This is a genomic window from Streptomyces sp. CC228A (assembly GCF_021390935.1).
GTDB lineage: Bacteria > Actinomycetota > Actinomycetes > Streptomycetales > Streptomycetaceae > Streptomyces.
Map to the genome: position 1 here is coordinate 113519 of NZ_JAJPUI010000008.1, position 115343 is coordinate 228861.

Consider the following 115343-nt stretch of genomic DNA (forward strand, 5'->3'; position numbering starts at 1 on the left):
TCGACGCCGCCGGGCAGGACGGTCCGTAGCGGCGGCAGCCCTCGCCGGGGCGGGGCGCCTCGGACTCGGCGCGCTCCCTGCGCTCGGGGCGCACCGGCCGGTACGGGCGGCCCCCGCAGAGCGGGGTTCGGCGCGGTCTCGGGCCGTCGCCCGGGGCGGACGGCACCCGGAGGGAGCCGGGCAGGCCGGCCGCGCCGTGTCCGGCCGCCGCTCGGCGGCCCGGTGTGCCTCGTGCGCGCTCCCTGAGGTGCGCGCGGTCCCGTACGTCCGTAGCGTCGCGCCATGAGCACCATGGAGGAGTTTCCGCAGCGCTTCGAGATCCTGATCGTGCCGCAGCATGTGGAGGGCCGCGCCGCGGCCGACCTCGCCGAGGTGGCCATCCGCTCGGCCGTGGTGGAGGCCACCGGGGAGCTGGGGGTCTCGGGGTATCCGCACTTCGCCGGGGGAGGCATGGTGGCGGAGATCGACCCGGAGACCCGCACGGTCGAGGCGCTGCTGGTCGACGGGTTCGAACTGGACTACGGTTTGTCGGCGCGCGTCAGGGCGGTCGCGGACAGCGGAGAGCGTTGACACCGGCACGGGAGCACCCCGAGACTCGGCCCCGACGCTGGTGAACGCTCGTTCACCGCCCATATGTGTGCAGAGTGTACGTACCGTACGAGGCCGTGGGAGACCCGATGAGCATCCGCGACGTCTACATCGTCGACGCCGTCCGCACACCGATCGGCAAGTTCGGCGGAGCCCTGTCCTCCGTGCGCCCCGACGACCTCGCCGCCCATGTCGTGCGAGCCCTCGTGGACCGCACCCCCGACCTCGACCCCGCGCGCATCGACGATGTCTACCTCGGTGACGCCAACGGCGCCGGTGAGGACAACCGCGACGTGGCGCGGATGGCCGTCCTCCTGGCGGGCCTGCCGGTGACCGTGCCCGGGGTGACCGTCAACCGCCTGTGCGGCTCCGGTCTGGAAGCCGTCGTCCAGGCCGCCCGCGCCGTCGCCGTCGGCGACGCGTCCGTCGCCATCGCGGGAGGCGTCGAGTCCATGTCCCGCGCGCCCTGGGTCGTGGAGAAGCCGGAACGCGCGTTCCCCGCCGGACACGGACAGCTGTGGTCCACCACGCTCGGCTGGCGGATGACGAACCCCCGGATGCCCGCCGACTGGACGGTGTCGCTCGGCGAGGGCGCCGAGCTGATCGCCGACAAGCACGCCCTCACCCGCGAGCAGCAGGACGCCTTCGCGCTCGCCAGCCACCGCAAGGCGGCCGCGGCCTGGGCGGAGGGCCTCTACGCCGCCGAGGTCGTGCCGTACGCGGGCGTGGACCTCACCCGCGACGAGTGCATCCGCGACACCACCTCCATGGAGGCCCTGGCGAAGCTGAAGCCGGCGTTCCGCCGCGAGGGAGGCACGGTCACCGCCGGCAACGCCTCACCCCTCAACGACGGCGCCGCCGCCCTGCTCCTCGTCGACGAGGAAGGCCTGCGGGCCTGCGGCCGCGAGCCCCTCGCCCGCATCCGCGCGTCCGCCGTCACCGGCGTCGAGCCGCAGCTGTACGGCCTCGGCCCGGTGGAGGCGGTGCAGCGGGCCCTGGCCAAGGCGGGGCGCGGCTTCGCCGACCTGACCACCTTCGAGCTGAACGAGGCGTTCGCCGCCCAGGCGCTCGGCTGCCTCGCCGAATGGCCCGACCTGGACCCCTCCGTCGTCAACCCGCGGGGCGGCGCCATCGCCATCGGCCACCCCTGGGCGCCTCCGGAGCCCGCCTCGCCGGCTCCGTCGCCCACCAGCTGGCCGCCGCCGGCTCCGGCACGGGCGTCGCCGCCCTCTGCATCGGCGTCGGCCAGGGCATCGCCCTCGTCCTGGAGCGCTGACCCCGGGGCCCGGCCGCGCGTCGGGCTCGCCCGTGCCTCGCGTCCTGGATCCGGGCGCTCCGGGCGTCTCGGATCCGGGCGTCTCGGATCCGGGCGTTCCTGGCGTCCCGGATCGGCCCGTTCCCCGCGTCGGGAGGTCCCGCCTCTGGGCCCGTGCGTGCCCTGCGTCGGGGCGGTCCCGGCTTCGGGCCCGCCTGTTCCTTGGGGCGGGGCCGTCCCGCCTCCGGGCCCGCGTTCCCGCGGACCAAGGCCCGCCCGTCTCCCCCCGTCGGGCCCGCCCGTCTCCCCCGTCTTCCGCGCCGCAGGCCCACCCGTGCCCGCGTCCCGCGGTGCGTCCGTTCCCCGCCCGGCCCCGGCCTCTCAGGGCCGCGTCCGGGCGCGCCCCGGCGGCGTCAGGCCTGGGCCTCCGCGATGGACTTGCGCACGGCGTCCATGTCCAGGGCCCGGGCCTGGCCGATGATGTCCTCCAGGACGGGCTCGGGCAGCGCCCCAGGCTGGGCGAACACCGCGACCTTGTCCCGAACGATCATCAGCGTGGGGATGGACTGGATCTCGAACGCCGCGGCCAGCTCCGGCTGCGCCTCCGTGTCGACCTTCCCGAAGACCAGGTCGGTGTGGCGGTCCGAGGCCTTCTCGTACACGGGCGCGAACCGGTGGCACGGACCGCACCACGACGCCCAGAAGTCGATGAGGACGAAGCCGTTGTCCGACACGACCTGGTCGAAGTTCTCCTTGGTGAGCTCGATCGTGCTCATGCCGCCTGCCTCTCCGCGCGTCCGATGGTGCCCGGCACAACGGCACCTGCCCCGTCCCTATTCCAGGGCAGCCAGCGCCTGCCCGCCACACGGCCGGATACACCCCATGCGCCCGTCGGAGTGGCTAGTTTGGCCCCATGAGCAATCTCGACCGCCAGGCGGTGCCCTCCCTGTGCGGCGGCCGCGGCTTCGTCGTCGCGGAGCCCGTACGCGAGCTCCTGAGCCCCCGCAGGGTGCCCCTCGGCGAGTCGACCGAGGTCCGCAGGCTGCTGCCGAACCTCGGCCGCCGCATGGTCGGCGCCTGGGTGTTCGTCGACCACTACGGCCCCGACGACATCGCCTCCGAACCCGGCATGCGGGTCCCGCCGCACCCGCACACGGGCCTGCAGACCGTGAGCTGGCTCCACGAGGGCGAGGTCCTCCACCGCGACAGCACGGGCAGCGTGCAGACGATCCGCCCGTACGAGCTCGGCCTCATGACGTCGGGCCGCGCGATCTCCCACTCCGAACAGAGCCCGAACCCCCACCCGCGCTTCCTGCACGGCGCCCAGCTGTGGACCGCCCTCCCCGACACCCACCGCCACGTCGACCCGCACTTCGAGTTCCACGCGCACCTGCCGCAGGCCACCGCGCCCGGACTGACCGCCACGGTCATCCTCGGCACGCTCGACGGCGCCACCTCCCCGGGCACCACCTACACGCCCCTCGTCGGCGCCGACGTCTCCCTCGCCCGCGGCACCGACACCCGCCTCCCCGTGGAGCCCGACTTCGAGTACGCGGCCCTGGCCATGTCCGGCGAGACCCGCGTCGACGGCGTCCCGCTGCTCCCCGGCTCCATGCTGTACCTCGGCTGCGGCCGCACCGAACTGCCCCTGCGCGCCGAGTCCGACGCGTCCTTGATGCTCCTCGGCGGCGAACCCTTCGCGGAGGAGCTCGTCATGTGGTGGAACTTCGTCGGCCGCACGGACGCGGAGATCCGCCAGGCCCGGGAGGACTGGATGACCGGCACCCGCTTCGGCGAGGTCAAGGGCTACGACGGCGACCGCCTCCCGGCCCCCGAGGTGCCGGCGACCCAGCTGAAGGCGCGGGGCAGGGTGCGCTGACCCGCTGACCCGCTGACCCGCTGACCCGCGAGGACGCGGCGGGCGCGCGGCCCGCCGCTGGCGGGCGAGGCCCGCCGACCGACCGGCTTGCTGCGGTCGTCCGGTCCCGGCTGGTCGAGCTGATCACGCTGTCGGTCGGCGGGAACGACCTCGGATTCGGCGCATCATCGGGGGCGGCGCATACGACTGGTCCTTCGCTTCCGGCTGCACGAGCGGGACGCCGACCGCCTGTACAAGGGCCGCTGCCAGTTCACCGACCGCGACGCCGACCGGGCCGCGTTCAGCCTCGTCCCGCGGATCGGGGACATGGCCAAGGCGGTCGCCGCCGCGCGCGGCACCGACTACCTCGACCTGCGCGGCGCGCTCGCCGGGCACGAGGTGTGCGCCGCCGGCACCGCCCAGGTGCCCGCCACCGGGCCCGAATGCGGACACCGCCCCCCGCCAGGGCGAGGCTCCTGCCATGGTGACCGCGCGTCGACGACAGCGTACGGAGGGGCCGCCGCTCGCGGCCCTTCGTGCTAGGCGTCCGCGAGCAGGGGGTCGTAGGGCGTGCTCGTGCGGCGGGCGGACATGAAGGAGAGGAAGTCGCTGACGAAGGCGCTCCGGCCGTAGACCCCGTCGCCGGCGGCCAGGTCGCGGTGGAACGCCGTGCGGAAGAGGGCACGGTACTCCTCCGCGTCGATGGTCCCGCTGCCGTCCTTGTCGGTGGCGTCGAAGAGCACTTCGGCGACGCGGATGAGGGCGGGCCCGGCGAGGGAGGGCACGGCGGCGGCGTACTCCTCGGCGCTGACGCGGCCGTCGCCGTCCGCGTCCAGGGCGGCCTGGAGCTCCCGCCACCAGGCGGCGAAGGCGTCGTAGAGCCGGGTCTCCTCGGGCTCGTCCAGGTCGAGGCGGGTGGACAACTCGCGGGCCATGGCGGCGAGGTCGGGCCAGTCGAGGTGGCCGTCGCCCGTCTGGTCCAGCACCTGCCGGAAGAACTCCTCCGCCGAGCGCCGCCCCTCCGTCCTGCCCGCGGCGGGCACCGGACCCGCCGTGGACGCCGGGTCCGGCTCGGGGCCGCCGTCCAGCGGGGTGAGGAGGCGCAGCAGGGCCGACGCCCGTTTCACGCGGTCCCGCAGGGCGGTGACGGACCGGAAGCGGGGGTCGTCGCTCCCCTCCGGAAGCGAGACGAGGTCGATGACGGTCTCGGCGTCGAGCCAGCCCGCCGGCAGGAACCGGGCCAGCCCGGCGGCGACGTAGGCGCCCTGCATGAGGGTCTCCGCGCCGGGCGTCTCCGGCAGTCCGGCCCGGCGCCGGTATGCCTCCGGGAGGGAGGCGACCGTGATCGCACCCAGGAGCGGACCCGCGACGGCCCGGCCCGCCGCCCACAGCGTCGGCGCGCCGTCGAACAGCGCCGGGGCGGGCAGGTGGTCGAAGAGCCGGAAGAGGATGACGCGGGCCGCCTCCGTGTCCTCCAACTCGTGCTCGACGACCCGGTCGAAGTACGGACAGAAGTCGCGCAGCTCCGCCGGGAGCTCGTCGGCGTCGCCGTCGAGGGACGCGAGGAACGCGCGGTACTCGGCGTACATCCGCTCCATCGTCTGCTGGTCGAGCGGCTGGCCGCTCAGCCTGCACATGGTGACCGCGCTCTCGAAGAGGGTGGCGACCACCCACGCGCGGGTCGCACGGTCCATCGCGTCGTAGGCCCGGCCGCGGGCGTCGGAGCCGCTCATGCGGGCGTGCAGCCGGTTCAGCCGGGCGGCCTCCCGCTCGCGTACGGCGGGGTCGGCGCCGAACATGCGCCGCATGCTGAGGAACGTGTTGCGGAGCCTGCGCCAAGGGTGGGCGACGAAGGTGGAGTTGTCGACCAGGGCGGCACCGACCTGCGGGTGGGCTGCCTCCAGCACGGTCGCGCGCACAATGGCCAGCGCCCAGCGCGGGTCGTCGAAGAAGCCCTGGAACTTCGAGTCCGGCCCGAACAGGGGCGGCTCGTGGGCCGTGGGCGCGGTGTCCGCGCGGGTCGCGCCGTTCGCTGCGGTCGTCATCGCTGGTCTCCGTTCTCCTGGTGCGGCAGGCCGCCGAAGCGGCGGTCGCGCCGCCGGTAGGCGTGCAGGCAGTCGAGGAAGTCGGCGGCCCGGAAGTCGGGCCAGAGCACCTCGGGGAAGACCCACTCGGCGTAGGCCACCTTCCAGAGCATGAAGTTCGAGATCCGCTGCTCCCCGGAGGTGCGGATCACCAGGTCCACATCCGGGGTGTCGGGGAACGGCAGATGCTCCGCGAAGAGCCGCTCCGTCACCTCCTCCGCGGGAGTGCCGCTGCGGATGAGGGAGCGGGCGGCCTCCACGATGTCCCGCCGCCCGCCGTGGTCGAAGGCCACGGTCAGCGTCATCCCCCGGTTGCCGCTGGTCAGCGTCGCCAGGTCGTCGAAGTCCCGGGCCAGTTCTCGCGGGATACGCGGGTCGGCGACGCCGAGGAAGCGGCAGCGGATGCCGCGGGCGAGCAGCAGAGGCGCATGCTTCCTCACCACCTGCCGGACCAGGCGCATCAGGTAGTCCACCTCGGCGCCCGGCCGGTTCCAGTTCTCGGTGGAGAAGGCGTACAGGCTGAGCCACTCCACCCCGGCCGACCGGGCTGCCTCGATGGTGTCGATGGCAGTGGCCTCGGCCGCCTGGTGGCCCGCCGTGCGCGGCAGCGAACGCCGCTGGGCCCACCGGCCGTTGCCGTCCATCACGCACGCCACATGCCGGGGGACCGCACGCACCGCCCGGTCCCCCGGCGGCGCCCCGCCACCGGGCAGGCCCCCGTCAGTCGGCAGGCTCCCGTCAGTCGGCAGGGCACCGGCACCCCGCGGTGCACCCACTCGCAGGGAGGGCACCCGGTCCTGCCGCGCCCTGCCCGTCGCCTCGCAGGTCCGTGCCCGGTCCTCCGCTGCCGTGCCTGCGCCCGGCCCACCACCGTCCGCCGCTCCCGGCGCCGCCCCGCCCTGAGCCGTACGACCGGTCCTGCCGCGCTCGGACACGCTCACCCTGCTCCCCCCGCCGCAAACCCGCCCGCGCCCCCTCCGACGCGCCGCCTGCCGGGATTGTGGCAGCGCGGCGGGGCGCCCGCGGGCCGATACGGGACCCCGTCACCCTTGGCGCGTACGTCCGAGTCGATGTCCGGACACGGCCTGGATGCCACTGCCGCCCCGTGCTCCCCTCCCCACTCGCCCGGTGGGAACCGGCCGACGGCGCCGGGCCGTGCCGCAGCCCTGTGCCCACGTCCCGCGCGTACCGGCAGCCTGTGCAGGCGGCGGGCGGTCCTCCCATGTCCCCGTGCGGTGCTCGGCCACTCCTCCCACCGCTTCTCCCGCCAGTCCTCCAGGTCCTGCGTCCGCGGCGGCCGGTCAGCCGGGCGACGCGCGCGGCGGGTCCGCGCTCACCGGCCGCGACCGCGGAGCGGGCTGCCCCGACGGCGGTCCGGCGCCTTCGTCATCCCCACGGAGATACGGACGCCCCTGTCGGCCGGAACCCGACCCCGGTGGAACCGCACCAGAACACCGGGAAGGCGGCGCTGTCAGCGGCGTGCGGTAGAACCGCTGCCATGGCGACGGTCACTCGGAAGGAGATCGCAGTGGGGGAGTCGGGCGGCGGACCGGTACGACGGGCGGAGGGGGCCCCGTTCGTCAGCCGGTCCGCGGAACTGGCGCTGCTGGACGCGGCCCTGAAGCACATGGGCGCCGGCGGTCCGGCGGTCGTCGAGGTGGCCGGCGAGGCGGGCATCGGCAAGAGCCGGCTGCTGGCGGAGTTCGGCGCGCTCGCCCGGCGCCGCGGCGCGGCCGTCCTGCGCGGCCGGGCCACCGAGTACGAGCGGCACAGCCCCTTCGGGCCGTTCACCGACGCGTTCGCCGATGCCGACTCCCGCATGCTCAAGGTGTTCCCCGCGTTGAGAGAGGTGCCTCCTCCCGTGCGGGGGACCGGTGGACCGGACGGGCCGTGGCGCGGCGACCGCTTCGGGCTGCACCGCGCCACCGCGCACGCGCTGCGCGGCATCCGCGGAGCGCGCCTCGTCGTCGTGCTGGACGATCTGCACTGGGCGGATCCGGCCTCCCTGGAACTCGTCGACCATCTCGTACGGCACCCCGTACCGGCCCCGTTCCTGCTCGTCGTCGCGCACCGCGACCGGCAGGCCCCGGTCGCGCTCAGTGCGGCGCTGAGCCGGCGGGCCGACACCGGTGCCGTGACGCGGGTGGCGCTCGGCCCGCTGAGCGAGCGGGCCTGCGTCGAGGAGCTCGCCCCCGACCTGCCCGTGCCCCGGGCCGCCGAGATGTACGCGGCAAGCGAGGGCAATCCGCTGTACTTCCTGGCGCTGCTTCAGGCCCACCGCCCGCCCCGGCTGCCCGGCACGTCCGGCTTCCCGGCCGGGGGCCGTCCCCCGCCCCGGACAGCGCCCCGGCCCCGCGCCGCGGCGACCCGCCGGTGGACGGCGGTGCCCTGTCCGCGGGCGGTGACGGCCCGCTGACGGATGGTGGCCGCGCCCCGGCGGGCAGTGGTGGTGCACCGACGGGCCTGGAAGTGCTGCTGCTCGACGAGATCGCCTCACTCGACCCGGCCGAGCGCGCCGCCGTGGAAGCCGCCGCCGTGCTCGGCGACCACGCGACCGCCGAGACGATCGGCGCCCTCACCGGCTCACCCGCCGCCGACGTCGTCGACGCCCTGCGCCGGGCGATGCGCCGCGACCTGGTCCGCCCCCTCCGCACCGGCGGCGCCGGACAGCGCCTGACTCTGCGGCACCCGCTGATCCGGGCCCTCGTCCACGAGCACACCGACCCCTGGCGGCGGCAGGAGTACCACCGCAGAGCGGCAGCCGAGCTCGCCCGCGCGGGGGCACCGGCCACCGAGCAGGCCCACCACGTCGAGCGGTCCCTGACCTCCTGGGACCCGGACGCCGCGGCCGTACTGACCCGGGCCGCCGAGCAGACCGCCCTGACCGCCCCCGCAGCCTCCGCCCACTGGCTGCACATCGTGCTCGGCATCCTGCCCGACACGCCGCACCACCACGACCGGCGCCGCGAGCTGACACTGCTGCGCGCCGCGGCGCTCGGCAGCGCGGGGGCGCTGAAGGAGAGCCGGGACCTCTTCCACCAGGTCATCCACCTCTCCGGCCGGGCCGTGGACGACCCGGCCGGAGAGGACCGCCTGCGCACCACCGCGGTCGTGCAGTGCGCCGCCATGGAACGCCAACTCGGCCGCTACGCCGAAGCCGACGCCCTGCTGCGGCGCGAACTGGACCGGCACCCCGGCCCCTCCCCGTCGCAGCGGATCGCCCTCGTCGTCGAATGGTGCTGCCGCGCCCAGTTCGTCGCCCGCTACCCCGACGTGCGCGACGACCTCGCCCGGGCACTGGCGCAGGCCCGCGCCCTCGGGGACCGGCTCGGCGAGATGGGCGCGCTGACGCTGGCCGCGATGAGCGAGGCGTACGAAGGAGGCACGGCCGAGGCGCGCGGACTGGCCCGTGAGGCGGCCGCACTGGCGGACGCCCTCACCGACAGCGACCTCGCCGGGCTGTGCGAGCCCCTGGTCCGACTGGGCTGGGCCGAGGCGATGCTCGACGCCTACCCCGACGCCGAACGCCACACCGACCGCGGCGTGGACATCGCCCGGCGCACCGGCCGCCTCTACATGCTGTCCCAACTGCTGCTCTGCAAGGCGTACGTACACCTCCTCACCTGCCGAGTGGGCTCGGCGCTGGAGCTGGCCGACGAGGCCGCGGCCATCGCCCGCGCGCTGGGAAGCGGCGAACTGCTCGGCCTCACCCTGGCCATCCGGGCCCTCGTCCTCGGCCAGGCCCGCCCGCCCGGTGACCCCGACGTCCTGGCCGCGGCCGAGGAGGCGGCGGCCGCGGTGGAGGGCGCCGCCGACAGCTGGTGGTCCACCCTGGCGCGGGCCCTGCCGGCCTTCGCCGCGCTGGGGGCCGGAGACCCGCACCGCGCACGGGAGGTCCTCTTCGCCGCGGGCGGCGGCACGGACCTTCCCCGGCTGCAGCCCGCGTCGCTGCCCGAGTTCCTGGAACTGCTCACCGCCGCCTCCCTCGCCGCCGGTGCGCAGGCGGAGGCGGAGCAGGCCGCCGAGCGCTCCCTCAAGGAAGCCGAGTGCATCGACCTGCCGACCCGCAGGGCCGCGGCCCTGCGCGCCTCGGGGAGGGTGGCGGCGCACCGCGGAGACGCGGCCGCGGCGGCCCGGGCCTTCACCGACGCGGCCAAGGAGAGCGCACGCCCGGGAGCGGTCCTGCGGGAGGTGCAGGGCCTGCTGCTCGCCGCCCCCTCCGCCAGGGCCGCGGGCGATGCCACCGGGGCGGCCCGGATGTGGCGGCGTGCCCGCCGCCTGGCCGCCGAGGGCGGGGCGGTACTGCTGGTCGCCCTGGCCGACCGGCAGCGCCCGCAGGTGTTCGGCGGGCCGCAGGACCCGGCGGAGGGAGCCGGTCCGGAGTCGGCCCTGGCCCGGCTGACGGGGCGGGAGCGGGAGATAGCGGAGCTGGTCGCCGAGGGCCTCACCAACCAGGCCGTCGCGTCCCGGCTCTGCCTCAGCCCGCGCACGGTCGAGAGCCACGTGGCCTGGGCCTACCGCAAGACGGGCGTCACCTCCCGCGCCGCCCTGGCCACCCTGATGGCCCGCCATGCCGACGCGCGGCGCGGGAGCACCCCCGACGGGCCGCCGCCTCCCTGACACCGCCTCCCTGACACCGCTTCCGTGGCACCCCTTCCGTGACCCGGCCCGCCCAGTGCCGCCTGCCCGCCGCAGCGACGACCGGCAGGGCGGGTGCGCGTCAGCACCGGGCCGGGTCTGTCACGTCCACGCAACCGGGGCCGGAGAGGCGCACGCTCCGGCACGGGAAGGCATGAGCCGCCCGCCGCGGCGCCCGAGCACCACCCGCCGCTCCGACGCCGGTCCGCGGCCGTCAAGGGGGATGTACGGCGGCGGCACGGGAGGCGCAGGAGCGGCGCGGCGGCTCGCAAGGAGCCTCGCACAGGCCGTCGGTCGCAGGCATCCGTGGAATCCCCGAACCCGCTACGCAAGCTGCGGGCGCGGGCGCGGGCGCGCGGCGGCCTGGCCGTCACGGAGCATGCCGCCCCTCCCCGGCGGGTGCTGCCGCCCGGCACAGGGGGTCCGTAGAACTACGCACCCGGCCACGCAATCCCCCTTCCGCCGACCTCGGAACCCGCGGCTGACACCCTGCCTGTCAGCGGCAAGCCCTACAGTCCCCCTCTATGAACAAGGCCATGGGCGAATCCCTCTTTGCCGCCACCGCGCACCGAAGCGGTGACGACGCCACGCGTGCCGCGCTGGTGCGTTCCCGGATCGCCGGCGGCGCGGACCCCTCGGCGCGCGACGACAGCGGCGACACGCCGTTGCACCGGGCGGTCAAGGCGTCGTACGGCGCGGACGATCCGGCGGCACCGCCGGACGTGGTACGGGCGTTGCTGGAGTGCGGCGCACCGATCGACGCGGCCGACGCCCGCGGCGACGCCCCGCTGCACGCGGCGATACGCGCCGGGTGGCCCGGTGCGGTACGGGTCCTGCTGGAGAGCGGCGCCGACGCCGCCGCGGTCGAGGGACTCGGCCGGACCCCGCTCGGCCTCGCGGTGCGGCTGCCCGAGCACAGCGCGGAGCAGCGGCAGCAGCGGCACGCGATCGTGTCCATGCTGCGGGCAGCCGGCGCCCCGGCCCGTGTGCGCTTCCCCATGGTGGAGGGCGGGCCGATGCCCATCGACATGGACGCGGTCCGGCGGGTCGCCGCGGCGATGAGCAGCAGGCTGGCCGAGGTGTGCGGGGCCGCCGGAGTCCCGGACGACGGCGCACGGCTCGCGCGGCTGGTGGAGCCCGACTTCGACAGCTACCAGGACCTGGCGTCCGCGCTGCGTGAACACGGCGACCCCGAGCTGCTGCCCTCGGTGACCCGGCTCTGCGCCGCTGTCCTCGGGGACACCGGCACCGTGCGCACCCTGCCCGGGGGCCGGGGGGTGGACACACCGTTCTTCCACCACGGCGATCTGGTGGTGACCGGCGACCTGGACGTGCTGGCGCCCTTCGTGGTCACCGGGTCGCTGACCGTCGAGGGGGTGCTCGCCGATTTCGGCCCCCACTCGGTCGTGGTGATCGGCGGGGGAGTGGTGGCACGAGGGGTGTTCACCGACGGCGAGATGTGCGTCCACGGCGACATCCGGGCCGAGGTGGTCCACGGCTCCTACAACGACCACACCCTCCAGGCGGCCACCCTCCGTGCCCGCCTGGTCATCGAGGACGAGCACGAGACCATCGCGGCCGTGCGGGCCGACCTCCACTTCGACGCGGACGACTACCAGCAGGGCTACGGCGACGGTGTGCAGGAGCAGTTGCGGGAACTGCTGGTGGACGAGGTCTTCGCGACCGACGAAGACGAAGACGGAGACGAAGCCGCCGACGCAGACGGAGCCGCCGACGCCGACGACCTGCACGACGCCGACGAGGACGGCGACGAGAAGATGTTCGACCACCGCCTCCTCCTCGCCCGGATGCGCGCGGGCCTGCCGGTTTTCCGCACCGACGCCGTGTCCTCCACCTCCTGACCGGACGCACGCCACCGGCCACCGCCGTACTGCTGGGCGCCCTCCTCGTGAAGGGGCGTCACGCCCGGTGTGGAGCGGGCCGTCGCCTGCCCGCCATCACCGCGGCGGCCGCCCCGGCGGTCGGCTTCTGCGACGGCGGGCCGCCGCCGGGCCCGATCCGGTACGGGGGCGAACGCGCCTCCGGACGGGTGGAACGGCCGGCGGGGCCCTGGCCCGCCGTGCTCTGGGCGGGCCGGCGGGAGCCGGGGCGCGGGTCGCTCCGAGGCCCCCGTCCCGCCGTCGGTTTGCCTGCGCTTTACAGTGGCGGCATGCGCATATCCAAGATCACTACAGTCCTCTTGGCCGCGGTGCTGCTCACCGCTGGCTGCGGTTCCGGCGGGGACGGCGCGGACGGGAACGCGAACGACCAGAGCTCCACCGCGGGTGGTTCCCCGCAGGACCGCAAGCCCAAGAGCGAGCCGCTCGCCGTGGAACTGACGCAGGCCCAGGCCGACGTCGTCCGGGACAACGACGACCTCCAGACGCCGCAGCCCGAGCCGGACAGCCGTTCCGCGTTCACGGAGAAGGTGGAGCACAGGCTGCGCAAGGACCTGCTGAGGTCCGCCAAGGTGAACGGCGTCACCACCGCCGACTGCCCGCAGGGGGTGACCCTCAAGGCGTCCGCTGCCAGTGCCTGCACGGCCACCTACGAAGGCGTCGAGATTCCCTTCACGGTGAAGGTCGCCGACGACTACCGTGACGGGGACTTCATGATCCGGTACAGCGCCGAGGCGGGGAAGGACCTCCTCGTCGCCAAGCGCGTGTACCAGGAGTTCTGGGAGCGCCACCAGGACAGCGGGGGATACGACCAGAAGCTGACCTGCGACGAGATCCCGGCCGTCAGGGCTGTCGAGAAGAACGCCGACACCGGTTACCGGTGCCAGGTGTGGCACGAGGCGGGCGACCGCACCACGAACTTCTCGGTGCTCACGGACACCTACGGCTACAAGTTCGCCCCCGAGCGCGCTTGACCGTACCCGTCCCACCGGTCGGGCCGCCGCGCGTACCGTTCTCCGCGCGCGGTCTGCCGTGCCTCCGTGGAGGAGGGCCATCCGGTCGGACCCGGCGGCAGGACACGTGCCGGGCCGGTCGCCACGCCGCTGGCGCGGGCTCACCGGCGGTTGCCTCGGGGCCCCGGACGAGGCGTCGTGCGGCCGCGCCGGACGAGGTGTCATGCGGCCGCGCCCGGCGAGCCGCCACGCGGCTGCGGCTGCGGCTGCGGCTGCGGCTGCGGCTGCGGTGGGCGGTGGCGGCGCGGCGGGCTGTCGACGGCGCGCGGCCCGGCCGCCAGGTGGCGGCCGCGGCCAGGAGTCACCCGGCGGGGCTGCCGGGAAGGGGCTGCTCCGTCCAGATGACCTTGCCGGCCCGGGTGTAGCGGGTGCCCCAGCGCCGGGCCAGCTGAGCGACGATCAGCAGGCCGCGTCCGCCCTCGTCCGTGGTACGGGCGTGCCGCAGCCGCGGCGCCGTGCTGCTGGCGTCGGTCACCTCGCAGATCAGGGCGCGGTCGCGGATGACGCGCAGGCAGATCGGCCCGCTCGCGTGCCGGATGGCGTTGGTGACCAGTTCGCTGACGATCAGCTCCGTGGTGAAGGCCAGTTCGTCCATGCCCCACGCGGCCAACTGCCCGCAGGCCAGGTTGCGGGCCCGGGCGACCGCGGCCGGATCGACGGGCAGCTCCCAGGACGCCACCTGGTCCGAGCCCAGGACGTGCGTCCGGGCCAGCAGCAGGGCCACGTCGTCGGACGGCGGACCGGTCAGCAGGGCGTCCATGACGCGGCCGCCGGTCTCTTCCAGGCCCGCCCCCGGCCGGGCGAGGACCCCGGCCAGGCGCGACAGGCCCACGTCGACGTCCCGGTCGCAGGCCTCGATCAGGCCGTCGGTGTAGAGCGCGATCACGCTGCCCTCGGGCAGTTCCAGCTCCGCGGACTCGAAGGGCAGCGACCCCAGGCCGAGCGGCGGTCCGGAAGGCAGGTCCACGAAGTCGACCGAGCCGTCGGGGGCCGCGACGAGGGGCGGCATGTGGCCCGCCCGGGCCATCGTGCAGTGCCGGCTGACCGGGTCGTAGACCGCGTACAGGCAGGTCGCCCCCAGGAGGGTGCCGCCCGCCTCCTCGTCCGCGGCGTCGACGCCGTCCCGCGTCTCCACGAGCCCGATCACCAGATCGTCCAGCCGGGCCAGCAACTCGTCCGGCGGGAGGTCCAGATGGGCGAGCGTGCGCACCGCGGTACGCAGCCGCCCCATGGTGGCCGCCGCGTTGATGCCGTGGCCGACCACGTCCCCGACGACGAGGGCCACCCGCGTGCCCGACAGCGGGATCACGTCGAACCAGTCGCCGCCCACCCCGCTCGGCGCGTCCGCCGGGTAGTACCACGACGCGACCTCCAGCGCCGACCCGCCCGCCACCTCCTGCGGCAGCAGATAGCGCTGCATGGCGCGGGCCGCGTGGCGCTCCCGGGTGAAGCGGCGCGCGTTGTCGAGGGAGAGCGCGGCCCGCGAGACGAGTTCCTCCGCGAGGCGCACGTCGTCCTCCTCGAACGGGCCGAGACGGCGCGACCGCACGAACACCGCCGCGCCGAGGACCACCCCGCGGGCCTTCACCGGGACCGCCATCACCGAGGCGTCTTCGAACCCGTCCAGAACGGCACTCAGGGCCCGGTCCCCGGCCACCGGGCCGCCGGCCGGGCCCTCCACCAGGGCCCTGCCCTCCAGCAGGCAGCGGGTCACCGGCGACGACGGGCCCCGGGCGACCGCCTCACCCACCGCCGGGTCCGGGGCGGGGCCCTCCTCCCGTACGGACTTCCGCCCCGCCCTGCCCAGCACCGGTGTGCCGCCGAGCGGACCGGGCGGGGGCTCCTCGCCGCTGAGGACGGGCTCCAGGAGGTCGACGGCCGCGTAGTCCGCGAAACGCGGCACGGTGTCGTCGGCGAGCTCCTGCGCGGTCAGCGCCACGTCCAGGGTGCGGCCGATCCGCGAGCCGGCCTCGCTGAGCAGCGCCAGCCGCTCCTGGGCGCGCCGGCGCTCGGTGACGTCGATGAGCATGTACCAGATCCCCACGTACCGGCCGTGCCGGTCCCGCATCCCGAAGAACGACGCCGAGTAGGCCCGCTTCCTGCGCGGATCCTCGTAGTCGGGGCCGAGGAACTCGAAGTCCAGGACGGGGGAGCCCGTCTCCAGGACTCTCCTCATCCGCTCCTCGAACGCCTCGGACTCCTCCTCGGGCAGCACCTCCCGCACCTGCCGGCCCAGCCTCCGCTCCAGCGGCAGCAGGCGCTCCAGCCGGTCGTTCACCCACACGTACCGCAGGTCGGCGTCGAGCACCGCCATGCCCACCGGCGCGTGCGCGAGGAACGGCGCCAGCATCAGCCGGCTCGCCCCGCCCCCCGGCATCCGCCAGAAGGCGCGCTCCGGCGGGCGGCCCGCGAACCGGCCGAAGATGACGGCGGCGACGGTGGCGACGAGCACGCCCGGCACCATCTCGTAGACGTCCGACTCCAGCGGCCCGAGCAGCGGGTTGATCTCCTCCCAGAAGAGCACCGTGGCCGCGCCGGACACGATGCCGGCCATGGCGCCCGCCCACGTCATGCGGGGCCAGTACAGCGACAGCAGCACGACGGGGCCGAAGGCGGCCCCGAAGCCGGCCCAGGCGTAGGCCACGATGCCGAGGAGGCCGTCGCCTCGCAGCGCGATCGCGCAGGCGATCAGCGTCACCGCCACCACCGAACCGCGCCCCGCCCACACCAGGGCCCTGTCCGACGCCTCCCGCCTCAGGAACGCCCGGTAGAAGTCCTCGGTGAGCGCCACGGACGACACGAGCAGCTGGCTGTCCGCCGTCGAGATCACCGCGGCGAGGACGGCGATCAGGAACACGCCGGCCACCCACGGGTCGAGCAGCGTCCGGCTCAGGGCGAGGTACACGGTCTCCGGGTTCTCGAGCGGGGCGCCGAGCCCGGCGATCCCCACGAGCCCGACGAGCGTGGCCCCGGCGAGCACGACCAGCACCCACGCGGTGCCGATGCGCCGGGCCGCGGGGATGGCCCGGGTGCTGCGGATGCCCATGAAGCGGGCCAGGATGTGCGGCTGGCCGAAGTATCCGAGGCCCCAGGCGAGCAAAGAGACGATCGCGACGGCGCCGAGCGGACCCCCCGGCGACCAGCGGCCGTCGGCGAAGACGGCCTGGGAGCCCGGGTCCAGCAGGGCGGGCGACCTGCCGTCCAGCGCGTCGCCCAGCGCGTCGAAGCCGCCGACGGCCCGCACCCCGACCACCGGCAGCACCAGCAGGGCGAGCAGCATCAGCAGGCCCTGCAGCACGTGGGTGTGGCTCACGGCGAGGAAGCCGCCGAGACACGAGTAGATCGCGATGACCAGGGCCGTGAGGACGACCGCGAGGGCGAAATCGACATCGAACACATACTCGAACAGCAGGCCGCCGGCCACCAGGCCCCCGGCGAGGTACACGGTGAAGAACGCGACGGTCACCGCCGCCGAGACCGTCCGCAGCAACCGCGTGCGGTCCTCGAACCGCTCCTCCAGGTACGCCGCGAGGCTCACCGCGTTCCCGGCCCGTTCGGTGTAGGTGCGCAGCCGGGGCGCGACGAACCGCCAGTTGAGGTACGTCCCGACCGCCAGGCCCACGGCGATCCAGCCCGCGCCGACACCGGCCGCGTACACGGCCCCGGGGAGCGCCAGGAACAGCCACCCGGACATGTCGCTGGCACCCGCCGACAGGGCGGCGACCGAGGCGCCGAGCCTGCGCCCGCCGAGGGCGAAGTCGGTGAAGGTCCGGGTCCGGGTGTACGCCCACACGCCCACGCCGATCATGGCGCCCACGTACAGGGCGAACGTGACGACGACCGGCGCGCTCAGATCGAACATGGCCGCCTCGCCGGTACGACGGGCCCCTGGTACCGACCGCGCCTGCTGCACGGCGGCGGGTACGGGCACGTCCGCGGACGCGGGAACGAGCACGGCCGCGGGCGGGCGCACGGGCGGACGGACCCACCCGGGGCGCACGCCCGGCGTGCGGCGGCCGCCGGTACCGGCCGGCGGAGCCCGGCCGCACGCCTGCCCCGGCGGCACCGGGACGGGGTCGGCGGCCCGGCGCGGCCGGCCCCGCTCAGGGGGTCATCGGGGCTCTCCGGCGCGCCCGTCCGCTGCGCCGCCCAGCCGGTCGACGACGAGCATCGCCACATCGTCCGACAGCCGGCCTCCCGTGTGGCGGGTGAGCGCCACGTGCAGCGCCTCCAGGAACTGCGGCGGGGTGCACGCCGTCCGCACCGCCTCCGCGGCTTCGGCCACCGGGAAGAACCGCCGCGCGGCGTCCCGGGCCTCGTTCACCCCGTCCGTGTGCAGCAGCAGCCGGTCACCGGGCGCGAAGGCGTAGCTGTCGGGCTCGACCGGCGGCACGGCGACGAGGTCCTCCAGGCCCAGGGGCGGCAGGGGGCAGGCGGGCTGCAGCACCCGGGCGGCGCCCAGGTGCAGCAGCAGCGGCGGCGGATGACCGCGGTTGACCACGTGTACCACGTGGTCGTCCGGCACCTGGGCCAGCAACGCGGTGACGAAGTTCTCGGCGTCGTCCTCGTTCCCCGGCCCGGAGGAGTCCGCGGCGGCGCCCTCCCGGCGGAGGGCCGCCGCGCAGTGGTGCATGACCTCGACGAGATCGTCCTCGTAGTGCGCGGCCTCCCGGAACGCGCCCAGCACCGCCGCCGCCGCGCGTACCGCGGGCAGCCCCTTGCCGCGGACGTCCCCGACGATCATCCGGATCCCGTAGCGGGTCTGCACCGCCTCGTACAGGTCGCCGCCGATCTGCGCGCCGCTCTCCGCGGCGAGGTACACGCTGGCGGCCTCCAGCGGCCCCAGCCGCCGCGGCACGGGCCGCAGGATCACCTCCTGCGCCGCCACGGCGATCCGGCGGACCTGGTCCAGCTCGCTCTGCCGGCGCGCGCGCACGGCACTGCTCGTGGTCACGCTCGCGACGGACACCACGACCAGCCCCAGGAGGTTGCTGTAGACCTGGGTGTCGCCCCAGGAGCCGTGCAGCGACGCGCTGATCACGGTGACGGAGAGCGCGGCGGCCGCGGCGGACAGGGTGCCCCGCGGCCCCATGGTCAGCGAGGCCAGCGCCGGCATCGCCGTCAGCAGCGGGCCGGTGTACAGGAAGTGCGCCGGTGACAGCTCGATGCCGAGCCCGAGCAGGACGATCGCGAAGGGCACCACCTGCGCGAGTCGGAAGAGCACGGGGCTGTGACCGTCCGCTCCCGCCGGGGCGACGGGGCGGATGAGCGACCGCATGCGTTCAGCCTGCCTCGCCGGCACGGGGGTTTCCACTCGTCACGGGAGAACGGGACCTGTGGCCCGGCCGCTCGTCCCGCCGCGCGCCCGCGCCCCGCGCCTCCCCGCACGGCCCGGGAGGCGCGGGGCGCGGGCAGGCCCCCAGGCGGTCCGCCGCTCCGGGATGCGCTCCGCGGCGGCGGCTGGTTCGCTGGGTGTGCGTCGCCGTGCCGCCCCCGAGGGCACGGCAGGTCCGGGAGGAGTGGCCACAGCATGAGCGTTGCGAGGATCCCCGACGAGTTCCGGGGCCGGCTCCAGCAGATGCGGGAGAAGGCGCAGGAACTGGACCAGGCCGCGGAGCGGGCCGGTGACGCGCAGGAGCGCGACCGGCTGAAGGAGAAGGCCCGGCGGCTGCGTGCGCAGAGCGAGCAGGAGAGCGGCATGGCAGCGGGGGACGTCGAGCCCCTTCCCTGAGCGCCCTCCGCCGCGCCGGTCGGCACCGCCCCACCGCGCCCCCGGCCGGCGCGCCGCCGCCGACGCCTCTGCGCACAGCCGCCGGCCCCTCTGCGCACGGCGGACCGCCTGCGCGCGGCCGCCCGCCTGCGCGCGGCGCGACTGCGCGGAGCCCGCCTGTGCAGGGACCGCACTGTGCAGGGCGCGTTTCCACCGCCGGCGGTGTTCCGTCCGCGTGGGTGCTGCGCCCCTGGGGGGAGTGCCTGCGTGGCTGCGCCCCGCGTCTGCGGGGCGCGTCTGTAGGCCCCGTGCCGTCCCGGTCGCCCCCCGCCCCGCCCGCCCCGCCCGCCCCGGCCTCTCCGGCCGCTCTGGAGCGTGTCTGCGGGCCCGTGCTGCGCCCGCCGCTCCGATGTGCCCCGGTGTGCCTGCGCCCGCCGCTCCGGGGCGTGTCCGGGTGCCCCGGCGTGCCTGCGCGCGGCTGTGCTTGCGCCCCCGCGAAGCGGTCTGCGCGGTGCTGCCTGCGCGGGACCCCTCGCGGCGTGCCCTACCGGGTCAGGTGTGACGGTGCGGTGCCCGGCGGGGTCGGCCCCGCCCGTTCCACGTGTGCCTCCACCCGCCCTGCCCCCGTCACAGCGCGGGCCACGGCAGCGTGAGCGGGGACGCCGACGAGGACAGCGGCTGCTCCGTCCAGATGGTCTTGCCGTCCCGGCCGTACCGGGTGCCCCAGCGTTCGGTGAGCTGGGCGATCAGGAAGAGACCGCGCCCGCCCTCGTCGGTGCTGCGTGCCCGGCGCAGGTGCGGCGCGGTGCTGCTGGTGTCGGACACCTCGCAGATCAGGGTCCGGTCGCGGATGAGGCGCAGGGTGATGGGCCCCCCGCCGTACCGGTAGGCGTTGGTGACCAGTTCGCTCACGATCAGCTCGGTGGTGAAGGCCATGTCGGCGAGGTCCCACCGCGCGAGCTGGGACGCCGTCAGCGAGCGGGCCTCCGCGGGCGCGGTGTCCTCCAGGGGCAGCCGCCAGGTGGCCACCTGCTCCGCGGGCAGTACGCGGGTGCGGGCGAGGAGCAGCGCCGCGTCGTCGGCGACCTCGTCCGTCGCGTGGTCGTGCAGCAGCGTGGCCTCGACCGCGGCGCAGACCTCCTCCAGCGGCCGGGCAGGACCGGCCAGCGCCTCCTTCAGCTCCCCGAGGCTCTCGTCGACGTCGCGGACGCGTGCCTGGATGAGGCCGTCGGTGTACAGCGCCAGGACACTGCCCTCGTCCAGCGTCAGTTCGGCGGACTCGAACGGCAGCCCGCCCAGCCCGAGCGGCGGCCCGGCCGGCAGGTCGAGGAACCGGACCTCCCCGTCCGGCGGCACCACGGCGGGCGGCGGGTGGCCGGCGCGCGCCAGGGCGCAGTGGCGTGAGACCGGGTCGTACACCGCGTAGAGGCAGGTCGCTCCCACCACCTGCGGGGAGGGCCCGCCGGGCGGCTCCGCCCCGCCGGCCGGTTCCTGCTCGGCGGCCAGCCGGTCCACCAGGTCGTCGAGGTGCGAGAGCACCTCGTCAGGTGTCAGGTCCAGATGGGCGAGGGTGTGGACGGCGGTGCGGAGCCGGCCCATCGTCGCCGCCGCGTGGATGCCGTGGCCGACGATGTCGCCGACAACGAGGGCGACCCGCAGCCCGGAGAGCGGGATGACGTCGAACCAGTCGCCGCCGACCCCGGAGGCGGCGTCGGCCGGCAGGTAGCGGTGGGCGACCTCGACCGCCGGGTGCCGGGGCACCTCGTGCGGCAGCAGGCTGTGCTGAAGGGTGAGTGCCGCATCGTGCTGCTGCGTGTAGCGCCGGGCGTTGTCGATGCACACGGCGGCGCGGGAGGCGAACTCCTCGGCCACTCTGAGGTCGTCCTTCTCGAACGGTTCGAGCCGCCGGGAGCGCCACAGGCTGAGCAGCCCCAGGACGAGCCCCCGGGCCACCAGCGGCACCACCATCAGGGAGTGGGCGGCGGGGTCGAGGCCGGGTTCGGACCCCGCCGCGGTGTCCACGGCGCCGAACCCGTCGGCCGCGCCTCCCGTACCGGCGGTGGCGGACGGGCCGCCTGAGGGACCCGTACCCGTGGCGCCCGGTGCGTCGGATGAGCCTCCCGTACCGGGGGCGCCGGGGCGGCCGGGGGAGGGTTCCGTACCGGCGGCGCCGCCCGTGGCGCCGGGATGTCCGGCGGCCTCCCCGGGCCGCCCGCCCGCACCGGAGGCGGCGGCCCCGTGCGCCCGGGTGTCCAGGAAGGGGCGCCGCTCCGCCAGGCACCACGCCTGCGGGCTCCCCGGCGGTACGGGGACCCGGTGGCCCGCCGGGTACAGGCCGCCCGGCCCGCCGGGCGGGTCCGGCGGCGTGCACCGCACCGCCGCCCGGTGGAGGGCGGCGGGCAGCCGCCGCCCCGGCTCCTCGCCCCGCACCACCTGCTCCAGCAGGTCCACCGACGCGCAGTCGGCGAGTCCCGGAGCCGCCACCTCGGCGAGCTCGCGCGCCGTCCTCGCCACGTCCAGCGTGGTCCCGATACGGGCACCCGCCTCGTTGAGGAGGGCGAGCCGGTGGCGGGCCCGGTACCGCTCGGTCACGTCCTCGATGGTCTGCGTGACCCCCAGGACCCGGCCGGAGGGGTCCTCCATACGGAACGCCGAGACCGACACGACCAGTTCACGGGCCGGATCGCGGGCCAGCCGGCAGGGCTGCTCCGTGGAGATGGAGGACCGGCCGGTCTCCAGCACCTCGCGCAGCTGCCGCTCCACCGTGCCGGCGTCCTGCGGTGCCACGAACAGGCCGATGCGCTGCCCGCGGTGCTCGTCCACCGGCAGCCGGCTGAAGTTCGCGACGGCCTTGTTCACCCGGAGGATCGTCAGGTCCGGGGCGTGCACCGAGAGGCCGATGGGGGAGCGGCGGAACAGCCCGTCGAGGACGGACCTGTCGGTCTCCCACTGCACCACCTCCGCGGCGGGCGCGCCCACCAGGAACCACTCGCACGACGGTTCGCCGGCCCGCGTGATGGCCCGCACCCGGCAGCCCAGGTCCATCCGGCTGCCGTCCCGGCAGCGGACCGGCACGATGCCGAACCACCCGGCGCCCCGCACGCACACCGACACCGCTTCCATGACGACGTCGTAGTGGGCCGGGTCGACCAGGAAGCCGATCGAGGACCGTCCGAGCGCCTCCTCCGCGGGGTAGCCGAGGAGCGCGTGCGCCCGCTCGCTCCAGCCGACGACCCGGCCCCGGCCGTCCAGCACCGCCGACGCCGCGTGCCGCACGGCGAAGGGGTCCTCCGGGCTCTCGCTGAACGTCGTCATGGGCCTGTCCATCGCGGTGCTCCTTCCCCCCTCCCCGCGGGGCCTTCGGCGGGGCGCTCCCCGCGGGCGGCGGTCGGCGTCCGGTCGGCGGCGGGCGGGCCGGGCGGCTCCGCCGTCCTCGCGAGGAGCACGGCCACGTCGTCCTGCGCCGCGGCGGGCAGCATGCGGTCCAGGACGCCGTCGCAGATGTCGTCCAGCGGGCGGTCGAGGTCCCGGAGGGCCAGGGCGAGCCGCTGCAGCCCCTCGTCCGGGTCCCGGCCGCGGGCCTCGACGAGCCCGTCGGTGTACAGCACGAGCAGGCAGCCGGGCGGCAGCACGATCCGCTCGCTCCTGAAGTCCCGGAGACCCGCGCCCAGCGGCGTCCCCGGGGAGCCGTCGAGATACCTGACACGCCCCTCGGTGTCGACCACCGCCGGCGGGGGGTGGCCGGCCCTGGCCACCACGCAGCCGCCCGCGGCAGGGTCGTGGACGGCGTAGACGCACGTCGCCATCTCGTCCTCGCCCAGGTCCGCCACGGCGGCGTCCAGGGCGGCCACCAGCTCGGCCGGCGGCAGGTCCTGGCGGGCCAGCGTCCGCACGGCCGTGCGCAGCTGCCCCATGACGGCCGCGGCGTGGATGCCGTGCCCCATGACGTCCCCGATGACCAGCCCGGTCCTGCCGCCGGGGAGCGGGATGACGTCGAACCAGTCCCCGCCCACCTCGTGGTCGCTGGCCGGGAGGTACCGGCCGGCCAGTTCCAGGCCGGTCGCCTCCGGCAGGGCGCCGGTGGTCAGACTGCGCTGCAGGGTGAGGGCGGCCTCCCGCTGCGCCGTGTACAGGCGGGCGTTGTCGATGTTCAGCGCGGCCCGTGCGGCGAGCTCGTCGATGACCACGTGGTCCTGCGTGTCGAACGGCATCCTCCGGCGGGTACGCGTCACCACCACGGCCCCCAGCACCGTGCCGCGCGCGACCAGCGGCACCAGCCGCGCGCAGCCGACCTGCTCGCGCAGGTACGTGCGCAGACGCTCGCTGTCGGGGCCGCTGAACAGCGCCGGTATGTCCGTCAGGTACAGGTTCATGGGCCGGCCCTCCGCGATGACCTGCTCGTACACCGATCCCAGCGGGATCTGGTACGTCAGCCCCACCGCCAGGTCGTCGCCGGGCAGCGCGGGGTACCGGAACTCGGCGGCCACGCGGCGCACCACGCCCCGGGTGGAAGCGGTGGTCTCGTCCGGCTGCAGGACGGCCTCCAGCAGCTGCACGTCGGCCGAGTCGGCCAGCCGGGGGACGAGGACCCCCACCACCTCCTCCGCGGTGCGGCGCAGGTCCAGGGTGGTCCCGATCCGCGTCGCGGCCTCGGCCAGCAGAGCGAAGCGCTGCCGCGCCCGCTCGGCCTCGGCCTGCGCCTCCTGCTTCTCCGTGACGTCGATCAGCGAGGCGATCACGCCGAGCCTCCTCCCCGCGCCGTCGAGGAGCGGGGCGTAGGAGCACGACCAGGTCCGGTCGTGGTCGGGGTCGGCGGGGGTCCGCCCGGTGCGCCGGACGTCGACCATCGGTTCACCCCGGTCGAGTACCCGCTGCATGGCCTTCTCCAGCACGGCCGCGTTGACCCCCGGGACGACCTCGGTCAGGCGCCTGCCGAGGTGCTCGGCCGCGGGGACCCCGTTCATCCGGGCGAGGGCGTCGTTGACGCGGAGGAAGCGCAGGTCGGGGCCCAGCGTGGCGAGTCCGATGGGCGACTGGGTGAACAGCCCCTCCAGGGCCGCCAGCGCGTCCCGCATGGCCCGGACCGCGGAGGTCTCCACGGCGACGGTCAGCACCCCCGTGCCGCCCTGCGGGTCGGCCGCCGGGGAGATCCACATCTCCATCGGCACGGGACGCCCGTCGCGGTGCCGCACGGTCAGCGTCCCGACCACCGACTGACCGGCCAGGGCCCGCCGGGTCAGCCGCTCGGCCAGCGGACGGTCGGCTTCGGCGACCAGGTGGGAGAGCGCATCCCGGCCCAGCAGGGCGTCGGGCGGGTGGCCGAGCACGGCCTGCGCGGCGAGGGACCACTCGACGACCCGGCCGCGGGCGTCGGCTCTCCACAGCGCGACCGGCAGCAGCTCGCGCAGCACGCTCGCGCGCCCCGCCTCCGGTCCGGGCGGCCGGTCCGGTACCTCGCTTGTCGACTCGTGTCCGTCCAACGCGGCGCCCTAACCCCGGGGCATAGCGCCCTGGCAAGGAAGCTCACCGTGGTGAAGCTGCTCACCCACCAGCGTATCCGAGCCCTCGGGGACGGCCATCGGAGCCGCCACCCGGCCCTGCCGGCACGCCCGGTGCCGGCAGGGCGCCCGGCGGAGCCCGGGTCCCGCCGGGCCACGGGCGTGCCGCCGCCTCCTGCCCCGCCCGCGACGGCCCCCCGGGCCACGGGCCCCGCGCGCCCGCCGAGGTCCCCGCCTGGGCCATCCGCCCATGGGCCCGCCACCGCCTTGCCGGGACCGCGCCCAGGGCCGTGCGGCGGTCCGGTGCCGCCCCCGCCCGCCGGAGCAAGGCCCCTGCACCCCTCCCCGCACCCCCGCGCCCCGCGCTCCCGCATCCGTCCGGTTGTCCGCACGCGGCGGTGTGGCTGGCGGGTCATCAACTGTTCACAAGCGCTTACTTCTTGCGTTCCCCCGGCCCCGTACCGTCGCGGCGTTCCGCCTTCCTACCGAGGAGTATCGTGAGCGTCTTCGCTCTGAGCACCCTGACCGCATTCGCCACCGCCTTCGCCCTGACGGCAGGGCCCGCCGTGCCGGTCACTGCCGCGGCCGCCGTGGAGACCCCCGCGGTGTACGACGACGAGGCCGGCGGCAACGCCGACGCCGACGACCCGGCGGTGTGGGTCGACCCGAAGAACCCGGGCCGCAGCATCGTCATCGGCACCCTGAAGGAGGCCGGCCTCGACGTGTACGGGCTCGACGGGCGGCGGCTGCAGCACATAGCCGCCCCGCAGGCCCCGCACGGGGACGCCAAGCCCGGCCGCTTCAACAACGTCGACGTCGTCTACGGCTTCGAGCTCGACGGCGTCAGGACGGACCTGGCGCTCGTCAGCGACCGCGGCCGCGACCGCATCCGCGCCTACGCCATCGACCCGCGGGCCGTGGCCGAGGGCCGCCCGCCGCTCAGGGACGTCACCGCGCCCGGTGCGGCCCCCGTCTTCGCGGCCGACGAGGCCGAGGTCGACGGCCAGCGCACCTCCTACGGCCTGACCGCCTTCAGCGACGACGACGACGCCTACGTGGTGGTCTCGCAGCGCGAGGAGACCCGGCTGCGGCTGCTGGAGCTGAAGGACGAGGACGGACGTGTCGGCTTCGAGGCCGAGGACACCCTCGACCTGCCCGCCTCCTTCACCCTGCCCGACGGCAGCGACTGGGCGCCGTGCGCCGACCCGGGCGAGAACCCGCAGGTCGAGGGCATGGCCGTCGACCTGGAGGAGCGCGTCCTGTACGCGGCGCAGGAGACCGTGGGCCTGTGGCGCATCGAACTCGACGACGAGGAGTTCGAGGACCCCGAGCTCGTCGACCGGGTCCGCGAGTACGGCACGCCGTGGACGTACGACGCCGAGGAGGAGGAGTGCGTCATCGACACGGCCGCCGACCCCGGCTTCGGCGGTGAGCACCTGAGCGCGGACGCCGAGGGCGTCACCGTCTACCACGCCGAGGACGGCACCGGATACGTGCTGGCCTCCAGCCAGGGCGACGACACGTTCGCCGTCTACGAGCGCGACGGCGGCAACGCCTACGTCGGCTCCTTCTCCCTCACCGGCGGCGCGGTCGACGGGGTGGAGCACTCCGACGGCTCCGCGGTCGTCAACGTCCCGCTGGGCCGGGCCTTCCCCAAGGGCCTGCTGATCACCCATGACGGAGAGGCCGCCCCCGCCGACGGCGACCGCGAGGGCACCAACTTCAAGTTCACCCGCTGGGACGCCGTCGCCCACGCCTTCCCCGAGCCGCTGGCCGTCGACACGGAGTCGTTCGATCCCCGCGACGCCGGCTGAGCGCCACGGCGGGGAGTGTCGCGCGGGGCGGCTACCGGCTCTTCTCCCAGTCCGCGCGGAGGAGTTCGTACTCGACCTCGCCGTGCTCGGACCCCTCGACGGGGTCCGGCCACTCCCCGGTGAAGTGGCGGAGGAACGACAGGCCGCACTTCTCCATCACGCGGCGGGACCGCGAGTTCACCGCCATCGTGTTGGCGGTGACGCGGTCCACACCGAGGTCTCCGAAGCCCTTGCCGATCAGGGCGCGTGAGCCCTCCGTGGCGTAGCCCCGGCCCCAGGACGACCTGGTCAGGCGGTAGCCGAGCTCGACGGTGGCGCCGAGGTCGTCCAGGGGCCGGAACTCGAACCAGCCGACGAAGGCCCCGCCGTGCTTCTCCTCGGCGGCCCAGTAGCCGCGGGTGCCCAGTCCGGGGTGGTCGCGCAGGAGCGCGGGCATGGTCCGCTCCCGTACGGCCGCACGGCTGGTCGGCCGGCCGCCGTTGATGAAGCGCATCACCTCGGGGTCGTTGTGGAGCGCGTACACGTGCGCCGCGTCGGCACCGGTGTCGGTGAAGGGGCGCAGGACGAGGCGCCCGGTCTCCAGGAAGGTCCGCATACCGGCCATCCTCGGCAGCGGAGGCGGCCGGCGCCAGCGAATTCGCGCGCACCGCTGGCGGGCGGTGCTGCTCACCCGTACGGCGCAGTCCGGTGCGGCGGCGGGCACGGGGCCGCCTGATGCTGGGGGCATGAGTCCGCGAGAAGCCCGCAGATCCAGAAGCGCCGGCCGGGCCCCGGCGATGACGCCGTCCCGGATCACGGCGGCCGTCCTCGTCGTGCTCGCTGTCGTGCTGATCGTCGAGAACACCCGGGAGGTGGAGATCCGGCTGCTGGTCCCGGTCGTCACCATGCCGCTCTACCTGGCGCTCCTCATCATGTTCGTGATCGGCGGCCTGTGCGGGGCGCTCCTCGCCCGCGGCCGGGGCAGGTGACGGCCCACCCGGACGGCCGCGGAGCGCGTCGCCGCGGACGCCGCGGCCGGGCGGGAACGACGGACGCGCCCGCCCCTGACCGAGGGCGGGCGCGTACGCGGCGTGCGGCGGATCAGACCGCCGGGGCCGGGTAGGTCGGGTACTCCACACCGGACACGTGCTGGACGACCCGGATGACCTGGCACGAGTAGCCGAACTCGTTGTCGTACCAGAGGTAGAGGATCGCGTTGTCGCCGTCGACCTTGGTCGCGCCGGCGTCGACGATCGACGCGTGGCGGGAGCCGATGAAGTCGCTGGAGACGGCGTCGGGGGCGGTGGTGAAGTCGATCTGGCGCTTCAGCGGCGAGGTGAGCGACACGTTGCGGAGGTAGTCGAGGACCTCCTCGCGCGTGGTCTCCCGGCCGAGCCGCAGGCTGAGGATCGCGATCGACACGTCCGGCACGGGGACGCGGATCGAGCTGCCGGTGATCGGCGCCTTCAGGTCGGGCAGCGCCTTGGCGACGGCGGAGGCCGCACCGGTCTCGGTGATGACCATGTTGAGCGGCGCGGAGCGGCCGCGGCGGTCCGCCTTGTGGTAGTTGTCCAGCAGGTTCTGGTCGTTCGTGAACGAGTGGACGGTCTCCACGTGGCCGCGCAGCACGCCGAACTCGTCGTCCATGGCCTTCAGCGGCGGCACGATCGCGTTGGTGGTGCAGGAGGCGCAGGACAGGACCTGCTCGTCCGGCTTGATCGTGTCGTGGTTCACGCCGTGGACGATGTTCGGGACGTCGCCCTTGCCCGGCGCGGTGAGGACGACCTTGTCCACGCCGGGGCGCAGGTGCTTCGACAGGCCCTCGCGGTCGCGCCACTTGCCGGTGTTGTCGATGAGGATGGCGTTCTTGATGCCGTACGCCGTGTAGTCGACCTCCGACGGGTCGTTGGCGTAGATCACCTTGACCGCGTTGCCGTTGGCGACGATGGTGCTGTTCGCCTCGTCGACGGTGATCGTGCCGTTGAACTGGCCGTGGATCGAGTCGCGGCGCAGCAGCGAGGCGCGCTTGACGAGGTCCTCGGCGGGCCGGTTGCCGCCGCGGACGACGATGGCGCGCAGCCGCAGGCCGTTGCCGGAGCCGGCCTTCTCGATCAGCAGCCGGGCGACGAGGCGGCCGATGCGGCCGAAGCCGTAGAGGACGACGTCGCGCGGCTCGCGGCGCTCGATCTTGTCGGCGCCGGTGGCGCCGGCGACGGCCTCGGCGGTGAACTCCTCGACCGACAGGCCCCGGTCGTCGGCCTTGTAGGTCGCGGCGAGCATGCCGATGTCGATCTGCGACGGGCCGAGGTCCAGCGCGGTGAGCGCCTGGAGGAACGGCATCGTCTCGGTGACGGAGAGCTCCTCGCCCGCTATCTGCCGGGCGAACCGGTGCGTCTTGAGGATGCTGACCACCGATTTGTTCACCAGGGAGCGGCTGTGCAGCAGGACGGTCACGTCCCGCTCCCGGTGCAGCTTCCCGATGATCGGAATCATCGACTCCGCGATCTCCTCGCGGTTCTTCCAGATGGTGAACGAGTCGTCGTTGACAGTCACAACCGTATCTTTCGAGCTAGGAGGCGCTCATATGCTAACCCCCCGCCTCCGCGGCCCTCCAAGGGGCCTCCGGGGTGCGCTACAGGACCGGGGCGATCCCTGTCAAAACGGCTGCGGGCCCCCCACGCCGGCGGGCCGGGAACGGCGATCGCGCCCCGGTGCGCGTCGCGCCGCACGCCCCGGTGGACACAGTCCCGGACGGACCCGGGGACCGCGGCAGGCGCGCGGACGCCGGACAAGGGCGGCGGGGCCGCCGTGGAGGCGTACGGGACGGATCCCTGCGGGACGGCGGGGAGCCGCCCGAGGGGGCCGCCGTGCAGGAGGGGCGGTCCGGCGGAACCCCCGTTCCCGCCGGAGCGCGCACCGGGCGGTACGGCGCCCGAGGGCGGCCGCCCTCGCGGCGCGCCCGGAGCCGTGGACCGACCGGCCCCGTCACCGGGCACGCCGGCCCCGTACGCCCTTCCCTGCCCCCGTGGATCCGTGATCGGAGCCTACGGGCCCGGGAGCGGCCCGGGCGGGGCCCGCGCGGAACTGCCGTAAAAGTACGGAGGCCGCGCCGCCCGTTCACGGAAGAGCGGTCGTGGGGGGAGCCGGCACCGCTCCGCCCGCCAGGCCCGGCAGCACGGAGGCGGGCTTCACCTCCGTCTGTGCGACCGCCACCAGCCTGGCGCCCCGGAAGCCGCCGCGGCGCCTCAGGAGCCGGTGCTCGCCGTGGGCGCCGCGGGCAGGGCCTGTGGCGGCTCGGTGTGCGCCAGGCGGTCGCGGACCAGCCGGTGCTGGACGAGGCAGGTCGCCCCGATCACCGCGCCGAACACCGCCCACCCCGCCGGGCCCGCCGCGATGGCGGCCGTGACGGCGAGCGGTCCCGCGCTGCGCTGCACCGAACCGGCGAGCCCGTGCACGCCGACGTACGCACCCTGGGCGCCGGCCGGGGCGAGCGCCACGGACAGCTCCCACGACACCGTGGCGTGCAGGATCTCCCCGACGGTGAAGACCGCGGCGGCCAGCAGCAGCGCGACGGACGCCGCCCACGGCCCGTCGGCGACCGACGCGGCCAGCGCCAGGCCGCCCGCGCCGAAGACGGCCGCGAGCGGCAGCAGCAGCCTCCGGCACGCGGCGCTGCCGGACGCCAGCCGCGACAGCGGCACCTGGAGCGCCACGACCATGCCGCTGTTGAGGACCGTCAGCAGCGGGACGAGCCCCTCCGGGGCGTCCGTGGCGTGCACGGTCCACAGGGACAGGCCGACCTGGAACACCGAGTCGTGCAGGTACAGCACGGTGTCGGTCGCCACGTACGCGAGGTAGCCGCGGTCGCGCCAGGGCGAAGCCGGGCGGTGGGCGGCGGGCCCGGAGCCGGACCCGGCGACGGCGACGCTGGGCGAGGACGGCTCCCCGCACCGGAGGGTGAGGGCGGCGGCCCCCGCGAAGGACAGCGCGTCGCCGACGAGCAGCGCCTCGTAGGCGTACGGCGTGCCCAGCGACAGCACCGCCGCGGCGATGAGGCCGCCGACCGCCCAGCCGGCGTTCGCCGCGGTGCGCACGACCGCCTGGTACCGCACCCGCTGCGGGCCGCCCACCCGGGCGGCGTACAGCTTGGTGAGGACGTTGGCGGAGCGGTCGCCGAAGCTGCCGAGGGCCGCGCACGCGAGCAGGGCCGCGAACCCGGTGGACAGGAACAGGGCGACCGCCGCCCCGGCCCGCAGGAGCTGGAACGCGACGAGCAGCCGCACGAGCGGGATCCGGTCGGCGAGCCGTCCGGCGAGCGGCGCGCCCGCGATGCCGAGGGCCGCCGCGACCGACACGAGCGTGCCGACCTCCACCAGGGAGAGGCCCGCCACATGGATGAAGTACAGGGCGCTGGTGGTGTTCCACAGGCCGTTGCCGGTCTTGTCCACCCACGTCACCGCCAGCATGCGGCGCCCGTCGCGGCCTCCTGGGACGCGGTCCTTCCACGGCGCCCTGCCGCCGGCCGCTCGGTGACGCATCGTCATCGGCTCCCCCTTGCCGAAAATTATGTATCAATACATAATGCTGAATGTGGCATCACAATATGCGATCCGTGGGGCGACCGCCAAGAGCATCGCCGCGTCCGTCGAAGAAGGCCTGGCCCAGGGGGCGTTGGCGCCGGGTGCCGCCCTGCCTCCGGTGCGGCGGCTCGCCGAGGAACTGGGCGTCAGCCCCGGCACGGTGGCCACCGCCTACAAGGAGCTGCGGCAGCGCGGTGTCGTCGTCACCCGCGGCCGGGGCGGCACGGTCGTCGCGGCCGCGCCCCCGGTGGCCTCCGTGGGCCCCGCACCCACCCGGCGCCCGCCCCGCGTCCCCGACGGCCTGCGCGACCTCGCCGCAGGCCACCCCGACCCCGCCTTCCTGCCCGACCTGCTGCCGCCCGCCCCGCTGTCGCCCGGGGCGCGCTCGCACCGCAGCGCGCCGCGGCTGCCGCACCTGGAGGACACCGTCCGCGACTGGCTGGCCGCCGACGACGTGCCCGGCCGGCACGTCACCTTCGCGCACGGCGCCCTCGACCTGGTCGCCCGGCTGCTCACCACCGAACTGCGCCCCGGCGACGCCGTCGCCATGGAGGATCCCGGCTACCACCACCTGCTCGACCTGGTGCAGGCGCTCGGCCTGCGCACCCTCGCGGTCGCCGTCGACGACGAGGGCATCCGGCCCGCCGCCCTGGACGACGCCCTGCGCGCCGGCGCGCGCGCCGTGGTGTGCAGCCCGCGGGCGCAGAACCCGTACGGGGGCCACTTCACGCGGCGGCGGCGCGACGACCTCGCCGCCGTCCTGCGCACGCGCCCCGGTGTGCTCGTGGTGGAGAACGACAGCGCCGCCGAGATCGCCGGAGCCCCCCTGCACTCCCTGGCGGCGGCCGACGCACCGCCCGCCCGCTGGGCCCACGTCCGCACCGTCAGCAAGTACCTCGGCACCGACCTGCGCTGGGCCGCGGCCGCCTGCGACCCGATGACGCTGGCCCGCCACGACGGACTGCTGCTGCTGACGTCCGGCTGGGTCAGCCACCTGCTCCAGGAGACCGTGCACGCCCTGCTCACCGCACCCGCGACCCGTGACCGCGTCCGGCAGGCCCGCGACGCGTACGCGCAGCGCCGCACGGCGCTGCGGGAGGAACTCGCCGCCCGCGGCATCCCCGCGCACGGCCGCAGCGGCATGAACGTGTGGGTCCCGGTCCGCGACGAGTCGGCCGTCGTCAACGGGCTGCGCACCCGGGGCTGGTGGGTCGCCGCGGGCGCGCGGTTCCGCATCGCCGCCCCGCCCGGCGTGCGGATCACCACGGCGGCGCTGCGCGCGGACGAGGCGGCCCGGCTCGCCGAGGACTTCGCGGCCGTACTGGGGAGTCCCAGGCCACCTACGGCGGCTGACCGCCCGCCATGCGGCGGGATCCGGCCCCGAGGGCCGGCATGCCGCACGGGTACGGGGATGTGACGGGCGCCCACGGCGGGGGCGGGCCCGCGGGCCCCCACCGGAAGGCGCGACCGGGGGCCTGCCCCGCGCCCGGGCGGCCTGCCGTGAAGCCGGGCACGGGCGGCCTGCCGTGAAGCCGTGCCCGGGCGGTCCGCCCTGCGCCCGGGCGGCCTGCCGTGAAGCCGTGCCCGGGCGGTCCGCCGTGAAGCCGTGCCCGGGCGGCCTGCCCCGGTGCTGCGCGCGGGCGGTCCGCCGTCGGGGGTGGGGCTCCCGGGGATGCCGGGACTCCGTACCGCACGCCCCTGCGCCGGGCGCCCCGCAAGGCCGGCCGAGGCCGACTGCCGCCCCGGCCCCCGCCGCGCGGCTGACCTGGGGGGAAACCGGGTTCTCCCCAGCCGGGACGGGAACCGCGCCGGCGTTGTCAGACCTCTCACCTACAGTTCCGAACACTTGATCACTGTGGTGCAGGGAGGCGCACATGGGGTGGGTCAGCGCGGGCGGCTACGAAGTCGCCCTCGACGACGGGAAAGTGGTGTGCCGCAACGCGGCCGGACGCCGGTTGAAGTCCGTGCCGGCCAAGCTCGCCGACGATCCGGTCGTGACGGGCCTGCGGCAGCTCGCCGAGTGGCTCGAACGCCACGAGCGCCGCTGCCTGGACGACGTGGAGCGGTGGATGGTGCGGTCGCTCCCCGTCCCCCTCGCCGTCGTCGAACGCGTGTGGCCCGACCCGGCCTGGCAGGCCGTCCTGCGCGACCTCGTCGTCTGCGGCGAGGACGGCGAGATCGCCGGCTTCCTGCGGGACGCCGGACCCGGGCGCGGCCTCGGCCTCGTCGACCTCGACGGCGACACCGTCCGCATCAGCCCCGCACTGGTCCGCATCCCCCACCCCGTACTCCTCGAAGACCTGGAGGAGCTCAGGGAGTTCGCCGTCGAGCTGGGCGTGGAGCAGCGCGTCGGCCAGCTGTTCCGCGAGGTGTGGCACCGGCCCGCCGACCCCGACCCGGAGGCGACCGCCGTCCACGACCACGAGGGCGGCACGTTCAAGGAACTGCGCTTCCTGGCCGGCAGGGCCGCACAGCTCGGCTACCGCGTGCGCGGCGGCCACGCCGTGTGCCCCGTACTGGAGGACGGCCGCACCACCGAGGCCCGGGTCTGGATCGGGGACTACGAGACCTACGCCGAGACCGAGACCGGCCCCCTGACCTGGTCCGACGGCGAAGGGCGGACGCTGAAGCTCCACCAGGTCGGGCCCGTCGCCTGGTCGGAGGGCATGCGCATGGCAGCCGCGCTGTACGCGGGACGTGACATCGAGGCAGAGGAGAGCGCGGCATGAGCGCACAGCACCGGACCCCCACCGCGCCCGCCGAGGCCGCAGCCCTGCTCGACGCGGGCGCCGTGCTGCCCGCCGGCACCACCGACCGCGAGGACGCCGACACCCTCACCGTACGGACCTACACGCACCCCGCGCTCGGCGACCGGCCCGTCGTGCGCCTCGTGCCGGGAACGCTCGGCGAGGCCGAGGACCTCGCCCTGGACTTCCTCGGCCTGGCACGGGAAGCGGACGCGCCCGAGATCGGGCAGGTGCGCCGGGAGACCCTCGGCTTCCCCGCCTGGGCCCTCGTCAACGACCCGGCCAACGGCCACCACGCGCTCGCCCTCGTCAAGGACGTCGAACGGCTCTCCCGGCAGGCCAAGTCCCGGGCCGGCGCCGCCAAGCAGGGGTTCGAGGAGCTCGGCCGGCAGCTCGGCCGGGCCGTCCCGCACTTCCTGCCCACCTTCTACGAGCAGGCGGCCCGGGTCTTCCTCCAGCACGAGAACACCACCTACGCCGCCACGTTCTTCGGCAAGGCCCGCGACGCCGAGCGGGTGCACGGCCTCACCGTCGACGAGGAGCGGCTGCGCGCCGTCTTCCTGGAGTTCGCCTTCGCCGGGGCCCTCACCGTGAAGGCCCTGAAGGAATACGTCAAGGACCTCGGCCGCCGGCTCCAACCCGCCGAGGCATGGGCCCAGTTCCGCAAGCTGGCCGTGGAGCGCTGCGCGGCCGGCATGCCGCCGTACGCCTCGCTGCCGCAGGACGCCCGGGCCCTCGTCAAGGCCGCCGGCCTCCACCGGCCCACCGAGGAGGCCGCCCTCGTCGCCGACCTGCTCGCCTCGCCCGCCGTCGTCCGCGCCCCCCGAACCTTCTGGACGACGTACCGCCCCGCCCTCGTCGCCCTCGCCGAGGACCGGCCGGAGGTGCGCCACCGGCTGCTGGAGATCATGCCGTCCGAGCTGAACGGCTCCACCGAGGACCACGCGTGGTGGCTGGACCTGCTGGCAGACACGGGCGCGGCCGCCCTGCTGACCGGCGAATCCGCCGACGCCGCGGGCCGGGCGGCCGTCGACGCCGCCGAGTGGCTCGGCCGCTGGGCCGCCCACCGCAAGCGGGGCGGCGGCCTCGTCCACCGCTCCGCCGCCACCCTCGCCCTCGTGCAGCGGATGGCCCCGCGGCTGCGCGCCGACGGCACGCCCGTCGACCTCTTCAGCACTCGCTGGCGCGACAGCGCCGAACCCGACCTGCTCGACCTGTGCACCGCGGAGCGCATCCCCCTCACCACCCCGGAACCGGACACCCAGCTGCCGCTCGGAGCCTGGCTGCGGGACACCCGGCCGGGCCGCCGCGACCTGGTCGCCACCGGAGCCGACAGCCGCCTCCGGGCACTCCTCCACCGCGCCGTCGGCGACCTGGGCGGCGACTCCACCCTGCCCGGGGTGCTCGACGCCCTGTCCGCGCACCCCGTACTCAGCGGGGTGCTGAGCGACTGGCTGGACGAGGCCACCGCCGCCCTCACCGCCGCCCAGGGCCTGCCCGCGGCCGGTGCGGCACTCCGCACGCTCCGTCCGTTCCGCACGGCCGCCCCGAAGGCCAACCCCGAGGCGGCGGCCCGTGTCGCCGCCCACCGGGCCGCCCCGATCCTCGGCCGCACGCTGCGCGCCGGCATCCTCGACGAACTCGGCTGGCCCGCCCTCGACGAGGCCGTGGAGCGGCTGCGCACCGAGACCAGGGGCAAGGGCGGCGACGGCACGACGACCGTCACCGAAGCCTGGCCCGCCCTCGTCGTCGCCCGCCGCGAGAAGGTGTTCGTCGTCGGACCCGACCGGATCCTGCTGGAGCACGAACTGCGCATCCCCGGCCCGCCGGACCGGTGGCGCCGCCCGCACTTCCGCTACGCCGACGGTGAACTCCTCGTCGTGTGGTGGGAGGACGGCAAGCAGCTGGGCTACTGGTCCGCCCGGCCCGGTGAGGTCTTCACCGTCGGCGGCGAGCAGCTGCCGCGCTGGTGGTACGGCGGCGTGGAAGAACCCTCGATCCCGCTGCCCGGCGGCGGCCGCGCCACCGGCGGCCGCACCCTGCACGCCGGCGACACCGTGCTGCCGCCGAGCCGCCCCGTCCTCGGCGACGGCACCGCCTACTGGCGCCAGAGCCGCAAGGACGGCCGGGCCGCCTGGGTGGAGTACGACCCCGCCACCGGCACCGACGGCCGCGCGTCGCTGCCTGCCTTCCTCCGGTCAGCCGTCCGCGACGACGCGCGGCTGGTCCAGGAGCACTGCGAAGTCCTCCCGCTCCAGCCGGGCCTGGAGGGCAGCCCCTTCGGCACCGACGGCACCGTCCTCGGCCGCTGGCTCCGCAAGGAAGGCGAAGGCGCCGACGCCGTCCTCACCGCCGGCACGCCCGACGGCCGCACCGTCACCCTCAGCGCCCCCACGGCCGGGTGCACGCCACTCCGCTCGGCGCCCTGCGCATGCCCGGCGGCGCCGCGCCCAGCGCCGTCCGCCGGCACCGGGCCGTCTGCCTCTACGCGGCGGACGACCCGTCCGCGGCCGGCGTACTCGGCGAGGTGACCCCGGGCGACCGCGGCAGCGACTTCGCCGCGGGCACCCGCCTCGTACCGCCCGTGGCGTTCTGGCACGCGCTGCGCCCCCGCGACGAACAGGGCTCCCTCGCGCTGCGCGCCCTGACCGACCCGCAGGCGGAAGCCCTCCTGGCCAACACCGCCCAAGCCCTCGACGAGCGGGCGAAAAAGGTGCGCGCCACCAAGGACTACCGAGGCCCCGGTGCCGACGACGTCGCCCGGCAGGTCGTGTCCCAGGCGCTGCCCGCCCTCACCGACGAGCGGCTCCTCACCGGCGTCACCGCCCTCGTCCGGGCCGCCGTCCGCCACGCCGAAGCCACCGCCGAGTTCACCGCGCCGCCCAAGGCCCCGGAACCCGGCCGCCGGCCCGCGGACGAGATGTTCGCCGACTACAGCCCCCCGCACGGCGACGACGCCACCCTCCACCCCGCCGTCGACGGCCTGACCGACACCACGTACCACACCTGGTCCAGCGCCGCACGGTGGAACACCCTGCGGCAGATCCGCGCCGTCAACCACGTCCTGTCCGGCAGGCCGGCCGAAGGCAGGCCGCTGCCCGACGCGGAGCGGCTCACCGCCCTGGACGGCGGCTGGCGCAGCGACGACCGCACCGTCCCCCGCATCGGCATGGGCTGGCTGCCGGTCCTGCCGGCCCTGCGGCCGCTCGCCTACCGCGCCGCCCTGTCCGGGCTCCGCGACCAGGCGCGCGAGGCCCTGCTCCTGCTGCTCGACGCGGTCGGCGAGGGACCCCTCGCCGATCCGGCAGGTCCGCTCCGCGAGGTGGTGCTCAGCGAGGAGAACCGCAAGCAGCAGCGCGCCGGCCAGGTGCTCCGCCTCGGGAACCGCACCGTCGTCGTCCTCGGCAGCCTGGCCGCCGACGACAAGCCCGGCGGCCGCGTCCGCTGGCTGGCACTGGACCACGACCCGCAGGGCTCGTTCGGGGCGATCGCCCACTTCACGCTGGAGCAGGAGACCGACCGCACACCCGGTCTCCCCGCCGACCGGATCGCCGCCGTCACCCGCCTCGTCCGCGCCAAGGGCCCCGCCCCGTGGCGGCCGGAGGCGCCCGAGGCCCTCGCGGCGGCGACGCGCGGCGGCGTGGGCCCCTTCCAGGCCGCGCTGCTCCTCGCCGCCGGAGGGGGAAGCCTGGCGGGCGGCGCCCATGCCCCCGTCCACGGACTGAAGCCCCGCCAGAGGGAGCTCGGCGCACGGCTCCTGGGCACCCTCACCCGAGGCGACACGGCCGCCCTCGTCGGCGCCCTGCTGCCCGAGGACCCGACCGACCTGTGGACCACCGGCCCCGACACGGCCGCGGCGGGCCGCGTGTGGGGCGAGCGGCTCGGTTCCCGCCTGCGCCTCCCGGAGGACCTCGCCGCGCGCCTCACCGACGTGGACCCGGCCGTCGCCGAGGCCGTGCTGAACCCGCAGCTGACGCCCTGGCTGAGCCGCACCACCGTGCAGCGCATCGACACGCTCGGCCGCCTCACCGCCGACGAACCGGGAGCCGCGCCCCGGGCGCACCAGCTCGACCACGCCGTCCACGCGCTCGCCGCACTCGCCTACGAAGTGCCCTACGCGCACCCGCTGCGCGCCGCGCTGCCCGCCGGCCTCACCGCCCTGCGCCGCCGCCTCACCGACCCCGGACTGCTCCTCGACCTCGGCCTCGTCTGGGCCGACCAGGGCGCACCCGCGGCCGAGCAGGTCCGCACCGCCTACGGGCTGCCCGCGGTCACCGCACGGACGACACCACCTGCCGCGGGCACCGGCGCCGACCAGGACCTCACCCGCGCCGGCGAGGCGCTCGTGCTGCACGTCACCTACCGCGACACCGAAGGGGTGCTGCTGCGCCCCGCCGGTCTGACCGGCGCCGACGACCCGGCCCTCGGGCTGCTCGAAGGGCTGCTCGACCCCTCGCGGAGAGGCATCGTCCACGCCGTGCGCGACCTCCTCAGCGGCGCACTCGTCCCCGTGGCGGAAGCCGGCACCGACCCCGAGGGCCCCGCCGGCCACCCCCACGATCCGGACGTCAGCGTGCCCGACCTGGTCACCGAGGCCGCCGCCGCCCACGGCCTCAGCCGCGACGCGGCCGCGCTCTACCTCCAGATCCTGGCCCTGCCCGACCCGACCGACCGCAACTGCGCCCACTGGACCGGCTGGAAGCCGGCCCGCATGAAGAAGGCCCGCGCCGAGCTCGCCGCGAGCCCCCTGGTCGTCGAGGCCAAGCGGGCCCGCGCCGGACGCGGCCTGTTCCTCCCCTGCGGCTGGCTCGACGCCCCATCCCTCCGGCTGCCCCTGGAGACCTGGAAGGAAGGGCTCTACCCGGTCCGCCACGGCCGCCGCGTCGCACTCCGCACGACCGTGCCCGACCTGTTCGCCCGCGCCTGGGAGCGCGTCCGCGCCGGCGACGCACCCGCCTACGAAGAACTCACCACCCGTGCCACCCGGAAGGGCCGCCGCCGATGACCAGCACGACCACCCCGACCACCCCGCCCGACCCGGGCACCCCGACCACCCCGCCCGACGCGGGCACCACGGGCGCCGCGCCCGCCCGCCAGATCGTGCCGCCCGAGGAGCGGTACGCCACGGAACTCGCCTTCCTCGCCGCCTACGACGACGGCCCGCGCCCGCCCGCCTGGCGGCTCACCCCCGCGCCGCCGTCACCTTCGTGATGGGCAGCGACGGCCGCGCGCTGCGGCTGCCCGACGGCGCCGCGGCGCCCGAAGGCGTGCCGCGCCGACTCGTCGTCGAGGGAAAGTTCGTCGGTGACCGCGCCCTCGTCGAGCGGTGCGTCGTCACTCTCGCAGGGGAGCGCGGACTGCTGCTCGTCGGCGAACCCGGGACCGCCAAGTCCCTGCTGTCCGAACTGCTGGCGGCCGCCGTGTGCGGCACCAGCGGACTCGTGGTCCAGGGCACCGCAGGCACCACCGAGGACCAGCTGAAGTACGGCTGGAACTACGCCCTGCTCCTCGCCCAGGGACCCAGCAGGCAGACCCTCGTCCCCTCGCCCGTCCTCACCGCCATGGGCCGCGGCGCCATCGCCCGCGTCGAGGAGGTCACCCGCTGCCTGCCCGAAGTGCAGGACTCGCTGGTCTCCCTGCTGTCCGAGCGGCGTATCGCGATCCCCGAACTCGCCGCCGGCGACGACTCCCTGGCCCACGCCGCCCCCGGCTTCAACCTCATCGCCACCGCCAACCTCCGCGACAAGGGCGTCTCGGAGATGTCCGCGGCCCTCAAACGCCGCTTCAACTTCGAGACCGTCGGACCCATCGGCGACCTCGACGCCGAGACCGCGCTCGTCCGCCGCCAGTCCCGCGCCGCGGTCGAACGGGCCGGCGCCGCGTTCCACGTCGACGACGCCGTACTGGAAGCCCTCGTCACCGCCTTCCGCGACCTCCGCGAAGGCCGCTCCGCGGAAGGGTGGGAGATCGAGCGGCCCTCCACGGTGATGAGCACCGCCGAAGCCGTCTCCGTCGCCGGAGCGCTCGGCCTGGCCGCGGCCTACTTCCCCGGCGACCGCGACGTGCTCGGCCTCCTGCCCGGCCACCTCCTCGGCGTCGTCCGCAAGGACGACCCCGCCGACGCCGCCCGCCTCCTCGGCTACTGGGACGGCCCCGTGCGGCGCCGCGCCGAGCAGGGCTCCCCGACCTGGCGCACCCTGTGGGACCTGCGCGCCGTCCTGGAGGCGTGACGGCCGTGCACCTCACCCCGGAGGAGGCGGCCGACGCCCTCACGGACCCGGCCGGACCCCACCTCATCGGCGTACGCCACCACGCGCCCTCCCTGGCCGCCGCGATGCCCGCACTGCTCGACGCGGCGCGGCCCGACGTCCTGCTCGTCGAACTCCCCGCCGACTTCCAGGACTGGCTGCCCTGGCTCGCCCACGAGGACACCCGCGCCCCCGTCGCCCTGGCCGCCGCGCCGGGCGACGGGCGCGGCGGCTGCGCGTTCTACCCGTTCGCCGACTTCTCACCCGAGCTCGTCGCGGTGCGCTGGGCCGCCCGCCACGGCGTCCCCGTCACCGCGTGCGACCTGCCGCTCTCCGACCCGGCGTGGCGCACCCGCGACCCCGGGCCGTCCCGCACCACCGGGCAGGACGCACCGGGCCCCGGACCCCGCCTGCACGCCGCCCTGCGCAGCCGTGCCACCGGCCGCCCCGGCGACGACCTGTGGGACCGACTGGTGGAGGCCGCCGCCCCGGCTCACCCCCGAGGCGCTGCGCCGCGCCGCGCTCCTCACCGGCTGGGCGCTGCGCCGGGACGCCGCCGCCTCGGGCGGCGTGCCCGCGCCGGACCTCGCACGGGAGCGGTGGATGCGCTCCGCCGTGGCCCGCGCCACCGCGGACGGCGCCCGCGCCGCCGTCGTCGTCGGCGCGTTCCACGCACCCGCCCTGCTGCCCGGGCACCCGGCCGGCGACCCCGACCGGCCCGCCGCGGCCGCCTCCGACGGCACCCCGCCCGGGGCCGCCGGGCGACACCGGGAGTGGACCACCTCCCTCATCCCCTACACCTACGCCCTCCTCGACGAGCGCTCCGGCTACCCGGCAGGCATCCGGGACCCCGAGTGGCAGCACCTCGTCCTGGAGGCCGCGGGCGACCCGGCCGCCACGGAGGACGCCCTGACCCGGGCGGCGGTACGGATCTGCGCGGAGCTGCGCGGCCTCGGCCACCCCTCGGGCCCCGCCGACGCACGCGAGATCGCCCGGCTCGCCGGAGACCTCGCCCGGCTGCGGGCCCTCCCCGCACCCGGCCGCGGCGAACTCGTGGAGGCCGTGCAGACCGTCCTCGCCCAGGGCGAGCCGTACGGCCGGGGCCGTGCCGTCGCCCAGGCCATGGAACGCGTCCTCGTCGGCACCCGCAGCGGACGCCCCGCCCCCGGCGCGCCCCGCTGCGGCCTCGCACCCGCCGTCGAGTCCGAACTCGCCGCCCTGGGCCTGCCCGGCCCCGACACGGCGGGGGCCGACGCCCGGGACATGCGCCTCGACCCGCTGCGCTCCGACCGCGACCGCCGCCGCGAACTGCTGCTGCGCCGGCTGGCCGTCTGCGGCGTGCCCTACGCGCAGGAGAAGGATGTGTCCGGGACCGGCGGCGCCGACGCCCTCACCTCCCGGTGGGAACTGCGCTGGACCCCCGCGACCGCCGCCGTGCTCACCGCGGCCGGAACGCGCGGAGTCACCGCCGCCCAGGCCGCCGAAGGCACCCTCCGCGAACGCCGCCGCGGCGAAGAGGCGGACGGCGGCCCGACGGCCGCCCAGTGCCTGCACGGACTGGAGCAGGCCGCGCTCTGCGGACTGCCCGGCCTCACCGGGGAACGACTCACCGAAGCCGCCGACGTGCTGCCGGCCTCGGCGACCCTGCCCGAACTGCTCACCGGGCTCGCCCTCATGGACCGGCTGCGGGCCGGACACTTCCCCGGGCTCGCCGCCGACGAGGACCGGACCGCCCGGGCCGCCGCAGCGGCCGACCTGCTCACCGCCGCCGCGGTACGGCAGGTCGACGGCCTCACCGGCTCCGAGGACCCCGACGACGCCAGGGCCCTGCTCGAACTCGCCCACCGCGCCGACCGCGACGGAGGGATCCGCCTCACCGCAGCCCTCGCCCGCCTGGCCGCCGACGGCTCCCCCTGATGCGCGGCGCCGCAGGAGCCGTCAGGGTGCTGCTCGGCCAGGAACCGGCCGGCGCGTTCGGCGGCCGCGTGGCCTCCTGGGTGGACGCCGCGCGCGACCCCGAGTCACGCACCGCCCTCACCGCGCGCCTCGCCGGACTGCTGACCGCCGCCGGCCCCCTCCTGGAAGCGGCGGCCCCGGCCCTGGAACCCCTCCTCGACCGGCTGTCCGAAGCTGCCCGACAGGGACTTCCTCGACCGGCTCCCCGCCCTGCGCGGCGGCTTCGACACCCTGAGCCCCGCCGCCCGCAGCCGCCTTCTCGCCGCGGTGGAGGAACGCCTCGGCACGGGCGGCCTCGCCGACACCGGCGGCGCGGACCCGGCGGCCCTCGGCCTCTGGACCCGCGCCGACCTCGCGGCCCGCGCCCGCCTCGACCACCTCGGCCTGCTCCCGCCCGCCGCCCGCAGTACCGCCGCACCGCCCGCACCGACGGCCGACCCCGCGGCGACGCCCGCTGCCTCTGATCCGGCGGCGGCGCCCGCTGGCCCCGATCCGGCGGCGGCGCCCGCTGGCCCTGATCCGGCGGGGCGCCCGCCGCCCCGACCCCGCGGCGGCGCCCGCCGGCCCTGATCCGGCGGCGGCGCCCGCCGACCCCGGTACCGTGCCCGCCGCCGGGCCGCCCGGCGCCGCCCCGGAGCCCGCCGCCCGGGGGACCGGCACCGCCTCGCCCCCGCCGACCGGTGGAGGCTCCTGCTGGGCCGCCGCGGCGACCGGTTGCCCGAACCCGCCGCCGCACTCGCCACCGCGCTCGACGAGCTGTACGGCACCGGGCGCGGCGAGGGCAGCCGCGGCGGGCTCACCGGTCCCGGGGCCGGGGCCGGCGGCGGCCGCGAGGCGCCGTACCCCACCGTCAGGGAGTGGTCGCGGGAGCTGGCGGCGCTGTTCGGACCCGGCATCCGCGAGGAGGTGCTGGCCGCCGCCGCGGCCGACCGCGCCGACGTGCTCGCGGAGCTCGACCCCGGCAGCGTGCGGCCCTCCGTGGACCTGCTCCGCACGGTGCTGCGGCACGCGGGAGGACTCCCCGAGGCGCGCCTCGCCGCACTGCGCCCCCTGGCCCGGCGCCTCGTGCAGGAACTGACGCGCGAGCTCGCCACGCGGCTGCGCCCCGCCCTGCACGGCGCGCCCGTGCCGCGCCCTCCCGGCGGCCCGGCGGCGGCCTGGACCTGGCGCGCACCCTGCGGGCCAACCTCGCCACCGCGCGGCGCGGCCCCGACGGCCGCGTCCTCGTCGTACCGGAACGCCCCGTGTTCCGCACCCGCGCCCGCCGCTCCGCGGACTGGCGGCTGATCCTCGTCACCGACGTGTCCGGGTCCATGGAGGCGTCCACCGTCTGGGCCGCCCTCACCGCCTCCGTCCTGGCCGGGGTGCCGACCCTGTCGACGCACTTCCTGGCCTTCTCCACGGAGGTCGTGGACCTCACCGACCACGTCGAGGACCCGCTGTCCCTGCTGCTGGAGGTCAGCGTGGGCGGCGGCACGCACATCGCCGCGGGGCTCCGGCACGCCCGCGAACTCGTCACCGTGCCCAGCCGCACCCTTGTGGTGGTGGTCAGCGACTTCGAGGAGGGATACCCGCTCGGCGGGCTCCTCGCAGAGGTGCGCGCACTCGTCGGCGCCGGCTGCCATGTCCTGGGCTGCGCGAGCCTCGACGACGCGGGCCGCCCCCGCTACTCCACCGGTGTCGCGTCGCGTCTGGTCGCCGCGGGCATGCCGGTCGCCGCCCTCAGCCCCCTCGAACTCGCCCGCTGGGTAGGGGAGAAGACCACATGAGTACGCAGCTCCCTCCCGTCGCGCCCGGTGTGACGGCCGAACTCGTCGCGGCCCTCCCGCCGCGGCTCCGCAAGCGGCTGGACACGGGCGTGGCCAAGCTCGCCGCCCGCCCCGCGGTGCGCGACGGCGACACCGTGCGGATCGCCGTCGACGACGCCACCGAGCTGGTGCTGCATGCCCCGGGCGGCACGGTGACCAGCGCGGCCGCGATCCGCTGCGGCTGTCTGCTGGCCCCGGACTGCCTGCACCGCGCCGCGGCGGCGTCGGCCGCCCCGATCGCCCTGGAAGAGGAACCGCCCGGACCCGCACCGGAGGCACCGCCGCACCGCCGGCACCGGCCGAGGAAGAGCCGCCCGTACCGGTCCCGGGAGCACCGACCGGACCGGCTCCCGGCGAGCCGGCGGGGCCGGCACCCACGGAAGGACCCCCGCCGAGGCCCCCGCCACGGGCGCCTCCTCCGCTTTCTCCGCCTCACCGGCCCCCGCCTCCCCGGCACCCGCCGCACCGGACCAGTGCGCCGCCTCCGCGGAGCTGTTCCGCGCGGCGGCCGCCGTCCTGGAAGCCGGAACCGACGGAGCCGGCGCCGTGCTCCAGGCGGAACTGCTGCGCGCCGCGCACGGAGCGCGCCTCGCCGGACTGCCCGGGCCGCGGCCGCGGCGGTGTCCGCCGTCGGCAGGGTGCGGGCCGCCCGGGCCGCCGACCCCGCGTACCGCCTCGCGGACCTCGCCACCGACCTGCGGCACCTCCTGCTCACCTCCTGGCGCATACCGCGCGCCACCGGACCCGAACTCGCCACGCTGCGCGGCACCGCCCGGCAGACGTACGCCGCCGACGGCTCCCTGCGCCTGTACGGGCTCTTCTCGGAGCCGGTCCTCACCGCAGGCGGCCACGCCGGCGCCGTGACGTGGACCGCGGATCCCCGGGGGCGCCGCTACACCGTGGCCGACATCGCCCCGGGCGGCCCCGCCCGTGCCACCGGGGCGGCCGACCGCGCCGTACGGATGGGGGACACGGCCCTCACCCACCGGGAGCTGTCCCGCGCGGGCCTCGCCGTGTCCGGTGCGACGGTGTCCCCGGCCGGCCGCCTCGGGGCGGGTGCGGGGTCCGCGCGGTGCGGGCCGCGGGCGCCGCCTGGCACGACGAGCCCCTGGACCGGCTGTGGGCCGTGCCTCCCGCCGAGCAGGCCGACCGGGCGCTGTCCGGCGGCGACGACCTGCTGTTCCTCGACATCACCCTGATCGGGGCGGTCCGCGAGGCCGCCGGGGACTGCCTGCTCGCCGACAGCGGCGGGCTGGCGGTCCGCCTCACGGCGGCCCACGACCATCCGGAGCTGCCGTACCGCGACAACCTGCGGCTGCTCGCGGCGGCACCGGGTCTCCGGCTGCGCGCCGTCGCCCGCCTCGACCCGGCGCCGCACGCCCGCGCGCGGCTGCTGGCGGTCAGTCACCCCTGCGATCCCGCTGCCCGCGTCGACCTGGGACTCGACCGCCTCACGCGCGCCGACCTGCCGGCCGCCCCCGCGGCGGCACAGGCGGGACCGCCCGCGCCTACCGCGCCGGACCGCGAGCAGGCCCCGCTGCACCTCCTGCGGCGCCGCCTGCACCAGGTGGTCGCCGGCGGGCGCCGCGTCCTCGCGTTCCCGAAGGACGCGGCGGCCGACGCACGGCGGCTGCGCCGGTGCGGGCTCGCGACGGCCGCCGACCTGGTCGACGGGCTCCACGCGGCCGCCGCGGACCGCTCCCGCGACGTGTTCGGCCGCCTCCTGCCCGCCGACGGCGAGCGGTTCGCCCGCGCGTGGCTCGGCGCCGCCGTCCACGCGGACGCGGTCGACCGGGCCCTGTGCGCCGCGGCCTGGGGCGCGGACATACCGCTGACCGGGGCACCGCCGGGCGGCCCGCGGTAGCGGCCCCGCCCCAGGGCCGGCGCGCCCCTACGCCTGTGCGGGCGCCGACGGCAGCGTCGCGGGGTACGGGTCACCGGGAGCCCGGCGGTCCTCGCGGCGCGGGCGAAGACGGCGGCGTCCAGCACGGCGGCGGCGTTCGGGTCGTTGTTGAAGTACGCGTACACGTCCTCGCCGCCGCTCCAGGTGTCGGCGACGCGCCGCACCCAGGTGGTCAGGGAGCGCCGGCCGTAGCGCGGCCACGACGCGGCCCGGCCGGTGTGGAAGCGGACGTAGCCCCAGTCGGCGGTGCGCCACAGCGGGGTCACCGGTCGGGCCTCCACGTCCGCCCAGCACAGGGCCGCCGAGCGGGACGTCAGCACGTCGCGGACGTCGGGGGTCCACCACGACGGGTGCCGCGGCTCGACGGCCACGCGGGCACCGGCCGGGAACCGGGCGAGGCACGCGTCGAGCAGGGCGGGGTCTGCCCGCAGGGTGGGCGGCAGCTGGAGCAGCACGGGACCGAGCCGGTCGCCGAGCCCGGCGGCACGGCCCATCAGCCGCTCCACCGGTTCCTCCGGCTCCCGCAGCCGCTTGATGTGGGTCAGGAAGCGGCTCGCCTTGACCGCGACGACGAAGTCCGCGGGGGTGCGCTCCCGCCACGCGGCGAACGTCTCCCGCGCCGGCAGGCGGTAGAAGGCGTTGTTCACCTCGACCGTGGAGAAGGCGGCCGCGTACTCCTCCAGCCACAGCCGCTGGGGCGTCCCCGCGGGGTAGAGGACGCCGCGCCAGTCCTTGTACTGCCACCCGGACGTGCCGACGAGAACGGTCACCCTCTCATCAGAACACGCCCGGGCGCACCAGGAGCAATCAGCCCCTACCGGGGATTCCCGGCATGTCCGCGGCCGGGCTTGGACGGCTCATGCCGTTCGAGCGGTCAGTACGGTCCGAAGACGTTGTCGATGGAGCCGTACCGCGCGGCGGCGTAGTTGCACGCGGCCGTGATGTTGGCGACCGGGTCGTACGGGTCCAGCGAGGTGCCGGGCACGTGGTAGGCGCGGAACGTGGGGTCGATGACCTGGAGGAGGCCCTTGGACGGGGTCCCGGCCGCGGCGTTGGAGTCCCAGTTGTTGATGGCGAGCGGATTTCCGGAGGACTCCCGCATGATGTTGCGGTGGATTCCCTCGTACGTACCGGGGATGCCGTGCTGCGCCATGACGTCGAGCGATTCCCGGATCCAGCCGTCCAGGTTGTTCGTGTACGCCTTCGCCGGGGCCGCGGCCGCGGTGGTCATCGGGGCTCGCGCGGTGCTCCGGGAGGCGCGCTCGGCCGTGTCGCCCTTGCCGGGAAGGGACAGCTTGAGGCCGGGGCGGATCAGTGACGGATCGTCACCGATGGCCTTCTTGTTCTTCTCGTAGAGCGCCTTCCAGCCGCCGCTCACCGAGTGCTTCTCGGCGATGCCGAAAAGCGTGTCGCCCTTGACGACGGAGTACGTGGCGGCGGACTTCGCCGCAGCCGCGGGAGCCGCGGACACGGCCTTTTCGACCGCAATGGACGGGGCCGCAGCCGGGGCCGCGAGAGCGGGAGCAGCCGCGGTCAGCGGCAGGGCCAGCGCAGCCCCTCCGGTGCTCGCGAGGGCGAATCCGCGCGAGAGGCGGAGGTTCTTGGGACGACGGTGCTTACCCTTTGCGGGCATGGCGCATTCCTCTCCGGCGCCTGCGAGGTGAGCTGTCGGGTTCGGGCTGGAGTTGCCCGGCCGCGGACATGCCGCGACTTCACCCCCAGCCGTCCCGGATCCCGGTTCCGACCTGGATCCGAACGGCGACTTACCTGGGTCCCCCGCTCCTGCCGTACGTGGGTGGGTGTGGAGCCGGAAGGCGGCAGGATTCGGCGGACCCTCCGGATGGACGGTGACCGTAAACGAGAGCGGTGGCGGGAAACAAGGCCCGGAATTCCGCGGGGAAGATCCGTAGGCGGGCGGTCGCTGCCGAATTCCCCGCGATATCGCGGGGGACCGGGATCTGTTCACCTCGGGGCCCGTGACTCTTGTCACGGAACTCCTGCCGTGCGGATCGCGTCGCGGCGACCGGCGAAGAGCCGCTAAATCCCGCCACCTGCGTAGATGTCTGCCAAATCGGATGTAAGCGGCGAAGTGGTATCAGTCGGCCGGGCGGCTCCGTCCGGGTGGTGCGACCCCTCGAACGGCTCCCCGGCGGGCCGTCCCGGTTGCGGTTCCTCCGGCGCCACGGAAGGTGTTTCCGATGACGTGCACCCGAACAAAGGCCATGAAAAGCAGCGAAAAAATAAAGAAAGGGGCAAAAATCGTGTGCCGTACTTCGGCTCGGATACGTTCCCGCACCGCCGCTTCGCTCGTGGGCGCCGCCCTGCTCGCCCTGGCGCCGGTGCTCGCCCACCCCCCGGCCTCCGCCGCCTCGGCCGCCGACCCGCCCTCCGCCCCGCGAGCCGTGATCGTCACCTGGGCCCGCCTCGCCGCGGACACCGGCGACCCTGGGGGACGCCTGACCGCCCCCGAGGAGGCCCTCTGGCAAGGCCTCGTCTCCGCGGCCATGTACAACGCCGTCGTCGGCGTCGAAGGGCGCTACGAGCCGTACAAGTGGCAGGCGCGCGGCCCCCGCGGCGCCTCGGCGGAGGCCGCCGCGGCGACCGCCGCGCACGACGTGCTCCTGCACTACTTCCCCTCGGCCGCGGGGAAGCTGAAGGCCGCCCACACCGCCTCCCTGGCCGCCGTCCCCGACGGAGAGGCCGAGGACCGGGGCGTCGAGTTCGGCCGCCGGGCCGCCCGGCACGTCATCCGGCTCCACCCCGGCACGCCCCGCGGGGCGGAGCCCGCCTACCCCGCCGCTCCGGGCTCCTGGCGGCCCACGCCGCCGGCACACGAACCCTTCGGCAGCGCCTGGCTCGGCCGGCTGCGGCCGCTGCTGCTCGACCGCGCCGACCGGTTCCGCCCCCCGCCGCCCCCCGCGCTCACCTCGGAGGTGTACACGGCCGACTTCGCGGAGGTGAAGTCCTACGGAGCCAGGACCGGCTCGCGCCGCAGCCCCCAGCAGACCGCCACCGCGCTGTTCTTCACCAAGCTGGACCTCCAGGGCGCCCTCGCCGACCGCGCCGAGCGGTTCGACCTCGACCTCGTCGACACGGCCCGCCTGTACGCCGCCGTCAACACCGTCCAGGCCGACGCCGTGATCGCCGCCTGGGAGGCCAAACTGCACTACGGCACCTGGCGCCCCGTCACCGCGATCCGCGAGGCCGACACCGACGGCAACCCGCACACCGCACCCGACCCCGCCTGGGAACCCCTGCTCAAGACCCCCGCCCACCCGGACTACCTCAGCGGGCACACCACCGCCGCGGGGGCGCTGACCCGGACCCTCACCCTCCTGTCCGGAAGCCCGCGCCTGGACCTCACCGTCACCTCCGTCACCGCGAGGAAGACACGGCACTACACCTACGCGCGGGACTACGACCAGGACGTGGTGGACGCCCGCGTCTGGGCCGGCATCCACACCCGCACCGCCGACCTCGCGGGCACCGCGACCGGACGGAAGGTCGCCGCCTGGGCCCTCACCCGCTACTTCCGCCCGCTTCCCTGACAACCCCGCGGGTGCCGCCGCGCGGACGGCCCCCGCACCCCGCACCCCGCACCCCACGCCCCTCGGCCGGCCCCGCACCCCCGCACGCCGGGGCTCGCACCGGTGAGCACCGCTGGGGCCGCCGCGCTTCCGCCCCGGCCCGCCCGGCGCAGCCCGCGCGGCCCCCGCCTCCCCGCGCGTGCGAGCTGCCCCGCAGCCCGCACCCGCCGTGCCACCCCGCCGTGCCGCCCCGCCGCCCGCACCCGCTGTGCCGCCCCGCCGCCCGCACCGCCGTGCCGCCCCGCAGCCCGCACCCGCTGTGCCGCCCCGCCGTGCCACCCCGCCGTGCCGCCCCGCCGCCCGCACCCGCTGTGCCGCCCCGCCGCCCGCACCGCCGTGCCGCCCCGCAGCCCGCACCCGCTGTGCCGCCCCGCCGCCCGCACCGCCGTGCCACCCCGCAGCCCGCACCCGCCGTGCCACCCCGCCGCCCGCACCGCCGTGCCACCCCGCAGCCCGCACCCGCCGTGCCACCCCGCCGCCCGATCCTGCCGTGCCGCCCCGCCGCCCGTTGCCCGGCTCGGGCCGTGCCGCCCCACCGCCCCGGCGTCCGCGCCGCCTCGGCCCTCCCTGCCCGCAACCGCCGGGCGTCGCGCAGGCAACCGCCGCTCAGGCCGCCCCCACCCGGCACGGCCGTCCTCTGCACGCGGGCGCCCGCCAGGCATGGCCGTCCCGATGCCCGCGGCCGCCCCGCCCGAGGCGGTCCGGTCCCGCCGCGGCCCGCCTCCCGGGGACGCCCCTCCGCCCTGCGGAGGCCGCCGCGGCGCCCTCCCACCGCGGCCGTCCCCCGCACCCGCCCCGCGGTTTCCCCGACACCGGAGCGGGAACCCGTGGGGACCGCGAGGAGCCGGAGGAGGCGACTGCCGCCATGGGGGCGCACGCCGACCACGGGGCCCGGCAGCAGGGCCGTACGACGCACACCGCGGGGCAGTACGACGCGGGGAGCGCCCCGCAGGGCGGGGCGGACCGGTGCCCGCACGGCGGCGCACGGAGCCCGCCGAGCCGGGGGACGGCTTCGACCTGGTCCGCCAGTACCTGGAGCAGATCACCCGCACGCCCCTGCTCACCGCGGAAGAGGAAGTGGACCTCGCCAAACGCATCGAAGCCGGCGTGTACGCCGACCGGCTGCTCCGCGAAGCCGAGGCGGACCCGGGCGGCGGGCCGCCGCCGCAGCGGCGCCGCGACCTGGAGGCGGTCGCCCGCGACGGGCAGCACGCCAAGGACCACATGGTCCGCGCCAACCTGCGGCTCGTGGTGGCCGTCGCCAAGCGGCACGGCCGCCGGGGGCTGCCCTTCCTCGACGTCGTCCAGGAGGGCAACCTCGGCCTCATCAGGGCGGTCGAGAAGTTCGACTACACCAAGGGCTACAAGTTTTCCACGTACGCGACGTGGTGGATCCGCCAGGCCATCGAGCGCGGCATCGCGCAGTACGCGCGCACCGTGCGGCTCCCCGTGCACGTGGTCGAGGACCTCTCCAAGCTGGGCCGCGCGGAACGCGAACTGCAGCTGCGCCTCGGCCGCGAACCGACCCTGCGGGAGGTGGTGGAGGCCACCGGTATGCCCGCCGGCAAGGTGAACCGGCTGCGCCGGGTCGGCCGCGAGGCCATCAGCCTGGACACTCCCGTCGGAGAGTCAGGCGAGACCGTGGTGGCCGACCTGATCGAGGACGAGGAGGTCCTCCAGGCGCCGCACGTCGTCGAGTACCGCGCCCTCGCCGAGCAACTCCGCGAGGCCGTCGGCACGCTGCCGGCGCGTGAGGCCCTGGTCCTGAGCCTCCGCTACGGCCTCCACGACGGCCGCGCCCGCACCCGCAGGCAGATCGCCGAGCACCTCGGCCTCACCCCCGAGCGGGTCCGCCAGATCGAGAACCGCGCCATGGCCCACCTCCGCGCCCCCGAGCGCCGCGTACCCCTCCGGGAATGGGCGGGATGAAAACTCCCCGCGCATATGCCTGCTCAAAATCCATGCGGCATTTGCCGGAATTCAAACGGTAGCGCCGCGTCCGATTATATTGACAGGCTGCTCCGCACTGCGGGTTAATGGAAACGAATGGCCGCAAAGAGCGCTTCGCTGTGTTCGGGGGGTGGGGAAAGCGAGCGCTGTGTGGCCGGAGTGAGCGGGGAATGGCGGATCGGATTTCCTTCGGAGGGAGACCAAATGCCCCATCTCGACTCTTTCACGATTCCGGAATTTCATCTTCCCTTTGAGAACACCAAGGACCCGGGCGCGGAGCGGGCCAACGCGGAGGCGACGGACTGGGTGGTGCGGCGGGGCCTCGTCGAGGAGGCCGCGGAGGAGTTCGCGGGGATCGGCTTCGGCCACCTGTCGGCGCGGGTCGGGAACGGCGCGGCGTACGACGACCTCGTCCTGCTGGCGCAGTGGATGGCCTGGTCCTTCGTACTGGACGACCAGCACGACCTGCTCATCAGGGACGGCAGCGTCGACGACTGGCGCCCCGTCGCCGCCGCGATCAACGGCTACGTGGCGGACGGGCGGGCCGACCGCATCCCGAAGGCCGCCCGCAACCCCCTGGTCGACGGCTTCACCGAGCTGTGCGACCGCATCCTCGACCGCATGCCGCCGCTGCTGCGGGCCCGCTACCGCGCCCATGTCCCGCTCATGCTGCGCTCCCTGGACGAGGAGGCGCACAACCGCAGGCCCGGCTACCGCCCCCCGGTGGCCGACTACGTCCTGACCCGGCGCCACAGCTCCCAGCTGCTGCCGATGATGGACATGGTGGAGGGCTTCCTGGGCATCGAGGTGCCGGCAGCGGTGCACGACCACCCCGAGGTGCAGGAGCTCGGCTGGAGCGCGATCGACGTCATCTCCTGGGGCAACGACGTCTTCTCGCTGCCCAAGGAGTACTCCTGCGGCGACACCAACAACCTGGCCGCACTCCTCGCCGCGTGGCAGGGCTGGTCGCTGCCGCAGGCGGTGCGGGCGGTGGAGGAGCGCATCGAGGCCCGCGTGGAGGACTTCCTGGCGGGGGCCCGCAGGATCCCCGCCGTCCTCGACGAACTGGGCGTGGCGGACCCGGAGGTGCGGACGGCCGCGGTGCGCCGCGTGCGCGCCTACGAGGACTGGATGGTCGGCTCCGACCTGTGGCAGCGCTACGACTGCACCCGCTACTGCGACGAGCGTTTCGCGGCGGGCCTGGAGGCGGCGTACACCCGCCCGGGGCTCGTCTCGGCGGCGTGACCGACACGGCGCCATGACGACACCGCGAGGAGGAGCACCTTCGTGAAGCACGACCACCGGCTCGCCCGGACCGGGACGGCCGGAGCACCTGGGACGGCCGGGGCGGCCGGGGCGCCGGCCCCGGCCGCCCCGGGCGGCCTGCCCGTCCTGGGCCATGCCCTGCAGCTGTGGCGCCGCCCCATCGCGTTCCTGGAGTCCCTCCGCGGGGTGGGGGACGTCGTACGCGTCGACGTGGGCACCTGGCCGCTGCACGTCCTCACCAGTCCCGAACTGGTCCACACCGTCCTCGTCGGCGAGGCGCAGCACTTCGGCCGCGGCCGGATCTTCGAGAAGATGCGCCCGCTGTTCGGCAACGGCCTCGCCACCACCGACGGGGCGTTCCACCGCAGGCAGCGCAGGATCATGCAGCCCGCCTTCCAGCGCTCCCACATCATGGAGCACGCCGAGCGGATGTGCCGCCAGGCGGACGACATGGCGGCCTCCTGGACGGACGGACGGAGGGTCGCCGTCGACGAGGAGCTGCGGCGGTTCACGCTGTCCGCGGTCGCCGACATGATGTTCTCCGGCGAGGTGGGCGGCCGCGCCGTCGCGGAGGTGCACCGCTCCTTCCCGATCATCCTGGAGGGCATGCTCGTCCGGACGCTGATGCCGAAGGCCCTGGACCGGCTGCCGATCCCGCTGAACCGCCGCTTCGACGCCGCCGCGGCCCGGCTCCGGGCGATCATCGACGAGGTCATCGCGGCGTACGGCTCACACGACGCGGGCGCAGCCCCGTCGGAGGGCGGCTCGCCGGCGGCGTACGGCTCCGCAGCCGGGGGCGGCCCGGACGCGGGCGGCGCCGCGGCACGCGCCGCAGGGTCGGGCGGCCGGCACGACCTCCTGTCCCTGCTGATGGCCGCAGCCGACCCGGAGAGCGGCGAGACGATGAGCGCCGAGCAGCTGCGGGACGAGCTGATCACGATCCTCTTCGGCGGTACCGAGACCGCGGCCACGACGCTGGCCTGGGTCTTCCACGAGCTCGCCCGGCACCCGGAAGTGGAGAAGAAGGTGCAGGCAGAGGTGGACGCCGTCGTCGGCGGCCGCCGCGTCCGCGCCGACGACCTCCCCCGGCTCACGTACACGGCCAACGTGCTCCGCGAGACGCTGCGGCTGCACTCGGCCCTGGTGTTCACCAGGAAGGTGCTCACCCCGGTCACCCTGGGCGGCGTGCCCGTCCCCGCCGGTGCGGAGCTGGCCTACAGCCCGTACGCGCTCCACCGGGACCCCGGCTACTTCACGGACCCCGCGGCCTTCGACCCGGACCGGTGGTCGGCCGTCGACCCGGCGCGCCCGGCCCGGCTCAGCGGCTTCCTCCCGTTCGGGGCCGGCCAGCACAAGTGCATCGGCGACTCCTTCGCGATGGCGGAGATGCTCGTCGTCGTCGCGAGCGTGGCGTCCCGCTGGCGCCTGGTGCCGGTACCGGACGTGGAGGTGCGGGAAATCCCCGCGGGAATCCCCATGCCGAATGCCCTGCCCATGATTCCGCATGCGAGGAAGTGAGAGAGAAAGGCGGTATACGACCGTTCCGGATCGGAATTGAGCGCACTGTAGGCCACCTGGCAGGCGGATGTCAGCGGAGGATACACGGTTGCGCTCGTACGAGTGGCGATGTTCCCGGAAAACAGGGCCTGAGCCGCTCCCTGCCGCCCCCCTGGGCCTACACTCGGCCGCACGTGTTGGAGGGGGCAAGGATGACAGAGGCCATGGCACCCCGGGGCAGCGGCGAACCGCTCCTCGAACGAGAATCCGAACTGCTCGCGATCCAGCGTGCCCTGGACGCACTCTGCGGGACCCGGGCCGACGGGACGCCCGCACGCCGCGGTGGCCTGCTCGCCTTCACCGGTCCCGCCGGAGCGGGCAAGACCACCCTGGTCAACGAGGTCCGCCACCGCGCGGCGGAGCGGGGCTGCACCGTCCTCTTCGCCCGCGGCGGCGAGCAGGAGAAGCAGGTGCCGTTCCGCGTGATGCGGCACCTCGTGCAGCCGCTCCTCGCCCCCATGGGCGAGGCCGAGTGCCGCGAGGTGCTCGGCAACTGGTACACCATCGTGGCGCCCGCGATCGGACTGGACGCGCCGACCGGCGACGACTACCCCGACCCCCAGGGCGTCCGGGACGGCCTCGACTGGGTCGTCACCCGGCTCGCGGTGCGCCACGACCGCCCGCTCGTCCTCGTCCTCGACGACGCACACTGGGCGGACAGCGAGTCCCTCGCCTGGCTCACCGCCTTCGCCGCGCGGGCGGAGGAACTCGCCATGCTCATCGTGGTCGCCTGCCGGCCGGACGACATCCTGCCCGACGCCGCCGCGTTGCAGGACCTGACCGAACGCCACGCCGCCCGGCCCCACGAACTGGCCCCGCTCACCTCCGGGGCCGTCGCGATGCTCGTACGGTCGGTCCTCGGCGAGGACGCGGACGAGGTCTTCTGCCGCGAGCTCTGGGCCATCACCGCGGGCAGCCCCTTCGAGGTCGTCGAACTGCTGCAGAAGAGCAAGGAGCGCGGCCTCAAGGCCCACGAGGACGCCCTCGTGCAGCTCCGGGACCTCGCGTCCGCGGTCAAGGGCAGCGGCCTCATCGACCGCCTGGAGCAGTTCGGGCCCTCGACGGTCAGGGTGGCCTGGGCCGCCGCCGTCCTCGGCAGCAGCGGCATCCCGATGAAACTGCTCGGCACGGTCTCCGCGTTCGGCGAGGCGCAGGCGGCCGCGGCCGTCGCGGAGCTGGAAGGCGCCCGCCTCCTCACCGCCGTCACCAGCATCCACCGCGAGCGCGTGGTCGAGTTCAACCACCCCCTCATCGCCAACGCGGTGTACGGGGCGATGCCGCCCGGTGTCCGCGTCGCCATGCACGGAGTGGCCGCACGCGCCCTCATCGACGCCGGATACGGGCCGAGCGAAGCCGCCCGGCACCTGCTGGAGACCCACCCGGAAGGCGACCCCTGGGTCGTCCGCATCCTGCGCCAGGCCGCCCGCGACAGCTTCAGCTCCGGCGCGCCGGAACCCGCGCGCCGCTACCTGGGCCGCGCCCTGCGCGAGCCCCCGGACGTGGAGGAGCGTGCCGAGGTGCTCTTCGAACTCGGCTCGGCCAACCTGCCGCACGAGCCCGCCGCCACCGTCAACCAGCTGCGGGCCGCACTGGAGGAACCCAAGATCGGACAGCCCCTGCGCGAGGCCATCACCTACCGCCTGGCGCAGGCCCTGGTCCACTCCGGCCAGATGGAGCGGGCCATCGAGCTCCTGGAGGAGGCGGCCCAGGGCACCACCGACTCCCGCACCCGGCTGCGCATGCAGGCGGAGCAGTTCAAGTGGAACTCCGTCCGCGTCGACGAGCCGGACGCACCCGCCCGCTCCCGGCGTCTCGCCCGCTTCGCGGAGCGGCTGACCGGCCGCGGCCCCGCCGAGCGGCTCATCCTCGGCATGCGGGCCTGGGACGCCGTCCTGCGCGGCGAATCGGCCGCCGAGGCCCTGCACCACGCCGAAGAGGCCCTCACCGGCGGCATGACCTGGATCGACCAGGACTTCGGCTTCGAGGTCCCGGCCGGAGTGGCGCTCGTCCTCATGTACTGCGACCAGCCCGGCCGCGCGGAGGAGCTGTTCAACGCCGGCATCGCGGAGTTCGAGGCACGGGGCTGGCGCGGCGCCCACCTGTCCTTCGCCTACACCCTCTTCGGGTACCTGCGCTACCGGCGCGGACGGCTCTCCGAAGCCGAGGACTTCGTCCGCAGCGGCCTGGAGATCGCCGACCGCGTCGGACACGGCATCCCCGCCCAGCGGTACGCGGTCGGCATCCTCGTCGAGACCCTCCTCGCCCGGGGCCGCGTCGCCGAGGCGCAGAGCGTCGCCGACGACTACGGCATCGACCGGTGGCGACCCGACTCCGTCGTCTACCCCGACCCGCAGGCCGTCCACGGCCGACTGCTCGCCGCCCAGGGCCGCCTGGAGGAAGCCGAGCGCCAGCTGACCGCCGCCGGCGCACGGCTGGACCGCCGCGGATCCCGCAACCCCGCCTGGAGCCCCTGGCAGCTCGACCTCGCACTCGTCCAGACCGCCGCCGGCCGCGGCGACACCGCCCGGGCCACGGCGGACGAGGCCCTCGCCCGTGCCAGGGCCTTCGGCACCGCCGGCATCGTCGGCCACGCCCTGCGCGTCTGCGCCACGGCCGCCGCCGACCCGGGGCGCGCCATCGAGCTGCTGGAGCAGGCCGTCGCCCACCTGGAGCAGTCACCTGCCGCGTACGAACTCGCCTACGCGCTCGTCGACCACGGGACCGTGCTGCGCACCCTCGGCCGCATGGAGCAGGCGGCGCTCCAGCTCTACCGCGGACTGGAGACCGCCGCGGCCTGCGGAGCCGACCCCCTCGTCGCCCGCGCCAGGGAACAGCTCGCCGCGGCCGGCCTCCGGCCGCGGCGCCCCCAGGCCACCGGCGGCGACACCCTGACGGCACCCGAGGCCACCGCCGCCCGGCACGCCGCGGACGGACTCGGCAACGCGGCCATCGCCGCCGCGATGCACCTGCCTGAGCACACCGTCCGCGAGCTGCTCTCCGGCGTGTTCGCCAAGCTCGGCACGGACCGCATCGGACTCACGCGGGCCCTCGGCGGGTGAAGCGCGGGCCGGGCGCCGTCAGAGCGCCCGGCCCGGTTCCGGCTGCCGCTCGGCCTCCGGAGCCAGGTGCGTGACACGGAGCTTCGACTGGCCGTGCGGCAGCCGCTCCCAGTCCTCCATGAACCGCGCCTCCAGGCCGTGCCGGCGTGCCAGCCGCACCAGGGTCTGCGTGCGGTAGTAGAAGTCCTCCCGCAGCACGTGGTGCTCGGCCCCCTCCGTACGGTCGAAGGTGAAGTCGAAGAAGCCGCCCGGCGCCAGCACCCGCCCCACGTGCGCCAGGCACTCGTCGATCACCTCCAGCGGCGAGTGCGAGAACACGCTGTGCGCGTGCACCACGGTGAACCAGTTGTCCGGCAGGAACTCCAGCCGCAGGTCGTCCACCGGTGTCAGGTACGGCATCTTGTCCTGGAGCCCGTAGCGGACCAGGGTCTTCTTCGCCTCGATCAGGATGTCCGGCGAGATGTCGATGCCGTAGTAGTGGCCGGGCTCCAGGTGCCGGATGAACCGCCAGCCCGCACGGAGGTTGCCGCAGCCGATCTCCAGCATCCGGTCCTGCGGCCGCAGCCCGTGGCCGACCAGGTAGTCGAACTGCATCCGGCCGATCTCCAGCCAGCGCTCCGCCGACGGGTTGCCGCCCACCGCCGCCTCCGGGCTGCGCGCCGTGTCGCTCGCCATCACCGCCCTGTAGTACGCCACATGGCTCTTGCGGTGCTTCAGTCCCAGCCACGCGTCCCGCGCGGCCCGCCGCGCGTACGGCAGGACCCGGCCCGGGTGCCGCAGCGCGTACCGCAACCGGTAGCCCGCCCGTGAACGGTTCCGCGCCACCCTCGCCTCGGGGTTTCCCGTTCCCGGCATGGCACCCTCCCTGCTCCGACCTCGTATGACGCCCCCAACCGTGCACCCGGGACCGCGGAAGGCCCCGCCGCGGCGCGTCAGCAGGCCGGGACGGCACCCGTAAGAGGGGCCGCGGATACGCCGACCGGGTGACGGCGCGCCGCGGCCGCTGACGCCGGGGCGCCCCGTACCGCTCGCAGCGAACTGCCGGGCAGGCGAAGCGGTCCTACCAGTGGGCCGGGCGGCGCAGCCCGGCCGGCAGCCGCGTGGACCCGTCGCCGCGCGCCCCGTCCACCTGAGCCTGCGTCACGAACAGCGCGCCCCGCAGCCGCGCCCCCATCAGGTCGGCGCCCCGGTGGTCCTTGCGGCGCCCCGGCACCGAGGCCCGCACCAGCTCACTCGCCCCTCCCAGCAGCACGCCCAGGGCGGCCCGCTCGGCGGCCACGTCCGCGCGGAGCACCGACTCCGCGTCGCCCCGGGTCAGCGCCTCGATCCGATCGTACGCCCGGCGCAGCTCCCCGCGGACCGGCCCGGCGGCCGCCAGGTCCAGGGCCTCGGCGGCGTACCGCAGCAGCTCCTGCAACTGCCGCATCACCGGGAACACCTCGTACATCCGCCGCGCGGAGTCCGGCTCCTCCCGCCACCCGCGGCCGCCGAAGGTCACCTGGGACACCTTCTGGCCCGCGCCGAAGCAGTCGTACACCGTGCAGCCCGGATAGCCGCTGTCACGCAGCCGGTCGTGGATCCCGCACCGGTAGTCGTCCCGCAGATGGCCGCACGGGGTGCCCGCCGGCTTGTCGGCCGCGAAGTCGGCGGACCGGGAGAAGGGAAGCGCCACGCAGCACAGCCCGAAGCAGCTGCCGCAGTCGGCGCGGAGGTCGGGGCGGTCGGCGGGCGGCGGCTGCGGCGACAAGGCGGCTGTGCTCCTCGGCAGGGCGTACGGGAAGGCGGCCCCGCCCCCAGGGCGGCGGGTGCACGGCGGCCCCCATTGTCCCCGCCCGGCCGCCCGTCCCGCGGAGGGGGCCCGCGCCCGGGGCTCAGCAGGCCGCCGTGTCCCGGGTCTTCGCGATCACCCGGTCCAGCAGGGCCAGCAGCACGTCCCGGGCGTCGGCGCGGACCCGTGCGTCCAGCATCAGGACCGGCGTCCCAGGGTCGCGCAGCCGCAGCGCGGCCCTGATCTCGTCCGCCGTGTAGGCCTGCTCCCCGTCGAAGCAGTTGGCCCCGACCACGAACGGCAGGCCCCGGCTCTCGAAGAAGTCGACCGCGGGGAAACTGCGGTCCAGCCGCCGGGTGTCCACCAGCACCACGGCCCCGAGGGCGCCGTTCAGCAGGTCGTCCCACATGAACCAGAAGCGCTCCTGGCCGGGTGTGCCGAAGAGGTACAGCACCACGCCCGCGTCGGCCAGCGTGATCCGGCCGAAGTCCATCGCCACGGTCGTCGACGCCTTGGCCTCGATGCCGTCGAGGTCGTCGACGCCGACGCCCGCGGCCGTCAGCCGCTCCTCCGTGCGCAGCGGCTCGATCTCCGAGACCGTCTCGACCAGGGTCGTCTTGCCGACCCCGAAGCCCCCGGCGACGAGGAGCTTGACGGGCGTCGGTTCCTGGCTGGCGTATCCGGGGTCATATCCGGGCAAGGTTGTCCCTGATTCTCATGAGCAGGTGGACGTTGGTGGTCTCGGCGCCCTCCAGCGGGGGCCGGTGGTGGATGAGCCCGCGGTCCGCGAGCTCCCCGAGCAGCAGCGCCATCGGGGTCAGCCGCATCCCCATGCGCGCCGCCAGTTCCGCGACCGCGCGGCCGGCCGGTGCCGGACACAGGTCCAGCACGGCCTGCCACTCGCTGGGCAGGCCGTCGCGCGCCCCCGCACCGGCCGCCGCCGTGATGGTGGTGTCCATGCTGAGGACCGTCCGCGGCGCTGTCGTACGGCCGTCGGTCAGCGCGTACAAGCGGGTCCGGCGGCCGGGGCGGCGCGGCTCCTGCGGCATTACGAGGCGGGGGACTGGACGCGGTCCGGGGTGCCCAGCCACTCGCCGAGCGCCTGCGCGGTCCGCACCGCCTCGCCGCCCAGCTCGCCGAGCCGGGCCTTGCGGTTGGTGACGACGATGAGGGTGCTGCCCTCGCCGCAGCCCACGATGCACAGGTAGCGGTCGTCCATCTCGACGAGCTGGCGGATCACCCGGCCGCCGTCGATCTCGCGGGAGATCGCCCGCATCGTGGCGGCGATGCCCGACGAGGCGGCGGCGATGCGCTCCGCCTGGGGGCGGTCCAGCAGGTAGGCGCTGAGCTTGATGCCGTCGTTGGACAGCAGGACGGCGCCCTGGATGCCGGCGATCCTGCTCAGGTTGTTGTCCAGGACGCTGTAGATCATGTCGTTCGCTGTGGTCATCGCTGATCCTGTCGGAGTTCGTCTTCGGCTTTCCTGGTGCCGTCTTCGTACTCGGCCCAGGCGTCGGCCACCTCCTCGGGGGTGGCCGTGTCGGGGCTGTCGTCCGGCGCGGGGGTCCCGGTCCTGAGCTGCTCGGCCATGTGCGTCTGCGGCACCCGCTCCGGCAGCGGCGGGCGGGTGGCGCCGCCCCGCGGCGGCTGCCGCAGGAGGGCCGCGGCCGCCGGGGCGGCCCGCGGGGGCACCACGCGCAGCACGGGCTCCTTCGGCGCGGACGTGGCCGCGGGCGCCGCTTGCGGCTCGGCCGCGGGTTCCGGCAGGGGAGCGGGCACCTCGGGCGCCGGCTGCGCCGGCGGCGTCACCCGGGCGCCCCGGCCCGTGTCGGCCCCGCTCTCCACCAGGAGCAGGCCCGGGAGGACCACCACGGCCGAGGTGCCGCCGAACACCGACCGGCGCAGCGTCACCGTGGCCCCCAGCTGGTCGGCGAGGTGCCCGACCACGAACAGGCCCAGCCGGTGGGCGTTCTCGGCCAGCACCGCGTACGGAGGCGCCGAGTGCAGCCGGGCGTTCATCTCCGCGTACCGCTCCGCCGACACCCGCGGCCCGCGGTCCTCCACCTCGACCGACAGGCCGTCGGCCACCCGCTCCGCCCGGATGACGACCCGGGAGCGGGGCGGCGAGAACCGGGTGGCGTTGTCCAGCAGCTCCGCCAGCAGGTGGCTGACCTGGCTGATGACCCGCGCCTCCACGGCGACCTCGTCCAGCGCCTGGCGGTCGATGCGGCGGAAGTCCTCCACCTCGGCGGCGGCCTCCCGCAGCAGGTCCGCCACGCGCATCGGCTCGGTGTGCGGGTCCTGGATCTCGCCGCCCGCGAGGATGAGCAGGTTCTCGATCTGCCGCCGCATGCCGACGGTGAGCTGGTCGGCCCGCATGAGCCGGGCGAGCAGCGCCTCGTCGGAACCGAACGCGTCCTGGAGCTCCTCGGTCAGGGTGAGCTGCCGGCTGACGAGGTTGCCGGTGCGGGAGGCGATGCCGGCCGCGAACAGCCCGAACCCGTGCCGCTCCGCCGCCAGCTGGCGGTGCCCCTCGACGGACACGGCGACCACCCGGGCGAAGGCGTCGCTGATCCTGCCCACCTCGTCCTGCTCCCCGCGCTCGGCGGGCAGCGCTCCCTCGTCGACGGGGCGGCCCTGCTGGAGCCTGTCCACCACGTCCGGCAGGGTCTGCTCGGCGACGGTCACCGTGCGGTCGTGCAGCAGGCGCAGCCGCCGCAGCACCGACCGGGTGGTGGCCGCCACGAGGAGCACCACCAGCACCAGCGCCCCGCCGCTCAGGGAGACCAGCCACAGCACGCCGGTCTCCAGGTCCGCGGCCTTGGCGTCGGCGTGCGCCAGGAGCCCCTGGATCCGGGACCTGTTCAGCGCGTCGACCTCTGCCGACCAGGTGCTGTGCGCCACCTGCCAGCGGGTGACGTCCTGAGGCAGCCGCACCCGGTGCGCGTCGAGCTCGTGATCGGTGAGGACGTGGTCCTCGATGCGGGTCTTCGCCTGCCAGGCGGGCGAGCCCGCGAGGTCCGCGTAGCGGCCGCTGTTCTCGGGGGGCAGGTACGGCACGATCCACCGGTCGAAGAGGTGCCGGTGCGCCCCGACCGCGTTGACGAAGTCCGCGAACCGCGCGGTGCTCAGCTCCCGGGAGGGCCCGGCGAGCGCGATGGCGGTGTCCTCCTGGGCGAGCATCTCGGACGCCGAGAACAGGGTGACGACGACCTGGCTCTCCTGGATGAGGCCGGTGTCCTCGGTGTGGCCGAAGGCGTCCTGGTAGAAGCGGATCGTCTGGCTGATGACCCCCGTGTAGAACGCGACCGTGCTGTCGGGGCCGCTGATGCGGGCGTCGGCGCGCTCGCGGTGGGCAGGCAGCTCGTCCAAGCCCTCCAGGATCTCCTGGAGGCGGCGCTCCGCCTGCTCGGAGCCGGCCGGATGCGCGGCCGTCGCCTCCCGGAAGGCGTCCGCCGCACGGTCGGTGGCCGCGCGCCGGGTGCGCAGCGACTGGTCGGAGACCGACAGCCCGGCCCAGCCGCCCGCGGTGGCCACGCGCTCCGCCTGCAGCTCGGTGAGCAGTTCGTAGAGCGGCAGCCCGATGCGCTCGCCCGCGGCGACGTCCGCGCGCAGGTGCGCGGACTGCTCCAGGAGCCGCTGGGCGGTCACGGTGACCTGGGTGGCCATCGCACCCGTGGGGACGATGGCGAGCAGGACGAGGAGCGTGCGCAGGCGCAGTCTGCGGCGCAGGCGCGGGGCGCGGCGCCGGCGCCGCGGGGGCGGCGGCGGGCCCGGCGCGCCTTCGGGTTCCATGGGAGACAGCATCGGCCCTCGGGAACGGTGCGGGACGGGGAGCGGTCCGGTCGACCGGTGCGGCTCCGCCCTGGCAGGGGCGGTGGGGGAGGGCCGGTCCGGTTCCGGTGGGGCGTGGGGGTGCTGATCATAACCAGCCATACGCCGTTCGGGTGAGGTTGCGTCAGTGATCGGAGCGTGGTAATCTGCGTACGTTTGGTCCATGTCGTTGTCGTGCCGTTGCCGAGCCGAGTCCGTTTCGACGCCCGGCAGGTACGCCGGCCGCCCGTCAGGGGCGGGCGGGGCGTCACCCGGGTGGGTGGGCCGGCCTTGGCGATCCGCGACGGCACCCGGGAAGCTCTCCGCTGACGGCGGGCCACAAACCCGGGGCGGGCCCCCGTGACGACCGCGGGACGGGCGGAACGATGACGCGGGAGCACCGGAGCGGATACGGAGCCGGGCTGCGGGAGGCCGTCGCGGCCCCGGGGACGACACCGCTGACCGGCGTGTACGACCTGCACTCGGCGTCGCCGGAGGCGCGCCACTGCGACGGGCTGTCCGTGTCCGGATCCGGCTTCGCCGCCTCGTACTGCGGCCTGCCCGACATCGGCTCCGTCGCGTGGCCGGACACGGTCGCGTTCGTGGAGCGGCTGCCCGGCGCCCTGCCGGACGTGTACCTCCTCGCGGACATCGACGACGGCTACGCCGGCACCGGCGTCACCTGCCACGTGGTGCGGCGGCTCGAATGCTGCGGAGCCCCCGGGATCGTGCGGGAGGACCGGTCGCGGCCGCGCCGCTGCGGGCACGCCGAAGGCCGGCAGGTCCTGCCGCTGGACACGTATCCGGTCAAGCTGACCGGGTCCTCGACGGCGGGGGCGACCTGCTCGTGGTGGCCCGCACCGACGCCGTGGAGGCCACCGAGATCCTCCGCCGGGCGGCCGCCCTCGCCAGGACCGGCGCCGGCGTCGTCCTGGTCGACGGCGTGCGCTCGGTCGACGCGATCCGCCGGATCCGCGACGTGACGGGCGACAAGCCGCTGCTGTCCCACCAGATCGTCGGCGGGACCTCGCCCCGGCTGCCGCTCTCGGAACCCACCGCGCTCGGCGTCGACATGGCGATCCACAGCACGCCCTGCTGTTTCGCCGCGCACCAGGCCATCGAGCAGGCCCTCACCGGGCTCAAGGAGTCCGACGGCCGCCTGCCCGGCGGGCCGGAACCCGTCGGGGTGCGCGCCTCCACACGACTGCCGGAGGACGACCTGCGCCGCCCCGCCAGCGGTACAGCGCGGCCGGCCCCGCGACCCGCAGACCGGCGGCCGCACCGGGCCGCCCCCGACCGCAGCCGGCGTGCGGACCTCCACGGGGGCGCCGAGCCCCTCCACCGCGACGCTCACCACGGCGTCGTGGCCGCAGCAGCGGACGTCCGGCACCGCCTGCGCCCGGCTCGCCGGGGCACGGCCGCGCGGCCAGGACCGGATCCGCGCCCTGCCGCGGGGAGGAGGCCGCGCGCCGGCCGGATGTCCGGCCTTGGCGTCTCCCATCGGACCGCCTCCGCCGCGCCCCCAGCCGACCGCGCCGCTTCCGCCGCTGCCGCGCCGCCGCCTGACGGGGCGCGGTGGGCGACCGGCGCGGCCGGCGGCGGTGCCGGGTCCGGCAGGTGAGGCGGGTGGTGGCCGCCTCAGCCTTGCCGGGCGCCGCGCCCGCCAACGGGGGCGCCCGGCGCACCCTCGGCGCTCCTCAGACGGTGACGACTCGGATGCCCGCCTCGGTGAGGAGCGCCGCCATGTCGGGGGCGAGCCCGGAATCGGTGACGAGCGTGTCGACCCGGTCGAGGCCGCAGATCCTGGCGAACGCGCGCCGGCCCATCTTCGACGAGTCCGTCGCGAGCACCACCGTGCGGGCCCGCTCGGCGAAGAGCCTGCTGACGCCTGCCTCGTCCTCGTGGTGGGTCATCACGCCGAACTGCGGGTCGACGCCGTCCACGCCGAGCACCGCGACATCCAGCACCACCTGGTGCAGGACGCCTTCGGTCAACGGGCCCACCAGTTCGTACGTCTGGGGGCGCGCCACCCCGCCGGTCAGCACGATCTTGAACTGCGGACGCACCGCCAACTCGCTCGCGATGTTCAGCGCGTTCGTGACGACCGTGCACATCGGGCCGGAGGAGGCGTCGCCCCGCTCCACCGCCCCGCCCGCCCGGAGGGCGAGGGCCCGCGCCACCTCGGTGGTGGTCGTACCGCCGTTGAGGCCCACCACGTCCCCCGGACTCAGGAGGTCCGCCACGGCGCCCGCGATGCGCTGCTTCTCGGGGACGTGGCGGGACGACTTGTAGCGCAGCGGCAGTTCGTACGACACGCCGTGCGCGATCGCCCCTCCGCGCGTGCGGACCAGCAGCTTCTGCTCGGCCAGCTCGTCGAGGTCGCGCCGGATGGTCGCCGGCGAGACCGCCACCGAGGCAGCGGCGTCATCGACGGCCAGCCTGCCGTCTGCCGCGAGCAGTTCCAGCAGCCTGCTCCACCGCTCCTGCTTGGACATGGGTCGCGTCCCCTCCGTGCCTGACTCCTGCGGTCGCGCACGGCGGTGCCGGGGCAGCCAGGGCGGCTGATCGGCATCTCGGCGGGTCCGCGCGGCCTTGATCGTAACGCCCGCCGGACTGCACCGTCCGGCACGGGCCTTCCGCCCCCGCTGCCCGCGTCCTTTGCCGGCGCCTTCTGGACGCGCCGGCCCCTGCGCCGGATACTGCACTCGTCCCAGGTGACGCAAAACGCTTGATGGGACCCGATTTCACGCATGTTCAATCATAAGAGTGGCGCGGCGGCGGCGGGAACGCGCAATCCCGCCGGTCGTGACCGCAGCGCTCTGCTTGCCGTCGGCCCCGCGGCCGGCGTCCCACCACCGCACCGGGAGGACCCATGCCCCTGACCCCCACCGGTGACGTCATCGGCCCCGCGCGCGCCGAGGGCCGCGGCGTCGGGGCGTTCAACGTCGTACAGATCGAGCACGCCGAGGCCATCGTCGCCGGAGCGGAACGCGCGGCGCTGCCCGTGGTCCTGCAGATCAGTCAGAACACCGCGCGCTACCACGGCTCGCTCGCCCCCATCGGACTCGCCGCCCTCGCCCTCGCCCGCGCGGCCTCGGTACCGGTGGCGGTCCACCTCGACCACGCCGAGACCCGCCGGCTCGTCGCGGAGGCCGTCGAACTCGGTTTCACCTCCGTCATGTTCGACGCCTCCCGGCTCCCCTACGAGGAGAACGTCGCGGCGACGAGGGCCGTCACCGCGTACTGCCACCGGGCCGGTGTGTGGGTCGAGGCCGAACTGGGCGAGGTGGGCGGCAAGGACGGCGCGCACGCACCCGGCGCGCGCACCGACCCCGACGAAGCCCGCGCGTTCGCCGAGGCCACCGCCGTCGACGCGCTGGCCGTCGCCGTGGGCAGCTCCCACGCGATGCTCACCCGCGACGCCGTCCTCGACATCGACCTCGTCACCCGGCTGCGGGACGCGCTCGCCATCCCCCTGGTCCTGCACGGCTCGTCGGGCGTCCGCGACGGGGACCTCGCCAAGGCCGTCGCGGCGGGGATGACCAAGGTGAACATCGCGACCCGCCTCAACGCCCTCTTCACCGGCACCGTGCGGGCCCGCCTGCAGGAGTCGCCCGGCGTCGTGGACCCGCGCCGCTACCTCGGCCCGGCGCGGGAGGCGGTGGCCGCCGAGGTGGCCCGCCTGCTGGGTGTCCTCGCGGACCGCTGACCGACCGCGGCCTTCCGCCCCGCCCCGCGTGCCCCGCCCCGCGTGCCCATGCCTGCGTGCTTCGGCCCGCGTGCCCGGCCTGCGTGCCCCGGCCGCGGGGGTGTCCCAGGGGCCGGTCCGCTGCCGGTGCCCTGCTGCCGCGCGCCGCCCCTCTGCTCCGCTCCGGCTGCCGGTGCCTGCCTGCCGTGCGCCGTCCGTGCTGTCCCGGGCGGCTGCCCGTTCCCCCCGCCGCTGCCGCCCTCCCCTCCCGCCCGGTTGCCCCGCCCGCCGGCCCCGGCCTCCCCGCCCGTGCGCGACCGCACCCCGCCCGTGATCCTCTACCCCCGTCCGGCCGGCTCCGCGGCCCTCCGCCCACGCGACCCGCCCCGTCACCCCCGGCCGGCTCGGCGTACAGCAGTCCGCCGCGCTCGTCCGGCTCCCGCCCCACACGCACCCCGAAGTCCCGGCTCACCCGGTCCAGTACGGCCCGCAGCCAGTCCCGTTCGGCGGGCGCAGCCTCCTCCAGCCGCAGCCGGCGGGCCCGCACCGGAGCCATCCGCAGCCGAGCGGGCGCCCCGCCGCCCGGCGGCAGTGTCGCGAAGTACAGCAGCCGCAGCTCGTCCCGGTACTCCTCGTGGCCGCGGATGCCCTCGTAGTCGTCGATCAGGTCGCCGCAGCCGTACAGCACCGGCTTCCCCCGGTACAGCTCCAGCGGCCGCGGGTGGTGCGAGGAGTGCCCGTGCACCACGTCCACCCCGCCGTCCACCAGCGTGTGCGCGAACTCGACCTGCCCCGGCGACACCCCGTAGCCCCAGTTGGACCCCCAGTGCACCGACACCACCGCCACATCCCCGGGCCGCTTCGCCGCACGCACCCGCCGCACCACCTCCCGCGCCGCGGTCCGCGACGCCGCCGGGACGTACGCCACCCCCGACCGGCCGACGCCGGCCGCCCAGTCGGGCGGGACGCCGCCGGACGGCATGGCGCACCCCCACACCAGCACCCTGCCCCCACCCACCGGAACGACGGCCGGCCGCCACGCCGCTGCCGCGTCGTGCCCCGCACCCGCGGTCCGCACTCCCGCGTCCGCCAGCGAGCCGAGGGTCTCCCGGAGCCCGGCGCGGCCGAAGTCCAGCACGTGGTTGTTGGCCAGCACGCACACGTCGGGCCGGGCCGCCACCAGCGCCGGCAGGTTCTCCGGGGCCATCCGGTACAGCACCGCCTTGTCCGGGGCGGCGTCCCCGGACCGCGTCACGCTCGTCTCCAGGTTCACCACCCGGACGTCGGGCGCCGCGTCGTCCAGCAGCCGCAGCGCCTCCCCCCACGGCCAGGAGGGGGCCACCGGCCGCGGCACCGGGCCGTTCACCGCCTCCGCCAGGGAAACGTACGAGCGGGCGTCCTTGACGTACTCCTCCCACAGGCGCGGATCGCCCGGGTGGGGCAGCACCTGGTCGACCCCGCGGCCGAGCATCACGTCACCGCAGAGGAACAGCGTCACCGCGTCCCCGCGCATGCCTCCACGGTAGGCGCACCCGGCGGCCGGGGCCCGCCCCGCCGGGTGCATACTGGCGCGCGGCGCGGCGCGACCCCCTTCCAGCCACGAGGAGCAGCCACATGGCCGAGCAGGCCACCGCCGGACGGACCCCCGCCCAGGCGGACGGGAAGACCACCTTCGCGACGGTCTTCGAAGTGGACCCGACCCACGAGCAGCGGGCCCGTGACATCGCGGCCCGGTTCCAGCACGCCATCGCACCCGCGACCGTGGACTTCGACTTCGGCGGCATCAGCCGGGCCGCCGCCGCCGTCCCGCACGCCCGGACCACCCGGATCGTGCGCGGCTGGGGGCTCCAGGAGACCGCCCCCGTCGGTGTCATGGTGGTGTCCCTCAAGGAGGCCGTGCGGCAGGCCCTGGCCGAGCCGTTCACCAACCCCCGCTTCTGGGCACGCGTCGAGTCCGCGCTCACCGGCGCGTTCGTCGGCCTGGGTACCCAGGACGGCACCCACCTCTCCTTCTACGAGGAGACCGAGGAACGCACCGGCTACTACTACAACGTGCTGTTCGCCCTCCAGGACGAGGAGACCGGCGACGCCGTCCACGCCGTCGCCCTCTGCCTCAACGCGACGGTCGGCCTCGACGGCGCGCGCACCCGCGCCCTGACCACCGACGACACCGCCTTCTTCACCCTGCGCGTCAACGCCGTCGCCATCCGGCAGCAGCCGCCCGCGGCGGACTGACGGCACGTCGGCCCGGACCGGAGCCGGCCACCTCCCGATGGTAGGCGAACTGGCGATCGAGTCCGGGCCGTTGCGCGCCATGATCACGGGCGGCAAGGCCGTGGCGCAGAGGTCGTCGCGCCCGAGCTGCAAACTGGAGGACGTCGGTTCGCATCCGGTCGGCCTGCCGCCCTCACACCTGACGCACCGTTCGCGCAACACCGGGGGAGTGGTGATGACGCAGGCCACGGAGCCCGTCCCCGTGCACGACCCCCTCGGCGCGCCCGTACGCTGCCCGGCGATCCGGTACCCCGACGCCCCACCCGCCGACCCGGCCGCCCTCACCCCCCTCCTCGACCGGCTCGCGGACCCCCGCCCCGTCACCGCCGACGAAACCCACCCCGTCGGCACGCTGCGCGCCGACGGCCGCGTCGACCTGTGCAAGCAGGGACTCGGCGCCGCCGGCGCGGCCCGGCTGCTGCCCGCCGCCGCGGCCTCCCCGCACGCCGTCCACGTCCTGCTCGGCACCAACGCCATCGGCGACGACGGCGCCCGCACCCTGGCCCAGAGCCTCACCGGCGGCCGCCACGGCCTGCACACCCTGTACCTGGGCTGCAACCGCATCGGCCCCGACGGCGCCGCCGCGCTCGCCGGCCCCCTCGCCGCCGACGGCACCGTCCGCGCGCTGTGGCTCAAGCGCAACCCCGTCGGCGACACCGGCGTGCGCATCCTCGCCGCGATGCTGCGCCGCAACACCGCGCTGCGCACCCTGGACCTCGTGAACACCGGCCTCACCACCGACGGCCTGCACGCCCTTGTCGACGCCCTCACGGACCGCCCCGAGCCCGTCGAGCGGCTCTTCCTCGGCGGCAACGGCCTCACCGCCGCCGCCGCGCCGCTCCTCGCCGCGCTGCTGCGCGCCGGAGTGCGCGAGCTGTACCTGTCCGCCAACCACCTCGGAGACGCGGGCGCCGCCGCCCTCGCCGCGGCCGCCGACCCCGACCGGCCCGTACGCCTCGGCCTCGGCGGCAACGGCATCGGACCCGCGGGAGCGGCCGCACTCGCCGACGCCCTCGGTGCCATCGACACCCTCGACCTCGGCCGGCCCCGCTCCGAACGCAGCCTCGGCGCACCCGGCAACACCACCGGCGACGCGGGCGCCGCCGCCCTGGCCGCCGCCCTGCCCGGCAGCCCGCTGCGCAGCCTGGAGCTCCGGCACACCGGGCTGACCGGACGCGGCGCCAAGACCCTCCTCGCCGCCGTCCCCGACGGCTCGCCCCTGGAGTACGTCGGCCTCGGCCCCGGGCTGCCCCGCCGGGTCAAGCGCTCCTTCCACCAGCGCCTGCGCCCCGCCACCCGGCCCGCGCACCCCGACCTGCGCGCGATCGGGAGCGTCTACCGGTGAGCCCCTGCCGCGAGCCGAGGCGGCCGGCTGGCAGCGCGTCCGCCGCTACGCCGTACCGGAACGACCGCACTCACGACTGATCCCTCCGGCGCAGGCACCCGGTTCCCTCCGGCGCAGGCACCCGGTACGCGACCCCGCGCCCGCCCGGGCCGCGCCCGCCCCGGGCACCGCACGGCGCGGCCGGGCCCGCGCACGGGGGCGGCGGCGGGCCGATCCACCGCAAGGACCCGCACGGACCCGCCCCGCCCCGCTGCGGGTGGCCGGGACCGGGTCGCCCGGCCCGCCTGTCCGGCCCGCCCTTGCCTCCGGATCCGGTGCGGCAAGCGCTTGCTCGACGGTGCTGCGGAAGCCCGGCCCGCGTGCGCGGGACGCCGGGGGACTGCCGGGCCGGCGGGGGCCTGCGACCGGACGCCCGGCGCGCGTGCGCGGGGCTCCGGGTCCGTCAGGCCCTCAGCCGGGCGGAGAACCAGCGCAGCTGGACCGCCTGCTGGTGGGCCTCGCCGCCCTCGTGGTCGTTGAACGCGTACACCTCCACCTCCTTGTCCGCGTGCGCGTACGCGTTGAACGCGGCGAAGACGGTCGACGGCGGGCACGTCATGTCCTCCAGCGCGGCGGAGAACAGCGCGGGAGCGGTGGCCCGCGCCGCGAAGTGGACGCCGTCGAAGTACGCCAGCGTCCGCGCCACCCGGTCGACCTTGCCGCGGTGCGTCTTCAGGTAGTGCCCGATCTCGCGGTAGGGCATCCGGTCCGTGACCGTCGTCGCCCTCGGGAAGTCGCACAGGAACGGCACGTCCGGCGCCACCGCCGCCAGGTCCGGCACGAGCCCCGCCACGGCCAGTGTGATGCCGCCGCCCTGGCTCGCCCCGTGGACGGCGGTGCGCGCGGCGTCGGCCAGCGGATGCGACCGGGCGGCCTCCACGGCCCGCACCGCGTCGGCGAACACCCGCCGGTAGTAGTACGTCCCGGGGTCCTCGACCCCCCGCGTCATGAATCCCGGCACCGCGGAAGCGCTGCCCACGGGGTCGGCCGTGTCGCCGGCCGCCCAGGTGCCGCCCTGGCCGCGGGTGTCCATGACGAAGTGGGCGTACCCGGCCGACGCCCACAGCAGGTGCGTGTGCGGCAGGCCGCGCCCGCCGCCGTACCCGACGAACTCCACGAGCAGTGGCAGGGGAGCGGACGCGCCTGCGGGTATGACGAACCAGCCCTTGACCGGGTGGCCGCCGAAGCCGGCGAACGTGACGTCGTACACCTCCAGCGTGGCCAGCCCGCAGTCCTCGACCCGCTCGAAGCGCGCGTCCAGCGGGTGCGAGCGGGTCTCCTCCAGGGTCTTCCCCCAGAAGGCGTCGAAGTCGCCGGGCTCCTCGGAGGAACTGCGGTACGTCCGCAGCTCGTCGAGCGGCAGGTCGAAGCGGGCCATGGCGGCACCCTCCTTGATCGTCGGACGTGACGGGCCCTCACCGTACGCGCCCGCCGGCCCTTCGGGTGCTCGTGGCGCCCCAGCCGACCAGAGCCGACCAGAGGGGCCCGTCCCCGGCGCTCCCGGGCCCGGGCGGCTCTCCGACCGCCTGGCGCGCGGCCGCGCCGGCTGCCGGCCGGGGCCCGCGCCGCCGGGCCGCGCGGGCAGCGGGCGCTACCCGGCCTCCTCCGGGGCGAACGCCTGGGCGACCGCGAGGCTGTCCTCGTACACGTGGTGCCGGGTGACCAGGCCGTCCTCCACGGTGAGGTGCAGGGCGAACCGGGCGCGGTAGGCGCGCCCCGTGCAGCGGGCCGTCTGGCGGATCTCGCCGAGGACGACCGCGTCCCGGCCGTCGACGAGGAGGCGTTCGACCGCGGTCGCCGCCTGCCCGGGCACATGGTGCTCGGCGAGCTCGCGGAAGTGCGCGGCGGCGTCCGCGCGGGTGGACCGGTGGCGTATCCACGGGGTCGCGGCGCGGCCGTGCTCGGTCTCCGGCCAGGCCAGCTTCCAGTCGCCCTGCTCGGCGTACAGCTCGGCGATGCGCTCGGGATCGCCCTCCCCGATGCGGCGCAGCAGCTCCTCCACGACGGCGCGGGTGGAAGCGGGCACGGCTGTGGACATGGTGCATCACTCCTGTTCGGGCCCCGCGTCAGGGCTTTGACGCGGTGTCACCCGCATTCTCACCGGCACCGGCCGACCGGTGCCATTACCTGCCGGGTCATGGAAGCGGCCGCGGGGCCGCCCCGGGGAACGGATCGTCGGTCGAGCCGCCGGGTGCCGGGACCGCCCGCCCCGCGCCCGTATCCTGCGCGCATGGACGACCGCGACACCGCACCGACGCACCGTCAGCCGGGACCCCGGCCGCTGGAATCCCTGCCCGGCGACTGGCGGCGGGCCCTCGCCGTCGTCGCTCACCCCGACGACCTGGAGTACGGCTGCACGGCCGCCGTCGCCGCCTGGACCGACGCCGGACGCGAGGTGGCCTACGTCCTGGCCACCCGCGGGGAGGCCGGGATCGACGGGCTCGCTCCCGACGTCTGCGCCCCGCTGCGCGAGCGGGAGCAGCGGGCGAGCGCCGCGGTCGTCGGCGTGACCGACGTGGAGTTCCTCGACCACAGGGACGGCGTCATCGAGTACGGCGTCCCGCTGCGGCGGGACATCGCCGCCGCGATCCGCCGCCACCGTCCCGAGCTGCTCCTCACCGTCAACCACCGGGACACCTGGGACGGCGCGGTCTGGAACACCCCCGACCACGTGGCCGTCGGCCGGGCCGCCCTCGACGCCGCGGCCGACGCGGGCAACCGGTGGATCTTCCCCGAGCTGGCCGAGCGGGGACTCGAACCGTGGGACGGGGTGCGGTGGGTGGCCGTGGCGGGCTCGCCCCGCCCCACGCACGCGGTCGACGCCCGCCCGGGCCTGGAGCGCGCGGTGCGGTCGCTGCTGGAGCACCGCACATACGTGGAGACCCTCACCGACCGGGACCCGGAGGCGTACTGCCGGGACTTCCTCGCCGGGCACGCCGAGGCGGCGGCCGAGCGGTTCGGGGCGTGCCCGCCGTCACCTTCGAGGTCTTCACCCGCTGAGCGCACCCGGGGACGCACGGGCGGCGCTTAGCCGGCCCGGTCTGCCGCGCCCGCCCGGCCGCGCCCGCCCGGTCTGCCGCGCCCGCCCGGCCGCGCCCGCCCGGATTGCCGCGCCCGCCCACCCGGCCGCGCCCGACCGGTCGCCGCGCCCGACCGGTCGCGGCCCCGGCCCGGTCTGCCGCGCCCAGGGCGGTCGATGAGCCGGGCGGAGCCGTTCCCCTCCCGGCAAGCGACTGCTTAGTATGCCCTCGTGCGGGAACCGCGCGGACGACGACCACGGAGGCGGACATGCGGGCATGGCGGGTGCACCGGAACGGCGAGCCGGGCGAGGTGATGAGCCTGGAGGAGACGGAGCGGCCGACTCCGGGCCCCGGGCAGCTCCTCCTGAAGGTGCGGGCCGCCAACGTGAACTTCCCGGACGCGCTGCTGTGCCGGGGCCACTACCAGGTGCGCCCCCCGCTGCCGTTCACCCCGGGCGTGGAGCTGTGCGGCGAGACGGAGGACGGGCGGCGGGTGATCGCCACCCCGGCCCTGCCGCACGGCGCGCTCGCCGAGTACGCCGTCGCCGACGCGGCCGCCGTGCTGCCCGCACCCGACGCCCTCGACGACGCCGAGGCGGCCGCCCTGCACATCGGCTACCAGACCGGCTGGTTCGGCCTGCACCGGCGCGCCGCGCTCCTGCCGGGCGAGACGCTGCTCGTGCACGCCGCCGCAGGCGGCGTGGGCAGCGCAGCCGTCCAGCTCGGCAAGGCGGCCGGGGCGAAGGTCATCGGTGTGGTCGGCGGCGCCGGCAAGGCCGCCGCGGCCCGCGAGCTCGGGTGCGACGTCGTAGTGGACCGGCACGCCGAGGACGTCGTGGCCGCCGTCAAGGACGCCACGGGCGGCCGCGGCGCCGACGTCGTGTACGACCCCGTGGGCGGAGCCGCGTACACCGCGTCCGCCAGGTGCGTGGCCTTCGAGGGCCGGATCGTCGTCGTCGGCTTCGCCAGCGGCGACATCCCGGCCCCCGCGCTCAACCACGCCCTCGTGAAGAACTACGCGATCCTCGGCCTCCACTGGGGCCTGTACAACCGGTACGACCCGGCGGCCGTCGCCCAGTGCCACGAGACACTCACCGCGTACGCCGCGAAGGGCCTGGTCAGGCCCCTCGTCAGCGAGCGGGTGCCGCTGGCGGACGCGGCCGACGCCGTCCAGCGGGTCGCCGACGGCACCACCACCGGGCGCCTCGCCGTCCTCCCGGACTGAGGCCCGCCGCCGCTCGCCCCCGCCGCCCGCCGCCCGCCGCCGCTCGCCCCCGCCGCCCGCCGCCCGCTCCCCGCGGTCGCCCGGATCCGGTCCGGCACCGCATGCGCCGGGAGACATCCCGGCGTACGGCGGCCGCTCCTGGTGCGGGGGCGGCGGGGCGGCGCAGTCCGCCGCGGGTGCGCGGATGCCGCCGCCCGCGCCACCCGTCCCGCCGCCCGCACGGTGCCGCGCGGCGGAGCCTTCGCCGCCGCTGCGCACCCCCGGCACGGCCGGCCGGCGACCGCCGCCGGCACCCGGCCTCCGGGGGTGCCGGAGCCAGGCCGCCGCGCGGCGCACCGGCTCCGTCGGCAGGATCACCGCCGCCGGGTCCCCACCGGCGGTACGGGCCGGCAGCATGCGGACCCTCTCCGTGCTGATCCGGTCCCGCGGCTGCCGGGCCTTCACCAGCGCGGGACGCGACGCGACAGCGGCGGGCGAAGTCGTCGAAGCCGCCGACCGCCACGTCGTCCGGTGCCCGCCGCCCGGCGCGCTCCAGGGCGGCCAGGAGGCCTTGCACTATCAGGTCCGAGGCCGCGAACACCGCGTCCAGGGCGGATGCCGCCTCGCGCCGCGTCGGGGGCGAAGCGCCGGTGCGGTCGTCGACCGCACCGGCGAGTCTCCCGGCGGGGCGACGGGGGCCGACAGCCTTGCGAAGACCTTTCCGAACCCGGTCCGACGGGACGCGGCCCTCCGCCCCTGCCTGCGCGGCTCCGCCGGACGCGTCCGGCGGCGGGCCCCGGCCGGGCGCGGTCCCTGGAGGGCCTGCGCCGGGCGCCTCCCCGCAGGGCCTCGCCGGGTGCGGGCCGCGGCCGCGCGTGCCGCCAGGGGCGGCCTGTCGCGCGCCCCTGTACGTGAGGTTTAATTGCGCAGAATTCGCAACAGCAGTTGATCTTCATGAGGGGTGCGGCACCATGAACGCCCGATCCGCCCGGTCCATACGCGGCCTGGCCGCCGCGGCGCTGGCCACCGTCCTGGCCGGCACCGCGGCGGCCTGCTCGAAGCCGGGCGGCTCCTCCGGGGGCGCCGGCGCGGGCGGGGCCGCGGACGCGGTGACCGTCGGCATCGCGTACGAGCCCGAAAGCCTCAGTCCCCTCCTCGGCTACGGCCGCGAGGGCAACTCGAAGATCTTCGACGGCCTCCTCGCCCACGGCGCGGACGGCCGGCTCACCCCCGCCCTCGCCACCGCCCTGCCCGAGGTCAGCGCCGACGGCCTCACCTACACCTACACCCTGCGCCGCGGTGTCACCTTCAGCGACGGCACGCCCTTCACCGCGAAGGACGTCGTCTTCACCTACCGCACCATCCTCGACCCGAAGACCAACAACCCCGCACGCACCGAACTCGACGCGCTGAAGGACGTACGGGCCGAGGGCGACCACACCGTCGTCTTCACCCTGAAGTACCCCTACGCGCCCTTCGCCGAGCGCACCGTCCACGCCATCGCCCCCGCGGGCATCGCGGGCGCGCAGGACGTCAACTCGGGTTCCTTCACCACCAAGCCCGTCGGCACCGGCCCGTACGTCCTCGTCGGCTGGTCCAAGGGCGAGAAGCTCACCTTCAAGGCCAACCCCCGCCACTGGGGCGGCGAGCCCAAGGTGAAGCGGCTCACCATGGCCGTCGTCAAGGACGACGACGTCCGCGCCACCCGGCTGCGCGCCGGCGACCTCGACGGCGCGATCCTGCCGCCCGCGCTGGCCCGCACCTTCGCCGCCGACAAGGGCATGAAGACGTACGCCGCCCGCACCTACGACTACCGGACCGTCACCCTCCCCACCCACCACGCCGTCACCGGCGATACCGCGATCCGCCGCGCCCTCGACGTGGCCGTCGACCGCCAGGCCATGGTGGACAAGATCCTCGACGGCACCGGCAAGCCGGCCTACGGTCCGGTGCCCACCGACAGCGAGTGGTTCACCCGCGGCACGGAGCGCCGCCACGACCCGGACGCCGCACGGCGCATCCTGGACGAGGCGGGATGGAAGCCCGGCAAGGACGGCATCCGCGTCAAGGACGGCGTCCGCGCCGCCTTCCCGCTCTGGTACCCCTCCGGCGACAAGCTCCGCCAGGACCACGCCCTCGCCTACGCCTCCGACGCCAAGAAGGCCGGCATCGACATCACCGTCCAGGCCGGCACCTGGGAGGTCATCCAGCCCCGTATGAAGCACGAGGCGGTCCTCGCCGGCGGCGGCGCCCCCGGAGACCCGGACTTCGACCAGTACCCGCTGCTGCTGTCGTCCCTCGCGGGCGACGGCTTCAACAACATGGCCTCGTACGACAACCCCACCGTCGACAAGGCCCTGGAAGCCGGCCGCCGCACCGACGACCGCGCCGCCCGCAAGGCCGCGTACGACACGATCCAGCGCGAGCTGGTGAAGAACCCCGGCTACACCTTCCTCACCCACATCGACCACCTGTACGTCCTCGCCGACCGCTGGGACGGGCCGTCCACCCTGGTCGAGCCGCACGACCACGGCCTCGCCTCCGGACCGTGGTGGAACGTCGAGGACTGGACGCCGAAGGGCGCGCCGAAGAAGTGACCGCCCGCCGCCTGCCCTGGGCGGGGATGGCCCGGCTCGCGGGGCGGCGGGCGCTGTTCGCCGTCCCTGTCCTGCTGGCCGTCACCTTCGGCGTCTTCGCCGTGGCCGCCGCCTCCCCCTTCGACCCGGTCGCCGCCTACTCCGGCACCGCCGGGCTCACCGCGTCCCAGGAGAACCTGGACCAGCTGCGCGCCAACCTCGGCGCCGACCAGCCGTTCACGGCCCGCTGGTGGGAGTGGCTCGGCTCCGCCGCGACCGGGGACCTGGGCGACTCGACCTCCATGCGGCAGCCCGTCACCGACGTCATCGCCGAGCGCCTCGGCTGGTCCGCGCTGCTCGCCGCCACCGCGTTCGCCGCCGCCCTGCTGCTCGGCACCGCCCTCGGCGTGCTCGCCGCCCACCGCAGGGACGGCTGGTTCGACCGCTGCGCCACCTCCGCCGCGTACGCCCTGGAGGCCGCGCCCGCGTTCTGGCTCGGGCTCCTCGCCATCTGGCTGTTCGCACTCCAGCTGGGCGTCCTGCCGGCCGGCGGCCTCACCGACACCGCCAGCGACACGGTCACCGCAGGACAGGTGGCCCGCCACCTCGTGCTGCCCGCCGGCGTCCTCGCCGCCTCGCAGCTGCCGTGGTTCCTGCTGTACGCGCGGCAGGGCGTGGCCGACGCGCTCGACGAGGACCATGTGCGCGGCGCCCGCGCCCGCGGCCTGCGCGCCCGGACCGTCCTGCTGCACCACGCCCTGCGCTCCGGAATGCTGCCCGTCCTCACCCTCATCGGCTCCCGCGTGCCCGAACTGATCACCGGCGCCCTGCTCGTCGAGACCGTCTTCTCCTGGCCCGGCATCGCCGCCGCCACCGTGCAGGCCGCGCTCGCCGCCGACTTCTCCCTGCTCGCCGCGCTCACCGTGCTGGCCACCGCCGCCGTCCTGCTCGGCAACCTCCTGTCCGACGTCCTGTACGGACTCGCCGACCCGAGGGCGGGCTTCGATGGCTGAGCGCTCCACACGGCCCCCGCGTGCCGCCACCGCCCCGCGCCGCCCCCGGGCCGCGGCGGCGAGGCGCCCGCGCGTGGCCCTCCCCGCGGCGGTCGTCGCCGTCACCCTTCTCGCGGTCCTCGCCGTACCGCCGCTGGTCCAGCTCGACCAGCAGGCCGTCGACCTCTCCGCGAAGCTGCTCCCGCCGTCCTGGCAGCACCCCTTCGGCACCGACGACCTGGGCCGCGACCTGCTGCTGCGCTGTGTGTACGGACTGCGCGTCTCCCTGCTCGTCGGCGTCGCCGCCGCCGTCGCGGCCACCGTCGTCGGCACGGCGGTCGGCGCGGCCGCGGGGGCCCTCGGCGGCTGGGCCGACCGGCTCCTCATGCGCCTCGTCGACACCGTGTCGTCCGTACCGCACCTGCTGCTCGGCATCGTCGTCGTCGCCCTGTTCCGCCCCGGAGTGGGACCCGTCATCGCGTCCGTCGCCGTGACGCACTGGCTGTCCACGGCCCGGATCGTCCGGTCCGAGGTGCTGTCCCTGCGCGCCCGCCCCTACATCGACGCCGCCATCTCGGGCGGCGCCTCCCGGCTGCGCGTGACGGTCCGGCACCTGCTGCCGGGCGTCGCCCCGCAGGCGGGCATCGCGGCGGTGCTGATGATCCCGCACGCCATGTGGCACGAGTCGGCGCTGTCGTTCCTCGGCCTGGGCATGCCCACCCACCAGGCCAGCCTCGGCACCCTGGTGCAGTCCGGCCGCGGCTCCCTCCTCGCCGGGGACTGGTGGCCGACCCTCTTCCCCGGCCTGTTCCTGATCGTGCCGACCCTGGCCGTGGCGGCGCTCGCCGCAGCCTGGCGGGACCGGCTCAACCCGCGCCGCCGCTCGGAGCTGACGCTGTGACGACCATCCTGTCCGTACGGGGACTGACCGTGCGGTTCCTGATGCGGGGCCGCCCGCCCGTCGCCGCCGTCACCGACGTGCACCTGGACGTGGCGGCGGGGGAGTGCCTCGCCCTCGTCGGCGAGAGCGGCTGCGGCAAATCGGTGCTCGCCTCCGCCCTCCTCGGCCTGCTGCCCGCCAACGCCGAGGTCGAAGGCTCCGCCGTGGTCGCGGGCGGGGAGGTGCCCGGCTCCGCCGCCGTGCCCCGCAGCCGCACACGCGCGGGTTCCGCAGCCGTCGCCGACAGCCGTGCGCTTGCGGGATCGGTCCCCGTAGGCGGCAAGTCCCCGAGGACCGCCGCCGGCGGCAGCGTGGACGGCGCGGCCTCCGCCGGCGTCGCCGGCACGGGGAGGCCGAAGGCCCGGCTGCCGTCGCCGGAGGCGAGGCCGCGGGCTCCGCCGCTGGGGAAGCCGGCACCGCCGTATCCGCCGCTGCGGCTGAATCCGCCGCGGTGTCCACTTCCGCCCCCTCCGCCGCCTCCGCCGCCTCCGCTGCCGCCTCCGCCGCCTCCGCCGCCTCCGCCGCCTCCGGGGCCGACGGCCGGGGCGGACCCGCGGCTGCCGCGACACCCGCGGCCGGCAGCGTCGACCTGATCGCCGCCGACGAGCGCACCCTCGCCCGCACCGTGCGCGGGCGCCGTGTCGGCCTGGTCCCGCAGTCCCCGGCCGCCCACCTCACCCCGGTCCGCACCGTCCGCGCCCACCTCGCCGAGTCCCTGCGCGAACTGACCGGCACCCCGCGCGCCGTGCTCCCCGCAGCCGTCGCCGCCGCGGCGGAGCGGGCCGCCTTCCCGGCCGACCACCTCGACCGCTACCCGCACGAGCTGTCCGGCGGCCTCGCCCAGCGCGCCGCCACCGCCCTCGCCCTCGTCGGTGACGCGCCCCTCCTCCTCGCCGACGAGCCCACCACCGGGCTCGACCGGGACCTGGTGGACCGCACCGCCGACGAACTGCGGCGCCACGCCGACGCGGGCCGCGCCCTGCTGCTCATCACCCACGACCTCGCGGCCGCCCGGCGCATCGCGGACCGCGTCGCCGTCATGTACGCCGGCCGGATCGTCGAAGTCGCCGCCGCGGACCGGTTCTTCGGCGCCCCCGGCCCCCGCCACCCGTACGCGCGCGGACTGCTCGCCGCGCTCCCCGAACGGGACTTCACCCCCATCCCCGGGATGCCGCCGGAGCTCGGCGCCCTCCCGGACGGCTGCGCCTTCGCTCCCCGCTGCGCCCACGCCACCGACGAGTGCCTCCGCACGGTGCCCCGCTTCACGGACGGCGCGGCCTGCCACCACCCGCAGGAGGCGTAGCGTGCTCGAACTCCGTGACATCACCGCCGGATACGACCGCCGGGCCCCCGTCCTGCGGAACGTCTCCCTGACCGTCGCGCCCGGCGAGGCTGTCGGACTCCTCGGCCCCAGCGGCTGCGGCAAGTCCACCCTCGCCCGCGTGGCCGCCCTGCTGCACCGGCCCGACACGGGCACCGTCACGGTCGACGGCGAGCGGGTACGGGGCTGGCGCCACCGCGCCCCCCGCCGGCTGCGCACCGCGATCGGCGTCGTCTTCCAGCAGCCCCGGCTCTCCGCCGACCCCCGGCTGCCGCTGTTCGACCTGGTGGCCGAGCCGCTGCGGGCCACCGGGCGGCGCACGGACGTCCCCGACCGGGTGCCCGCCCTCGCCCGCCGCGTCGGCCTCACACCCGACCTGCTGGCCCGCCGCCCGCACGAGGTCAGCGATGGCCAGCTGCAACGGGCCTGCCTCGCCCGCGCGCTGGTGCTGCGGCCCCGCTGGCTGGTCTGCGACGAGATGACGGCGATGCTCGACGCCTCCACCACCGCCGCGCTCGTCGGCGTGGTGGAGGACTACCGGCGGGAGACCGGAGCCGGCCTCCTCGCGGTCGGCCACGACTCCGTCCTGCTGCACCGCTGGTGCGACCGCACCGAGGACTGGCGGAAGTGATCTTGCCGGCTGCCGCCGGGTAACGGGCGCACACCCATCCGTACCCGTTCGGCCGACATGCCGTACGCCCGGACGGCGCCGCCGCTCCGCCAGACTGGCCGCCGAACGCCGTACACACCCGCCCCACCCGCCCCACGGCGGGTGCGGGCGGCTGGCCGAGGAGGGTGACCCATGGCCGTATCCATCTCCGTCGTGCTGCTGCTGCTGATCCTGGCGGTGGTCTTCCTGCGCAGCGGCGGCCTGAAGGTGTCGCACGCGCTGGTCTGCGCCCTGCTCGGCTTCTTCCTCGCCGGGACCAGCCTGGCCCCCACCATCTACGACGGGGTGTCCGCCACCGCCGACGTCGTCAGCAGCGTCAAGCCCTGACGGCCGCGCGACGCCGGCAGAACACCCCGATCCCCGCGGCACCGGCTGCTCGGCGCCGCCCCGCGGGCGGGCCGTCCGTCCGCCCCCGTCGAGGCCGCAGGATCTCCTCGACGGAGGGGGAGAACGTCCTGTCCTTCCTCCCGCGTCCGCAGCGTGCGACGTGCCCTTGCGGGTCAAGTCCTGCCCGGGACAGGGATCTTGACATTCCATCTGGTCTAAACCAATCATTCGGCGTATGCCGAGACCCCGCATGCGCGGCGCCCTCCGCGCCGTCCTCGCCGTCCTCGTCCCGTGGACCCTCCTGACCGGCTTCGCCCCCTGGCCGCAGCCGGTGCCCGTCGTCTCCCGCATCGACACCGACCAGCCCGTCGTGTTCCTCACCATCGACGACGGGTGGCACCACGACCCGGCCGCTGCCCGACTGCTGCTGGACCGCCGCGTGCCCGCCTCGCTGTTCGTGCTCCCCGGCGCGTACTCCTACGACTCCGCGTACTTCCGCTCCCTCCTCGCGCACGGCCCCTCGCGGATCGAGAACCACACCGTCACCCACCCCGACCTCACCGCCCTGGACGGCGCCGCCCAGCGTGCGGAGATCTGCGGGGCCCGTGACAGCCACCTGGCGCAGTTCGGTGACGGTCCCCGGCTGCTTCGCCCGCCCTACGGAAAGTACGACGAGGAGACCCGCAGCGCCGCACAGGCGTGCGGGGCGAAGGCCGTCGTCACCTGGACCCACGACCTGACGACCTGGGGAGGCGGCGCACCCCCGCCCGTGCCCGAACTGAAGGCCGGCGACATCGTGCTGCTGCACTTCACCGAGAACCTGGCCGCCGACCTGGAACGCGTCCTCGCCGCCGCCGACGCCGCCGGACTCGAACCCGCGCAACTGCGCGACCACCTGCCCGAGTAGCCGGGAATCACCCTCGCCGGGGCAATCCGGCCCCGGTTGCCGCAAGTGGCCGCGGAGCACACCCCCGGACCCGTACGGTGCTGCACGAAGACCCCGCCGTCTCGTGGGAGGGCACCGTGAACAAGGAGCAGCGCCGGCGCGTCATCGCCGAGGTCCAGACGGAACGCGAGCGCCTGCTGCCGCTGCGGGAGGAGGCGACGGAGACCACCATCGCCGCGATGCGGCAGAGCGCCGCCGCAGAGCCCCTGGACCTCGTGCCGTATCTGAACCTCGCCTACCTCCTGGGCGTCCGGCACACCCGCGGCGACGACGGCCTGCTGGCGTTCGCCCTGTCCCTGGCGAACTGGGCGGCGGCCTGCATCAAGGAGGTGGCCGAGTACACCGGCCGCACGACGGAGGAGGTCATCGACCAGTACGAGACGGAACTCATGGAGGCCCGCATGGCCCAGGCCGTGGACGGCGACGGCGAGTACGGGCCGGAGGTCCACGGGGACGGCGGGGCGGATGGCGACGCCCACCGCGACGGCCCCCCTCCGCACGGCTGCTGAGGCCCGCCGCCCCTGAGGCAGCAGGCGGCGGAGGGATCCGCCCCGCAGGCCGGCCCCGCTGCCGCGGACCCCGCAGGGCCGGGGCAGCGTGCCGGGGCAGCGGCGACCGCCCCGGCACCCGCGGGGCCTGGCGGCAGGACCGCGGGGTCCGGGCGGATCCGGGGCGGCGGCCGCCGGGTCAGACCTCCTCGGACAGCTTCTCCAGCAGGAACTCCAACCGCTCCACGGCGCGCTGCACCTCCGGGCTCCCTGCCGGGCCGAGCGCGGCGATCACCGACCGCACGCGCGACACCGCCGCCTCGGCGCGGCCGAGGCCGTGCTCGATCCAGGCGGCCCGGCCGGTGCACTGGACGCGCTCCTCCAGCGCCGCCGGCCCCAGCGCGGCGAAGGCGGAGTCCGCCTGGTCCAGCAGCGCCAGCGCCTCCGGGCCCGCCGCCGCGAGCACGTCTCCACCGGGCGCTTCCGCATCCGGGTCCTCTTCGTCCTCAGCCCGGGCGTAGGCCGCGTCCACCACCAGTCGCGCCGTCTGCGCCCACGTCCGGGCACGCTCCAGCAGCAGATGCGGATCCCCGTCCCCGGCGACGGCCGCCAGCGCGCGGTCCATCAGCCGCCGGGCCGCGGCGGGATCCCCGGCAGCCTCCAGCCAGGCCAGCGAGCGCAGCGCCCGGGCCAGCGCCACGGGCTCGCCGACCGCCTCCCACAGCCCGATCGCCCGCCGGTACGCGGCGACCGCGTCGTCGTCCCGCCCTGCCTCCGCCAGGCATTCCGCCGCGAGCGTCGCCAACTGGGCGTGCGCGCCCTGGTGCTCCCACGCCGCGGCGACCTCGGCGGCCTGCAGGTACTGCCCCGCCGCCGCCCGCGCGTCGCCCAGGGCGCGCAGGCTCCGCGCGAGCACGTCCCGCGCCTGGACGGCGTGCTCGTCGCCGTGCTCCAGCAGGTCCGGCAGCGCAGACTCCAGCACCTCGGCGGCCTCGGCGTGCCGGCCCGTCGCCCCCATCGCCTGCGCCAGCAGCATCCGGGCGTACGCCCCGGGGCGGCGGACTCCCCGGCGGCGTCCCACCAGTGGGCCGCCTCCAACGCGTGCTCGGCCGCCTCCGCCTCCTTGCCGTCCTGCCGGTACAGGACCTCCGCCAGCGCGGTCCGCAGCGCGGCCAGCACGCCCGCGTCCACGAGCTCCGCCCCGTGGGCCACCGCGGCGCGGGCCGCGTCCTCCGCTTCGCCCGCCCGGCCCAGGTCCAGCAGCAGCCGGGCCCGCCGCGCCAGGTGCTCGGCGGCGTCCCAGGGCGGCCCGCCCCGGCGATGCGCCGCACCGCCGACGCCAGCAGCGCGTCCGCCCGCTCCGGATCACCCGACCGCCAGGCGTGGTCGGCGCGCAGCTGCTCGGCGTCGCCCACGAGGTCGCCGACGCCGCTGCCCTGCGCGTATGTGTCGACGAACCCCGCGAGGGCGGCGTCCGCCCATGCGCCGCCGTCGTCCTCCTCCGTCTGCCGCCGCATCGCCTCGTACCGGATGCGCAGCAGCTCCACCCCGGCCACGCGCCGCAGCCGCGCCGGCTCCGCCTCGCCCAGCGCCCGCGCCGAATCGGCGGCCTTCGCCAGCAGGTTCCGTACGGCCTCCGGCTCCGCGCCGCCGCGTATCGCCGCCACCGCCAGCCGCTGCTCGGCCAGCGCGGCACCGGCCGCGTCACCGGCGGCCCGGTACGCCTCCAGCACCTCCCGGAGGAGCGCGCCCGCGCCCTCCTCCTCCGACTGCGCCGCCGCGAGCGCCCGCCGCTCCAGCAGGTCCGCCGCCAGCAGCGGGTCCGGTGCCTGACCGGTCGCCGCCACGGCCGCGGAGACCCGCTCCCAGGCCTCCGCCGCCCTCGGGTGGCCGAGCGCCCTGCGCCTGCGGGCCTCGGCGACCAGCTCCGGCAGGTCCGCGGCGCCGCCTTCCCGCGGCGCGGCCCCCGCCGCGTCCTCGGGCGCGGGGACGGCAGCCCCCAGGGGCACCGGGAGCCCTGCCGTACGCACCCCGAGCGGCAGCCGCTCCACGAGCGGCTCCTGCGCCAGGCGGTCCCGCAACCGCTCCGACACGGCGCCACTGCCGTTGCGCGCGTCGAAGCGGGCGGCTGTGGCCGCGGCCTCGGCGTCGAGCATGCCGTGCAGCTTTCCCCGACCGTGCGCGGGCTCCGCCGTACGCGACGGCCGGCCGGTCGCCGTGGCCGAGCGCGAGCAGCCGCCGGAGCAGCACCAGGGTGCCTCCCAGCAGGTCGAGGCGGGCCGCCGGATTGCCGTCCGAGGCGAGGTGCGCGGCGTGCTCGGCGAGCACTTCGAGCCCCCGCCCCTCGTTCCCGGTGAGCGCGCAGAACTCGATGTGCCGGCCGATCGCCGGGAGCAGGCTCTCGTTGCCGCGGGCCAGGCGGTGGCCGCGCAGGTGGTGCGCGCGCGCCGCGTCGAGCCGCCCGGCCCGCACCAGCGGCAGCAGCGACTCGGCGAGGACCCGGTGCGGTTCCTCCGCGCAGCCCTCCCGGCCGTCCAGGACCGGGGCCCAGGACTCCAGTGCCCCGTCGACGCGGCCCTGGTGCAGCCGGTACCGCCCCTGGTCGTTCAGCTCGCAGGCGTGGCAGTCGGCCATCGAGTCCCGGTCGGCCGCCGTCCACGCGGCGAACGCGCGGGCGGCCCGTTCCCCGTCACCGGTCTCGTGCGCCAGGGTGAACTCCGCCTGCCGCACGGCCCGCTCGCTGTAGCCCGCGGTCCGGTAGCGGCGCTCCATCTCGGCGAGCCAGCGCTCGATGGTGGCCAGCGGGATTTCCGGGAGCGTCAGCATCCCGGAGCTCACCCACTTGAACATCCAGTGGAACCGGTGGACGTCGTGCCGGTCGAACGCCGACGGGTCCTTGTCCCACTCCTGCATGAGCCGCGCGAACGGCACCAGCATCCTGCCGCGCTCGGTGCTGAACTCGTACGCCGTGATCAGCTCGAACAGCGCCTTCCTGACCAGGTCGCGGTCCCCGGTCGACTCGGCGGCGGCGACCAGTTCCTCGGCGCGGGCGTTGCGCAGCGGCCCGTTGGGCGCCGACTGGTTCTCCCGCAGCGCCTGCAGGACGGCCTCGGGGGTGTGGGCGGGGGCGGCGGTCACTTCTGGCCTTCCTCTGCGGTCGTGTGCGTGGCCCATTCCAGGAGCCCGAGGAAGGCCCGGTTGAGCAGCGACGTGTCGGCGGGGCGCAGCGGCCGCTGCGCCATCAGCAGGGCCTGCCCGTAGAGCGACTCGACGGCCGTGCCGGCGAGTTCGGGATCCTTGATGGCCGCGATGCGGCGCACCAGCGCGTTGTCGTGGTTCAGGACGAGGCGGGCGCGCGGCGCGGAGCCGCGCAGCGCGCCGAGGATGTCGCTCCACAGCGTGTCGGCGCTCTCCTCGGCCGCGGCGCGGTCCCGTTCGTGCCGGGCCTCACGGTCGTCCAGGTAGAGCGCCGGCACGGTGACCGGCTGGAACGCACGCAGCGCGACGTCGCAGCCGAGCCCGTCCAGCCGCGCCCGGGCGGTCGCGAGGAACCCGGCCAGGGCCAGCTCGCGGTCCGGTGCCACCGGGTCGAGGTGGGCGGTGACCGCCCCCGCGTCCAGCTCCCCGACGCTCACGCCCGGCAGGACCTGCGGCAGCAGGGCGACGAGGTCGGCGTCGTACGTGTACCCGCCGTTCACGACGCCCAGGCCGTGCGCCGCCGCGATGGGCGCCACCTGCCGGAACTCCTCCACCGTGCGCGTGACGTGCACCTGCGGGTACGTCCTGGCGAACCGGTCCAGCGTGACCCGGCCGTCGCTGGTCTCGAACGGCAGCCACGGCAGCATGAGCGCGAACAGCTCGGGGTCGTGGCGCGCCATCGACTTGACGCCCAGGTGGTGCACCGACAGGAAGGCCGCGAGGCGGTCCGGGTCCCCGGCGGCCAGGTCCGCGAGCCACGCGCGGACCCGGGCGCCCAGCGCCTCGCGGACGGCGGCGAGCGTCTCGTCGTCGTACAGGTTCTCCCGCGACGCCGTGGGGCGCAGCGTGTCCGTGTCGAGGACGACGCGCACGAAGAACGCCCAGTCCGGCAGCAGGTTGTCGGCCCGGTCGGTGAGCAGCATCCCCTTCAGGTACACCCGGTGCGGCGCCCGGTGCGCCGGGCTCGTGGCCGAGGGCAGCACGTACGCCACGCCCCGGACGCCCGCGACGGGCAGGTCCAGGTCGATCGAGTCGAGCGGGGTGAAGCCGAAGACCCGGGCGCAGTGGCCGGCGAGCGCCACCCGGCGGGCGGTGGGCGTCGCATAGGGCCGGTCCCACACGGCGGGCCGCTCCGTGAGCTGCCGGTCGGCTCCGTCAGGCCCGGCGAAGACCACCTCGTACGGCAGCAGCGACCCGAAGTCTCGGGCGAGTTCGGCGACACGGGCGGGGTCGGTCCACTCCTCGGCTCCCGGCCGCGGCTCCAGCCGCACGGTCGTGCCCGGCTCCGGCCGCGCCTCGTGCGGCAGGGTGCGGACCGTGTACGACCCGTCGTCTCCGGCCAGCCATTCCACGGGCGGCTCGTCCGGCTTGCGGGCCGAGCGGGAGACGACGCGGATCTGCCGGGCCGCGACGAAGCAGGCGAGCAGGCCGATGCCGAACTGGCCGAGGAACTCCTGACGCGCTCCGTCCAGCGCGTCCCGCTTGGAGCTGCGGCCGATGGTGGCAAGGAGGGTGTGCACCTCCTCCGATGTCAGGCCGATGCCGCTGTCCTCCATGACGACCGCCCCGCCGGTGGCGGTGAGGCGGATCCGGGCGGGTGCGGCCGGGTCGGCGGCGCGCCGGGCGGTGACCGCGTCGACCGCGTTCTGCAGCAGCTCACGGACGTAGACGCGGGGGCTGGAGTACAGATGGTGGGACAGCAGGTCGACCAGGCCCCTGAGGTCCACCTGGAAGGTGCTGACGGACGGTTCGGACGGCACGGGTGCTGGGTACGAGTGCGGGTTCATGGGCACCAAGGAGACACGCGCACGGCCCCTGACGGCGGCCGCGGGTGCGGGGTCGGGCGATCGCGGGGTCCCCCCCTCACGAATCGCGATCGGATGTGGTGACCATCGTAGGGATCACGACTGACAACGCCCAGGCGGTTTCCCGGAGCTCCGCGAAGCCCGGCCGCGGCGGCGCCCGGCCCGGCCCGGTCCCGTCCCGGCCGGTGCCCCGGCCTGCCCGGCAACCCGGGCTCACGGGTGCCTGCCAGGCGGTCTCAGGCACCGCACCTGCCGCCGTCCGCTAGGTCGTGTCTCTGCGATCAGTGGCTCGTTGTTCTGGTCATGCTCAGCAGGGGGGAATCTGACCGACGACGAGTGGGCGGTCTTGGAGCCGCTGCTGCCGAAGAGCAACAACCGATGTGGCAGGTGGCGAGACCATCGCCAGGTGATCAACGGGATCATCTACCGGGTTAGTACCGGCTGCCAGTGGCGCGAGTTGCCTACACCCACGAACGGCACATGCTCTGGTCGATCGATGGCACCTGGGAGACGCTGCTCCGACACGTCCAAGCCGTTGCCGACTCCGAGGGTGACATCGACTGGGACATCAACATCGACTCCACCTCGATCCGCGCTCACCTGCACGCCGCCGGAGCGCCAAAGGGACCGCCGCCGCCCTGCCGGCCACACAAAAGGGGGCAGCGGAAAGATCAGCTCACATGCGCGCACTTGTATCTGCGGCCGTTCTTGGAGGAGGCGGTGCGGCAGGCGAGGCTCTCGGTCGCTCGCGCGGCGGCCTGACGACGAAGCTGCACCTGAGCGCGGACGGCAAGTGCCGGCCGCTGTCGCTGCTCGTGACACCAGGGCAGCGGGCCGACTGTACGCAGTTCGAAGCGGTCATGGACAAGATTCGTGTCCCTCGGCTGGGCCCGGGTCGGCCTCGCCGAAGGCCCGACAGTGTGGGTGCCGACAAGGCATACAGCAACCGCAGAACCCGCACCTATCTGCGCGAGCGCGGTATCCGGCACGTGATCCCGGAGAAACGGGACCAGGCAGCCGGCCGCCTGCGCAGAGGATCCCGCGGCGGACGGCCTCCCGGGCTCGACAAGGACCGCTACAAGAAGCGCAACACCGCCGAGCGCGCGATCAACAAGCTGAAGCAGTTCAGAGCTGTTGCAACCCGCTACGACAAGCGGGGATACGTCTTCCTCGGCACCGTCACCGCCGCAGCACTCCTGATCTGGCTACGCTCGTGACCGGAGGCATGTCCGACTGCCGCCCGCACCGTCCCATGTGGACCAAGAGTCGACGTAGTAGGGCCAAACAGGTTGCGACCGGGCATATGATCGGCTTGGGTGCGTGCTCGTGACTGCATGGAACGATCTCGTACGTCCGGACCGCTATCCACGCTCCTCTCGGTATGACCCCGCCTGGTTGCTCGATCTCGACATGGGGCCGAACCCGCTCTGGCTGCTGGAAGACCTCGCCCACGACCTCGACCTGCGCCCGGGCATGCGGGTTCTCGACCTCGGCTCCGGCAAGGGCGCCACGTCGGTGTTCTTGGCCCGCGAGTATGGAGTCAAGGTCGTCGCGGCCGACCTATGGATCGCCCCCGAACAGGCGGCAGCGGTCTTCGCCGAGGCGGGTGTCGGTGACCAGGTGGAGGCCGTGCGAGCGGAGGCGCACGCCCTGCCGTTCGAGGAGCAGAGCTTCGACGCGATCGTCAGCGTGGACGCCTTCGAGTACTTCGGTACGGCGGACAACTTCCTGCCCTACCTGCTGCGCTTCCTCCGGCCCGGAGGACAGCTGGGCATGGCGACCCCCGCCATGACACGGGAGATCCGTGAACTTGGGGTGATCCCGCCCCACATCAAGAAAGTGGTCGGCTGGGAAGCGATCGCCTGGCACACGGCGGAGTGGTGGCGCTTCCAGTGGGACATCACCGAGTTGGTGAGGGTCACATCCGCGCGGCTGCAGCAGAACGCCTGGCAGGACTGGCTGCTGTGGGCCCGGGCCGGCGCTGAACACCATCCCGACGGCCAGAGCGCGAACCAGCCCATTATCGACATGCTCACCGCAGACCGCGGAGAATTTCTCTCCTTTGCTCTGGTGACCGCACATAAGAACTGAGCAGACGCCACGTCGATGGTCTGTCTCTCCGGTCGTGATCGGAGACAGAACCTAGGTGTCCGCACGGGTGTCCGTACCGGCGTCCGGCTTCGGTGCCCGGGTCGGCCGACACCGCGGCGCCCGGCCGGCGGCCCCGCGGGCCCCTGCCGGCTGACCCGCCGGTACCTGCCGCCGTCCGCCCTGATGCCCGTGCCGGCGGGGCGCTCCGCGGGTCAGCCGGCCAGGCGCACGGGCACCGTGTCGGACACCATCGCGCGCCCGTCCTCGGGGGAGTCCCAGAACGCGGTCAGCGTCCCGGCGCCCGCCGCCGCGGACCGGTACGGGACCGTCAGGTCGTAGGTGCCGCGCGTACCGCTGCCCGACGAGGCCGTGCCGTACAGGTCCGCCACCACGGCGCCGGCGACGTCCGTGACCTTGAACCGGACCGTGGCCTCGAAGGTGTTCGCGCTGCCCCACACGCGGACCGGTGAGCGCACGGTCTCGCCGATCATCGGGGACTCGACCAGGATGTCCGGCGTCAGGTCCTCGAAGTCGGCGCGCCCCACCGGTCGGTCGAGTACGACGCCTTCACCGCCGAACGCCTTCACCGGCTTGCCGTCGAGGGCGAAGCGCACCGTGTCGACGGAGGGGAAGCGGGTCACCGTGAAGACGACCTGCGCGAGCCGCGACCGCATCGAAAGGGAGCCGCCGCCGTCGTCGTAGCGGTCGGACAGGTCCACGGTGGCGACCCGGTCGCGCACCACCACCGAGTTGAGTGTGGTTCCGGACGGGATGGCGGTCGAGCGGTCGTGCCCCCGCTCGAAGCCGTTGGGTCCGGACAGCAGGGCCCGCAGCGCCCCTGCGGCGGTGTCCGGGCCGCGGACCGTGCGGGGAGCGGGGGAGACCTGCTCCCCGTGGAGGAAGTAGACGGCGACCCCCACCTTCTCCGCGCCGCCGCCCGGGGAGTGGCTCGCGGCCGGTGTGCCGGCCGTGGGCGGCCGGGCGGTCGGGGTCGCGGCCGGGTCGGCGGTGCGGGATGCGGAGGGGGAGGCCGGTGTCGATGCCGGGGACGGGCTCGCGGGCGACGGGCCGCCGGCGGCCCTGCCGTCGCCTCCGGTCCCGCAGGCGGTCAGCGCGAGGGGCACGACCAGCACGGCGGCGAGCGCCGTCGGCCGGAGGCGCCGGAACCGGCGCAGTGGTGCGTGTGTCATCTGGGTCTCCGAGCCGTGTGCATGCTCCTGACTGCCCTCCAGGAAACACCCTGCCGGGCGCCTTCGGAAAGACCGGCTCCGATTCCCGCCCGGCCGGTCACCACTGCGATGCCCGTCCCGTACGCCCGACCGATTACGGTACGGCTGCGAGGACGGTACGGGAGGCGGACCGTGATTCCGGCGGAGGTTTCCGCAGCGGTCCGACCCGCCACAGGAGGCATTTCCTTCCCCACCGCCACCTGCGTCCCGGAATCCTCAACGCGGCCCGTGCTGCCGCCGGTTCACGGAATGGCCACAGTATGGTCATCGGACCGGCTTACCGCCTTCTCATCGGACCTGTGGCCGGATTATGCTGGCTGCGCGTACCGGTCTGCTCGCGGGGGGTGATGCGGGTGGCCGTTCCGATGACCGGTCCTGCGATACGTCATCGTCTTCTCAGCGAAAACGGGTGACTTATGCCTCCTCGGCTCGTCGGCCAGCAGGGCTCCTTGGCCGGAAAGCAGTTCCCCGTCGGCGCCGCACCGGTGACGCTGGGACGTCACAGCGGCAACAGCGTGGTGATACCGGGGGCGAACGTCTCCCGATTCCACGCCGAGGTGCGGCGCGAGGGCCACGGGTTCGTGCTCTACGACCGGGGCAGCAGCAACGGCACCCTGGTCAACGGCGAGCGGGTGACCTCCCGCGAACTCCAGCCCGGTGACCTCGTCGGGATCGGCGGCGAGACCTTCCGTTTCGAGGCCGCCGATCCGCTGGAGACCATCCTGGACTTCTCCGTCCTGCGGCCCGTCACCCCTTCCCGGGCGACCGTGGCCGCGGGTGACGTCCTGAAGGTCACCGTGTCCGGCGGCGGGCCGGTCGGACTGGGCTTCGCGCTGCTCCTGGAGCACCTGATGGGGCACCGCGTGGACATCACCGTGTACGACGGCCGGTGGATGCGGGACGGGGCGGAGGTCGTCTGGAAGAGCGAGGCACAGGGAAACGTCCGGCGCCGGCAGGTCGTCACCGTCCAGAGCCGCCAGTACCTCAACCTCCCCGAGCAGGTGCAGGAAAGGCTTTTCCGCGGCGACGCCTATTCCGAAATGTGGCCGGTCGGCCCGGACTCCATTCGCGGATTCCAGCCGCGGAACATGCGGATCGCCTATTGATCAGAAACGGTTTGGGTTCTGGGTCGTTGGGTGGGTGTGAGCGATCTGGTGGGGGACGCGCGGCATCTGTCGCCGTCGGCGCAGGAGGCCCTGCGGCTGCGGGCGGTGGCCGCTCTGATGGCGGGGCGGGACCGCGAGGACGTGGCGGCAGTGTTCGGGGTGTCGCTGAAGGCGGTCGACGGCTGGTGGGCGAAGTGGCAGGCCGGTGGTCGGGAGGCCCTGGTCATGCGTCCTCGGGGTAAGCCGGTCGGTGTGCACCAGGTGCTCGGGGAGGCCGAGCAGGCCGCGGTGCGGCAGGCGGTCCTGGACCACCGGCCGTGTGACGTGGGGCTTTCCGGTCAGCTGTGGACACGGCGGCTGGTGGGCGAGCTGATCGCGAAGCTGTACCGGGTGCGGCTGACCGAGGTGGGGGTGGGCAAGTATTTGAAGCGATGGGGGCTGTCCTTCCAGCGCCCGGACAAGCGGGCCGTCGAGCAGGACCCCGAGGCCGTCCGGCGCTGGCATGAAGAGACCTGGCCGAAGATCCGCGTGCAGGCGAAGAAAGACGGCGGCGAGATCCTCTTCGCCGACCAGGTCGGCATCCGATCCGACCAGGTCACCGGCCGCACCTGGGGTGAGAAGGGGAAGACGCCCGTCGTGCGGCGGAGCGGGAACCGGTTCTCCGTGAACGCGATGTCGGCGATCAGCACCAAGGGCCGGATGCACTTCATGGTCTTCACCGAGTCCTTCACCGCCGAAGTGATGTGCCGCTTCCTGGGCCGGCTCGCCGGCCACTTCGACCACAAGGTCCACCTCGTGGTCGACGGTCACTCCGCGCACCGCTCGAAGAAGGTCCGCGACTGGCTCGCCGCCCACCCCGATGATGTAGAGCTGCACTTCCTGCCCCCGTACTCGCCCGAGCTGAACCCCGACGAGCTGGTCAACGCCGACCTCAAGCACAGCCTGCCCAAGCAGCACCGGGCCCGCGACCAGGCCGAACTCGCTGCCGAAACCCGCCGCTTCTTCCGCAGGCGTCAGCGTCAGCCGCACATCGTCCGCGGCTACTTCGGTGGCCCACACGTCCGCTACGTCATGGACGAGAACCCCATGAGTTTCTGATCAATATATCGAGGACCAGCTCCTCGCGCTGGCGAACGAGAAGAAGGACCGCATCCGCCTGGTCCCGGAGATGTTCGACCCCGCCGAGTTCGAGGCGGGGACGAGGGGCCACGTCCTCGCCATCTGCGAGGGCGGGCGCTCCCGGACGAGGGAGCACTTCGCCGACCGTTTCGGAAACGCCGACACATCCATTTACTCGCTGCACGGCCGCCACATCCAGGACGTCGTGCTCGGGCTGCGGGTGAAGTCGTCGCTCAGCGATCCCATGACGGTCCTGCTGACCGTGGCGCAGAACCGCTTCCTCCTCAACGCGCTGCGCGGTGAGGGCTTCCTGAACATGCGCCTGACCGACGACGAGGCCGCCGAGGTGGTCGGCATCGACCCGGTGCGGCACGTGTTCGAGGACTGCATCGCGTCGCGCCCCTGCGTCATGGGGCGCGACGACCACGGCGACTTCCAGTGCGCGACGCACAGCACGCTGTTCCTGCCCGCCATGGTCCGCGGCTCCGCACTGTGGAAGCGGGTACGGGAGGGACTGGCGCTGTTCGGCGTCGCCGAGCGCGACCTGAGCGCCGTCACCGCGTTCCGGCTCGACATGGTCCAGCGGCCCCGGTTCACCACCCGGCTGCACCCCGCCACGCCGACCAGCCCGGCCACCTACGGGTTCCTCCTGGGCGACGCCGCGAACGCCATCCACTTCTGGCCGGGCCGCGGGCTCAACAGCGGACTCGGCTCCGCGATCTCGCTGGCCAGGTCCCTCAACGGCGCATGGACGGGGCGGCCGTTCCGTGACGCCGACTTCATCCGCCACGAGGCGGCCATGTCGATGCTCCAGTACCGGCACAAGAGCCGCGCCTGGAACGCGATGATCACCACGGACGAGGACGGCGTGAGCTGCGCGATCAAGGACAAGATCGCGCAGAGCATCGAAGCGGGCACCGGCCGGGGCGACCAGGAAAGGAGCGCGGACACCGACGCGTTCATGGAGCGGTTGCGCGGCATCCGCGACCGGCTGGCGCCACGCGTCCCGGGCATGCCCGACGACGCCGCTCTCCTGGCCCACCTGCGCACCATCCGCTCCGACACCCTGCGCACCCTGCTCGACAGCGGGGCGTGGGACACCCTGATCGTCGGAGGTGAGGAGGTGGACATCGACATCTTCTACCGGGAGACCCCGTCGGCGACCCCTGATCCCGCGCGGACCGCCGCCGCCTCCTGAAGCCGCTGCGCCTTCCCCGTCCCGGGCGTCCTCCTCCGTGCGGCGGGGAGGACGCCTGGCCACGGCCCCGCGCCGGGACCCGCCGCAGGCGGCCCGCCGGCGCGCTCGGGCCGTGGGACACGAGGCGGCCGCTGGGCACGCCCCCACCGCTCCGCCGCAGGCCCCTCCTGCCCGCAGCGTGCGGGTGCCGCCCGTGCCCCGCGGAGGGGGCGGGTGTCCCGGGGCCGGTCAGGGGTACGCGTACGCCCCGGAAGCACCGCCCGGCAGGAAGCGCCGGCCGAATGCTGGGAGCACGACGTGAATCTGCAGTTCCGCGCACCCGTCCGCGCCCGACCCGGGCCCGTCGCCTCCGTGCGTGACGTCGAGGAACCCGGCCACGCACTCGACCTGTGGCGACGGCACGTCCGCGAGCGGCTGCCCGGCCACGTCGAGGAACCCCCCGGGCTGCTGCCGCTGCGGCAGGGCGCGGGCGTACTGCTCCGCCGTCAGGACCGTGGAAGGGAGCCCATGTGACCGCGCGCATCGTCGTCCTCCGCGTCGTACCGGCCGACCCGCCCTTCCGGGTCGTGGAGATCGACGGGCAGGTGGCCGGCACCGCTCGCGACCTCACGGACGTGGTCCGGATCGCCTACCAGGCCGGACTCACCCACGTCGACCTCGACGACCCCGCCGTCGTGCGGTGGGTCGGCGGCGGCAAGTACACCTGGAGCACGGGGCACGCATGGTGAACCCGCCAGCGCGCCGTCCACCGCAGGCGTGAGGCGAGCGGCGGTCTGGGCCGGGGCGTGAGGCGTCGTGGGCCGGGCCGTGGCGCGCCCGGGCCCGGGGGCTGGACGCGCGGCCGTCCGGCACCGGGCTCGGGACGACGGGCTCGGGACAAGCAGGCGCACAGGCGGGGGATGAGCAGACGCGCAGGCGCCAGGACCGGGTCCGGGGGCCCGGCCGCCGCTTCCCGGCCGGGCCCGCCGCTCAGGCCGGCGCCCCGTTCGGCTTCAGCTCGCGCAGCCGGCCGTCCAGCTCCCGCCGGTAGAAATCGAGGAAACCGTCCGGATCGGGCCCGGCGTTCTGCGTGACCAGCCGGTCGAAGCCCGCGTCGACGTACTGCTGCGCCATCTCCGCGTACCGCTCCGGATCCGGGCCGCAGGCGAACGCGTCGAGGATGTCGTCCTCCCGGACCGTGGTCGTGGCGGCGTCGAAGTTGACGGGGTTGGGCAGTTCGCTCATCACCTTCCAGCCCGTCACCGCCCAGCGGGAGGTCTCCAGCGCCGCGCGGGCCGCCGTACGCTCGTCGGGCGCCCACGCCATCGGCACCTCCGCGTAGCACGGCCCCGTGCCGCCCGCCTCCCGGTAGCCCCGGACGATGTCCGGCTTCGGCTCCGTCGCGAAGAGCGCGTCACCCAGCTCGGCCGCCAGCCGCGTCGACTCCGGCCCGCTCGCCGCCACGGCCAGCAGCGGGGGCGTGTCCGGCAGGTCGAAGACCCGCGCGTCCTCCAGCCGCAGGTGCTCCCCGTCGTACGAGTGGTAGCCGCCGCCCCACAGGAGGCGGATGATCTCCAGTGCCTCCCTGAGCATGCGGTGACGCGTGCGCACCGCCGGGTAGCCGCGGCCGACGACGTGCTCGTTCAGCCGCTCGCCGGCCCCCACACCGAGGACGAAGCGGCCGCCCGACAGCAGGGAAAGGGTCGCTGCTGCCTGCGCGACGACGGCCGGGTGGTAGCGCATGGTCGGGCAGGTCACCCCGGTCGCGAGGCCGATGCGGGAGGTCCGGGCGGCGATGCTGCCGAGGACGGTCCAGGCGAACGGGGAGTGCCCCTGGCCGTCCAGCCACGGGTGGTAGTGGTCGCTGATCTCGACGAAGTCGAAGCCGGCCTCCTCGGCCGCGACGGCCTGCCGTACCAGCTCTTCCGGGCCGAACGCCTCCGCGGCCAGCTTGTAACCGATCTCCATGGAGAACCCCTCCAGTCGTGGCGGACACGGGTCGGGTCCGGTCTCCCAGGTACCCCCGCGACCGCGGCCGTAAAGACGGCCTGCGGCCCCGCGCGGCGGGCCGGCCGGCGGCCCGGAGGGCCCGGAGACGTGACGCCGTGTCAGTGGACCGGGCCGCTGCCCGCCGCGCGTCGCCGGGGATGTTCGTGACAGCCGCGCCGCGCCGGGGAGGCTGGGCGGCGGCGTCCTTCGCCACGCGGGCGCCGGTACCGGGGCGGGACGCCCGCGCGGGCGGCGGGAGCGCCGAGGACGAGGCCCGGCACGGGCCGGGAGGAGGAGACGCAGATGGCCATCCCCGTGATCCTGGACTGCGACCCGGGCCACGACGACGCGTTCGCCATCATGCTCGCCGCGGCGCACCCCGCCGTGCGGCTCCTCGGCATCACCACCGTGGCGGGCAACCAGACCGTGGAGAAGACCACCCTCAACGCCCGGCGCGTGTGCACCGCCGCCGGCATCCGCGGGGTGCCCGTCGCCGCCGGGCTCTCCCGCCCCCTGCACGGCACCGGCATCGTCGCGCCGGACATCCACGGCGAGTCCGGGCTCGACGGGCCCGGATTCGGGGAGCCGACCGTGCCCGCCGACGAACGCGACGCCGTCACGTTCCTCCGGGACACCCTGCTCGCCCACCCCGAACCGGTGACGCTCGTGCCGACCGGGCCGCTCAGCAACATCGCCACGCTGCTCCTCGCCCACCCGGAGCTGTACGGGCGGATCGAGCGGATCGTGCTCATGGGCGGCTCCACGGGCCGCGGCAACCGCACGCCCGCCGCCGAGTTCAACATCCTCGCGGACCCGGAGGCCGCCGACATCGTCTTCAGCAGCGGTCTGCCCGTCACCATGATCGGTCTGAACGTCAGCCACCAGGCACTGGCCACCCCCGATGTCGTCGCCCGCGTCGCCGCGGTCGGTACGCCGCTGGCCCGGCTGTGCACGGAGCTTCTGATCTACTTCGCCGGCGCCTACCGCGAGGTGTTCGGGTTCCCCGCCCCGCCCCTGCACGACCCGCTCACCGTGGCGCACCTCATCGATCCCGGGCTGGTGACCCTCGTCCACGCCCCCGTGGCGGTCGAGCTCACCGGCACCCACACCCGCGGTGCCACCGTCGTGGACCTCGACGGCGTGACGGGCGCCCCGCCCAACGCGCACGTCGGCGTCGCCGTGGACGTCCCCGGGTACTGGGACCTCGTCGTCGACGCCGTCCGCACCCTCGGCTGAGGAGCCGGACCCCGGCCCGTCCCAGCGGCAGGGCCCGGGGCTGCGGACCGGCTCCGCCCGGTGTCCGCCGGCCGCGCGGCCGGCGGACACCGGTGGCTGCTGCCGGGGCGTGCTACCAGTTCGCGCCCATGTAGGAGCCCTCGTGGGTGTCGGCACCGAAGATGACGGCGCCGCCCGCGGACTCCAGGTAGTGCATGTGCGTGGCGCCGTACTCGCCCGAGTGGAAGCTGCCGCCGTTTTCGTCGGTGGCGGATGCGGGGGCGGTTCCGAGTGCCATGGCGGCCGCGACGAGCGCCGTGCAGGCAAGAGCCTTCCTGATCATTCTGTTCCTCCGAGTGCGTCAGCACGCCCCGCCCGGTCGGTCCGGACGGTTCCGGAGTGAGGGGTTCCCCGCGGGTGGGGGATGCCACGGCGGTAGCGTCCGAAGCCCACCCTTTCGAGCGCCGCCCGCCCGTGTCGCCGCTGCCTCCGCCCCGGCCTCCTCTCCGGTCGGGGCACGCCATCTGGCGGCGTACCGGTGAGTAGGTCAGCGGTACGGTTGGGCCGTACGGGTCACCCGGAGCAGTGCGGCAGGCCACGCGGCGCCGGTCCACTGCCCCCGGTCCGCCGCCCCCGGTCCGCCGCCCCCGGCCACGGCGCGGCCGGGGCCCGGCGGCTGCCGGCGGGGCGGTGACGGCAACGCGGGGCCCGCCCGGGGCGCGGCCCCGTCTCCACCCGTGCCCCGGGTTCGCGTCCCTGTGCGCGCCCCTGGGCGCGGCCGCATGCCGCCGTCGGGCGCGGCAGTGCGGGTCCCCGCGGCGAGCGGTGACCTCGGGCCGGCGGTCAGCCCCGGTGCGCCCAGGGCGTCCTGCGTTCCGGCATGGGGACGCGGTCGCCACCGATCTCCAGGGTGCACTCCGGGGCGCCCAGGCCGAGCGCGGGCTGCCGGATCCGAACGGTGAACGGCCGTACGGGATCCTCCGCCAACTCGCCCTCGACGGAGGTGGTGCGGCCGGCCCGCTCCCGCACGTAGCCGATCACCTTGCCGTCCACGAGCAGCTCGGCGGAGCCGCTCCGGCCGTGACCGAGGTTCACGGTGACAGAGTGGTCACCGATGTCGATGTGGAACTGGCGGCTGCCGTCCATGGCGTCCCTCCGTGCCTGCCGCGGCCCCGGCGCGCACCCCTGCCGGCAGGCTGCCGGGGCCCTGCTCCCAGCGTAGGGCGGCCGGGCACCGTGCCGGTGCGCCGCGCCCCGCGGGGTAGTCGGGCGCGTCAGGCGGAGGCCCCCGCGGTGCGGGGTTCCGCGGCGGCCCGGCATCGGGTTGACGCTCCGCCCTCCGCCCTGCCCGCCCTCCGCCCTGCCTTCCCTCCGCCCTGCCTGGTCTGCGCCCTTCCCGGTCTCCACCCCGCCCGGCCGCCCCGCCCCACGTCGGGGGTAGGTTGCGGAAGAGCCACCCGGCCTCGGAGCCCCCGCCTTCCCGGAAAGCAGCAGCAACGTGCCACCGCCCGCCCGCCCCCGCATCCTGTACGTCACCGACCTCGCCTACCCGGCGCGCGGCCGGCGGTACGGCGACGAGGACGTCCAGCTGGCCTCGCGGCTCCGCGAGTACGCCGACCTCGCCCTGTGCCACCCCCGTGACGCCGCCGCCCTGATGGACGGCTTCGACGCGGTCGTGGTCCGCAACAGCGGTCCCGTCCTGCACTACCGGGCCGCCTACGACGACTTCCGGGCCCGCGCGCTCGCGCAGGGCGTGCGCGTCTACAACGAACTCACCGGACGCGCCGACATGGCGGGGAAGCAGTACCTCGTGGAGCTGAGCGCCGCGGGCTCCCCCGTGATCCCGACCGTCGACCGCCCCGAGGACCTCGACCGGCTGCCCGCCGCCGAGGCGTACGTGGTGAAACCGAAGCTGGGCGCCGACTCGATCGGCATGCGGACGGTCCCGCGCGACGCCCTGCCCGGGCTCGCCGGACCGGACGTCCTGGTGCAGCCGCACGTCGACTTCCGCCACGAGGTGTCCTTCGTCTTCGTCGACCAGGACTTCCAGTACGCCCTGTACGCGCCCGATCCCGCGCGGCGCTGGGTCCTCGAACCGTACGACCCGGCCCCCGGCGACCTGGAGTTCGCGCGGCGGTTCATCGAGTGGAACACGGTGCGGCACGGCATCCAGCGGGTGGACGCCTGCCGGACCCACGACGGAGACCTGCTCCTCGTCGAGCTGGAGGACCTCAACCCGTACCTGTCCCTCGACCGGCTGCCGGAGGAGGTCCGCGACCGCTTCACAGCCGCTTTCACGGCGTCCCTCCGCGGGTATCTCGCCACCACCTGACCGCGGCGGACCGCTGTCGGCACCGGACGCTAGAGTGCCCGGGCACGTATGCCCGTTCGAACGGCGGGTGCGGTGGAGGGGAGATCATGCACACGCAACTGAGGGAAGCCGCGGCCGAGTTGGGTCCGCTGCTGTGGAGCGAGCACACGCTCTACCGCGAACGGGGCGGGGGAGTGGTGATCCGCGGCGAGCACGTCGGCCGATGGATCAGCCTCGCACCCCGCGGCACCCGGGACGACATACTGGTCCGCGCCGGGCGCATCCTCGACGGCGGTACGACGGCGCCCGCGCGCGCCGAGGCGGTCGTCAGCCTGGCGGTCGGCCGGGACGAGCTGGCCGCCCTGTGCCGCCGCCTGCTGGCCGACGCCGCGGACGACCCCGGGACGCCCGTGTTCGTCCCCGGACCCCGCTCCGCCGCACACCGCGGCCGCATCGGCGGCGGCCCCGTTCCGCGCCCCGCCGGGGCCGCGCGGAACGGGTTCGCGGGCGCCGCCCGCGCCACACCGGGCTCGCCTCGGGCCTCATCCTGCTGGGCATCCTCGGAGCCGTCGGACTCTACGTCTACCTCGCCGCCGCCCCGTAGCCACAAGGCCGTGGCCCCGCGATCCGCGCCCCGCCCGTCGCGCTGCACGGTGCGGATGCGCCACGCCTGCGATGGCCGGTGCCCCCGGCGGCACCTGCGCCGCCCCGGCCGCCGCGGACCGCGGTCCCACCGCCGCCGCACCGCCCCACGGCGGGCAGCCCCACGAGCATCCGCCCCGCGTCAGGCCCCGGCAGGAAGAGGCACCTGCCGCCGGGCAGCGGCACGAAGGGGCACCCGCCGCCGGTCAGGGGCCTGCACGCAGGGTCCCGCCGCGTGCCGGGCGCCTTCACGGCGTACCCGCCCGGAGCCGGGCGGCCACGGTCGCGATGTCCCGCGGGCCCACCCGGCAGCAGCCGCCGACCAGCCGCGCCCCCGCCCGCCGCCACTCCTGCGCGCGGTCCGCCGTGAAGGCGGTGCGCCCCCGCCAGCACCGGGCGGCCGCGTCCCAGGTCTCACCGCTGTTCGGGTACACCACGACCGGCAGGCCCGTCACGCGGGCGGCCGTTTCCACCGCGCGGCCGGCGTCCGCGGGCGTGCAGCAGTTGACGCCCACGGCCACGACCTCGTCCACGCCGGCGTCGGCGACCAGGCCGAACGCCTCCTGAAGCGCCTGCCCGGCCCGCGTGCGGCCACCCGCCACCGTGTACGAGAGCCAGGCCGGTACGCCCAGTCCGCGCACCGCGCGCAGCAGCGCCAGGGCCTCGTCCGCGTCGGGCACGGTCTCCAGGGCCAGCACGTCGGGCCGGGCCGCGGCCAGCACCTCCAGGCGGGGGCGGTGGAAGGCCTCCAGCTCGGCCGTGCCCCGTCCGTAGCGGCCGCGGTACTCGGAGCCGTCGGCTCGCATGGCACCGTACGGCCCCGCCGACGCGGCCACCCACAGCGGCCGGGCCACCCGCGGCCGCGGGCCCGGCGAACCGCCTCCCGCGCCAGGCCGACGCTCAGCGCCATCAGCTCGGCGGCCCGCTCCCGGCCGATGCCGCGGCGGGCGAACCCCTCGAACGTCGCCTGGTAGCTCGCGGTCGTCGCGACGTCCGCGCCCGCCTCGTAGTACGCGAGATGGGCGGCGACCAGTGCCTCAGGGTCCTCGGCCAGCAGCCGCGCGGACCACAGCGCGTCCGCGAGGTCGTGGCCGGCGGCCTCCAGCTGGTTCGACAGCCCGCCGTCCAGGACGACCACGCGGGCCGGGTCGGACAGGGCGTCGAGCAGGGGAGGCGTCACGGGCGTCATACCACCGAAGCTAGCGAACGCGGCCGCCCGCCGCCCCGTCGGCCGGGGCCGACGGCCTCGGGGCCTCCTCGCAGGCGGGCCCCGGCCCTCCCGGAGCCGCGCCACGGGCGGCCGCCGCTCCACGAGGCGGCGCGGCGGCCCGCGGCGCGGCCCGGCCTCACCCCGCCTGGGCGGTCCCGGTGGCGCACGGCCGGCCGTTCAGCGCGAAGCCGGCCGGCGCCGCGTTCCCCCCGGACCAGGCTCCGTTGAAGCCGAACGTCACCGAACCGCCGGGTGCGATCGACGCGTTGTACGGCACGTTCGCCGCCGCCACGGACGCGCCCGACTGGTTCATCGCGGCGTTCCACGCCTGCGTGACGCTCTGGCCCGACGGCCATGTCCAGGCCAGCTGCCAGCCGTTCACCGGCGCCGTGCCCGTGTTGCGTACGGTCACCTGCGCGGTGAACCCGGCCGACCACTGGTTCTGCACCGCGTAGGCGACCGCGCAGCCGTCCACGGGTCCGGGCCCGGGACCCGGACCGGGGTCACCGGTCCAGCCCAGTGCCTCCGCGATGCCGTAGAAGGCCGGCTTCGGGCGGAAGCCCTCGTCGTACGGCGTGGCCGCGCCCTGGCCCTCGAAGAAGTCCGGGATCCACGAGTCGGAGTCCGTGAAGCCCCACACGGTGACGCCCACGCACCGCGACACCGCGAGACAGGCCCGGGTGACCGCCGCGTAGTCCGCCTTCTGCTGGGCGAGCTTCGCCTCGGTCGCGGGCAGCTGCATGCGGATGTCGAGCTCCGTGACGGCCACGTCCACACCGAGGTCCGCGAACCGCTGGATGTTCGCCTGGAGCGAGGGCGGGACCTGTCCGACGATCAGGTGCGCCTGCAGACCCACCCCGTCGATGGGCACCCCCTGCGCCTTCAGCGACCTGACCAGTTCGTACATGCCGTCGCTCTTCGCGTTCAGCCCCTCCACGTTGTAGTCGTTGAGGTACAGCTTCGCCGCCGGGTCGGCGGCCCGGGCGGCCCGGAACGCGTCGGCGATGTACCCGTCGCCGAGGGTGCGCTGGAATACCGACTGGCGGCGGGTGCCGTCCTCGTCGAACGCCTCGTTGACCACGTCCCAGTGGTCGATGCGGCCCTTGTAGCGCCCCGCCGCGGTCTTGATGTGCTCGGTCATCACCGTGCGCAGCCCGGAGGCGGTCCACGAGCCGTTCTCCACCCACGACGGGAGCTGGCTGTGCCACACCAGGGTGTGGCCCCGCACCTTCTGGCCGCGGGCCTCCGCGAAGTCGACCACGGCGTCCGCGCCCGACCAGCGGAAGTCCCCCCGCACCGGTTCGACGGATCCCCACTTCATCTCGTTGCCGGGGGTGATCGAGTCGAACTGGGCCCCGGCCACGTCCGCGTAGGCGCCGGTCAGTTTCGCACCGGTCACCGCCGTGCCGTAGGAGATGCCGTGCGCGGCGGCCAGGTCCCGCAGCACGGGGTCGGCCGCCTCGGCCGCGTGGCCGGGAACCGCCGCCCCGGCCGCCAGCAGGGCGGCGGCGGAGATGCCGAGCACGGTTCTGCGTAAGCTCTGGAGCTTCATGGACGTCCCTCTCATGAACGGCTTCACGTCTCCTCCGGTCTTCCGGAAGACTGCTGAAAGGTTTCGAGTGCGTCCGGAACGGTAGGGGCGCGCGAGGCAGCGGTCAACGGAGGTGGGGGAATTGGCAGCAGAGGACCAGGCACGCGACCAGGCGCCGGGCGCACCGGCCGGGGGAGCCGCCGCCGGCCGGGCGAAGGTCACGATCACGGACATCGCCCGGGAGGCCGGGGTCTCGGTGCCGACGGTCTCCCGGGTCGTCAACGGCAGGTCCGACGTGTCACCCGCCACCCGCGCCCGGGTGGAGCGCCTCCTGCGCGCCCACGGCTACCGCCGCCGCACCGGCGCGCCCGGCACCGGCGCGGCCCTGGTGGACCTCGTCTTCAACGACATCGCCAGCCCGTGGGCCGTCGAGATCATCCGCGGGGTGGAGGAGACCGCACGGGCGGCCGGGCTCGGCACCGTGGTGTCCGCGCTCCACGGCCGCAGCGGCGACGCCCGCCAGTGGATGCGCAACCTGCGCGCCCGCGCCTCCGGCGGCGTCATCCTCGTCACCTCCGTCCTGGAGCCCGTCCTCCACGACGAGCTGCGCCGCCTCGGCGTGCCGCTCGTCGTCGTGGACCCGGCGGGCTCCCCGGTCCTGGACGCGCCCACGGTCGGCGCCACCAACTGGGCGGGCGGACTGGCCGCCACGGAGCACCTGATCGGTCTCGGCCACCGCAGGATCGGGTTCGTCGCGGGCCCGCCCCGGCTGCTGTGCTCGCGGGCCCGCCTCGACGGCTACCGGGCCGCTCTGGAAGGCGCCGGTCTCGCCGTCGACGACGCGCTGGTCGTGCCCGGGGACTTCTCCCACGCCTCCGGGTTCGCGGGCGGCGGCGCTCTCGTCGAGCTCGACGATCCGCCGACCGCCCTGTTCGCCGCCAGCGACCAGATGGCGCTCGGCGCCATGGAGGCGCTGCGCCGCCGCGGGCTGCGCGTACCGGAGGACATGAGCGTGGTCGGTTTCGACGACCTGCCGGGCGTCCGCTGGTCGGCGCCGCCGCTGACGACCGTGCGGCAGCCCCTCGCCGAGATGGGCAGGACGGCCGTTCGCACGGTGCTGCGGCTGGCGCGCGGCGAGGAACCGGACGCCCGCCGCGTGGAGCTCGCCACGGAACTGCTCGTCCGGGCCAGCACCGCGGCGCCCGGCCGGGCCGGGACGGGAAGGGCCCCGGGAGCCCGCTGAACCCGGGGCGGTCCGGCCGCCGCGGCATCCGTGTGCGCCGCTTGGGGACCGGCGCCGCGCCACTGGACGGCGCCGACGGCACGCCCTGCGACCGGCACCGACCGACTTGGGCGGTCCCGGTGCCGACCGGTGCTGCGCACGCCGTCGACCGGCACCGACCGGCACCCACCGGTCCGCACGGACCAGCACCGACGGGCGCCGACGACACGCCCCGCCGCGTACGCCGACCAGGACGGGCCGCCCGCACGGACGGCACCGACGGGCGCCGCTTACGCCGACCCGCACTGACCAACCCGCACCGACCGGCCCGTACCCGACCGGTCCCCGCGTCACTGCCGGCCCGCCTCCCGTACGGCCCGCCTCCCGTACGGCCCGCCCCCCGTACGGCCCGCCTCCCGTACGGCCCGCCGAAGCCCCCCGGCGGACGGTGTCGCCGCCGTCGCCTGCCGCCAACCCCCTCTGCACCAAGCGTCGTTGACACCGGCGAGCGGGGGACGTACCTTCCCTCTCCTGGCGACCGGTAATTTCCGATACCTTCCGGAAGGGCGGCTCCCGGAGGGGCGCGGCGCAAGGGAGTCCCATGGTGCAGCCCTGGCACGACACCCGCACGGCCCGCGGGCGATCGCGTGGCAGCGCCGCTGCGCCGGACGAAGCCGGACGAGAGGGCCGCCCGGCTCCCCGGGGCCGGGCCGGGGTCCGCCGCGGAGGAGGGTGGGGACGAGGGCAGGGGCGCCGCCTTGCCCCGGCGCGGGGTCTCCGGGCCCCGCACCCTGGCCGGGAGCGCGGCGGGTACTGCGGCGCCGCGGTCCCGCCGGGGGGATGAGCCCCGCACCCAGGGCAGGCGGCACCGGCCTCGCGCTCGCAGGCGGCACCGGTCCCGGCCCGCGCGGGCGGCCGCCACGGCCCGCAGCGGGCGGCCGCCGGTCAGCGGCGCGTTCAGGGGCGCGGTCAGTGGCGCGAGCCGACCTCCGGCAGCGTCCACGAGGGGGCCGTGCCGGTGAGCTGGCAGACCATCAGGTACAGCGGGATGGGCGGAGTGTAGGGCGACGTGCAGCCCGGCCGGTGGATGAGGCGGGGGCGGCGGTCGGGGACGTACGCCCCGGGCGCGTAGCAGGCGGGCAGCGGCCAGCGCAGGTCCGCGTCGGAACCGGCGGGGACCAGCCACCACCACCACTCGGGGTCGGCGAACACGCAGCCGTTGCCCGGCAGCCGGCCCAGCAGCCGCGCCCCGTACCGGGACGGCACACCGACCGCGTCGCAGCCCAGCGCCGCCGTCAGGTGGGGCGGCGGTGACAACTGCACCTCCCGCAGGTGCGGGAGGCCCGGCTGCGTGCCGCGGGCGGTCGACAGGCTCACCACGGACGTCAGCACGGCGCCGGCCTCAGCACGGTTCCGCCCGGTCGTGCGTCAACTCCGCCCACACGATGCGCCCCGCTCCGTGCCGCGCGTCGTGCGCCCCCCACGCGCTGCACACCGCGTCGACGATCAGCAGCCCCGGCCGCACTCCCCGGCCTCGGCCGAACGCGGCCGCGGTGTGCCGGCCGGGCGCCCCTCGTCATGGACGGCCACCCTCAACCGGTCGCCCCGGTCGCGCAGTTCGCACACGATCCGGCTGCTGAGGGTGTGCAGGACGGCGTTGGTGAACAGCTCCGACACCACGAGCTCCGCGGCGTCCCGGATGTCCGCGTCGGCGCTCCAGCGGACCAGCCGGTCCGCGACCAGCCCCCGGGCGCGGGCCACCGACTCGGCGCGGGAGGGCAGCTCGAACGCGAATCGGCGGAGATCGGCAGCCGTGGACGGGTGGGCGGCGGTCCGCTGCGGGGGCACCGCGGCACCGGGTCGTGGCGCTGTGAGCCGGGGGGTGAGCGCGTTACCAGGTGCCACGACCGATTCCTCACATGGGGGCGCGGCCCTGCCGCGCCGCGCCGTCACCGGGGCGCAGCACGCAGCAGCCGCGTGAACTGGTTCACCAACTGGTTCATCGGAATACTTTCCTCCCGGCGCCAACACTTGGCAAGTGGCACTCTGAAAATTGCAGAGTGCTGTGTTCTCTCTGCCCGTCCCATGGCAGACTCGACGCACACACCGGCACGTGGGGAGGTCAGAAGTGAGCGAGCCGCGGTCAGCCCCCACGGTCGGGCAGGTCGTCCTCGGCAGGCGCCTGCAGGACCTGCGGGAGCGCGCCGGCCTCAAGCGCGAGGAGGCCGCGAAGGTCCTGCGCGTGGCCCCCGCCACGATCCGCAGGATGGAGACCGCCGAGGTCGCCCTGAAGATCCCCTACGTGCAGCTGCTCCTCCAGGCCTACGGGGTCGAGGCGGAGGAGGCCGACGGCTTCGTCCGGCTCGCCGAGGAGGCCAACAAACCGGGCTGGTGGCAGCGCTTCCACGACGTCCTGCCCGGCTGGTTCAGCATGTACGTCAGCCTGGAGGGCGCCGCGAGCCTCATCCGGGCCTACGAGCCCCACTTCGTCCCCGGCCTCCTCCAGACCGAGGACTACGCCCGGGCCGTGCTCCGCGCCGGGGCGGTGGGCCCGGTCAAGCACGACGACATCGAACGCCACGTGGCCCTGCGCATGGAGCGGCAGGCGCTGCTGACCCGGCCGGAGCCGCCCCGGTTCTGGGTGGTCATGGACGAGACGGTGCTGCGCCGCCGGCCCCCGGGCACCGGCCCCGCCGTCATGCGGGCCCAGGCGGACCGGCTCCTCGAAGCCGCCGAGCTGCCCCACGTCACCCTGCAGGTCGCGGAGTTCGCGACGGGCCACCACCCCGGCACGTACGGCCCCTTCGTGCTCTTCCGGTTCGCCATGCCGGAGCTCCCGGACATGGTCTACAGCGAGTACCTGACCGGCGCCGTCTATCTGGACGCGCGCCCCGAGGTGGCCTCCCACCTCGAGGTCATGGACCGCATGGCGGCCCAGGCCGCCACAGCACAACGTACGAAGGAGATCCTCCGGGGTTTCCGCAAGGAGCTGTGAATGGATCGCATCTACAACGGCATGCGCGCCGCGGACCTTGGCACCGAGGGCTGGCACAAGCCGTGGAGCGGTGGAAACGGCGGCAACTGCTTCGAGGCCATGAAGCTGGCCGACGGCAGGGTCGCGGTGCGCCAGTCCGCCGACCCGGACGGCCCCGCCCTCATCTACAGCCCCCACGAGATCGCCGCCTTCATCGAGGGCGCCAAGTCCGGGCAGGCCGACTTCCTGCTCACCCCGACCGGCTGATCCGGCCCGGCACCCTGCATGATGGTGCGTCACCAGCGTTGCCCCGGCGACGCGTCAGGCCCGACCAGGAACCCGACCCCACACCACGGGAGCGTCAGATGACCGACGCCGCACGGCCCGCCGTCCAGATCGACACCAGCAAGCCGCACCCCGCGCGGATGTACGACTGGTTCCTCGGCGGCAAGGACAACTACCCGGTCGACGAGGAGATGGCCCGCCAGCTCCTCACCATCGACGCCCGCGGCCGCGACATGGCCCGCGTCAACCGGGCGTTCATGCACCGGGCGACCCGCTGGCTCGGCACGCAGGCCGGCATCCGGCAGTACCTGGACATCGGCACCGGCATCCCCACCGAGCCCAACCTGCACCAGATCGCCCAGCAGGTGGCACCCGAGGCGCGGATCGTCTACTGCGACAACGACCCGATCGTCCTGGCCCACGCCGAGGCGCTGCTGCGCTCCACCCCGGAGGGCGTCACCTCCTACATCCAGGCCGACGCCCGCGAACCCGACGCGATCCTCGAACGCGCCGGGGAGGTACTGGACTTCACACGCCCCGTCGCGCTGTCGCTGCTGGCCCTGCTGCACTTCGTGGACGACGAGGACGGCGCGTACGAACTGGTGGACCGGCTCGTCGGGACGCTCGCCCCCGGCAGCTACCTGGTCCTGTCCCACGTCACCGGCGACTTCGACCCGGAGGGCGCCGCGAAGGCCCGCGCCGTGTACCAGGGCCGCGGCCTGACGCTGCGGCCGCGCAGCCGCGAGGAGTTCGCCCGCTTCTTCGGCAAGCTGGAGCTCGTGGAGCCCGGCGTCTCGCTCACCGCCGAGTGGCACCCGGAGCTGGGCGAGGCCGTCCCCGTCAGCGGGGACGGCCCCATCCCCGGCTACGCCGCCGTGGCCCGCGTCCCCTGACGGGGCATCAGGACCCGGCCGGGCGCACCAGTGTGACGAGGAACCTTCCCGCCGCACCGGTGTTCCCGGCCGGGTCGATCGTCCGGTACTCGACGGTGTGCGTGCCGTACCGGGGGGCCGCGTCGTCCCACGGCACCGCGCGGGGACTGCCGAGCTTCCCGTACACCAGCCCGTCGATCTCCGTGCCCGACGGGGTGAAGAGGAACGGCGCCCGCGCGTCCGTCGGCCAGCCGTAGTACGTGTACCAGCCGTCCCCGTTCACCCGGAACTGGGTGACGACGTGACCGCCGTGGTCGTCGGCCGCGTCCAACCGCATCGTGAACGGCCCGTCGTACACGTACTCCACCGGCCGCCCCGGCTCGCGCACCGTGCGCAGCGGCGCGGACAGCTCGTACGACGCCTCGGCCGGCGCGGCGTCGACCGTCCAGCGCAGGACGTGCGCCGTCCCGGCGATCCGCGCCGTCAGCGTGTGCCTGCCGGGCCGGATGCGCAGCGCCGACAGGTCCAGGTCGCGGTCGTTGCCCGGGTTCGCCACCGGCCGGCCGTCCAGCGCCCACCGCACGGCCGGGATCCGGTCGGGCGGATGCGTCGTGTCCGCGTGGACCACCGACCAGGCCCCCACCGGCGTCTGCGTCGGCGTGTGCGACGTGAACCGCACCGCCACCCGCTGCGGACGGGTCGGCAGCCGGGTGTCCACCGTCCACGCCACGGACCGGGTCAGCGCCGCCGAACCGCGCACCGCCGGGTCGCGGACGAACGGCGTCGGGTCCGTCACCGTCGCCGTCAGGGCGTGCCGGCCGGGAGTCAGGGGCAGCCGCCGCAGATCCACCGTCCGGGCGCCGCCCGCGGGCAGGGGCCGGCCGTCCAGCCGCCACACCACGTCCAGCTCACCGCCCAGCGGGTGCAGCGTGTCCACCCACACCGTGCGGTCCGCGCCGATCGGCGCCCCGTTCGGGGTGTGCCCCTGCACCAGGTCCACCTTCGCCGAGACCGCCTGTACCATCACCTCGCGGCCCACCTCGTCGAAGGGGTATCCGAGCGTCTTCATCAGGGAGTGCCGCGTCGGCCGCCACACACCCCCCGTGGAGTACAGCCCGCCCTCGTACCGCCCGATGACACCGCCCGCCTCGCTCTCCTCGCCCAGCCACCGCCACCACTTGGCACGCCGGTCGCGCAGCTGCTCCGAGGTGAGCACCGTGTGGTGCGCCGACGCCGGCTCGCCGCCCCCGTACGCCCCGCCGGGCATGCCCCGCGCGTAGTAGTCGTACTCGTCCTGCAGCCCGCCCAGCGAGTGCCCGATCTCGTGCGGGGTGATCTGCGACGACAGCGCGTTGCCGCCGGAGGCCGTCGCGAAGGTGCCGCCGGCGCCGCCGTACGTGCTGCTGTGGGCCAGGGCCACGATCTGCCGGTTGGCGGCGGACGTCCCCGCCACCAGGTCCGCGTACCGCGCGGCCGCCGCGCCGTCCACCGCGAGCAGCCGCTGCACGCTCCGCGGATCGCAGCCGCCCCAGAAGCCCATGCCGAGCGGGGTGTCGCGGCGCGGCCCGTCCAGTGAGGGGTCGCAGTCCACTCCGGAATCGGGCGACGGCACCTGCACCGCCCACACGTTGACGTAGGAGCGGTAGGACCGGAACGGCTCGATGCTCCACAGGACCTTGACGTGCCGGTCCACGTCCGCGCGGAACCGCGGCAGCTCCCCTGCGGTGTAGCCGTCGCCGATGAAGACCATGTTGAACCGTTTCTCCGCGGGGCCCGTGATCTCTACGGGGACGACGGCCGCGGCGGCGTCGGGGGCGCCGCGGCGGCCTCGCCGTACCGGCCGGCGGCGGATGCCCCCGCGCCCGGCACCGCCGCCCACAGCAGGCACGCGGCGGCCGCGAACACGGCGAGTCTGCGCAGTCGTGCGCCTTGAGCAACCATGGGGCCGGAGCGTAGGAGCGGCCCGACACCCCGTAAAGAGGCCCTTGTCGGCCGCCCGCGCCGCTCACGGCCGGCCGGGCCCAGCCGCCCCGCAGGCCCCTCACGACAGGTACGCGAGCCCGGGATGCTCCCTGCGGTACGCCTCCAGCAGCCGTCGCGCCACCGCCACCGAGTCGACCAGCGGGTGCAGGGCGAACGCCTTCACGGCCGCCTCGCGCGAGCCCGTCTCGGCCGCCGCCAGCACCTCCCGCTCCACCGCCTTGACCGCCGTCACCAGTCCCACCGCGTGGTACGGCAGCGGGTCCACGGCCACCGGGCGCGCGCCGTTCGCGTCCACCAGGCAGGGCACCTCCACCACCGCGTCCGCATCCAGCACCGGCAGCGCCGACCCGTTGCGGACGTTGAGGACGAGCGTGGTCCGCTCCCCGCGGGCGACGGCCCGCATCAGGGCGAGCGCGACCTGCTCGTACCCGCCCGGCTCCAGGTCCTCCTCGGCCCGCCCCCCGGTGTCGCCGGACGCCGCCCGGTTGGCCGCCATGTACGTGGCCTCCCGCTCGGCGAGGGTCCGCAGCCACGCGTCGAGGGCCTTCACGCCCGGCCGCGCCGCGTCCGCGTAGAAACCGGCCTGCTGGCGCAGCAGGTACGCCCCCCGCGTCCCGTCCGCGCCCGCGGCCTCCCGGTACGCCTGCACGGTCTCCCGGCCGAAGTAGTAGTAGTGCAGGTACTCGTTGGGCACCGCGCCCAGCGACCGCAGCCACTGCGGGCCGAACAGCCGGCCCTCCTCGAACGAGCCGAGCAGCTCCGGGTCCGCCATCAGTTCGGGCAGCACGTCGCGCCCGCCGACCCGCAGCCCGCGCAGCCAGCCCAGGTGGTTGAGTCCCACGTAGTCCGCCCAGGCGTCGGCCGGGTCCACCCCCAGCACGCGCGCCACCCGGCGGGCCAGTCCCACCGGCGAGTCGCAGATCCCGATCACCCGGTCGCCCAGCACCCGGGACATCGCCTCCGTCACCAGGCCCGCCGGGTTCGTGAAGTTGATGACCCAGGCGTCCGGAGCCACGGCGGCCACCCGCCGGGCGATGTGCGCCGCCACCGGAACGGTCCGCAGCCCGTACGCGATACCGCCCGCGCCCACCGTCTCCTGGCCGAGGACCCCCTCGGCCAGCGCCACCCGCTCGTCCGCGGCACGTCCCGCGAGCCCGCCCACGCGGATCGCCGAGAACACGAAGTCCGCGCCCCGCAGCGCCTCGTCCAGACCCGCCGTCACCGTCACGGCGGGGGCGCCGGGCACCCCGTCGGCCTGCTCGGCGAGCACGCGGCCGATCGCCCCCAGCCGCGCGGCGTCCACGTCGTGCAGGACGACGCGGGTGACCCGCCCCTCGCCGCGGTCCGCCAGGAGCGCCCGGTACACCAGCGGCACACGGAACCCGCCGCCGCCCAGAATCGTCAGCTTCATGCCCCCGTACGCTACTGGGCCGGGGCGCTAGCCGAGATCGAGTGCGTGGGGCAGCCCCATCCGGTAGCGGTACAGGTCGTGCCGCTTCAGGCCCTCCAGCTCCGGCGGCCGCAGCAGCGGGCGGACCGTGCAGCGCGGCGCCGCCGAACCGGTCCGGTCCAGCAGCGCGTTGACAGCCTGCCGGGCCGCCGCGTTGGCGCCCTCCATCGTGGCGAGGTCGATGTCGACGGAGACGTAGTCCCCGGCGAGGAACAGGTTCGGCACACGGGTGGCCGCCCGGGGCCGGTCGTGGAACGTCCCCACCGGGTGGATGAGCAGCTCGTCCTCGTTCGTCGGATGCGGGGTGCCGAGGCCGTCCACCGCCGGGTCCAGGAACCAGCCGTGCAGGGCGCTGTCCTTCAGCGCGGGGTGCCCGGTGTCGTTGAGCGCCGCCTTCAACTGCGCCCACACCTCGCGCGCGACCTGCTCCCGGGTGCACTGCTTCGCGGTCTTCCCGTACAGGATGCCCGGACGGTCCCACTCCGAGACGTCCACCGACAGGCAGTCGGCGACCAGCCCGTCGCCGTACTCGGCGGGGAAGTCGCGGGCCCAGTGGTGGGCCTGCGCGATGGCGGTCAGCGCCCACGGCGAGTCCACGCAGTTCACATGGCCCCTCACCAGCGGCGGCCGCTCCGTCAGATAGAACTGGATGCCGGTCATCCAGTCCGTGCGGAGCCGGTCGCAGCGGGCCAGCTGCGGATCGGCGGCCCGCAGCGCGGGCCCCCAGGTCCGCCGGGCGTGCTCCACCGGCAGGGCGCAGACATAGTGGTCGGCGGTCACGTCCCGCCGTACGCCGCCGGGGTCCTCCATGCGCGCCGCCCGGATCGCCCCGTCCTCGTACACGAGCTCGCGCAGCGTCCAGCCGACCTCCAGGGCGACGCCCAGGCTCCGCAGGTGCGCGGCCCACGGGTCGATCCACGCCTCGTTCGTGGGCGCGTTGAGGATCCGGTCCGGCGGGCCGTCCGCGCCCCGGCCCAGCGCGTTGAGGACGAACGCCTCGCCGAGCGTGCCGACCGTCCGCGTGCTGGCCTCCTCCGCCTTCGTGGCGACGATGTTGCGGGTCACGCCGACGGCGAGGATCCGCTGGTAGTCCTCGGACATCCGGGCGGCCCGGGTGAACTCCCACCACGGGGTGCGCTCCCACTCGCCGTCCCGCCGCTCCTGGCAGCTCGTCAGGAACACCAGGGCGCGCCCCACGAAGTACGCCGTCTCGTGTGCCGGGAGGCGGACGGCGGTGTCGACGAAGGCCGTCAGCGCGCGGCGCAACTCGTCCAGTGTCAGCCGCTCCGGCCGGTGGCCCGGCCAGGGGATCGCGAACCGCAGGTCCTCGCGGCCGCTGCGGGCGAACAGCATCTCGCGGGGCGCCACGAGGTTGTCGAAGACACCGCGCGGGTTCCCCGGGAACGGGATGCGGCGCATCGTGTCCGGCAGGTTGTGGTAGATGCCCGGGATGAACCGGAACCCGTGCTCGGCGGGGAGCGGCCGGCGGCCGCCGCGCGCGCTCCCGGGCACGTCCATGCTGCGGGCCTTGCCGCCGAGGGCGCGGCGCTCGTAGACGGTGACCCGGAAACCCCGTTCGGCGAGTTCGTGGGCGGCGGTGAGGCCGGCCACCCCGCCGCCCAGCACCGCGACCGACGGTGCCCGCCCGCCCCCGGCGGTCCGGTCGGGGCCGCTCGGCGCGGGGGCGGCCTGCGCGGGCGGTGCGGTGAGGCCCGCCGCCCCTGCGCCCGTGGCGGCGGCGCCCGCCATGAAGATCCGGCGCGTCGTACCCGTACGGTCCATGCCCACCCCTTTACCGGCGGTAACTCCCGTGTGGCGCAGGAGGATAGGGCCGCCCCGCGGGACCCGGAAGTGCCGTGCGGCCCCTGCCGCACAATGACCGAAAGCACGCCCCGGCGGCGGCCCCGGCACAATGGCCCCATGTCCCGACGCACGACCAGGAACCGCCGCGGCAAGCCCGCCCCGCCCCCGGCCCCCCGACCGCAGCCCGCCGTGCGGGCCGACGACCCGTGCCCGTGCGGCCTGCCCGCCGCGTACGCCGCCTGCTGCGGGCGCTTCCACGCGGGCACCGCGGCGGCGCCGACGGCCGAGCTGCTGATGCGCTCCCGCTACAGCGCCTTCGCCGTACGGGACGAGCCGTACCTCCTGCGCACCTGGTCGGCGGCGACGCGTCCGCACGGCGTGGACTTCGACCCGGAACTGCACTGGACCGGCCTGGAGATCCTGGACACCTCCGACGGCACCCTCTTCCACACCGCCGGCACCGTCACGTTCGCGGCCCACTACACCCACGCCGGCAGCCCCGGCACCCTGCGCGAACGCAGCCGCTTCGAGAAGGCCGACGGCCGGTGGGCGTATGTGGACGGGGCCTTCGACTGAAGCCCGCCTCCCCGCTCGGAAGCCCGCGCCGGCTGCCCGGCCGAGGAGTCGGCCGAGGCGCCGCGGGACCACGGGAGCGTCCCGGTCGCTGCTGCGCGGCGTGACCAGCCGCTGCGGGCCGGCCGGCCGGGGACGCTAGCGGACGCCGGTGCCGGGTCGCAGCACCAGGCCCGGGTTGTACGCGGCAAGCACCTTGTTGGCGCGGGCCAGCGCCGACAGGGCGTACTCCCGGTCCGCCTGGTCCTCGGCGCACAGCGGGCCGCGGAACCGGCGCACCTCGCGCGCCGCGCACACGGCGTCGACCTCCGCCTGCAGGACACCCAGCGGCATACAGGAACCGATCATGGCGGCGACCTGGTCGGGGATCGGGACGGGGATGAGACGCGACACGGTCACGTGAGGTCCTTGTCTGCTGCTGTCCTGCTTGTGGCAGGCCTTCGACTGCGGGGTGTACCCCCCTATGGTGACGGCTTCCGCACCCCGCTCCGCCCCCGGGTCCGTCCCCGTCCTGCAACGGTCCTGCGTTCCCGCCCCGCACCGGGGTACCCGTCGGCCCTTGGAGGTGATCGCCATGCCAGAGCCCGGCAGCAAGAAGTACGACGTCCACCGCGCCCGGCTGCGCAAGGAGGCGGAGAACCAGGGCGTGCCCGACCAGGACGCGAACGAGGAGGCGAACGCGAAACTGCAGGAGAGCCCCGAGTGGAGTGCGCGCGGCCCGCGCACCGAACGCGGCCGCGGCCCCAAGGGGGAGCGCGGGGAGCGGTCCGAGTGACGGCCGGGCTGCCGCGCAGGCCGCGCACCGGCGTCCGCGCGGAGCCCGGCACCCGCAGGTGTCAGCGCCCCGACAGGACCGCGTCCAGGTCGTACGAGACGGGCTCCTCCAACTGGGTGTAGCCGCAGCTCTCCGGGGCGCGGTCGGGGCGCCAGCGGCGGAACTGCGCCGTGTGCCGGAAGCGGTCGCCCTCCATGTGGTCGTACGCCACCTCGCACACCCGTTCCGGCCGCAGCGCCACCCACGACAGGTCCTTCTTCCCCGACCACCGGCTCGGCGCCCCCGGCAGCCGCCCCGCCTCGTGCGCCGCGGCGTCCGCCCACGAGGCCCACGGATGGCCGTCCGGCGGGTCCATGACCAGTGGCTCCAGCTCCCG

Annotated in this window: 80 protein-coding genes, 1 tRNA gene, 13 pseudogenes and 1 riboswitch (2 of these 95 running past the window's edge); of the genes and pseudogenes, 54 read left to right on the forward strand and 40 right to left on the reverse strand. The window is 75.5% G+C overall.

Annotation, left to right across the window (positions count from 1 at the left end; all coding sequences use genetic code 11):
* The 3 genes and pseudogenes from L6E17_RS22530 to L6E17_RS22540 form a co-directional block, all read left to right on the forward strand.
* Positions 1-29, forward strand: the 3' portion of a protein-coding gene (locus L6E17_RS22530; RefSeq protein ID WP_236242572.1) for a TIGR02452 family protein. It extends 814 nt beyond the left edge of the window; only the last 29 of its 843 coding nucleotides appear in the window; the start codon falls outside the window, past its left edge; the stop codon is at positions 27-29.
* A gap of 262 nt (positions 30-291) precedes the next feature.
* The gene (locus L6E17_RS22535) at positions 292-570 is read left to right on the forward strand and encodes a hypothetical protein (RefSeq protein WP_236242735.1); all 279 of its coding nucleotides are present in this window, start codon (positions 292-294) and stop codon (positions 568-570) included.
* A 107-nt stretch (positions 571-677) separates the two neighbouring features.
* A pseudogene (locus L6E17_RS22540) lies at positions 678-1864 on the forward strand (acetyl-CoA C-acyltransferase).
* Positions 1865-2256: 392 nt separating this feature from the next.
* On the opposite strand, the gene L6E17_RS22545 reads toward L6E17_RS22540, so the two are convergent.
* Complete coding sequence (locus tag L6E17_RS22545) at positions 2257-2619, reverse strand: co-chaperone YbbN (RefSeq protein ID WP_236242573.1); 363 nt, start codon at positions 2617-2619, stop codon at positions 2257-2259.
* A gap of 137 nt (positions 2620-2756) precedes the next feature.
* On the opposite strand from L6E17_RS22545, the gene L6E17_RS22550 reads away from it, so the two are divergent.
* Positions 2757-3722: a pirin family protein gene (locus L6E17_RS22550; RefSeq protein ID WP_236242574.1), complete on the forward strand. Its 966-nt coding sequence runs from the start codon at positions 2757-2759 to the stop codon at positions 3720-3722.
* Between the two features lie 518 nt (positions 3723-4240).
* Here the strand turns inward: L6E17_RS22550 and L6E17_RS22555 are convergent.
* Both L6E17_RS22555 and uppS read right to left on the reverse strand, forming a co-directional pair.
* A complete protein-coding gene (locus tag L6E17_RS22555) occupies positions 4241-5746 on the reverse strand; it encodes an oxygenase MpaB family protein (protein ID WP_236242575.1) in 1506 nt (501 codons plus the stop codon).
* Complete coding sequence (gene uppS, locus L6E17_RS22560) at positions 5743-6462, reverse strand: polyprenyl diphosphate synthase (protein WP_236242576.1); 720 nt, start codon at positions 6460-6462, stop codon at positions 5743-5745. Before uppS ends, L6E17_RS22555 begins: the two co-directional genes overlap by 4 nt.
* Positions 6463-7283: 821 nt before the next feature.
* On the opposite strand from uppS, the gene L6E17_RS31145 reads away from it, so the two are divergent.
* The 4 genes from L6E17_RS31145 (at position 7284) to L6E17_RS22575 (ending at position 13295) form a co-directional block, all read left to right on the forward strand.
* Complete coding sequence (locus tag L6E17_RS31145; protein WP_308315921.1) at positions 7284-8201, forward strand: AAA family ATPase; 918 nt, start codon at positions 7284-7286, stop codon at positions 8199-8201.
* Positions 8159-10405 carry a helix-turn-helix transcriptional regulator gene (locus tag L6E17_RS22565; RefSeq protein WP_308315922.1) on the forward strand — a complete coding sequence of 749 codons (2247 nt, stop codon included), beginning with the start codon at positions 8159-8161 and terminating at the stop codon, positions 10403-10405. Before L6E17_RS31145 ends, L6E17_RS22565 begins: the two co-directional genes overlap by 43 nt.
* A gap of 542 nt (positions 10406-10947) precedes the next feature.
* Positions 10948-12285 carry an ankyrin repeat domain-containing protein gene (locus tag L6E17_RS22570; protein WP_236242577.1) on the forward strand — a complete coding sequence of 446 codons (1338 nt, stop codon included), beginning with the start codon at positions 10948-10950 and terminating at the stop codon, positions 12283-12285.
* 308 nt (positions 12286-12593) lie between these two features.
* Positions 12594-13295 carry a DUF4333 domain-containing protein gene (locus L6E17_RS22575; protein ID WP_236242578.1) on the forward strand — a complete coding sequence of 234 codons (702 nt, stop codon included), beginning with the start codon at positions 12594-12596 and terminating at the stop codon, positions 13293-13295.
* Between the two features lie 340 nt (positions 13296-13635).
* Here L6E17_RS22575 and putP read toward each other — a convergent pair whose 3' ends face one another.
* Entirely contained in the window at positions 13636-17196 is a 3561-nt protein-coding gene (gene putP, locus L6E17_RS22580; protein WP_268985529.1) for a sodium/proline symporter PutP, read from the reverse strand.
* Between the two features lie 249 nt (positions 17197-17445).
* On the reverse strand, positions 17446-18612 hold the full coding sequence (locus tag L6E17_RS22585; RefSeq protein ID WP_236242579.1) for a PP2C family protein-serine/threonine phosphatase: 1167 nt from the start codon (positions 18610-18612) through the stop codon (positions 17446-17448).
* Between the two features lie 252 nt (positions 18613-18864).
* On the opposite strand from L6E17_RS22585, the gene L6E17_RS22590 reads away from it, so the two are divergent.
* Positions 18865-19065, forward strand: a complete 201-nt coding sequence (locus L6E17_RS22590; protein WP_236242580.1) for a DUF6381 family protein — start codon at positions 18865-18867, stop codon at positions 19063-19065.
* A 606-nt stretch (positions 19066-19671) separates the two neighbouring features.
* On the opposite strand, the gene L6E17_RS22595 is transcribed toward L6E17_RS22590, so the two are convergent.
* Positions 19672-22371, reverse strand: a complete 2700-nt coding sequence (locus tag L6E17_RS22595) for a SpoIIE family protein phosphatase (protein WP_236242581.1) — start codon at positions 22369-22371, stop codon at positions 19672-19674.
* The gene (locus tag L6E17_RS22600; RefSeq protein ID WP_236242582.1) at positions 22356-24524 is read right to left on the reverse strand and encodes a SpoIIE family protein phosphatase; all 2169 of its coding nucleotides are present in this window, start codon (positions 24522-24524) and stop codon (positions 22356-22358) included. The genes L6E17_RS22595 and L6E17_RS22600 overlap by 16 nt, the downstream gene beginning before the upstream one ends.
* 515 nt (positions 24525-25039) lie before the next feature.
* Here L6E17_RS22600 and L6E17_RS22605 point away from each other — a divergent pair.
* Positions 25040-26356 carry a phytase gene (locus L6E17_RS22605; protein ID WP_374109117.1) on the forward strand — a complete coding sequence of 439 codons (1317 nt, stop codon included), beginning with the start codon at positions 25040-25042 and terminating at the stop codon, positions 26354-26356.
* A gap of 31 nt (positions 26357-26387) precedes the next feature.
* Here the strand turns inward: L6E17_RS22605 and L6E17_RS22610 are convergent, their stop codons facing one another.
* The gene (locus tag L6E17_RS22610; RefSeq protein ID WP_236242583.1) at positions 26388-26951 is read right to left on the reverse strand and encodes a GNAT family N-acetyltransferase; all 564 of its coding nucleotides are present in this window, start codon (positions 26949-26951) and stop codon (positions 26388-26390) included.
* 130 nt (positions 26952-27081) lie between these two features.
* On the opposite strand from L6E17_RS22610, the gene L6E17_RS22615 reads away from it, so the two are divergent.
* Positions 27082-27324, forward strand: a complete 243-nt coding sequence (locus L6E17_RS22615; protein ID WP_236242584.1) for a LapA family protein — start codon at positions 27082-27084, stop codon at positions 27322-27324.
* A 112-nt stretch (positions 27325-27436) separates the two neighbouring features.
* Here L6E17_RS22615 and L6E17_RS22620 read toward each other — a convergent pair whose 3' ends face one another.
* Both L6E17_RS22620 and L6E17_RS22625 read right to left on the reverse strand, forming a co-directional pair.
* On the reverse strand, positions 27437-28888 hold the full coding sequence (locus L6E17_RS22620) for a glyceraldehyde-3-phosphate dehydrogenase (RefSeq protein WP_236242585.1): 1452 nt from the start codon (positions 28886-28888) through the stop codon (positions 27437-27439).
* Between the two features lie 692 nt (positions 28889-29580).
* A complete protein-coding gene (locus tag L6E17_RS22625; RefSeq protein WP_308315923.1) occupies positions 29581-30879 on the reverse strand; it encodes an MFS transporter in 1299 nt (432 codons plus the stop codon).
* A 37-nt stretch (positions 30880-30916) separates the two neighbouring features.
* Here L6E17_RS22625 and L6E17_RS22630 point away from each other — a divergent pair, with 37 nt between their 5' ends.
* The 7 genes and pseudogenes from L6E17_RS22630 (at position 30917) to L6E17_RS31605 (ending at position 45538) form a co-directional block, all read left to right on the forward strand.
* The gene (locus L6E17_RS22630) at positions 30917-32332 is read left to right on the forward strand and encodes an aminotransferase class I/II-fold pyridoxal phosphate-dependent enzyme (protein ID WP_236242586.1); all 1416 of its coding nucleotides are present in this window, start codon (positions 30917-30919) and stop codon (positions 32330-32332) included.
* A gap of 457 nt (positions 32333-32789) precedes the next feature.
* A complete protein-coding gene (locus L6E17_RS22635) occupies positions 32790-33644 on the forward strand; it encodes a DUF4132 domain-containing protein (protein ID WP_236242587.1) in 855 nt (284 codons plus the stop codon).
* A pseudogene (locus L6E17_RS31600) lies at positions 33641-38667 on the forward strand (hypothetical protein). The gene L6E17_RS22635 and the pseudogene L6E17_RS31600 overlap by 4 nt, the downstream one beginning before the upstream one ends.
* Positions 38664-39892: pseudogene (locus tag L6E17_RS22645) on the forward strand (AAA family ATPase). The pseudogenes L6E17_RS31600 and L6E17_RS22645 overlap by 4 nt, the downstream one beginning before the upstream one ends.
* A gap of 5 nt (positions 39893-39897) precedes the next feature.
* Positions 39898-43635: pseudogene (locus L6E17_RS22650) on the forward strand (DUF5682 family protein).
* Complete coding sequence (locus L6E17_RS22655) at positions 43632-44873, forward strand: hypothetical protein (RefSeq protein ID WP_374109118.1); 1242 nt, start codon at positions 43632-43634, stop codon at positions 44871-44873. The pseudogene L6E17_RS22650 and the gene L6E17_RS22655 overlap by 4 nt, the downstream one beginning before the upstream one ends.
* Positions 44801-45538 carry a hypothetical protein gene (locus L6E17_RS31605; protein ID WP_374109128.1) on the forward strand — a complete coding sequence of 246 codons (738 nt, stop codon included), beginning with the start codon at positions 44801-44803 and terminating at the stop codon, positions 45536-45538. Before L6E17_RS22655 ends, L6E17_RS31605 begins: the two co-directional genes overlap by 73 nt.
* A gap of 53 nt (positions 45539-45591) precedes the next feature.
* Here the strand turns inward: L6E17_RS31605 and L6E17_RS22660 are convergent.
* Positions 45592-46347 (reverse strand): annotated as a pseudogene (locus L6E17_RS22660) (DUF72 domain-containing protein); the annotation flags it as partial.
* Between the two features lie 104 nt (positions 46348-46451).
* The gene (locus L6E17_RS22665) at positions 46452-47210 is read right to left on the reverse strand and encodes a transglycosylase SLT domain-containing protein (RefSeq protein WP_236242588.1); all 759 of its coding nucleotides are present in this window, start codon (positions 47208-47210) and stop codon (positions 46452-46454) included.
* A 4-nt stretch (positions 47211-47214) separates the two neighbouring features.
* Positions 47215-47417: riboswitch (cyclic di-AMP (ydaO/yuaA leader) on the reverse strand.
* A gap of 421 nt (positions 47418-47838) precedes the next feature.
* Here L6E17_RS22665 and L6E17_RS22670 point away from each other — a divergent pair.
* The 5 genes from L6E17_RS22670 (at position 47839) to L6E17_RS22690 (ending at position 56996) form a co-directional block, all read left to right on the forward strand.
* On the forward strand, positions 47839-49125 hold the full coding sequence (locus tag L6E17_RS22670) for a vanadium-dependent haloperoxidase (RefSeq protein WP_236242589.1): 1287 nt from the start codon (positions 47839-47841) through the stop codon (positions 49123-49125).
* A gap of 1005 nt (positions 49126-50130) precedes the next feature.
* Positions 50131-51093, forward strand: coding sequence for a sigma-70 family RNA polymerase sigma factor (locus L6E17_RS22675; RefSeq protein ID WP_236242590.1), 963 nt, complete (start codon positions 50131-50133; stop codon positions 51091-51093).
* A 225-nt stretch (positions 51094-51318) separates the two neighbouring features.
* Positions 51319-52359: a lyase gene (locus tag L6E17_RS22680; protein WP_236242591.1), complete on the forward strand. Its 1041-nt coding sequence runs from the start codon at positions 51319-51321 to the stop codon at positions 52357-52359.
* Positions 52360-52401: 42 nt separating this feature from the next.
* Positions 52402-53898, forward strand: a complete 1497-nt coding sequence (locus L6E17_RS22685) for a cytochrome P450 (RefSeq protein ID WP_236242592.1) — start codon at positions 52402-52404, stop codon at positions 53896-53898.
* Between the two features lie 191 nt (positions 53899-54089).
* Positions 54090-56996: an AAA family ATPase gene (locus tag L6E17_RS22690; RefSeq protein WP_236242593.1), complete on the forward strand. Its 2907-nt coding sequence runs from the start codon at positions 54090-54092 to the stop codon at positions 56994-56996.
* A gap of 18 nt (positions 56997-57014) precedes the next feature.
* On the opposite strand, the gene L6E17_RS22695 is transcribed toward L6E17_RS22690, so the two are convergent.
* The 6 genes from L6E17_RS22695 to L6E17_RS22720 all read right to left on the reverse strand — a co-directional run bounded on the left by L6E17_RS22695 (position 57015) and on the right by L6E17_RS22720 (position 62559).
* Positions 57015-57851, reverse strand: a complete 837-nt coding sequence (locus L6E17_RS22695) for a class I SAM-dependent methyltransferase (protein ID WP_236242594.1) — start codon at positions 57849-57851, stop codon at positions 57015-57017.
* A 205-nt stretch (positions 57852-58056) separates the two neighbouring features.
* Complete coding sequence (locus L6E17_RS22700; protein WP_236242595.1) at positions 58057-58743, reverse strand: pentapeptide repeat-containing protein; 687 nt, start codon at positions 58741-58743, stop codon at positions 58057-58059.
* A gap of 124 nt (positions 58744-58867) precedes the next feature.
* Entirely contained in the window at positions 58868-59464 is a 597-nt protein-coding gene (locus L6E17_RS22705; RefSeq protein WP_236242596.1) for an ATP/GTP-binding protein, read from the reverse strand.
* Positions 59451-59813: a DUF742 domain-containing protein gene (locus L6E17_RS22710; RefSeq protein WP_236242597.1), complete on the reverse strand. Its 363-nt coding sequence runs from the start codon at positions 59811-59813 to the stop codon at positions 59451-59453. The genes L6E17_RS22705 and L6E17_RS22710 overlap by 14 nt, the downstream gene beginning before the upstream one ends.
* Complete coding sequence (locus tag L6E17_RS22715; RefSeq protein WP_071284084.1) at positions 59813-60214, reverse strand: roadblock/LC7 domain-containing protein; 402 nt, start codon at positions 60212-60214, stop codon at positions 59813-59815. The genes L6E17_RS22710 and L6E17_RS22715 overlap by 1 nt, the downstream gene beginning before the upstream one ends.
* Positions 60211-62559, reverse strand: a complete 2349-nt coding sequence (locus L6E17_RS22720; RefSeq protein WP_236242598.1) for a nitrate- and nitrite sensing domain-containing protein — start codon at positions 62557-62559, stop codon at positions 60211-60213. The genes L6E17_RS22715 and L6E17_RS22720 overlap by 4 nt, the downstream gene beginning before the upstream one ends.
* A 404-nt stretch (positions 62560-62963) precedes the next feature.
* On the opposite strand from L6E17_RS22720, the pseudogene L6E17_RS22725 reads away from it, so the two are divergent.
* Positions 62964-63805 (forward strand): annotated as a pseudogene (locus tag L6E17_RS22725) (isocitrate lyase/phosphoenolpyruvate mutase family protein); the annotation flags it as partial.
* Positions 63806-64274: 469 nt separating this feature from the next.
* Here the strand turns inward: L6E17_RS22725 and L6E17_RS22730 are convergent.
* Positions 64275-65072, reverse strand: coding sequence for a DeoR/GlpR family DNA-binding transcription regulator (locus L6E17_RS22730; protein WP_236242599.1), 798 nt, complete (start codon positions 65070-65072; stop codon positions 64275-64277).
* A gap of 377 nt (positions 65073-65449) precedes the next feature.
* Here L6E17_RS22730 and L6E17_RS22735 point away from each other — a divergent pair, with 377 nt between their 5' ends.
* Entirely contained in the window at positions 65450-66286 is an 837-nt protein-coding gene (locus tag L6E17_RS22735) for a class II fructose-bisphosphate aldolase (protein WP_236242600.1), read from the forward strand.
* A 406-nt stretch (positions 66287-66692) separates the two neighbouring features.
* Here the strand turns inward: L6E17_RS22735 and L6E17_RS22740 are convergent.
* Positions 66693-67778, reverse strand: a pseudogene (locus L6E17_RS22740) (CapA family protein); the annotation flags it as partial.
* 101 nt (positions 67779-67879) lie between these two features.
* Here L6E17_RS22740 and L6E17_RS22745 point away from each other — a divergent pair.
* From L6E17_RS22745 to L6E17_RS22755, 3 genes are all read left to right on the forward strand, one after another.
* Complete coding sequence (locus tag L6E17_RS22745) at positions 67880-68500, forward strand: Type-2Aa cytolytic delta-endotoxin (protein WP_236242601.1); 621 nt, start codon at positions 67880-67882, stop codon at positions 68498-68500.
* Positions 68501-68594: 94 nt separating this feature from the next.
* A tRNA-Cys gene (locus L6E17_RS22750) sits at positions 68595-68664 on the forward strand.
* Between the two features lie 50 nt (positions 68665-68714).
* Entirely contained in the window at positions 68715-69884 is a 1170-nt protein-coding gene (locus L6E17_RS22755) for a gala protein (RefSeq protein ID WP_236242602.1), read from the forward strand.
* Positions 69885-70326: 442 nt separating this feature from the next.
* Here the strand turns inward: L6E17_RS22755 and L6E17_RS22760 are convergent, their stop codons facing one another.
* Complete coding sequence (locus L6E17_RS22760; RefSeq protein ID WP_236242603.1) at positions 70327-71301, reverse strand: acetylxylan esterase; 975 nt, start codon at positions 71299-71301, stop codon at positions 70327-70329.
* A gap of 213 nt (positions 71302-71514) precedes the next feature.
* Positions 71515-71961, reverse strand: coding sequence for a nuclear transport factor 2 family protein (locus L6E17_RS22765; protein ID WP_236242604.1), 447 nt, complete (start codon positions 71959-71961; stop codon positions 71515-71517).
* A gap of 192 nt (positions 71962-72153) precedes the next feature.
* Here L6E17_RS22765 and L6E17_RS22770 point away from each other — a divergent pair.
* A pseudogene (locus L6E17_RS22770) lies at positions 72154-72923 on the forward strand (PIG-L deacetylase family protein).
* A 288-nt stretch (positions 72924-73211) separates the two neighbouring features.
* The gene (locus tag L6E17_RS22775; RefSeq protein ID WP_236242605.1) at positions 73212-74168 is read left to right on the forward strand and encodes an NADPH:quinone oxidoreductase family protein; all 957 of its coding nucleotides are present in this window, start codon (positions 73212-73214) and stop codon (positions 74166-74168) included.
* Here the strand turns inward: L6E17_RS22775 and L6E17_RS22780 are convergent.
* Positions 74074-74829 (reverse strand): annotated as a pseudogene (locus L6E17_RS22780) (substrate-binding domain-containing protein); the annotation flags it as partial. The gene L6E17_RS22775 and the pseudogene L6E17_RS22780 overlap by 95 nt on opposite strands.
* A 289-nt stretch (positions 74830-75118) precedes the next feature.
* On the opposite strand from L6E17_RS22780, the gene L6E17_RS22785 reads away from it, so the two are divergent.
* From L6E17_RS22785 to L6E17_RS22825, 9 genes and pseudogenes are all read left to right on the forward strand, one after another.
* A complete protein-coding gene (locus L6E17_RS22785; protein ID WP_236242606.1) occupies positions 75119-76744 on the forward strand; it encodes an ABC transporter substrate-binding protein in 1626 nt (541 codons plus the stop codon).
* Between the two features lie 26 nt (positions 76745-76770).
* Entirely contained in the window at positions 76771-77736 is a 966-nt protein-coding gene (locus L6E17_RS22790) for an ABC transporter permease (RefSeq protein WP_236242739.1), read from the forward strand.
* Positions 77729-78616, forward strand: a complete 888-nt coding sequence (locus L6E17_RS22795) for an ABC transporter permease (protein WP_236242607.1) — start codon at positions 77729-77731, stop codon at positions 78614-78616. Before L6E17_RS22790 ends, L6E17_RS22795 begins: the two co-directional genes overlap by 8 nt.
* 41 nt (positions 78617-78657) lie before the next feature.
* A pseudogene (locus tag L6E17_RS31610) lies at positions 78658-78768 on the forward strand (ATP-binding cassette domain-containing protein); the annotation flags it as partial.
* A gap of 149 nt (positions 78769-78917) precedes the next feature.
* Positions 78918-79958: an oligopeptide/dipeptide ABC transporter ATP-binding protein gene (locus L6E17_RS22805; RefSeq protein ID WP_374109125.1), complete on the forward strand. Its 1041-nt coding sequence runs from the start codon at positions 78918-78920 to the stop codon at positions 79956-79958.
* Between the two features lies 1 nt (position 79959).
* Positions 79960-80607, forward strand: coding sequence for an ABC transporter ATP-binding protein (locus L6E17_RS22810; RefSeq protein WP_236242609.1), 648 nt, complete (start codon positions 79960-79962; stop codon positions 80605-80607).
* A 171-nt stretch (positions 80608-80778) separates the two neighbouring features.
* On the forward strand, positions 80779-80973 hold the full coding sequence (locus L6E17_RS22815; protein ID WP_071264944.1) for a hypothetical protein: 195 nt from the start codon (positions 80779-80781) through the stop codon (positions 80971-80973).
* 235 nt (positions 80974-81208) lie between these two features.
* Positions 81209-81880: a polysaccharide deacetylase family protein gene (locus tag L6E17_RS22820; RefSeq protein ID WP_236242610.1), complete on the forward strand. Its 672-nt coding sequence runs from the start codon at positions 81209-81211 to the stop codon at positions 81878-81880.
* Between the two features lie 77 nt (positions 81881-81957).
* The gene (locus L6E17_RS22825) at positions 81958-82428 is read left to right on the forward strand and encodes a hypothetical protein (RefSeq protein WP_236242611.1); all 471 of its coding nucleotides are present in this window, start codon (positions 81958-81960) and stop codon (positions 82426-82428) included.
* Positions 82429-82606: 178 nt separating this feature from the next.
* Here L6E17_RS22825 and L6E17_RS22830 read toward each other — a convergent pair whose 3' ends face one another.
* From L6E17_RS22830 to L6E17_RS22840, 3 genes are all read right to left on the reverse strand, one after another.
* Positions 82607-83488, reverse strand: a complete 882-nt coding sequence (locus tag L6E17_RS22830) for a hypothetical protein (RefSeq protein ID WP_236242612.1) — start codon at positions 83486-83488, stop codon at positions 82607-82609.
* A gap of 623 nt (positions 83489-84111) precedes the next feature.
* On the reverse strand, positions 84112-85545 hold the full coding sequence (locus L6E17_RS22835) for a hypothetical protein (protein WP_236242613.1): 1434 nt from the start codon (positions 85543-85545) through the stop codon (positions 84112-84114).
* Positions 85542-87392 carry an HSP90 family protein gene (locus L6E17_RS22840; protein ID WP_374109119.1) on the reverse strand — a complete coding sequence of 617 codons (1851 nt, stop codon included), beginning with the start codon at positions 87390-87392 and terminating at the stop codon, positions 85542-85544. The genes L6E17_RS22835 and L6E17_RS22840 overlap by 4 nt, the downstream gene beginning before the upstream one ends.
* 310 nt (positions 87393-87702) lie before the next feature.
* On the opposite strand from L6E17_RS22840, the pseudogene L6E17_RS22845 reads away from it, so the two are divergent.
* Both L6E17_RS22845 and L6E17_RS22850 read left to right on the forward strand, forming a co-directional pair.
* A pseudogene (locus tag L6E17_RS22845) lies at positions 87703-88627 on the forward strand (IS5 family transposase).
* A 178-nt stretch (positions 88628-88805) separates the two neighbouring features.
* Positions 88806-89501 (forward strand): cyclopropane-fatty-acyl-phospholipid synthase family protein, encoded by a 696-nt coding sequence (locus tag L6E17_RS22850; RefSeq protein WP_236242615.1) that lies wholly within the window; start codon positions 88806-88808, stop codon positions 89499-89501.
* Positions 89502-89713: 212 nt separating this feature from the next.
* Here the strand turns inward: L6E17_RS22850 and L6E17_RS22855 are convergent, their stop codons facing one another.
* Positions 89714-90691, reverse strand: a complete 978-nt coding sequence (locus L6E17_RS22855; protein WP_236242616.1) for a Gmad2 immunoglobulin-like domain-containing protein — start codon at positions 90689-90691, stop codon at positions 89714-89716.
* Positions 90692-91146: 455 nt separating this feature from the next.
* On the opposite strand from L6E17_RS22855, the gene L6E17_RS22860 reads away from it, so the two are divergent.
* The 5 genes from L6E17_RS22860 (at position 91147) to L6E17_RS22880 (ending at position 94881) form a co-directional block, all read left to right on the forward strand.
* On the forward strand, positions 91147-91836 hold the full coding sequence (locus L6E17_RS22860; protein WP_236242617.1) for an FHA domain-containing protein: 690 nt from the start codon (positions 91147-91149) through the stop codon (positions 91834-91836).
* Between the two features lie 96 nt (positions 91837-91932).
* A complete protein-coding gene (locus tag L6E17_RS22865) occupies positions 91933-92934 on the forward strand; it encodes an IS630 family transposase (RefSeq protein WP_236240391.1) in 1002 nt (333 codons plus the stop codon).
* A 70-nt stretch (positions 92935-93004) separates the two neighbouring features.
* Positions 93005-94153 carry a hypothetical protein gene (locus L6E17_RS22870; RefSeq protein WP_236242618.1) on the forward strand — a complete coding sequence of 383 codons (1149 nt, stop codon included), beginning with the start codon at positions 93005-93007 and terminating at the stop codon, positions 94151-94153.
* A gap of 297 nt (positions 94154-94450) precedes the next feature.
* Entirely contained in the window at positions 94451-94666 is a 216-nt protein-coding gene (locus L6E17_RS22875; RefSeq protein WP_236242619.1) for a hypothetical protein, read from the forward strand.
* Positions 94663-94881 carry a hypothetical protein gene (locus L6E17_RS22880; protein WP_236242620.1) on the forward strand — a complete coding sequence of 73 codons (219 nt, stop codon included), beginning with the start codon at positions 94663-94665 and terminating at the stop codon, positions 94879-94881. Before L6E17_RS22875 ends, L6E17_RS22880 begins: the two co-directional genes overlap by 4 nt.
* Positions 94882-95122: 241 nt before the next feature.
* Here L6E17_RS22880 and L6E17_RS22885 read toward each other — a convergent pair whose 3' ends face one another.
* Positions 95123-96100 (reverse strand): TIGR03557 family F420-dependent LLM class oxidoreductase, encoded by a 978-nt coding sequence (locus L6E17_RS22885; protein ID WP_236242621.1) that lies wholly within the window; start codon positions 96098-96100, stop codon positions 95123-95125.
* A 324-nt stretch (positions 96101-96424) separates the two neighbouring features.
* Between L6E17_RS22885 and L6E17_RS22890 the strand changes: the two genes are divergently transcribed.
* Complete coding sequence (locus L6E17_RS22890) at positions 96425-97357, forward strand: nucleoside hydrolase (protein WP_236242622.1); 933 nt, start codon at positions 96425-96427, stop codon at positions 97355-97357.
* 112 nt (positions 97358-97469) lie between these two features.
* Here the strand turns inward: L6E17_RS22890 and L6E17_RS22895 are convergent, their stop codons facing one another.
* Together L6E17_RS22895 and L6E17_RS22900 are read right to left on the reverse strand one after the other, a co-directional pair.
* Positions 97470-97679: a hypothetical protein gene (locus tag L6E17_RS22895; RefSeq protein WP_236242623.1), complete on the reverse strand. Its 210-nt coding sequence runs from the start codon at positions 97677-97679 to the stop codon at positions 97470-97472.
* A 500-nt stretch (positions 97680-98179) separates the two neighbouring features.
* Positions 98180-98482 (reverse strand): hypothetical protein, encoded by a 303-nt coding sequence (locus L6E17_RS22900; RefSeq protein WP_236242624.1) that lies wholly within the window; start codon positions 98480-98482, stop codon positions 98180-98182.
* A gap of 352 nt (positions 98483-98834) precedes the next feature.
* Here L6E17_RS22900 and L6E17_RS22905 point away from each other — a divergent pair, with 352 nt between their 5' ends.
* Positions 98835-99668: a hypothetical protein gene (locus L6E17_RS22905; protein WP_236242625.1), complete on the forward strand. Its 834-nt coding sequence runs from the start codon at positions 98835-98837 to the stop codon at positions 99666-99668.
* Between the two features lie 869 nt (positions 99669-100537).
* Here L6E17_RS22905 and mmuM read toward each other — a convergent pair.
* Together mmuM and L6E17_RS22915 are read right to left on the reverse strand one after the other, a co-directional pair.
* A pseudogene (gene mmuM / locus L6E17_RS22910) lies at positions 100538-101478 on the reverse strand (homocysteine S-methyltransferase).
* Between the two features lie 157 nt (positions 101479-101635).
* Positions 101636-103066, reverse strand: coding sequence for an endo-1,4-beta-xylanase (locus L6E17_RS22915; RefSeq protein ID WP_236242626.1), 1431 nt, complete (start codon positions 103064-103066; stop codon positions 101636-101638).
* 187 nt (positions 103067-103253) lie between these two features.
* On the opposite strand from L6E17_RS22915, the gene L6E17_RS22920 reads away from it, so the two are divergent.
* Positions 103254-104273: a LacI family DNA-binding transcriptional regulator gene (locus L6E17_RS22920; RefSeq protein ID WP_236242740.1), complete on the forward strand. Its 1020-nt coding sequence runs from the start codon at positions 103254-103256 to the stop codon at positions 104271-104273.
* Positions 104274-105221: 948 nt separating this feature from the next.
* Here L6E17_RS22920 and L6E17_RS22925 read toward each other — a convergent pair.
* A complete protein-coding gene (locus L6E17_RS22925) occupies positions 105222-105632 on the reverse strand; it encodes a hypothetical protein (protein WP_374109126.1) in 411 nt (136 codons plus the stop codon).
* A 22-nt stretch (positions 105633-105654) separates the two neighbouring features.
* Positions 105655-106157 (reverse strand): annotated as a pseudogene (locus L6E17_RS22930) (ATP-binding protein).
* Between the two features lie 223 nt (positions 106158-106380).
* Here L6E17_RS22930 and L6E17_RS22935 point away from each other — a divergent pair.
* The 3 genes from L6E17_RS22935 (at position 106381) to L6E17_RS22945 (ending at position 108404) form a co-directional block, all read left to right on the forward strand.
* On the forward strand, positions 106381-107247 hold the full coding sequence (locus L6E17_RS22935) for a helix-turn-helix transcriptional regulator (RefSeq protein WP_236242628.1): 867 nt from the start codon (positions 106381-106383) through the stop codon (positions 107245-107247).
* Positions 107248-107493: a DUF397 domain-containing protein gene (locus L6E17_RS22940; protein ID WP_071284158.1), complete on the forward strand. Its 246-nt coding sequence runs from the start codon at positions 107248-107250 to the stop codon at positions 107491-107493.
* Positions 107494-107591: 98 nt separating this feature from the next.
* A complete protein-coding gene (locus L6E17_RS22945; protein WP_236242629.1) occupies positions 107592-108404 on the forward strand; it encodes an SAM-dependent methyltransferase in 813 nt (270 codons plus the stop codon).
* Between the two features lie 7 nt (positions 108405-108411).
* Here L6E17_RS22945 and L6E17_RS22950 read toward each other — a convergent pair whose 3' ends face one another.
* The 4 genes from L6E17_RS22950 to L6E17_RS22965 form a co-directional block, all read right to left on the reverse strand.
* Positions 108412-110133, reverse strand: coding sequence for a M64 family metallopeptidase (locus L6E17_RS22950; RefSeq protein ID WP_236242630.1), 1722 nt, complete (start codon positions 110131-110133; stop codon positions 108412-108414).
* Between the two features lie 32 nt (positions 110134-110165).
* The gene (locus L6E17_RS22955; protein WP_236242631.1) at positions 110166-110324 is read right to left on the reverse strand and encodes a hypothetical protein; all 159 of its coding nucleotides are present in this window, start codon (positions 110322-110324) and stop codon (positions 110166-110168) included.
* 100 nt (positions 110325-110424) lie between these two features.
* On the reverse strand, positions 110425-111777 hold the full coding sequence (locus L6E17_RS22960) for a 6-phospho-beta-glucosidase (RefSeq protein WP_236242632.1): 1353 nt from the start codon (positions 111775-111777) through the stop codon (positions 110425-110427).
* Between the two features lie 27 nt (positions 111778-111804).
* Positions 111805-113598 (reverse strand): FAD-dependent oxidoreductase, encoded by a 1794-nt coding sequence (locus L6E17_RS22965; protein WP_236242633.1) that lies wholly within the window; start codon positions 113596-113598, stop codon positions 111805-111807.
* Between the two features lie 138 nt (positions 113599-113736).
* On the opposite strand from L6E17_RS22965, the gene L6E17_RS22970 reads away from it, so the two are divergent.
* Positions 113737-114195 (forward strand): YchJ family protein, encoded by a 459-nt coding sequence (locus L6E17_RS22970; protein WP_236242634.1) that lies wholly within the window; start codon positions 113737-113739, stop codon positions 114193-114195.
* A gap of 135 nt (positions 114196-114330) precedes the next feature.
* Here the strand turns inward: L6E17_RS22970 and L6E17_RS22975 are convergent, their stop codons facing one another.
* Positions 114331-114591 (reverse strand): hypothetical protein, encoded by a 261-nt coding sequence (locus L6E17_RS22975; RefSeq protein WP_236242635.1) that lies wholly within the window; start codon positions 114589-114591, stop codon positions 114331-114333.
* A 175-nt stretch (positions 114592-114766) separates the two neighbouring features.
* Here L6E17_RS22975 and L6E17_RS22980 point away from each other — a divergent pair, with 175 nt between their 5' ends.
* Entirely contained in the window at positions 114767-114967 is a 201-nt protein-coding gene (locus L6E17_RS22980; protein ID WP_236242636.1) for a hypothetical protein, read from the forward strand.
* 61 nt (positions 114968-115028) lie between these two features.
* Here the strand turns inward: L6E17_RS22980 and L6E17_RS22985 are convergent, their stop codons facing one another.
* Positions 115029-115343 carry the 3' portion of an ATP-dependent DNA ligase gene (locus tag L6E17_RS22985; RefSeq protein WP_236242637.1) on the reverse strand. It continues 750 nt past the right edge of the window, so only the last 315 of its 1065 coding nucleotides appear in the window; its start codon lies beyond the right edge, outside the window — the gene reads right to left on this strand; the stop codon is at positions 115029-115031.

Bases quoted from the DNA above. Each gene is read 5' to 3' on its own strand.
- L6E17_RS22710 (WP_236242597.1), bottom strand. From the start codon at position 59,813: ATGCCGCAGGAGCCGCGCCGCCCCGGCCGCCGGACCCGCTTGTACGCG.
- L6E17_RS22795 (WP_236242607.1), top strand. From the start codon at position 77,729: ATGGCTGAGCGCTCCACACGGCCCCCGCGTGCCGCCACCGCCCCGCGC.
- L6E17_RS22590 (WP_236242580.1), top strand. From the start codon at position 18,865: ATGAGCGTTGCGAGGATCCCCGACGAGTTCCGGGGCCGGCTCCAGCAG.
- L6E17_RS22785 (WP_236242606.1), top strand. From the start codon at position 75,119: ATGAACGCCCGATCCGCCCGGTCCATACGCGGCCTGGCCGCCGCGGCG.
- L6E17_RS22655 (WP_374109118.1), top strand. From the start codon at position 43,632: ATGAGTACGCAGCTCCCTCCCGTCGCGCCCGGTGTGACGGCCGAACTC.
- L6E17_RS22630 (WP_236242586.1), top strand. From the start codon at position 30,917: ATGCTGAATGTGGCATCACAATATGCGATCCGTGGGGCGACCGCCAAG.
- L6E17_RS22860 (WP_236242617.1), top strand. From the start codon at position 91,147: ATGCCTCCTCGGCTCGTCGGCCAGCAGGGCTCCTTGGCCGGAAAGCAG.
- L6E17_RS22765 (WP_236242604.1), bottom strand. From the start codon at position 71,961: ATGTCCACAGCCGTGCCCGCTTCCACCCGCGCCGTCGTGGAGGAGCTG.
- L6E17_RS22755 (WP_236242602.1), top strand. From the start codon at position 68,715: ATGACGCAGGCCACGGAGCCCGTCCCCGTGCACGACCCCCTCGGCGCG.
- L6E17_RS22970 (WP_236242634.1), top strand. From the start codon at position 113,737: ATGTCCCGACGCACGACCAGGAACCGCCGCGGCAAGCCCGCCCCGCCC.
- L6E17_RS22595 (WP_236242581.1), bottom strand. From the start codon at position 22,371: ATGGACAGGCCCATGACGACGTTCAGCGAGAGCCCGGAGGACCCCTTC.
- L6E17_RS22775 (WP_236242605.1), top strand. From the start codon at position 73,212: ATGCGGGCATGGCGGGTGCACCGGAACGGCGAGCCGGGCGAGGTGATG.
- L6E17_RS22555 (WP_236242575.1), bottom strand. From the start codon at position 5,746: ATGACGACCGCAGCGAACGGCGCGACCCGCGCGGACACCGCGCCCACG.
- L6E17_RS22730 (WP_236242599.1), bottom strand. From the start codon at position 65,072: ATGTCCAAGCAGGAGCGGTGGAGCAGGCTGCTGGAACTGCTCGCGGCA.
- L6E17_RS22680 (WP_236242591.1), top strand. From the start codon at position 51,319: ATGCCCCATCTCGACTCTTTCACGATTCCGGAATTTCATCTTCCCTTT.
- L6E17_RS22960 (WP_236242632.1), bottom strand. From the start codon at position 111,777: ATGAAGCTGACGATTCTGGGCGGCGGCGGGTTCCGTGTGCCGCTGGTG.
- L6E17_RS22760 (WP_236242603.1), bottom strand. From the start codon at position 71,301: ATGGCCCGCTTCGACCTGCCGCTCGACGAGCTGCGGACGTACCGCAGT.
- L6E17_RS22980 (WP_236242636.1), top strand. From the start codon at position 114,767: ATGCCAGAGCCCGGCAGCAAGAAGTACGACGTCCACCGCGCCCGGCTG.
- L6E17_RS22945 (WP_236242629.1), top strand. From the start codon at position 107,592: ATGACCGACGCCGCACGGCCCGCCGTCCAGATCGACACCAGCAAGCCG.
- L6E17_RS22900 (WP_236242624.1), bottom strand. From the start codon at position 98,482: ATGGACGGCAGCCGCCAGTTCCACATCGACATCGGTGACCACTCTGTC.
- L6E17_RS22735 (WP_236242600.1), top strand. From the start codon at position 65,450: ATGCCCCTGACCCCCACCGGTGACGTCATCGGCCCCGCGCGCGCCGAG.
- L6E17_RS31145 (WP_308315921.1), top strand. From the start codon at position 7,284: ATGGCGACGGTCACTCGGAAGGAGATCGCAGTGGGGGAGTCGGGCGGC.
- L6E17_RS22950 (WP_236242630.1), bottom strand. From the start codon at position 110,133: ATGGTCTTCATCGGCGACGGCTACACCGCAGGGGAGCTGCCGCGGTTC.
- L6E17_RS22745 (WP_236242601.1), top strand. From the start codon at position 67,880: ATGGCCGAGCAGGCCACCGCCGGACGGACCCCCGCCCAGGCGGACGGG.
- L6E17_RS22815 (WP_071264944.1), top strand. From the start codon at position 80,779: ATGGCCGTATCCATCTCCGTCGTGCTGCTGCTGCTGATCCTGGCGGTG.
- L6E17_RS22915 (WP_236242626.1), bottom strand. From the start codon at position 103,066: ATGAGAGGGACGTCCATGAAGCTCCAGAGCTTACGCAGAACCGTGCTC.
- L6E17_RS22965 (WP_236242633.1), bottom strand. From the start codon at position 113,598: ATGGACCGTACGGGTACGACGCGCCGGATCTTCATGGCGGGCGCCGCC.
- L6E17_RS22585 (WP_236242579.1), bottom strand. From the start codon at position 18,612: ATGCGGTCGCTCATCCGCCCCGTCGCCCCGGCGGGAGCGGACGGTCAC.
- L6E17_RS22635 (WP_236242587.1), top strand. From the start codon at position 32,790: ATGGGGTGGGTCAGCGCGGGCGGCTACGAAGTCGCCCTCGACGACGGG.
- L6E17_RS22545 (WP_236242573.1), bottom strand. From the start codon at position 2,619: ATGAGCACGATCGAGCTCACCAAGGAGAACTTCGACCAGGTCGTGTCG.
- L6E17_RS22955 (WP_236242631.1), bottom strand. From the start codon at position 110,324: ATGGTTGCTCAAGGCGCACGACTGCGCAGACTCGCCGTGTTCGCGGCC.
- L6E17_RS22840 (WP_374109119.1), bottom strand. From the start codon at position 87,392: ATGAACCCGCACTCGTACCCAGCACCCGTGCCGTCCGAACCGTCCGTC.
- L6E17_RS22895 (WP_236242623.1), bottom strand. From the start codon at position 97,679: ATGATCAGGAAGGCTCTTGCCTGCACGGCGCTCGTCGCGGCCGCCATG.
- L6E17_RS22940 (WP_071284158.1), top strand. From the start codon at position 107,248: ATGGATCGCATCTACAACGGCATGCGCGCCGCGGACCTTGGCACCGAG.
- L6E17_RS22575 (WP_236242578.1), top strand. From the start codon at position 12,594: ATGCGCATATCCAAGATCACTACAGTCCTCTTGGCCGCGGTGCTGCTC.
- L6E17_RS22570 (WP_236242577.1), top strand. From the start codon at position 10,948: ATGAACAAGGCCATGGGCGAATCCCTCTTTGCCGCCACCGCGCACCGA.
- L6E17_RS22790 (WP_236242739.1), top strand. From the start codon at position 76,771: ATGGCCCGGCTCGCGGGGCGGCGGGCGCTGTTCGCCGTCCCTGTCCTG.
- L6E17_RS22550 (WP_236242574.1), top strand. From the start codon at position 2,757: ATGAGCAATCTCGACCGCCAGGCGGTGCCCTCCCTGTGCGGCGGCCGC.
- L6E17_RS22625 (WP_308315923.1), bottom strand. From the start codon at position 30,879: ATGACGATGCGTCACCGAGCGGCCGGCGGCAGGGCGCCGTGGAAGGAC.
- L6E17_RS22890 (WP_236242622.1), top strand. From the start codon at position 96,425: ATGGCCATCCCCGTGATCCTGGACTGCGACCCGGGCCACGACGACGCG.
- putP (WP_268985529.1), bottom strand. From the start codon at position 17,196: ATGTTCGATCTGAGCGCGCCGGTCGTCGTCACGTTCGCCCTGTACGTG.
- L6E17_RS22715 (WP_071284084.1), bottom strand. From the start codon at position 60,214: ATGACCACAGCGAACGACATGATCTACAGCGTCCTGGACAACAACCTG.
- L6E17_RS22690 (WP_236242593.1), top strand. From the start codon at position 54,090: ATGACAGAGGCCATGGCACCCCGGGGCAGCGGCGAACCGCTCCTCGAA.
- L6E17_RS22610 (WP_236242583.1), bottom strand. From the start codon at position 26,951: ATGCGGACCTTCCTGGAGACCGGGCGCCTCGTCCTGCGCCCCTTCACC.
- L6E17_RS22695 (WP_236242594.1), bottom strand. From the start codon at position 57,851: ATGCCGGGAACGGGAAACCCCGAGGCGAGGGTGGCGCGGAACCGTTCA.
- L6E17_RS22720 (WP_236242598.1), bottom strand. From the start codon at position 62,559: ATGGAACCCGAAGGCGCGCCGGGCCCGCCGCCGCCCCCGCGGCGCCGG.
- L6E17_RS22615 (WP_236242584.1), top strand. From the start codon at position 27,082: ATGAGTCCGCGAGAAGCCCGCAGATCCAGAAGCGCCGGCCGGGCCCCG.
- L6E17_RS22665 (WP_236242588.1), bottom strand. From the start codon at position 47,210: ATGCCCGCAAAGGGTAAGCACCGTCGTCCCAAGAACCTCCGCCTCTCG.
- L6E17_RS22535 (WP_236242735.1), top strand. From the start codon at position 292: ATGGAGGAGTTTCCGCAGCGCTTCGAGATCCTGATCGTGCCGCAGCAT.
- L6E17_RS22820 (WP_236242610.1), top strand. From the start codon at position 81,209: ATGCCGAGACCCCGCATGCGCGGCGCCCTCCGCGCCGTCCTCGCCGTC.
- L6E17_RS22885 (WP_236242621.1), bottom strand. From the start codon at position 96,100: ATGGAGATCGGTTACAAGCTGGCCGCGGAGGCGTTCGGCCCGGAAGAG.
- L6E17_RS22870 (WP_236242618.1), top strand. From the start codon at position 93,005: ATGTTCGACCCCGCCGAGTTCGAGGCGGGGACGAGGGGCCACGTCCTC.
- L6E17_RS22855 (WP_236242616.1), bottom strand. From the start codon at position 90,691: ATGACACACGCACCACTGCGCCGGTTCCGGCGCCTCCGGCCGACGGCG.